General features: G+C 37.1%; 89 protein-coding genes, 2 tRNA genes, 2 other RNA genes and 3 pseudogenes (1 of these 96 running past the window's edge). 39 read left to right on the plus strand and 57 right to left on the minus strand.

Going from position 1 to position 115,343, the window contains the following annotated elements:
- Both ACFIMC_RS09470 and ACFIMC_RS09475 read right to left on the minus strand, forming a co-directional pair.
- A pseudogene (locus ACFIMC_RS09470) lies at positions 1-735 on the minus strand (hypothetical protein); the annotation flags it as partial.
- A 372-nt stretch (positions 736-1,107) separates the two neighbouring features.
- A pseudogene (locus ACFIMC_RS09475) lies at positions 1,108-1,282 on the minus strand (transcriptional regulator); the annotation flags it as partial.
- 357 nt (positions 1,283-1,639) lie between these two features.
- Between ACFIMC_RS09475 and ACFIMC_RS09480 the strand changes: the two are divergent.
- From ACFIMC_RS09480 to ACFIMC_RS09495, 4 genes and pseudogenes are all read left to right on the plus strand, one after another.
- On the plus strand, positions 1,640-2,248 hold the full coding sequence (locus ACFIMC_RS09480; RefSeq protein WP_375613397.1) for a fumarylacetoacetate hydrolase family protein: 609 nt from the start codon (positions 1,640-1,642) through the stop codon (positions 2,246-2,248).
- A gap of 224 nt (positions 2,249-2,472) precedes the next feature.
- Positions 2,473-2,889: pseudogene (locus tag ACFIMC_RS09485) on the plus strand (LysE family translocator).
- A gap of 731 nt (positions 2,890-3,620) precedes the next feature.
- Entirely contained in the window at positions 3,621-5,021 is a 1,401-nt protein-coding gene (locus ACFIMC_RS09490; RefSeq protein ID WP_375613396.1) for an amino acid permease, read from the plus strand.
- Positions 5,022-6,033: 1,012 nt separating this feature from the next.
- Positions 6,034-7,425: an amino acid permease gene (locus ACFIMC_RS09495; RefSeq protein WP_375668350.1), complete on the plus strand. Its 1,392-nt coding sequence runs from the start codon at positions 6,034-6,036 to the stop codon at positions 7,423-7,425.
- 115 nt (positions 7,426-7,540) lie between these two features.
- Here ACFIMC_RS09495 and ilvC read toward each other — a convergent pair whose 3' ends face one another.
- The 3 genes from ilvC to ACFIMC_RS09510 all read right to left on the minus strand — a co-directional run bounded on the left by ilvC (position 7,541) and on the right by ACFIMC_RS09510 (position 11,569).
- Positions 7,541-8,560 carry a ketol-acid reductoisomerase gene (ilvC, locus tag ACFIMC_RS09500; protein ID WP_375612028.1) on the minus strand — a complete coding sequence of 340 codons (1,020 nt, stop codon included), beginning with the start codon at positions 8,558-8,560 and terminating at the stop codon, positions 7,541-7,543.
- A gap of 1,066 nt (positions 8,561-9,626) precedes the next feature.
- A complete protein-coding gene (locus ACFIMC_RS09505) occupies positions 9,627-10,361 on the minus strand; it encodes a pyridoxine 5'-phosphate synthase (RefSeq protein ID WP_375613393.1) in 735 nt (244 codons plus the stop codon).
- A gap of 86 nt (positions 10,362-10,447) precedes the next feature.
- Positions 10,448-11,569, minus strand: coding sequence for an ATP-dependent RecD-like DNA helicase (locus tag ACFIMC_RS09510; RefSeq protein ID WP_375613392.1), 1,122 nt, complete (start codon positions 11,567-11,569; stop codon positions 10,448-10,450).
- 1,038 nt (positions 11,570-12,607) lie between these two features.
- Here ACFIMC_RS09510 and ACFIMC_RS09515 point away from each other — a divergent pair.
- From ACFIMC_RS09515 to ACFIMC_RS09535, 5 genes are all read left to right on the plus strand, one after another.
- Positions 12,608-13,534, plus strand: coding sequence for a D-2-hydroxyacid dehydrogenase family protein (locus ACFIMC_RS09515; RefSeq protein ID WP_375671900.1), 927 nt, complete (start codon positions 12,608-12,610; stop codon positions 13,532-13,534).
- Between the two features lie 231 nt (positions 13,535-13,765).
- Positions 13,766-14,212, plus strand: a complete 447-nt coding sequence (locus tag ACFIMC_RS09520) for an MFS transporter (RefSeq protein ID WP_375671899.1) — start codon at positions 13,766-13,768, stop codon at positions 14,210-14,212.
- 89 nt (positions 14,213-14,301) lie between these two features.
- Entirely contained in the window at positions 14,302-14,631 is a 330-nt protein-coding gene (locus ACFIMC_RS09525) for a hypothetical protein (protein ID WP_375628869.1), read from the plus strand.
- 544 nt (positions 14,632-15,175) lie between these two features.
- Positions 15,176-15,472, plus strand: a complete 297-nt coding sequence (locus tag ACFIMC_RS09530) for a hypothetical protein (protein WP_375613387.1) — start codon at positions 15,176-15,178, stop codon at positions 15,470-15,472.
- A 122-nt stretch (positions 15,473-15,594) separates the two neighbouring features.
- Positions 15,595-16,008: a TauD/TfdA family dioxygenase gene (locus ACFIMC_RS09535; RefSeq protein WP_375671898.1), complete on the plus strand. Its 414-nt coding sequence runs from the start codon at positions 15,595-15,597 to the stop codon at positions 16,006-16,008.
- A 659-nt stretch (positions 16,009-16,667) separates the two neighbouring features.
- On the opposite strand, the gene ACFIMC_RS09540 is transcribed toward ACFIMC_RS09535, so the two are convergent.
- From ACFIMC_RS09540 to ACFIMC_RS09570, 7 genes are all read right to left on the minus strand, one after another.
- Positions 16,668-18,467, minus strand: coding sequence for an acetolactate synthase 3 large subunit (locus ACFIMC_RS09540; protein ID WP_375671897.1), 1,800 nt, complete (start codon positions 18,465-18,467; stop codon positions 16,668-16,670).
- Between the two features lie 270 nt (positions 18,468-18,737).
- Positions 18,738-19,610: a tRNA (adenosine(37)-N6)-dimethylallyltransferase MiaA gene (gene miaA / locus ACFIMC_RS09545; RefSeq protein WP_375671896.1), complete on the minus strand. Its 873-nt coding sequence runs from the start codon at positions 19,608-19,610 to the stop codon at positions 18,738-18,740.
- Positions 19,611-20,315: 705 nt separating this feature from the next.
- Positions 20,316-21,839, minus strand: a complete 1,524-nt coding sequence (locus ACFIMC_RS09550) for a Do family serine endopeptidase (RefSeq protein WP_375628863.1) — start codon at positions 21,837-21,839, stop codon at positions 20,316-20,318.
- 151 nt (positions 21,840-21,990) lie between these two features.
- Positions 21,991-22,929 carry a protease modulator HflC gene (gene hflC / locus ACFIMC_RS09555; protein ID WP_375606990.1) on the minus strand — a complete coding sequence of 313 codons (939 nt, stop codon included), beginning with the start codon at positions 22,927-22,929 and terminating at the stop codon, positions 21,991-21,993.
- Between the two features lie 2 nt (positions 22,930-22,931).
- Positions 22,932-24,059 carry an FtsH protease activity modulator HflK gene (gene hflK, locus ACFIMC_RS09560; protein WP_375613382.1) on the minus strand — a complete coding sequence of 376 codons (1,128 nt, stop codon included), beginning with the start codon at positions 24,057-24,059 and terminating at the stop codon, positions 22,932-22,934.
- Between the two features lie 119 nt (positions 24,060-24,178).
- Positions 24,179-24,688: a dihydrofolate reductase gene (locus tag ACFIMC_RS09565; protein ID WP_375613381.1), complete on the minus strand. Its 510-nt coding sequence runs from the start codon at positions 24,686-24,688 to the stop codon at positions 24,179-24,181.
- Positions 24,685-25,479 carry a thymidylate synthase gene (locus ACFIMC_RS09570; RefSeq protein WP_273722957.1) on the minus strand — a complete coding sequence of 265 codons (795 nt, stop codon included), beginning with the start codon at positions 25,477-25,479 and terminating at the stop codon, positions 24,685-24,687. The genes ACFIMC_RS09565 and ACFIMC_RS09570 overlap by 4 nt, the downstream gene beginning before the upstream one ends.
- 213 nt (positions 25,480-25,692) lie before the next feature.
- On the opposite strand from ACFIMC_RS09570, the gene ACFIMC_RS09575 reads away from it, so the two are divergent.
- The 3 genes from ACFIMC_RS09575 to ACFIMC_RS09585 all read left to right on the plus strand — a co-directional run bounded on the left by ACFIMC_RS09575 (position 25,693) and on the right by ACFIMC_RS09585 (position 31,228).
- Complete coding sequence (locus tag ACFIMC_RS09575; protein ID WP_375671895.1) at positions 25,693-27,000, plus strand: MFS family transporter; 1,308 nt, start codon at positions 25,693-25,695, stop codon at positions 26,998-27,000.
- 955 nt (positions 27,001-27,955) lie between these two features.
- Entirely contained in the window at positions 27,956-29,266 is a 1,311-nt protein-coding gene (locus ACFIMC_RS09580) for an MFS family transporter (RefSeq protein WP_375613380.1), read from the plus strand.
- Positions 29,267-29,920: 654 nt separating this feature from the next.
- Positions 29,921-31,228, plus strand: coding sequence for an MFS transporter (locus ACFIMC_RS09585; RefSeq protein WP_375612014.1), 1,308 nt, complete (start codon positions 29,921-29,923; stop codon positions 31,226-31,228).
- Positions 31,229-31,296: 68 nt separating this feature from the next.
- Here ACFIMC_RS09585 and ACFIMC_RS09590 read toward each other — a convergent pair whose 3' ends face one another.
- Complete coding sequence (locus ACFIMC_RS09590; protein WP_375612013.1) at positions 31,297-31,602, minus strand: DUF2853 family protein; 306 nt, start codon at positions 31,600-31,602, stop codon at positions 31,297-31,299.
- A gap of 98 nt (positions 31,603-31,700) precedes the next feature.
- Between ACFIMC_RS09590 and ssrA the strand changes: the two genes are divergently transcribed.
- From ssrA to ACFIMC_RS09615, 5 genes are all read left to right on the plus strand, one after another.
- Positions 31,701-32,057: a transfer-messenger RNA gene (gene ssrA / locus ACFIMC_RS09595) on the plus strand.
- A gap of 179 nt (positions 32,058-32,236) precedes the next feature.
- Positions 32,237-32,788 (plus strand): SspB family protein, encoded by a 552-nt coding sequence (locus ACFIMC_RS09600; protein WP_375612012.1) that lies wholly within the window; start codon positions 32,237-32,239, stop codon positions 32,786-32,788.
- 8 nt (positions 32,789-32,796) lie between these two features.
- Positions 32,797-32,979: a DUF4169 family protein gene (locus ACFIMC_RS09605; protein ID WP_375612011.1), complete on the plus strand. Its 183-nt coding sequence runs from the start codon at positions 32,797-32,799 to the stop codon at positions 32,977-32,979.
- Between the two features lie 10 nt (positions 32,980-32,989).
- Entirely contained in the window at positions 32,990-33,241 is a 252-nt protein-coding gene (locus tag ACFIMC_RS09610; protein ID WP_273788067.1) for a ribbon-helix-helix domain-containing protein, read from the plus strand.
- Positions 33,242-33,361: 120 nt separating this feature from the next.
- Positions 33,362-35,701: an ATP-dependent helicase gene (locus tag ACFIMC_RS09615; protein ID WP_375680995.1), complete on the plus strand. Its 2,340-nt coding sequence runs from the start codon at positions 33,362-33,364 to the stop codon at positions 35,699-35,701.
- Between the two features lie 56 nt (positions 35,702-35,757).
- Here ACFIMC_RS09615 and ACFIMC_RS09620 read toward each other — a convergent pair whose 3' ends face one another.
- Entirely contained in the window at positions 35,758-36,387 is a 630-nt protein-coding gene (locus ACFIMC_RS09620) for a DapH/DapD/GlmU-related protein (protein ID WP_375632975.1), read from the minus strand.
- A gap of 136 nt (positions 36,388-36,523) precedes the next feature.
- On the opposite strand from ACFIMC_RS09620, the gene ACFIMC_RS09625 reads away from it, so the two are divergent.
- Genes ACFIMC_RS09625 through ACFIMC_RS09635 form a run of 3 tightly spaced genes read left to right on the plus strand, consistent with a single transcriptional unit; the run spans position 36,524 to position 39,851 of the window.
- Positions 36,524-37,105 carry an SCO family protein gene (locus tag ACFIMC_RS09625; RefSeq protein WP_375632977.1) on the plus strand — a complete coding sequence of 194 codons (582 nt, stop codon included), beginning with the start codon at positions 36,524-36,526 and terminating at the stop codon, positions 37,103-37,105.
- A gap of 27 nt (positions 37,106-37,132) precedes the next feature.
- Positions 37,133-38,002 carry a 50S ribosomal protein L11 methyltransferase gene (locus ACFIMC_RS09630; protein WP_375634617.1) on the plus strand — a complete coding sequence of 290 codons (870 nt, stop codon included), beginning with the start codon at positions 37,133-37,135 and terminating at the stop codon, positions 38,000-38,002.
- Between the two features lie 22 nt (positions 38,003-38,024).
- Entirely contained in the window at positions 38,025-39,851 is a 1,827-nt protein-coding gene (locus ACFIMC_RS09635; protein ID WP_375680996.1) for an aminopeptidase P family protein, read from the plus strand.
- A 2,015-nt stretch (positions 39,852-41,866) separates the two neighbouring features.
- Here ACFIMC_RS09635 and ligA read toward each other — a convergent pair.
- The 24 genes from ligA to ettA all read right to left on the minus strand — a co-directional run bounded on the left by ligA (position 41,867) and on the right by ettA (position 74,877).
- The gene (gene ligA, locus ACFIMC_RS09640; RefSeq protein WP_375671892.1) at positions 41,867-44,026 is read right to left on the minus strand and encodes an NAD-dependent DNA ligase LigA; all 2,160 of its coding nucleotides are present in this window, start codon (positions 44,024-44,026) and stop codon (positions 41,867-41,869) included.
- A gap of 111 nt (positions 44,027-44,137) precedes the next feature.
- Positions 44,138-45,799: a DNA repair protein RecN gene (recN, locus tag ACFIMC_RS09645; protein WP_375671891.1), complete on the minus strand. Its 1,662-nt coding sequence runs from the start codon at positions 45,797-45,799 to the stop codon at positions 44,138-44,140.
- A gap of 6 nt (positions 45,800-45,805) precedes the next feature.
- Complete coding sequence (locus ACFIMC_RS09650; RefSeq protein WP_375613374.1) at positions 45,806-46,699, minus strand: outer membrane protein assembly factor BamD; 894 nt, start codon at positions 46,697-46,699, stop codon at positions 45,806-45,808.
- A gap of 158 nt (positions 46,700-46,857) precedes the next feature.
- Positions 46,858-47,742: a UDP-3-O-acyl-N-acetylglucosamine deacetylase gene (gene lpxC, locus ACFIMC_RS09655; protein WP_375638332.1), complete on the minus strand. Its 885-nt coding sequence runs from the start codon at positions 47,740-47,742 to the stop codon at positions 46,858-46,860.
- A gap of 214 nt (positions 47,743-47,956) precedes the next feature.
- Complete coding sequence (ftsZ, locus tag ACFIMC_RS09660) at positions 47,957-49,729, minus strand: cell division protein FtsZ (RefSeq protein ID WP_375612001.1); 1,773 nt, start codon at positions 49,727-49,729, stop codon at positions 47,957-47,959.
- A gap of 63 nt (positions 49,730-49,792) precedes the next feature.
- The gene (ftsA, locus tag ACFIMC_RS09665; protein WP_375613372.1) at positions 49,793-51,094 is read right to left on the minus strand and encodes a cell division protein FtsA; all 1,302 of its coding nucleotides are present in this window, start codon (positions 51,092-51,094) and stop codon (positions 49,793-49,795) included.
- Positions 51,091-52,002, minus strand: coding sequence for a cell division protein FtsQ/DivIB (locus ACFIMC_RS09670; RefSeq protein WP_375671905.1), 912 nt, complete (start codon positions 52,000-52,002; stop codon positions 51,091-51,093). Before ACFIMC_RS09670 ends, ftsA begins: the two co-directional genes overlap by 4 nt.
- Positions 51,990-52,910 carry a D-alanine--D-alanine ligase gene (locus ACFIMC_RS09675; RefSeq protein ID WP_375611998.1) on the minus strand — a complete coding sequence of 307 codons (921 nt, stop codon included), beginning with the start codon at positions 52,908-52,910 and terminating at the stop codon, positions 51,990-51,992. Before ACFIMC_RS09675 ends, ACFIMC_RS09670 begins: the two co-directional genes overlap by 13 nt.
- A 237-nt stretch (positions 52,911-53,147) precedes the next feature.
- Positions 53,148-54,125, minus strand: a complete 978-nt coding sequence (murB, locus tag ACFIMC_RS09680; protein WP_375613370.1) for a UDP-N-acetylmuramate dehydrogenase — start codon at positions 54,123-54,125, stop codon at positions 53,148-53,150.
- Positions 54,103-55,530 carry a UDP-N-acetylmuramate--L-alanine ligase gene (gene murC / locus ACFIMC_RS09685; protein ID WP_273790779.1) on the minus strand — a complete coding sequence of 476 codons (1,428 nt, stop codon included), beginning with the start codon at positions 55,528-55,530 and terminating at the stop codon, positions 54,103-54,105. Before murC ends, murB begins: the two co-directional genes overlap by 23 nt.
- Complete coding sequence (gene murG, locus ACFIMC_RS09690; protein WP_375671890.1) at positions 55,514-56,650, minus strand: undecaprenyldiphospho-muramoylpentapeptide beta-N-acetylglucosaminyltransferase; 1,137 nt, start codon at positions 56,648-56,650, stop codon at positions 55,514-55,516. The genes murC and murG overlap by 17 nt, the downstream gene beginning before the upstream one ends.
- Entirely contained in the window at positions 56,643-57,797 is a 1,155-nt protein-coding gene (locus ACFIMC_RS09695) for an FtsW/RodA/SpoVE family cell cycle protein (RefSeq protein WP_375621370.1), read from the minus strand. Before ACFIMC_RS09695 ends, murG begins: the two co-directional genes overlap by 8 nt.
- A 143-nt stretch (positions 57,798-57,940) precedes the next feature.
- Positions 57,941-59,335: a UDP-N-acetylmuramoyl-L-alanine--D-glutamate ligase gene (murD, locus tag ACFIMC_RS09700; protein WP_375680997.1), complete on the minus strand. Its 1,395-nt coding sequence runs from the start codon at positions 59,333-59,335 to the stop codon at positions 57,941-57,943.
- 4 nt (positions 59,336-59,339) lie between these two features.
- Positions 59,340-60,410, minus strand: a complete 1,071-nt coding sequence (mraY, locus tag ACFIMC_RS09705) for a phospho-N-acetylmuramoyl-pentapeptide-transferase (protein WP_375611992.1) — start codon at positions 60,408-60,410, stop codon at positions 59,340-59,342.
- Positions 60,411-60,432: 22 nt separating this feature from the next.
- A complete protein-coding gene (gene murF / locus ACFIMC_RS09710; RefSeq protein ID WP_375668336.1) occupies positions 60,433-61,854 on the minus strand; it encodes a UDP-N-acetylmuramoyl-tripeptide--D-alanyl-D-alanine ligase in 1,422 nt (473 codons plus the stop codon).
- Positions 61,851-63,302 carry a UDP-N-acetylmuramoyl-L-alanyl-D-glutamate--2,6-diaminopimelate ligase gene (locus ACFIMC_RS09715; protein ID WP_375611990.1) on the minus strand — a complete coding sequence of 484 codons (1,452 nt, stop codon included), beginning with the start codon at positions 63,300-63,302 and terminating at the stop codon, positions 61,851-61,853. The genes murF and ACFIMC_RS09715 overlap by 4 nt, the downstream gene beginning before the upstream one ends.
- Positions 63,303-63,325: 23 nt before the next feature.
- Positions 63,326-65,068, minus strand: coding sequence for a peptidoglycan D,D-transpeptidase FtsI family protein (locus ACFIMC_RS09720; RefSeq protein ID WP_375680998.1), 1,743 nt, complete (start codon positions 65,066-65,068; stop codon positions 63,326-63,328).
- Entirely contained in the window at positions 65,068-65,472 is a 405-nt protein-coding gene (locus ACFIMC_RS09725; RefSeq protein WP_375611988.1) for a hypothetical protein, read from the minus strand. The genes ACFIMC_RS09720 and ACFIMC_RS09725 overlap by 1 nt, the downstream gene beginning before the upstream one ends.
- Complete coding sequence (gene rsmH / locus ACFIMC_RS09730) at positions 65,469-66,467, minus strand: 16S rRNA (cytosine(1402)-N(4))-methyltransferase RsmH (RefSeq protein ID WP_375671887.1); 999 nt, start codon at positions 66,465-66,467, stop codon at positions 65,469-65,471. Before rsmH ends, ACFIMC_RS09725 begins: the two co-directional genes overlap by 4 nt.
- Positions 66,468-66,731: 264 nt before the next feature.
- Positions 66,732-67,122: RNase P RNA component class A (gene rnpB, locus ACFIMC_RS09735), an RNA gene on the minus strand.
- Between the two features lie 83 nt (positions 67,123-67,205).
- Positions 67,206-67,715 (minus strand): lytic transglycosylase domain-containing protein, encoded by a 510-nt coding sequence (locus ACFIMC_RS09740; protein ID WP_375671886.1) that lies wholly within the window; start codon positions 67,713-67,715, stop codon positions 67,206-67,208.
- A gap of 1,358 nt (positions 67,716-69,073) precedes the next feature.
- A complete protein-coding gene (locus tag ACFIMC_RS09745) occupies positions 69,074-69,451 on the minus strand; it encodes a hypothetical protein (protein ID WP_375671885.1) in 378 nt (125 codons plus the stop codon).
- A 2,171-nt stretch (positions 69,452-71,622) separates the two neighbouring features.
- Positions 71,623-72,561, minus strand: a complete 939-nt coding sequence (locus tag ACFIMC_RS09750) for an ArsR/SmtB family transcription factor (protein WP_375636810.1) — start codon at positions 72,559-72,561, stop codon at positions 71,623-71,625.
- A gap of 666 nt (positions 72,562-73,227) precedes the next feature.
- Positions 73,228-74,877, minus strand: coding sequence for an energy-dependent translational throttle protein EttA (ettA, locus tag ACFIMC_RS09755; RefSeq protein WP_375613359.1), 1,650 nt, complete (start codon positions 74,875-74,877; stop codon positions 73,228-73,230).
- A 160-nt stretch (positions 74,878-75,037) separates the two neighbouring features.
- On the opposite strand from ettA, the gene ACFIMC_RS09760 reads away from it, so the two are divergent.
- Both ACFIMC_RS09760 and pncA read left to right on the plus strand, forming a co-directional pair.
- Positions 75,038-75,574 carry a hypothetical protein gene (locus tag ACFIMC_RS09760; RefSeq protein WP_375636811.1) on the plus strand — a complete coding sequence of 179 codons (537 nt, stop codon included), beginning with the start codon at positions 75,038-75,040 and terminating at the stop codon, positions 75,572-75,574.
- A gap of 46 nt (positions 75,575-75,620) precedes the next feature.
- Positions 75,621-76,229: a bifunctional nicotinamidase/pyrazinamidase gene (gene pncA, locus ACFIMC_RS09765; RefSeq protein WP_273790795.1), complete on the plus strand. Its 609-nt coding sequence runs from the start codon at positions 75,621-75,623 to the stop codon at positions 76,227-76,229.
- Between the two features lie 453 nt (positions 76,230-76,682).
- Here pncA and ACFIMC_RS09770 read toward each other — a convergent pair whose 3' ends face one another.
- A complete protein-coding gene (locus ACFIMC_RS09770; RefSeq protein WP_375671884.1) occupies positions 76,683-77,735 on the minus strand; it encodes a DUF475 domain-containing protein in 1,053 nt (350 codons plus the stop codon).
- A gap of 358 nt (positions 77,736-78,093) precedes the next feature.
- Here ACFIMC_RS09770 and ACFIMC_RS09775 point away from each other — a divergent pair, with 358 nt between their 5' ends.
- A complete protein-coding gene (locus ACFIMC_RS09775) occupies positions 78,094-78,633 on the plus strand; it encodes a helix-turn-helix domain-containing protein (protein ID WP_375628802.1) in 540 nt (179 codons plus the stop codon).
- 389 nt (positions 78,634-79,022) lie between these two features.
- A complete protein-coding gene (locus ACFIMC_RS09780) occupies positions 79,023-79,202 on the plus strand; it encodes a DUF1508 domain-containing protein (RefSeq protein WP_142416545.1) in 180 nt (59 codons plus the stop codon).
- A 530-nt stretch (positions 79,203-79,732) separates the two neighbouring features.
- Here the strand turns inward: ACFIMC_RS09780 and ACFIMC_RS09785 are convergent.
- The 4 genes from ACFIMC_RS09785 to ACFIMC_RS09800 all read right to left on the minus strand — a co-directional run bounded on the left by ACFIMC_RS09785 (position 79,733) and on the right by ACFIMC_RS09800 (position 80,975).
- On the minus strand, positions 79,733-79,903 hold the full coding sequence (locus ACFIMC_RS09785; RefSeq protein WP_375613355.1) for a hypothetical protein: 171 nt from the start codon (positions 79,901-79,903) through the stop codon (positions 79,733-79,735).
- 52 nt (positions 79,904-79,955) lie between these two features.
- Positions 79,956-80,267, minus strand: a complete 312-nt coding sequence (locus ACFIMC_RS09790; RefSeq protein ID WP_375613354.1) for a hypothetical protein — start codon at positions 80,265-80,267, stop codon at positions 79,956-79,958.
- Positions 80,268-80,573: 306 nt separating this feature from the next.
- Positions 80,574-80,834 (minus strand): hypothetical protein, encoded by a 261-nt coding sequence (locus ACFIMC_RS09795; RefSeq protein WP_375675635.1) that lies wholly within the window; start codon positions 80,832-80,834, stop codon positions 80,574-80,576.
- Positions 80,835-80,849: 15 nt separating this feature from the next.
- Entirely contained in the window at positions 80,850-80,975 is a 126-nt protein-coding gene (locus tag ACFIMC_RS09800) for a hypothetical protein (protein WP_375613352.1), read from the minus strand.
- 610 nt (positions 80,976-81,585) lie between these two features.
- On the opposite strand from ACFIMC_RS09800, the gene ACFIMC_RS09805 reads away from it, so the two are divergent.
- Positions 81,586-81,900, plus strand: coding sequence for a helix-turn-helix domain-containing protein (locus tag ACFIMC_RS09805; RefSeq protein WP_007347852.1), 315 nt, complete (start codon positions 81,586-81,588; stop codon positions 81,898-81,900).
- On the opposite strand, the gene ACFIMC_RS09810 is transcribed toward ACFIMC_RS09805, so the two are convergent.
- Both ACFIMC_RS09810 and ACFIMC_RS09815 read right to left on the minus strand, forming a co-directional pair.
- Entirely contained in the window at positions 81,824-82,006 is a 183-nt protein-coding gene (locus ACFIMC_RS09810; RefSeq protein ID WP_375611974.1) for a hypothetical protein, read from the minus strand. The genes ACFIMC_RS09805 and ACFIMC_RS09810 overlap by 77 nt on opposite strands.
- Positions 82,007-83,704: 1,698 nt before the next feature.
- A tRNA-Ile gene (locus ACFIMC_RS09815) sits at positions 83,705-83,781 on the minus strand.
- 170 nt (positions 83,782-83,951) lie between these two features.
- Here ACFIMC_RS09815 and ACFIMC_RS09820 point away from each other — a divergent pair.
- Positions 83,952-84,695, plus strand: a complete 744-nt coding sequence (locus tag ACFIMC_RS09820) for an SIMPL domain-containing protein (protein ID WP_375634633.1) — start codon at positions 83,952-83,954, stop codon at positions 84,693-84,695.
- A 29-nt stretch (positions 84,696-84,724) separates the two neighbouring features.
- Here the strand turns inward: ACFIMC_RS09820 and ACFIMC_RS09825 are convergent, their stop codons facing one another.
- From ACFIMC_RS09825 to dnaG, 3 genes are all read right to left on the minus strand, one after another.
- Positions 84,725-85,186 (minus strand): YcgN family cysteine cluster protein, encoded by a 462-nt coding sequence (locus ACFIMC_RS09825; RefSeq protein ID WP_375634634.1) that lies wholly within the window; start codon positions 85,184-85,186, stop codon positions 84,725-84,727.
- A 610-nt stretch (positions 85,187-85,796) separates the two neighbouring features.
- Positions 85,797-87,812, minus strand: a complete 2,016-nt coding sequence (rpoD, locus tag ACFIMC_RS09830; protein ID WP_375611971.1) for an RNA polymerase sigma factor RpoD — start codon at positions 87,810-87,812, stop codon at positions 85,797-85,799.
- A gap of 373 nt (positions 87,813-88,185) precedes the next feature.
- Positions 88,186-90,123, minus strand: coding sequence for a DNA primase (dnaG, locus tag ACFIMC_RS09835; protein ID WP_375680999.1), 1,938 nt, complete (start codon positions 90,121-90,123; stop codon positions 88,186-88,188).
- Positions 90,124-90,257: 134 nt separating this feature from the next.
- On the opposite strand from dnaG, the gene ACFIMC_RS09840 reads away from it, so the two are divergent.
- The 4 genes from ACFIMC_RS09840 to ubiC all read left to right on the plus strand — a co-directional run bounded on the left by ACFIMC_RS09840 (position 90,258) and on the right by ubiC (position 95,999).
- Positions 90,258-91,475: a mechanosensitive ion channel family protein gene (locus tag ACFIMC_RS09840; protein ID WP_375681000.1), complete on the plus strand. Its 1,218-nt coding sequence runs from the start codon at positions 90,258-90,260 to the stop codon at positions 91,473-91,475.
- Positions 91,476-91,544: 69 nt separating this feature from the next.
- Positions 91,545-93,236 carry a Na/Pi cotransporter family protein gene (locus tag ACFIMC_RS09845; RefSeq protein ID WP_375611968.1) on the plus strand — a complete coding sequence of 564 codons (1,692 nt, stop codon included), beginning with the start codon at positions 91,545-91,547 and terminating at the stop codon, positions 93,234-93,236.
- Positions 93,237-94,092: 856 nt separating this feature from the next.
- A complete protein-coding gene (locus ACFIMC_RS09850; RefSeq protein WP_273790808.1) occupies positions 94,093-94,344 on the plus strand; it encodes a GlsB/YeaQ/YmgE family stress response membrane protein in 252 nt (83 codons plus the stop codon).
- A gap of 1,148 nt (positions 94,345-95,492) precedes the next feature.
- A complete protein-coding gene (gene ubiC / locus ACFIMC_RS09855; protein ID WP_375671881.1) occupies positions 95,493-95,999 on the plus strand; it encodes a chorismate lyase in 507 nt (168 codons plus the stop codon).
- A gap of 677 nt (positions 96,000-96,676) precedes the next feature.
- Here the strand turns inward: ubiC and ACFIMC_RS09860 are convergent.
- Positions 96,677-97,174 carry a GatB/YqeY domain-containing protein gene (locus ACFIMC_RS09860; RefSeq protein ID WP_375611965.1) on the minus strand — a complete coding sequence of 166 codons (498 nt, stop codon included), beginning with the start codon at positions 97,172-97,174 and terminating at the stop codon, positions 96,677-96,679.
- 213 nt (positions 97,175-97,387) lie between these two features.
- Between ACFIMC_RS09860 and carA the strand changes: the two genes are divergently transcribed.
- Positions 97,388-98,584, plus strand: a complete 1,197-nt coding sequence (gene carA / locus ACFIMC_RS09865; RefSeq protein WP_375628787.1) for a glutamine-hydrolyzing carbamoyl-phosphate synthase small subunit — start codon at positions 97,388-97,390, stop codon at positions 98,582-98,584.
- Positions 98,585-99,454: 870 nt separating this feature from the next.
- Here the strand turns inward: carA and ACFIMC_RS09870 are convergent.
- Entirely contained in the window at positions 99,455-100,675 is a 1,221-nt protein-coding gene (locus ACFIMC_RS09870; protein ID WP_375628786.1) for an MFS transporter, read from the minus strand.
- A 757-nt stretch (positions 100,676-101,432) separates the two neighbouring features.
- Here ACFIMC_RS09870 and ACFIMC_RS09875 point away from each other — a divergent pair.
- Positions 101,433-102,272 (plus strand): DUF1460 domain-containing protein, encoded by an 840-nt coding sequence (locus ACFIMC_RS09875; RefSeq protein ID WP_375671880.1) that lies wholly within the window; start codon positions 101,433-101,435, stop codon positions 102,270-102,272.
- A gap of 1,295 nt (positions 102,273-103,567) precedes the next feature.
- Here ACFIMC_RS09875 and ACFIMC_RS09880 read toward each other — a convergent pair.
- The gene (locus tag ACFIMC_RS09880) at positions 103,568-104,476 is read right to left on the minus strand and encodes a cation diffusion facilitator family transporter (RefSeq protein WP_375613344.1); all 909 of its coding nucleotides are present in this window, start codon (positions 104,474-104,476) and stop codon (positions 103,568-103,570) included.
- Between the two features lie 765 nt (positions 104,477-105,241).
- On the opposite strand from ACFIMC_RS09880, the gene ACFIMC_RS09885 reads away from it, so the two are divergent.
- Positions 105,242-106,051 carry a TrmH family RNA methyltransferase gene (locus ACFIMC_RS09885; RefSeq protein ID WP_375613343.1) on the plus strand — a complete coding sequence of 270 codons (810 nt, stop codon included), beginning with the start codon at positions 105,242-105,244 and terminating at the stop codon, positions 106,049-106,051.
- A gap of 280 nt (positions 106,052-106,331) precedes the next feature.
- Here the strand turns inward: ACFIMC_RS09885 and mnmA are convergent, their stop codons facing one another.
- Positions 106,332-107,555: a tRNA 2-thiouridine(34) synthase MnmA gene (mnmA, locus tag ACFIMC_RS09890; RefSeq protein ID WP_375671879.1), complete on the minus strand. Its 1,224-nt coding sequence runs from the start codon at positions 107,553-107,555 to the stop codon at positions 106,332-106,334.
- Between the two features lie 390 nt (positions 107,556-107,945).
- Here mnmA and ACFIMC_RS09895 point away from each other — a divergent pair, with 390 nt between their 5' ends.
- Positions 107,946-108,221 carry a DUF1153 domain-containing protein gene (locus ACFIMC_RS09895; RefSeq protein ID WP_273790817.1) on the plus strand — a complete coding sequence of 92 codons (276 nt, stop codon included), beginning with the start codon at positions 107,946-107,948 and terminating at the stop codon, positions 108,219-108,221.
- A gap of 139 nt (positions 108,222-108,360) precedes the next feature.
- Here ACFIMC_RS09895 and ACFIMC_RS09900 read toward each other — a convergent pair whose 3' ends face one another.
- Positions 108,361-108,747: a flagellar export protein FliJ gene (locus ACFIMC_RS09900; protein ID WP_375606932.1), complete on the minus strand. Its 387-nt coding sequence runs from the start codon at positions 108,745-108,747 to the stop codon at positions 108,361-108,363.
- Positions 108,748-109,310: 563 nt separating this feature from the next.
- Between ACFIMC_RS09900 and ctrA the strand changes: the two genes are divergently transcribed.
- Positions 109,311-110,012 (plus strand): response regulator transcription factor CtrA, encoded by a 702-nt coding sequence (ctrA, locus tag ACFIMC_RS09905; RefSeq protein ID WP_273790819.1) that lies wholly within the window; start codon positions 109,311-109,313, stop codon positions 110,010-110,012.
- Positions 110,013-110,235: 223 nt separating this feature from the next.
- Here ctrA and chpT read toward each other — a convergent pair whose 3' ends face one another.
- Entirely contained in the window at positions 110,236-110,874 is a 639-nt protein-coding gene (chpT, locus tag ACFIMC_RS09910; RefSeq protein ID WP_375632317.1) for a histidine phosphotransferase ChpT, read from the minus strand.
- A gap of 214 nt (positions 110,875-111,088) precedes the next feature.
- Between chpT and ACFIMC_RS09915 the strand changes: the two genes are divergently transcribed.
- Genes ACFIMC_RS09915 through ACFIMC_RS09925 form a run of 3 tightly spaced genes read left to right on the plus strand, consistent with a single transcriptional unit; the run spans position 111,089 to position 112,355 of the window.
- Positions 111,089-111,685: a DUF1134 domain-containing protein gene (locus tag ACFIMC_RS09915; protein ID WP_375671878.1), complete on the plus strand. Its 597-nt coding sequence runs from the start codon at positions 111,089-111,091 to the stop codon at positions 111,683-111,685.
- 27 nt (positions 111,686-111,712) lie between these two features.
- Positions 111,713-112,099 (plus strand): hypothetical protein, encoded by a 387-nt coding sequence (locus tag ACFIMC_RS09920; protein WP_375628774.1) that lies wholly within the window; start codon positions 111,713-111,715, stop codon positions 112,097-112,099.
- The gene (locus ACFIMC_RS09925; protein WP_375611955.1) at positions 112,089-112,355 is read left to right on the plus strand and encodes a hypothetical protein; all 267 of its coding nucleotides are present in this window, start codon (positions 112,089-112,091) and stop codon (positions 112,353-112,355) included. The genes ACFIMC_RS09920 and ACFIMC_RS09925 overlap by 11 nt, the downstream gene beginning before the upstream one ends.
- Before the next feature lie 324 nt (positions 112,356-112,679).
- Here the strand turns inward: ACFIMC_RS09925 and ACFIMC_RS09930 are convergent, their stop codons facing one another.
- Together ACFIMC_RS09930 and ACFIMC_RS09935 are read right to left on the minus strand one after the other, a co-directional pair.
- A complete protein-coding gene (locus ACFIMC_RS09930) occupies positions 112,680-113,798 on the minus strand; it encodes a DegT/DnrJ/EryC1/StrS family aminotransferase (protein WP_375628772.1) in 1,119 nt (372 codons plus the stop codon).
- A 49-nt stretch (positions 113,799-113,847) separates the two neighbouring features.
- Positions 113,848-114,804 (minus strand): Gfo/Idh/MocA family protein, encoded by a 957-nt coding sequence (locus ACFIMC_RS09935; RefSeq protein ID WP_375612035.1) that lies wholly within the window; start codon positions 114,802-114,804, stop codon positions 113,848-113,850.
- A 164-nt stretch (positions 114,805-114,968) separates the two neighbouring features.
- Here ACFIMC_RS09935 and ACFIMC_RS09940 point away from each other — a divergent pair.
- A tRNA-Met gene (locus ACFIMC_RS09940) sits at positions 114,969-115,045 on the plus strand.
- 186 nt (positions 115,046-115,231) lie between these two features.
- On the opposite strand, the gene ACFIMC_RS09945 is transcribed toward ACFIMC_RS09940, so the two are convergent.
- Positions 115,232-115,343: the end of a replicative DNA helicase gene (locus ACFIMC_RS09945; RefSeq protein WP_375681001.1), read on the minus strand. Its footprint extends 1,352 nt past the window's final position; 112 of the gene's 1,464 nt are visible here — the last part of the coding sequence; the start codon falls outside the window, past its right edge — the gene reads right to left on this strand; its stop codon occupies positions 115,232-115,234.

The following is a 115,343-nucleotide window of genomic DNA, read 5'->3' on the forward strand; positions in this document are numbered from 1 at the left end:
ATCAACCCAAATATTATGCCACGGATTGTAAACCATCCCTTCTGGACTACTACGTGGGCGGTGATTTAAACACCAAACAGAATTGGGCAAAATATCCCCCGCTTGATAACCCGATAAGAGATGACCTTCAATCTCACCAACATCCGCACATAGCGTATGAAATCCACCGATCTTTTCAGAATTATCCTCTGTATAGCCATCAGGAGCCGTTGGATTTTGCGAAATTTCAAAGGATAGCTCATTCGTCTGATCTTTTAAGATGAGATATATATAATAATCCTTTCCTGCTTCAAGATCTTCGTCAAAAGTCATCCTTCCACGCCCTGGAATGCGGTAAAAGAGGTACCTACCCCCATTCTCTTCACCATGATAAAAGCGAAAACATGCCCCGTCATTGATCACAAGACCTTTTCTATTTTTCGGATCGGCTTCCAGAATTCTGTCAGGTTGATGAAAACGCNCAAGCCCTTGCTTCGTCGTATCAGCTTCTTCTTTTGCTTGCTCCGCAACACTCTTCGCTTCTTCTGCTGTTATCTTCGCAGTCTCGGCTACTTCCTTGGCTTCTACAACCAAAGGTTCTACCTTATCTGCCTTAACCTGCACCGCTTCACAAATGATCAGATCAAATTCTGATAAACCGTATTTCTCTTGCGCATCCGCAATCACTTGGATTAATTGGTAAGTAGCAAACACCACGGTCATTGCATTCGCTAAGACTTTATTTGTTTTTTTCAAAGCTTTTGAACATCAGTTGGTAGCTGATAGAGCCAAGATCTGAGACATCGAGTTCGACAACAGCATCTTTGTTTTACGACGCTTGCCAACTTATGTATCAGAATACACCACAAAGGAATGAAACAGTACTTCTGTATAGCGTGTCCATTCTCTTATCGTTTATGACATCAAAGCCAGAAAAGGCACGAGAAACAAAACACGCTCTCCAGTTCCGGCTATTTGTTGTGCTATCTTAAAGCTGGTAAAAATCTTCTCCGTTCCAAATGCCATAATAAGTTTGCCACGGTCTGCTTCTTTTTAATCATCACAGACTTTCTCATACTTTTGGATTTGTTGAAAAGTTATCCCTAATTGGTGCCCTAATTGCTTTTACGACATTCCCAGCATTTTTCTTTGAAAGCGATTTTTTGCCTATAGAAATGTCGTTAAAATGTGGCTTTTTGCTTTTCACTTTCAAGTCCCCCGCCGGTTGCGAGCACCCTCGCATTAGTATTCCGAGAGCCTGAAAGTATTGAATACGAACCAGATTTTTACTTTTAGTGCTCATAGCACCTAGACATAGAAAAATATCCCATAATTCCGAGACACCCACAGAGTGGGCTCATTTATGATCGAACTTTAGGGCTTTCAGACCCTACTAATCGCTGCGTAGACGAGCAAAATCACTCTTTAAGTAATAAAGTAATTTCAGGAGATTAGCAATCAAAATGAAAATAATCTCAAAGACTATAAGATTGAGCACTCTTCAAAAGAGGATAATGCGAAGGGCTGTCATCGTGGTTAGTCATTAACCCACATAATGCTTCTTTTCCAGAAAACGCAAAACGCGATATAAGAAAAAATGTTGTTTGCAAAGTTTTCTCTTGCCTATACAAAGAGAAAATGAAAAATTTGGAGGGCTCCCATGATAAATGACATCTACTGTGTTGGATACAATTATGTTGAACATGTTCATGAACTAGGTAATGTTGTTGAAGATGAACCTGTTATCTTTAGCAAGCCAAAAAGTTCACTCGTTTTAGGCAATGAAATTTATCTCCCTGATTTTTCCAAAGAAATACATTTTGAAACCGAAATTGTGCTCAAAATCTCAAAGGACGCTTTCATGATTATGGAGGCAGAAGCAGAAGAATGCTATGATGCCGTAGCAATAGGTCTTGATCTCACCGCGCGGGATTTGCAAACAAAACTGAAAGAAAAAAAGCTTCCTTGGCTTTTATCGAAAGGATTTAAAGGCGCTGCATACGTCTCTGACTTCATAAACAAGGAAAAAATAAACAACCCAATAACCTTTGCAATGAAGTTGAATGGCGAAACAAGACAAGTTGGCAATACGAAAAATATGATCTTTAGCTTTGAGAAGATAATCTCATTTTTAAGTCACTACATTCAGCTAAGACGTGGTGATCTCATATACACAGGCACTCCACAGGGTGTCGGAAAACTTTCTCAGTTTGACAGAATAGAATTGTATCTCGAAAATCAATTAATTTCAGAGCTAAAAGTAAAATGAATCATCAAATACTGACCTTTTTCCTTGTTTCATTTTTTTAGTCATCTCACTGGGGCCGAATATGGCCCTTATCATCGATAATGCAACGAGATTGGGAAGAAAGAACGCATTTGTAAACGTTTTAGGATTGTGTACAGCAACATATGTGCATGGGGCATTTTCCACACCTAGGTGTATCAGCGCTCATTCTCAACAACAAAACGCTGTTTTTTTTAGTAAAACTCATGGGTGGCAGCTATTTATTATACATGGGCTTTAAATCAATTAAATCTGGAATACACAGCTTAAATTCAAAAGAAAGAAGTTCAACGAATGAAAAGCATGCTACGAGTTAAACAAAGCTTTTAACCAGCTATATGGACGGTTTTCTGACACAAATACTAAACCCCAAAGTATCTATATTTTACATAGCAGCTTTTCCAAAATTCTTAGCTTCTGGAGGTAGCATTAAAAAAGGTTTTGAACTTGTCACAATACATTCTTTCAACATCTTTGCATGGTTTACTTTAATGACCATTTTTATATCATTTGCCAGTACCGCCTTAAAAAAGCAGCGGGTAAAAGGCTCGATTAACATTGCGACAGGAACAGTTTTATCTTTGATAACAAATTGTAAAGTTAATAGAGCAATCTTTTCCTGATTCTGTCTCTCACTATGAATAGCTCAATCTCTAACAGAGCTTATACAATCCCCAGTTCTTTTTTTCTTCATATAACTGAATTACGTTGCATTTCTTTATCATACTCTCAAGGACGTTTGTGTAAACAATGTGAGTTTCTCGCAATATTTTATAAAATGTTACCAATATCTAAACAAAATCCTTATTCATCACTTTAAAAAAATAAGCTATGACATTCCTCTTTTCGTTTATGAAACAAAAGTAACTTTTTGATTTATGATAGCACCATACAAACAAAAAAATGATTTAAAAATCATTTTAATTTTCCATTAAAAATTGTTTCTTAAACTAAGATGAGAACTCTCGAGTGCTATTTGAGCAAAAAGTAAACTCTCACCATTATGAATAATAATAAATAATGCACTGATTACAAATAATAAGTTTCAAAAAATTATAAAAACTCCTGACAACTTTCTGAAATAATTTTAAAAGCCCCACGTCTTTTAATGAACAATTAATTTGTTATTCATAACAATAAAAAGCTCCCCATTCAAATATCTGTTACGTTATTTAAGAGGAAAACATTCTCTTTTTTCAAAACCATATTCCTAAAACATATTCTTTTCTTTATCCACACAAAATCATAAAAAACGTTTTTTTCCTTTACACCTCATTTATATCATGCTTCGATACAAAATAATGCTTTTTTAGTGTAATTTAATCTCAAAATAATTAAAGGGAACCCCCAAAAAATGAGCTACAAACAAAATTTAAAAGATAATTCTCAGAATAAGTTACAGCGTGGACTACACAACCGACATGTACAACTTATAGCCATTGGTGGTGCTATTGGAACAGGTCTCTTCATGGGGGCAGGAAAAACAATTAGTGTAGCAGGTCCTTCCATCATACTCGTTTATGCTATTATCGGTTTTGCTCTATACTTTGTCATGCGTGCTATGGGAGAATTGTTGCTTTCTAATTCACAATACCGATCTCTTATTGATTTTTCAACCGATATGCTAGGACCGGGAATCGCTTTCTTTGTTGGCTGGAGCTATTGGTTGAGCTGGGTTGTAACTGGAGCTGCTGACATTATTGCCATCATCACTTATATGAACTTTTGGTGGCCAACACTCAATCCATGGTTTACCGTTTTTACCTGCATTAGTGTCTTTTTAATCTTTAACCTCTTTGCCGTGAAACTATTCGGTGAACTTGAATTCTGGTTTGGTCTTATCAAAGTCGTCGCAATTTTAGCATTAATTGTTGTGGGATTTTATATGATCGTTACGGGCTTTACCTCTCCCAATGGTACGGTTGCTTCTCTCAATCACGTATGGAACGATGGCAATATCTTTCCGCGAGGAATGACAGGTTTTTTTGCTGGATTTCAAATTGCCATTTTTTCTTTTGTTGGTATAGAAATTGCTGGAACAACCGCTGCTGAAGTAAAAGAACCTAAAAAAGTTCTCCCCAAAGCAATTAATGCAATACCGATCCGTATTGTACTCTTTTACATTTTTTCTCTCGCTGTAATTATGTCTGTCACACCTTGGGATCAAATTGTTCCAGATAAAAGCCCCTTTGTCTCGATGTTTTGGCTTGCAGGCATTCCGATAGCTGCTGGCTTGGTAAACTTTGTCGTTATTACCTCAGCTGCCTCTTCAGCAAATAGTGGTATTTTTTCTACCAGCCGTATGATATATGGACTTGCAACACAAAAAGGTGCCCCTCCAATTTTAGGTAAACTTTCCAGATACCATGTTCCAGCCAATGCTCTATTCTTTTCCTGTTTATGTATTTTAATAGGGTATACAATTGCCTCACTCTCTCCAAGCCTCATAAGTGCTTTTACAATTGTGACAAGCATTTCAGCTATTGCATTTTTATTCGTATGGTCTGTAATTTTGATTAGCTATATTGTGTATCGTCGCAATCGCCCTCATCTACACGCTGAATCCATTTATAAAATGCCAGGAGGTGTTATCATGTGTGGGATAATTTTAGTTTTCTTTGTTTTCATGCTCTATTTGTTGACATTAGAAGCTGATACTCTACTAGCCTTAAAATATAGTATATTCTGGTTTGTTTTCTTAGGTATAATGTATTTTATGTTTGTAAAGAAAAAAATAACTCAAGGTAACAAATAAAGTCTATACATAAAAACATCTCAAAAAAGGGTAATTTTAGTTACCCTTTTTCTACTTAACCTCCTCCCCAAACATCAAAAAACGACGATTCCTACCGGCACCGGTTTGTAAACAATCCGGCTTATTAAGGGGGAATGCTGCTGATCATTTATATGGTTCACCTACATAAGGCTCTATGGGCTAGCCCTGCCCTGAACACTCACCACCCATTCTAAAAATACTTAATGCGTAAAATGTTATATGCTTTATATCACTACTCTACACAACAGTATTTTACTGCACAATAGGATAAGAAACGAGCTATTCTGTAAAAAATTCTCTATAAACTTCACTGACATTGTTTACTAATAAAACATGAGATTTATCTAAAACTTTCCCCCCAAAAAAATTTATATTCAATTTTTTATCAAAATTAAAAATATAGCTCTAAACAGAATATATCTTAATAGCTATCTGCAATAAAAAAAGATTCTATGAAAATATTTTTCTATTTGTAATAAATTTTAAATATTAATACTTAAGTGTAAATTTTAAATATATTTTTTAATGTTTTAAATAATAGTTTAACCATTTAAACTTATTTTATTTATATACAAAGTTTTATATTTAATAAATTTACAATTTTATTTATATTTTTATATAGATAACAATATCTATAAATAAATAATTTTAAATATAAAGATATTTATATAAAAATTACTATAAACAAATATACATAAATATAAATTATTATTTATATACATATAATAATAATATATAATATAAATTATATTATATATTATATATATTACTTATGTATAAAACATAAAAAATCAAAAAAATATAATACAATTTATCTTTTTTTCTTATATATAAAATAATTATTCCATTAATTAATAATGTTTTTGCTTTATTCACATATAGTCATAGAAAAAAATTCCTTTACTCCTTAACCATAGCGTGTTCCGATAGAAGGAATTACCTTTTTTAGGGTAATTTTTATTTAAAAATAACTAAGGAGAACTCCCCAAAAATGAACAAACAAAATTTAGAAAAAAAACCTAAGAAGAAATTGCAACGTGGACTACATAACCGACACATACAACTTATAGCCCTTGGTGGAGCGATTGGAACAGGTCTCTTCATGGGATCAGGAAAAACAATCAGTGTAGCAGGCCCCTCAATTCTACTCGTTTATGCAATTATTGGTTGTGCTCTATACTTTGTCATGCGTGCTATGGGAGAGTTATTGCTTTCTAATACACAATACCGATCTTTTATTGACTTCTCAACCGATCTTCTAGGGCCATGTGCCGGATTCTTTATCGGCTGGACATATTGGTTGTGTTGGATTGTCACTGGAACTGCTGAAATTATTGCTATTGTCACTTATACACACTTTTGGTGGCCTGAGCTCAATCCGTGGATTCCTGTTATAATTGGTCTTATGTCCTTTTTAATTCTTAACCTCGTCGCCGTAAAACTATTTGGCGAACTTGAGTTTTGGTTTGGTTTTATCAAAATCGTAGCAATTCTAGTCCTAATCGTTGTAGGATTTTATATGATCTTTACCGGTTTTGTCTCTCCAAACGGTACGGTTGCTTCTCTTAACCATATATGGAACGGTGGGAATATTTTTCCGCGAGGAATTACAGGCTTTTTTGCTGGATTTCAAATTGTTATTTTTGCTTTTGTTGGCATTGAACTCGCTGGAACAGCTGCTGCTGAAGTAAAAGAGCCTCAAAAAGCTTTACCACAGGCTGTTAATTCAATACCAATCCGCATTGTATTCTTTTATATATTCTCTCTTCTTGTGATTATGTCTGTGACGCCGTGGGATCAAATCAGTCCAGAAAAAAGCCCATTTGTAACAATGTATGCACTTATTGGTATCCCAACTGCTGCAGGTTTGATGAACTTTGTTGTCCTCACAGCTGCCGCATCTTCAGCAAATAGTGGAATTTTTTCTACCAGCCGTATGATATATGGGCTAGCAACACAAAAAGGTGCTCCTAAATTTTTAGGAAAACTTTCTCGTAACCACGTTCCAGCCAACGCATTATTCTTTTCATGTATATGCATCTTATTTGGTTATGCCGTTGTATCGTTATCTCAAACACTCATAGCTGCTTTTACAATTGTTACGACAATTGCCGCAACTTTGTTTATATTTGTATGGTCTATCATTTTGATCAGCTATATCGTCTATCGCCGCAATCGTCCTCTCCAGCATACTGTCTCTCCTTATAAAATGCCAGGAGGTGTTGTTATGTGTTGGGCGCTTCTTGTTTTCTTTGCATTCATTATCTATTTATTGTCATTAGAAGCTGACACTGCCATAGCTTTAAAATACACTCCAGCATGGTTCATATTTTTAGGAATTGTATACTTTCTTTTTGGGAAAAAGAATTATGCAAAAAATTAAAAAATAAAGCTTATGTTTCCAAAAACATATAAAAAAGGGTAACTAAAGTTACCCTTTTTTTGATATTTATCTATAAAATTATAAAAGCTATTGACAAAATATCTCTGTAGAATCTTCAATTACGCTCTTTATCAACCAAAGCATTCGATTTTATCCAAGGCATCATAGAACGAAGTTTTTTACCAACTTCTTCAATAGGATGATTATCATTTAAACGCCGCATACTTTTAAAATGAGCAGCACCAGCTTTATATTCTTGAATCCAATTCGATGTAAATTTACCCGTTTGAATATCTTTCAATATACGTTTCATTTCTGCTCTGGTTTCATCCGTAATCACACGTGGACCAGACATATATTCACCCCATTCAGCTGTATTAGAAATCGAATAATTCATATTTGCAATGCCCCCTTCATACATGAGATCAACAATCAGTTTAACCTCATGCAAACACTCAAAATAAGCCATTTCCGGCGCATAACCTGCTTGTGTTAATGTTTCATAACCTGCTCGAATCAATTCAACAAGACCACCACAAAGAACCGCTTGTTCACCAAAAAGATCAGTTTCGCACTCTTCTTTAAATGTTGTTTCAATCACCCCAGCACGTCCACCACCAAGTCCACATGCATAAGATAATGCTACATTATGTGCATGCCCTGAAGCATCTTGCGCCACCGCTATTAAGCAAGGAACACCACAACCCCGTTGGTATTCATGACGAACTGTATGCCCTGGACCTTTAGGAGCAATCATCACAATATCAACGTTTTTTTTAGGTTCAATCAAGCCAAAATGAATGCTCAAACCATGCGCAAAAGCAATCGCTGCCCCATCGTGTAAATGATCATGAATATGTTCCTTATAAATATCAGCTTGCAATTCATCTGGTGTTGCCATCATGATGAGATCTGCCCATTTTGCTGCTTCAGCAACACTCACCACTTCAAAACCATCAGCCATGGCTTTTTTAACTGTTTCCGACCCTGAACGCAAAGCTATTTGCACATTTTTAACACCAGAATCTTTCAAGTTTAAAGCGTGCGCACGCCCTTGAGAACCATAACCAACAATGGCTACTTTTTTCCCTTTAATGAGATTAACATCCGCATCACGATCATAATAAACACGCATAAAAAATTCCTTCTTTCTCTATTTAAACTGGATTTCAGATTATTTTTATTCAATAAGAAACATTATCTACAGTGCATCACACACTTATAAAGACAAAAAACACAGCTTATAAGAACACAGCAATTGAATAATTTTAAAGTTTACATATTGCATAGAAAAAACTGTAGTCCCCAAACATTCCTAAAACATATACGGATCCCCAAATAAACTTCAACTGCTATTCTACAAAAACAATAATTACACAAAATAAGATTTCTAAAGAAAATTTAGCTAATATTCTACTCTTTTATCGTGCAACAACGCTATATTCTAAAAATTAAGATACAACATACAATCTTTAACATGAACCAAATCAATACGGATAGCAAGAAAAATTACAAAATAACAAGTATTGTTTTAATACAACCTTCAAAAGCATATACAACAATATCTTTAGAATAATAGAGAGGATGTTTTTACTTTTTACGTTCTTTTAATATCCACGCCTCTCACACGAAGAAGCCCCCATACGGCTATTATGTTATCCATTTATGGCGCCTTATAAAAAAATTTTAATATGCTCAAGCCCTTTTCAAGAATTCCCTATAATAGTGTAAGATTTATTGCACATCACTCTCTTTACTTCATAAAGCTACAAGTCGATATCATCATTCTATTTAACAGCTCCTATTGCATTAAGCTTATTCATAAGGAGATCTTACGTTATACTATTTACAGATAACCCAAAAATGAGCTCAAATATCAAGAAAATTTGTGTATTGATCCATTAAAATCCTACGCACTCCTTTATAAGGGAAATACTTTCAAAACCCTACTTCTTCTCCATTCAAAGAAATTATAATAAGAAGATTTTAAAACTTCCTCATAATGGATAGTACAAATAAAAAACATCGCATGCACTCAAAAACAAAAGATAGAAAGCAACCAATAAATAGAGGAACAATAGAATATTTATAATGCACGATAATAGTGCTATTTATCTCAAACATATATAAAATTGTTTTTTAAGATAAATTGGCAAACCTCTATAAAAATTTCTTTTCCAATTTTTATAGAGAGAAAAAGATTACGATAATAACCGGATAAAACGCTGAACAGTCTCATGTATTCCATACTCTAATGCATCAGCAATGAGCCCATGGCCAATAGAAACTTCATCAAGCCAAGGAATATTTTTGACAAGAGCAGGAAGATTCATAAGTGTCAGATCATGCCCTGCGTTTATACCTAACTGCAATTCTTTTGCTCTTCTTGCTGCTAAAACAAGTTTATTGAGCTCTTGATCTTGTTTTGTTTTATCCTGAAATGCACCACCGTAAGGTCCCGTGTAAAATTCCACACGATCAGCGCCCATTGCTTTAGCAATATCAAGACCATCGACAGTAGGATTAGCAAAAAGGGATACACGAATCTTTCTGTTTTTTAAATTCTGAATAATAGGTGCTAAAAATTCTGCATCATGAGCAAAATTCCAACCATGATCAGACGTTGACTGATCTGGATCATCAGGAACAAGGGTAATCTGATCCGCATAGTTTTTAGCGATATCCAAAAATTGATCACTGGGATAACCTTCAATATTAAACTCAGCAGTAGGAAAAGTGTTCTTTATTAAACAGTATATATCTGGTAAATCCGCAAAACGAATATGCCTTTCATCAGGGCGCGGATGAACCGTCAAACCTGCTGCTCCAGCAGCAAGCGCTATATGCCCAATATTCGTTATACTTGGCCACGGAAGATTACGTCGATTACGCAAAACAGCAACAGCATTAAGATTAACCGAAAGTTTTACCGCCATGCCCATTTCCATTTTTTTATAGTGTGTAACAAGATAGAAAAAAGGCATTTTCCATCTGAAACTTAGATGATATACACATCTTTTTTCTATCGAACAATCGTTAAACGTTCTGCTGCGCGGGTAATTCCCGTATAAAGCCAGCGCGCATACATATCACGAAATGCAAAACTTTCATCAAACAAAACGACATTATTCCATTGAGAACCTTGCGCCTTATGAACCGTTAATGCATACCCATAATCAAAATCATCATATCGCTTTTTTAATTGCCATGAAATTTCTTGATCAGGGTTTTCAAACGCTGCTTTTAAAAGTTTAATCTTTGCTACCCCACGCTCACTTTCTTCTGGTTTCACAAGAAGATTAATACTTGGTTTAACGGTCTCCTTCTGTGAAGTCATCACCTTCCATAAAGAGCCATTCAACAAACCTTTAATCGGATCATTTCGCAAACACACCAGCTTATCTCCCGCTTGTGGATAATCTGCTGTAAATCCCTTTAACACACGCAAACGCTGATTATAAAGGTGGCGTGTACGATTAACCCCTACCAAAACCTGATCAGCATCCAAAACCAATTGTTGATTGACCTCTTTACGTGTCACAACGCGCGCTTCTCCATAGTCACCATAAGCAATATCGCGTCCTTCACGTACATCCATAGCAAGACGTATAATCGGATTATCTCGCGCTTGCCGATGAATTTCTGAAAGAAGAAAATCTGGTTCTCCATTAGAAAAAAAGCCTCCACCTGATATAGGAGGCAATTGACCTGGATCACCAAGAACAAGAATTGGCGTTCGAAAACTCATTAAATCACGGGCCAATTTTTCATCTACCATCGAGCACTCATCAACAATAATGAGTTTAGCTTGTGCAGCAGCACTTCTTCGATTTAACATAAATGTTGGAGCAATAGACTTTTTTCCTGTTATTTCATCGGAAACTTCCTCTTCTCCACGCGGACAATAAATCAGCGAATGAATCGTACAAGCATTGCTTGCACCTTTAGAACGCAAAACCTGCGCCGCCTTCCCTGTAAAAGCAGCAAATTGAACAGAACCATCAACTGTCTCTGCAAAATAGCGTGCAAGCGTCGTCTTACCCGTCCCCGCATAGCCAAAAAGGCGAAAAAGAGGAAAACGCCCTTCCTTCAACCACGCGGCAACAGCCTTCAATGCATTATCCTGTTCCGGCGAAAACTGCATAGCTTACCAACATAAGATTTGCATAAAAAGAGCAGTATTTTGAAAAAAACCGACTATCAAGAAAAACCTTTTTATTAAGAATTGCTGACACACGCCCATCTAACAACTTTCGTAGCACAATTATCAATTATTTACCCATTGTTTTTTCAAGATATTGTAACAATCTAAATTTTATCTATACATCGATCTTCTTGGTAACACCTTATGCGTATCAAATAAAATATCATTTTTTACAACAGTAACACCAACAATGGAAGATGCATATCTTAAATTTAAAATAACACCTATATACGCTTTTTCTAACCAAAATTTAGAATGAGAAAAAGAGCATTGCAATTGCAAAACCCTCACTAGAAAAAATGTCCTTAACAGGATAAAAATAATGTAATTTTTGAACGCTATTTTACACAATCAATCAGCTTTCTTGCTCATAAAATAAAGTACATCCACTATTACGAAATAATAATTAAATATATCAAAAACCTTTTAGCAGAAATAAAAATAGCTCTCAACAAAACGACTTAATCCTATGATGATACACCTATAAAGTTCCTATCTCCCTCTCATCATGATTTTAATAAATTTACTCTTCATGCTACAAATAAGTGATATCTCAACGAATAAAGAGAGACATCACACTTATATGAAGCACGCTTTATCTCGCACAAATATGTAGCTTTTTCTGTTTCAACAATAAAATATGGTTCGTAAGTATGGCCTTCTTGGTAGTCTATTATAGAAAACTGGGACATGGCTTCAGTCCAGCGTAGCACTTCAGGTTCATCCTCTAGAATATGAGAAAAGCGCAATTCTCCATCTATTGAGTTAAACTTTTTCTTTTTGTCGCAATGTTTTAAAGTTTATAAAAACTAACTGATTAATGCTATTCTTATTGTTAGAAATAACAATAAATCAAGGGGTATAATTTGTTAATAGGCTTGGTGTTATGTCAAAATATCAGCGATGAGATTGCTTTTTGGTTGTTTTAGAAATGAAATAATGAGCTCAAATATTGATGAATGAAACGGAAGGTTTAAATTGAAAATATTAATTCCAGATGACTATCAAAAAGCCACCCTAACATTACAGTCTATTACAAAATTAATGAAATCGCATGAAGTGCTGGTTATAAATAATTTAGCTAAAGAATGTGATTTAGAAGATAAGCTCAAAGAGATAGATATTCTTATCTTAATCAGAGAGCGGACTATAGTTGATAGAAATCTTCTCCTGAAACTGCCAAATTTAAAATTAATCTGCCAAACAGGCCCTATAGGTTCACATATTGATATAGAAGCTTGTAGAGACTTAGGAATTGAAATATTAGACGGTGGTGGAGATCCAACTTCTGCTGCTGAATTTGCGTGGCTCTTAATTATGTCTGCGCGTAGAAAACTCTGTAAATCTGTATCTGATATGAAAAAAGGACGATGGCAAACAACATTTGGCAACCAAATGAAAGGGGCTACTCTTGGAATATTCGGGTTTGGCCGTATTGGTAAAATGGTTGCTCAATATGCTCAAGCTTTTGGCATGTCCATTTTGGTTTATGGGAGCGAGCGTTCAACGCAAGAAGCAAAAAATTTAGGTTATCATTTTACGCATTCAAAAGATGAATTTTTTACACGTCCTGACATTATATCTGTCCATTTACGTTTAAGCGATAAAACCAGAGAAATCATAAAATTAGATAATCTATTGAGCATGAAACCACATGCTATTTTTGTTAACACAGCGCGTTCAGCTTTGGTTGAAAAAGGGGCGATAGAAAAAATACTAAGTTTGGAAAATTCAACTTACTTTGCACTGGATGTTTATGACAGCGAGCCAGTATATGAGAGCAAATTATTGCAATCAGATAGAGTTCTTTGCACACCGCATCTGGGCTATGTGACTGAAGAAAGCTTTGAGAATTATTTTGAAAAAGCTTGCCAAAATATAGCTTCTTTTATAAAGAGCGCTTAATGCCGGCTGAGCCAATGTTTGTAAAATTTATCTTATATCGCTAGCGTATCAAATTTGCACGACACATAATAGCTTATTTCCTTAAATTAAGCATATTCCTTAGTTTTCATATTAATACCAATAGTATGGACAGATTTTTATGTAATCAGCATAAAATACCTAATTTATTGTTGCAAGCATTATTAAAAAAGGCTACTTTATTGGAATACAATTTAATTGGAGGGGGGCTGAGTGAGCAATAATAAATTTATAGAAAAGAATTATTATAGATGGATTATATTGCTTGTTGCCACTATCGCTCAAGCATCAGCTTGCTTCTTTGTTCAAGGGATTGGTCCTTTAGCTAAATTTTTTAAGAAAGATTTCTCGCTTAGTAACTCTCAGATAGGTTTGCTGTCTTCAGCAGCGCAGTTCCTACCTATTATTGGCTTACTTGTAGCTGGTGAATTACTAGACAAGTTTAACGAGCGCTATATTATTGGAGTTGGCGCGATCGGCGTTTCTGTCGCTCTTTTGTTGGGAGCAATCGCAGATAACTATATTTCCCTTTTGGTTTGTTTGCTAATTATAGGGGAATTTTATAGTTCTGCTCAATCCGGTGGCGCTAAATCTGTTTCGGCGCTAAATCTGTTTCTTCATGGTTTCCACAATCGCAGCGCGGATTTGCAATGGGAATAAGGCAGGCGGGGTTAACATTAGGTTGTGGGGGCATTAGCTGGAATAGTTCTTCCTGCTAGTGTGCTTGTCTATGGCATACAAGGTGCGTTTTGGTCGGTGCCATAGTTTCTTTTTTAGGGGGATGTATATTTATTATTTTTTATCACTCACCAGCAAAAGTTATCGCTATCGTTCCAAAAAGCAAGGCAAGAATTTCGTTCTATGCAAATGTAAGATCTCGTCTTGCAATGTTGGCTGCGCCTCATATGAAGAATATTATTTTTCCAAGCGTTTCACTTGTGATCGTTCAATATGTTTTAACCATTTTTATAACGATCTATTTTTATAGAATCTATCACCTGTCTCTAGATAAAAGTGCTTATTTATTTTTTGTTTCACAGGCTTCTGGTGCCTTAGGAAGAATTATTTTAGCAGCGTAGTGTGATCATTGTAAAAAAGGACAATTTTTTCCTGTCTTGTTTTGCATGATTGCAGTCGTTTTTGGATTTTTAATATTAATTTTGGGCATAAGTGGATCCATAATTTATTTAACTATTTTATCTGCTTGGTTAGTTTTTGGAGGAATGGGATAGTATGGCCCTTGGGCTGCTTATATTGTAGACTCTTAAGCCGAAAGAAAGCGTTGTGTTTTCTCTGGGTTTAGCAATATCTGTAAATCAAATCGCAATTATTACTACTCCACCATTATTTGGATTAATCCAAGATTTTACAGACACTTATTTACTAACATGGCTGATTTTAATTATTGTTTTTTCACTTTTTTAATAAAAAAGTAGGGAAATATAATTGGGGGAAATTATAATGATAAATGGAAAATACTTTTTAGTTGAGCAATGTCGAAAGAGACAAACTTTGAGAGGCTTTAGACCATGTTATTTATGATCCATACGGTGGTATTGAATATTCGGTTGAGTTAAAAAAATAGCATTTTCGCTGCTACCACATAGAATATTGACAATTCTTATGAACCAAAAGGTGTCTATTACCCCTAGACCATATTTAATCTTTGAAAACCTTCCTGTTGATAGACAAATTAATATGTCACCTAATCCTTACAATTTAGATGCGTCTTGTAAAAGTGGCTATATTAGCGAAAATTTAATTATGATGTTTTCTTTATTGATCGGAGAGCCTTATTCAATTAAGTTTGAAGGCGAACATATAGTAAATAACCTAGTTCCTTTAGAGGATAATAAAAAAGATTATACAGGATTAGGATCTGAAGTTGAGTTAGATTTTCATATGAAAATGCTGCACTAAAATTTATAACGGATTTAAATTTATCTCCTAAAGGGGATACTTTTATCTGGTGTTCGCAATGGTGTTGATGGTCCGTTAACGATGATGCACGTCTAGCTTTAAAACTTTTAAGTGAGGAGGATTTGAGGAGCTTCAGGGATAATTTATATATAATTAATGTTCCCTATAGATGGAGAAAAAATGGGGTAACTTCTACAAGTAAAGTGCCCCTCGTTCAAGGGGACGGTGAATTCCCAGATATCAGCGCTGTTTTTTATCTAGGCATGTTAGAGCCACAGTCAAAAAAAGCCAAGGAAGCTTTAGATCATTTTTATGAAGCTATTAAGGCTATATCTTTTGGAATTGATGTACAACCAGGAAGATTATTATACATTGATAATAGAATGGCCCTACACTCTAGAGATAAATTTTTTGGATCATTTGATAGTTATGAAAATCCAATGCGATGGATTCAAAGAGTGTTTGTGTCTGCAGATTTATGGAATCATAGATATATAGAACAAATAAAAGAAAGAATATTTAATTTTCAATGTTAATATCCTGATAATGATATGATGTTGAGTATTATTCTGGTTTATATATTGACGATACATCTCATATGTATAGGTTTCTCCCGCATAATCATACCTGATTATAAGCTATGGTGACCTATTGGTTTTCTATGGCTGCATTTGATTTTTGTTATTTTTTCCCTTCCTTTCAAACCGCTAGGGGGATTTTCCTATCAAGCCCCTGAAAGAGCTATTTTGAGTAATTTCATAATGCAAAACCAAAACATAGTAACAAACTTTTCTATTGTTTTCATAGGCATAATGGCTTGCATGGTTGCACCCTTCAAGCAGTGTGGCTTTTTTTCTTGCACGATGAAATCATTCATATATGAGACAACATAATTAATTTATAACAGATAATTCAATGTATTATCTAAAAAATGCAACGAAATAGCTATTAATGTGAACATATGAATTAAAAAAACAAACATCGCGTACAAATAAATTCAAACATAATTGTGCACACGACTTATAACATTTTTTAGATGAACAAATAATAATACACCCCATGTCTTTAAACAAAGAATGAAAATCATAAAATGAGCTCTAAGGATAATAGAAACTCTCCACAAAGAAGAGACAGAGATGAAGACTCCAAAGACTTCATCATCACCATCCTTCATCATTTTGTTAACATATTCATTTTATACAAGAATCTTTCCCTCGGAAGAAATAGCATTTGCAATAGCTTCTTCGCTTGCCTCATCGGGTAATAACATCTCATTATGAGCACATCCCGATGGGATCATAGGAAAACAGTTTTCTAAATGATAAACACGACAATCAAAAAGAACAGGCTTATCACAGTCAATCATCTGCTGAATTTTATCATCAAGTTCATCGGGTTTTGAACAATGAATTCCCACGGCTCCATAAGCTTGTGCCAATTTCACAAAGTCAGGCATAGATTCCGTATAAGAATGAGAAAGACGATTACCATGCAGCAATTGCTGCCACTGGCGGACCATTCCCATATACTGATTATTTAAAATGAAAATTTTCACCGGTGTGTCATGCTGAATAGCTGTTGCAAGCTCTTGAATATTCATCTGAATGGAGGCATCACCAGAAATACACACAACAAGCGCATCAGGATGCGCTATTTGAACACCTATAGCAGCAGGTAAACCATACCCCATCGTTCCAAGACCACCAGAAGTCATCCAATGTTTTGGTTCATCAAAATGATAATACTGCGCTGCCCACATCTGATGCTGCCCGACATCCGTTGTAATATAAGCATTCGCATCTTTGGTAAAAGCATACAGCCGTTCAAGAGCATATTGCGGCATAATGACATCTTTTTTCTCCGCATATGCCAATGAATTACGAGCCTTCCAACGGTTAATTTGCGTCCACCACGCCTCACGGACTTCACTGTTAAACGCTGGTTGCTGTATCTTTAAGAGTTGCGTCATATCTCCTAAAACACAAGCCACATCACCAATAATTGGAACTTCTGCTTTTACAATTTTATTGATAGAAGAAGGGTCAATATCAATATGAATAATACGCGCATGAGGTGCAAATGCATCAAGGCGCCCAGTGATACGATCATCAAATCGTGCTCCAACAGCTAACATGACATCACAATCATGCATGGCCATATTAGCCTCATAGGTTCCATGCATTCCAAGCATTCCAAGCCAATTTTTACCGGAAGCAGGATAAGCACCAAGTCCCATTAATGTTGAAGTAATCGGAAAATCCCCCAATTGAACCAAATTACGTAAAAGCTGTATAGCTTTCATCCCCGATGAAATAACACCACCACCAGAATAAATAATAGGGCGTTTTGCCTCAACTAAAAGAGAAACGGCAGATTCATTAGCCTTAGTATTCCCTTTCAACGATGGAAAAGAATGTAAAGACTCCTGAACTTGAGGTGCTCTATAAAATCCTGAAGCAAATTGAACATCCTTAGGAATATCAATCAAAACCGGCCCAGGACGACCTGATTGAGCAAGAAAAAAAGCTTCATGAATAATAGCCGCAAGATCATTGACATTTTTAACCAGCCAATTACGCTTCGTACAAGGCTTTGTAATTCCAACTGTATCAGCCTCTTGAAAAGCATTTGTTCCAATCACCGTTGTTGACACCTGCCCAGAAAAACAAATAAGAGGTATCGAATCCATAAGAGCATCTTGCAAAGGTGTAACAGCATTCGTTGCCCCTGGACCAGAAGTCACAAGCATAACCCCTACCTTCCCTGTGCTGCGTGCATAGCCTTCAGCTGCATGCCCTGCGGCTTGTTCATGGCGCACCAAAATATGCTGGAGTGTATCTTGGTGATAAAGAACATCAAAAATAGGCAAAACAGCCCCACCAGGATAACCAAAAATATGTTCAACGCCTTGATCTATAAGAGCTTGAACCACTATTTCAGCGCCCGACATTATTTTTCCATCTGCACTCTCTTGCTTTCTTGGATCATTTCTCATTTTTCCCACTCACCTACTTTATAGGACAATAAAAAAGCCCCTAACGGAGCCCATAAAAAAAGCCCCCAAAGGAGCCCATTACACAACACATACTGTATGATTACCCCCATTATTCCAACGTATAAAATATATAAAAAATTCCTTGTAGAGAGATTTCTAATTCCATTGATACCATTCGTCAATAAAAAATTATATTTTCTAAAAAATTTCTTTTTCACGAATTATCTTTTATCTTTCGATAAGTTTCTTTGCAAAGCTCTAACTCTTTTATCAAAAAGTAAGCATCCATTCTTCATCAAATTGATTACGAAACCATGTCATTTGTCTTTTTGCATATCTCCTCGTTTGTATTTTCACCGCTTCAAGAGCACTCTCAAAGCTTCTATATCCATCCAAATAAGCCATAAACTCAGGTATACCAATAGCCTTCATTGCTGGTAATGAAGGGGAAAGTTTAAGTTTTTTCATAGCCACCACTTCTTCTAAAGCTCCTCTTTCAATCATAGAATCCAAGCGTTTATGAATACGTTCATAAAGCAGAGGACGTGGTGGCATGAGAAGAATTTTTTCGGTCAAATTTGGCGCAATGAGAGGTGTTGTTTTTTGTTTCTGCCACCAACTGAGCGACTTACCGGTTGCATCATAAACTTCCAAAGCACGTACAATACGCTGTCTATCGTGCGAAGAAATTTTTTCAGCAACAACAGCATCAATCTGCAACAACTGGCGATAAAGACTTTCAGGTCCCTCTTTATCAAGCAGCAAACGCCACTTCTGCCGCACAACATCTGGAACATGAGGGATTTCCGAAATCCCCTCTAAAAGAGCACGAAAATAAAGTCCTGTTCCACCAACAAAAATAACTGATCTTAAAGAAAAAGTAGCCAATAGCTTCTCGACATCACACAACCATTGCCCTACTGAATAGTTCAAAGTAGGACTCACATGACCATAAAGATAATGGGGAACAATCGCGGTGTCAGCCTCCCTCGGCCGTGCCGTTAAAATATTTAAAACATCATAAACCTGCATTGAATCAGTATTAATAATGAGAGCATTTTTTTCTTGAGCCATTTGCAAGGCAAGTTCTGACTTCCCACTTGCCGTTGGCCCTGCTATTAATGTAACTGTTCTCTGTGTCATGAATAGCAATTTCTCCCAATCAATAACTTATTGCAACATGCAGACACCCCCAAAGCCTTCCTGTATTTTCTCTCCATTATCATAGAGTAAATACTTCAAACAAAAATACGAACACAAATTCCCCTTAAGACAAAGCCCCTTATGAAACTTATAAAAAAGAAAAAATGGACTTAATAACAACACCAAAGGAATTTCCAAGCATTTTTTGCTATCATAATTCAATAACAAACCACAGCTATAATAATTCTGTCCGTTAAGGCCATTAAAAATATACTCTTTGTCATCATTTATGAAAATAATACTAAGTTTAATCTATACAATCAAATAGCTTTATTTTTTCCTATAAAAATAGCATGCTACGCCGGTTTATAATAAGAGCCTCATAAAGTATCATATCAATACCATTTACTTGCGCATCACAAGCAGAGATAAAAATGGACTTAAGAAAGGTGTACCAATATCTCTTATGCAGCATTTCAAAGTCTAGGCTGTTACAATATTGAGAACTGAAAAATACTATGATGACACCAATTTATACTTTGATATTCAGCATAAAGATATAATAATTTCCAATGGATTTTATATTGCACACCCCATACTCTCTATCGTGAAATGAGCTTGAGAAATATTGGACATCACATGGCTGACTTGCAAAATATCCCACACACTAAGGCTGATAAAAAACAAAAAATAATTTTTTAAGGATCAATCCATTAGGAGCGTTACGAACCGTAACTCTCCATCTGGACGCGCTACAATAAATAGAGCATTTTTGCGTCCAGCTTCACGTAATTTATGAATACGTTTTTTAGCCTCATCAATTGTTGTGATAGAACTCTGATTGATATCAACAATCACTTCACCAACGCGAATACGCTTTTTATCCGCTGCACTATTTTGTGCAACAGATGTCACCACTAGTCCTCGAAGTTTATCTGAAATTGAATAACGATGACGCAAATCCTCTGTCAGTTCAGATAACGTCATTCCCATAAATTGCATTGTCACGTTTTTCGACAAATCTTGATTTTTTTTATCATCAACTTCTTCTGTATCTTCATTTGGATCTGTTTCAATCAAACGTCCAAGCTTAACTTTTACTGTTGCTTCTTGCCCATTGCGTAAAATAGTAACGTCCACCACTTTTCCTTCTGAACTTTCTGCAACTAAACGCGGCAAATCACGTGCATGCTTAATTTTGGAATTACCAAAGGAAAGAATAACATCTCCAGTTTGTAACTGGCTATTATCTACATTATTTTCTTCCGTCTGTTCTATTTTACCAGCCACCAATGCTCCCACAGCATTGTCCAATTTTAAACTTTTTGCAATATCCTCTGTTACCGGCTGAATACGAATAGCCAACCAACCACGCCTTATTTCTCCAAAATCACGCAATTGATTAATAACAGAAAGAGCCATATCCGATGGAATAGCAAATCCAATACCGATAGATCCTCCCGAAGGTGAAACAATTGCTGTATTAATGCCAATGACTTCACCATTTCTATCAAATAACGGCCCACCAGAATTTCCCCGATTAATTGCTGCATCTGTTTGAATAAAATTATCATAGGGACCAGCATTAAGATCACGGTTACGTGCAGAAATAATACCAACCGTCACACTTCCACCAAAACCATAAGGATTACCAATAGCCATAACCCAGTCACCAATACGTGCTTTTTCTGAGTCACCAAAACGCACAGCTTTTAATTTTTTACTTCCTGCATCGACTTGAAGCAACGCCAAATCAGTTTTGCTATCCTTTCCAAGAAGCTTTGCCTTTAGTTTTGTACCATCCGTAAAATTAACTTCAATATCATCAGCATCTACAATAACATGATAGTTTGTAACAATAATCCCTTTCTGCGCATCAATCACAAAACCAGAGCCTAAAGAACGCACCTTTTGAAATTGACTATCTTTTTGACCATCCTTGGGTGTAAAAAAATCACTGAAATATTCCTCCAGCAATGAATCTTTTGGGATAACGGGTACCGAGGTGTTTGCATCCTGTTCTGTTCCTTCAACAGTCTGCGCCGTGGAAATATTCACAACTGTTTCCAAAAGCTCAGAAGCTAAATCAGGAATAGAAAGCAATGCCTTGCTTGTCTCGGCTCCCCAAGACAAACTCACTGATCCTGATAGAAACAAAGTCACACAAAAAACAACTCTTGTGATAAAAAACTTTAAAAACGTATTTTTACTCACGACACTTCTATCCATGACATGCCTTTAATCAAAGATGCAAAGAGCCCCACTAAATTTATCTACGTAAAACCAGCACGGCTCGATACTCTCTACCACTTTTACCATAAAAGAAAATGGTCACAGATCATTCTTTTCATGCAAAATCTCGTATCTGCAATCCATTATTTTATCTATTCTCTCCCGATTTTGGATCAGTTTTACTGAGGCCAGTATTCATTGTCGGTAAGAATGCTTTATTTGCCTGCGGCGGATTACGAAAATAGAAAAAGAAATCCTCATTTGGAGAAATCACCATCGGTGTTTTCTCTAAATTCTTGTATTGTTCCATCGCCAACCAAAAATCGTAAAAAGACGGATTAGCCTCCCTCGCATTCAATAAAAGACGAATACTTTCAGCTTGACCTTCACCACGGGTAATTTCAGCATCACGCTTTGCAGCTGCTACAATTTCTTCATATTCACGATTAGCTTCTGCCACAATACGATCTCGCTCCTGCTGACCACGAGCCCGGATATTTTCCGCAGCAGCTTCACGTTCAGCTGCCATTTGCCGATAAACATCTTCTGAAACAGCATCAGTCAAATCGGTTTTACGAATACGCACATCAACAATGGTAATACCCAACGAGCCTGCATCTACAGAAAATTGCTTCTGTACTTCAGCCATCATCGCGCCTCGTTCATCCGATAAGGCTGCTTTAAATTCTCGCTTACCATAAACAGCACGCAAAGCGTCAATAAACCGTGGTGCAAGGTTTTCACGTGCCGCAATTTGTGGACGCCCAGAAGCAATGCGCTGTAAAAACAACTTAGGATCTGTAATACGGTAAATAAAGAACGCATCCACCTCATAATACGCACCACCACGAACCTGTACAGATTGTGTAGGAACATCGTAACGCAATAACCGATTATCAACAATGATCATCTTATCGATAAAGGGCGCCTTGAAATAGATTCCAGGATTAGATTCTACCTGAACAATTTGTCCAAAACGCTTAATTGCTACTTGTTGACGAGGATAGACGATAAATACGGACATCCACAAAATCATCAAAACAAACACTATAGCACTAAAAACAAACAAAAAGCGAGATTGCTGCATAATTAATCTCCTCCAGAAATACGAGAATCTAAGAGTAACGCAGGACGCGCTGCTGTTGCCTTTACTTTTTCCGATGACTTGCTACGCAACAATTCATTCAAAGGTAAATAAGGCACCGCTGGAGAATTTGCCTGATCAAGAACCAGCTTATTTGGTGAAGAAAGAATCCGCCCCATCGTCTCCATATAGAGACGGTAGCGAGCAGCTTCTGGTGAAATCGCAGCCTCTCGAGCTATCGCCTGAAAACGTTCAGCACGCCCTGTTGCCTCTTCAACCATTTGTGCCTTTTCACCTTTTGCGATTTCCCGTGTGCGTGAAGCTTCACCATTTGCTAAACCAATTTTCGTAAAACGCACACGATTTCCCTCTTCAATCATTCTTCCACGTTCCTGCTCCGCCTGCTGAACAGAATTAAACGCAGCAGCAACCTTTGTCGGAGGAGCAGCTTCACTGATAGAAACACGGCTTATTTCGACACCAAGTTGATATTTATCCACAGTCAACTGGATAATCTTTCTAACGTCATTAGCAACTTCTTCTTTCTTGTCACGTAAAACATCATCAACCGGCCGCGAACCAATGACCTCACGCATTGCACTCTCAGCAACTTGGCGGACAGTTCCCTCTTGATCATTCACATTGAATAAAAACTGACTAGGGTATGAAATCCGATAATAAACGGAAAAATTAACATTAACGATATTTTGATCACTCGAAAGCATTAAACCATCACTTTGTTGCGCCTGACCGGGCTTCCCACCAATCGCGATTGTTTTTTCCGTTAAAGGTACTTTCATATAGGTCTCAATTGGCCAAAAATGAAAATGCAACCCATCACCAATAATGCCTTCTTTAGGGATGCCAAAGCGCAACTCTACCGCTTGTTCATTTTGCTGAACAATATAAATTGACTGGTATAGCCAAAAAAACACAATAAGCAGAAGGAATAAAACAGAAAAACTGCTTCTCCCGAATTGTTTAAACTGATCCTGCCCTTTGCGCAAAATTTCATTAAGATTAGGACCATTTTCGCCACCAGAACCAAAGAGATTCTTAGCTGGTGTCTTTTTGTCACCACTGTTTTTATCGCCACTCCACGGGCCACCACCATTTTGATTTGTCCAGGGCATTATCACCTCTTTAACTGCTTACCACTACTCGAACACCAACCATTTGCTTGATCTTATAGGGTGTCTCTTACCTCATTACAATATAACTGATAAACCCTTTCACTTCATATTACAAAAAATTATTTCCGCTCATAAACAACAAAACGTGTCGGATGACTATCTTTATCCCCTTTTGGAATATCTTGTGTTTGCACAATAGTCCACTTTTCTTTATCAAAAACAGGAAAAAAACTATCACCTTCTATAGAAGCTAAAACTTCTGTAAGGAATATTTTATCAGCCATATGCAACCCTTGTTGAAAAATTTCACCCCCACCAATAATAAAAATTTCCTCTACATCATTTTGAGAAGCAACATTTGTTGCAAGAGAACAAGCTTGCGATAAAGAGTGAGCAACATCAGCCCCTTCAGCACAAAAGGTACAATCACGCGTAATGACGATATTTGTACGCCCTGGTAAAGGTCTCCCAATAGAATCCCAAGTTTTTCTTCCCATAATAATGGGCTTACGCAACGTCAAAGCTTTAAAGCGTTGCAAATCCGTCGATAAATGCCACGGCATTACACCTTCACGACCGATAACACCATTTTCTGCAACAGCAGCAATTAAACAAATGGAAATCGTCATATTGCTACCGGCGCTTTAATATGGGGTTGTGCTTCATAATTAAGCAACTCAAAATCCTCAAATTGAAAAGAAAAAAGATCTGTTACCGCTGGGTTTATGCGCATACATGGCAAAGCATTTGGTATACGAGACAATTGATATTTTGCCTGTTCAAAATGATTAGAATAAAGATGAGCATCTCCCAGAGTATGAATAAAATCGCCTACTTTAAGACCGCTTACTTGCGCAATCATCATCGTTAGCAATGCGTAGGATGCAATATTGAATGGAACACCTAAGAAAATATCCGCCGAACGCTGATAAAGTTGACAAGATAATTTCCCCTCCGCAATGTAAAATTGAAAAAGACAATGACACGGAGGCAACGCCATTTCCTCTATTAATGCAGGATTCCAAGCTGATACAATCAAGCGACGAGAATCTGGCGTTTCCTTAATCATCGTTAAAAGATTGTTAATTTGATCAATATGGCGTCCATCAGGAGCGGGCCAAGAACGCCACTGATAACCATAAACAGGACCAAGATTTCCCTTTTCATCAGCCCACTCGTCCCAAATTGACACACCATGCTCTTTCAACCAAGCGATATTTGTATCGCCTTTAAGAAACCACAAAAGTTCATAAATAATTGAACGTAAGTGTAGTTTCTTTGTTGTCAACAACGGAAATCCTGCTTGTAAATCAAAACGCATCTGATACCCAAAGATAGATCGCGTTCCAACACCCGTTCGATCTGTCCGATCAATACCCTGATTTAAAACATGAGATAAAAGAGCAAGATATGATTTCATGAGGGTATTATGTCCGATTCTTCTTATTATAGAAAATAAAAACTGTAAAATCCGTACAAACATAATTCAAATCTTTTTCCAAAAACATCTTACACAAGAAATTATCATGATCTAACTAAATTTTTGATGCAAAAGATAAAATACTATAGACAGCTTCTAAAAAAATGACATAAATGAACAAAGATGGATGAACATCAAATAAAGGGATCGACTATGGAAAAACAAGAAGCTTTAAAACCACATGATACAAGAAAACGTATCTGGGCTATCGTGTCCAGTGCATCAGGTAATCTAGTAGAATGGTATGACTTTTATGTTTATTCCTTTACATCTATTTATTTTGCATCACAATTCTTTCCCTCAGATGGCAATGACGTTACGCAACTTTTAAAAGCGGCGGGTGTTTTTGCTATTGGTTTTCTTATGCGCCCAATAGGCGGATGGCTTTTTGGCTTCATTGCCGATCGTTACGGACGCAAACGCTCAATGCTTATCTCTGTTTTTATGATGTGTGGTGGTTCGTTCTTAATCGCCCTACTTCCTACCTATGAAACCATTGGAATGGCAGCAGGAATTCTTTTACTTTTACTCAGAATGCTTCAGGGGCTTTCTGTCGGTGGTGAATATGGTACAACAGCAACTTATATGAGCGAAATCGCCCTCAAAAATCGCCGCGGATTTTTTAGCTCTTTCCAATATACCACACTGATTGGTGGTCAACTTCTAGCCAGTCTCGTTATATTCATTTTAGCGCTTTATCTCACCGAAGATCAGCTAAAAGCGTGGGGCTGGCGTATTCCATTTGCCATTGGTGGATGCGGCGCAATTGTTGCGATTTATCTACGCCGCACACTCCATGAGACAACGACCAAAGAAAGTCGTTCTAGTGCACAAGCTGGTAGTATTAGGGGACTTCTGAGCAACCACCGAAAAGCTTTCTTTCTGGTTATTGGCTTTACAGCTGGAGGATCGCTCACATTCTACACCTATACGACTTACATGCAGAAATATCTGATCACAACCACTGGCTTTGATAAACATACAGCCACAACAATCATGTCAGCTGCACTCTTTGTTTTCATGTTACTCCAACCCCTCTTTGGTGCTCTTGCAGATAAAATTGGAACAAGAACTTCACTCCTTATTTGGAGTGTCTTATCTATTATCTTTACCATTCCTGGACTTAATATGATTGGTAGTACTGATAGTACATGGATTGCTTTATCAGTCATTACTGGAATGCTCTGCATTATGAGCTTTTATACATCTATCTCTGGCATTGTAAAATCAGAAATGTTTCCTGCTTCAGTACGAGCAATAGGAGTTGGGCTCTCTTATGCTATTGCCAACGCACTGTTTGGCGGTTCTGCTGAATATGTCGCACTTGGATTAAAAGATCTTGGATATGAATCTGTCTTCTATTTTTATATAACCGGCATGATGATTATTGCATTCATTGCTGTTCTCTTAATGCCAGATGCTCGCAAAAAAGGGTATTTACAAGGAGACGATATTCATTAACCTTTAATGTTAACAAACAAGGATTTTAACAAAAAAAGCCCAGAGTACTGGGCTTTTTTTATATCCTTTCCGATAGAAGTTTAAAGCTCACAATTTTTTATCCCTTCAAACACTCTAAAGAAGCAATGTTCCCTCCTGCACACGCCGCTTATAAAAATAAATGGCTTCATATTATTATGTAATAAATACTTCTTTAGCTGAATTTAATTCACTGAAGATAAAAAACGTTTGATTTATTTTAATATTCCCATGCCCACTCAAAATCGAAGAAAAGTGATTATCTTTCAAGATAATTTTATCAATAATAAAGATTACACTCATGATTTTGTTTAATACGTTCTTAATAGTACCCCCTCATGCAAAACAAATTCTTTCATGAAAATAGAAAATACCATTATATTATGAATTCGCACACTTTTTTGAGAAACATTTCTCAATGCACCCAACTCCATTTCACAACGACACCCGTGAATGACATAACGTAAAAGCCCCGTAAAATATAAACATGAACATTACTCTCTTTACACTTAATAAAAGTGCAAGCCGCTATCATTATACTTTTGACGAACTCTTAATATTGTACTCCCCCTTAACACTTAAGCTCATTCATAAAAAGTATTTTAACAGATACACCAACCTCGCATGAAATAGTCAATAACATCATTTTACGGAACAACATCAAGCATATAAACTAAAGAGTATCATATCTTCATAAACACTCTGCATATGCAAATAATTCACAATCAAACAAAAAATAATATTTCCTTAAGGATAGTAAAAAGCGTATGATTTACGCAATGTAACAACACCATGAGCCCAAAACACCACTGATAGCTCTAGAAAAAATCTTTATGTTTCCCTAAAAAATTATCATGATACAATGGCGTTTTTATAATGCACATCGTAAATAGCTTTAAAAAGAAGAAAAGTTATAAATCTAAAAGGGGAATACTTCATGAATAATCAAACAACTTTAGATCCACATGATACAAGGAAACGTATTTTTGCTATCATATCCAGCGCATCAGGAAATCTGGTAGAATGGTACGACTTTTATGCTTACTCCTTTGCATCGGTTTATTTTGCATCACAATTTTTTCCTGAAGATGAAGATATTGTTACACAACTGTTAAAAACGGCAGGAATCTTTTTTATTGGCTTTCTTATGCGTCCAATTGGAGCATGGCTCTTTGGATACATTGCGGATCGTTATGGACGTAAACGCTCAATGCTTATTTCTGTTTTTATGATGTGTGGTGGCTCTTTTCTCATTGCCATACTTCCCACTTATAAAACCTTGGGAATAACAGCAGCATTTCTTCTCCTTTTAGTCCGTATGTTTCAAGGACTTTCCGTTGGCGGTGAATATGGTACAGCAGCAACTTATATGAGCGAAGTTGCGCCCAAAAATCGTCGTGGTCTCTTTGCTTCTTTTCAATATGCAACAACGATCTCAGGTCAACTTCTCGCAAGTTTTATAATATTTATTTTAGCCATTTACCTTAACGAGGATCAGTTAAAAGCATGGGGATGGCGTATTCCCTTTGTCATTGGTGGCTTTGGAGCAATCGTTGCAATTTATCTGCGTAGTTTGCTTCATGAAACAACAACCCACAAAAGCCGCTCTGAACAACACGCTGGTAGTCTTCGAGAACTTTTTCGCAATCATAAAAAAGCTTTCTTTTTGGTTGTTGGCTTTACAGCTGGTGGATCTCTCACATTTTATACATACACCACTTATATGCAAAAATATCTGATCACAACCACGGGCTTTGATAAACAAACCGCAACAACGATAATGACTGCCGCCCTCTTTGTTTTTGTGCTACTCCAACCCCTTTTTGGTTCCCTAGCCGATAAAATTGGAGCAAGAGCTTCACTCATTAGTTGGGGGGCATTATCCATTATCTGCACCATTCCTGTACTTAAAATGATCGGTAATGCCCATAATCCATGGACAGCACTCTTAATCATTATTGGAATACTCTGTGTTATGAGTTTTTATACGTCCATTGCTGGTATCATAAAAGCAGAATTGTTCCCTGCTTCAATCCGAGCAATTGGTGTTGGATTTGCTTTTGCCATTGGCAACGCACTCTTTGGCGGTTCTGCTGAATATGTAGCGCTTGGATTAAAAAATATGGGATACGAATCTGTTTTCTTTTTTTACATCGTTGGTATGATGGTCATTGCACTCATCTCTATTCTTCTTATGCCCGATATAGATAAAGGAGGATATCTCGATAAAGACGATAAACTTCATTAAACTTATTTTCTGGATAAAAAAAGCCCAAGAAATTGGGCTTTTTTTGATCTCCTCTCCACCCTAGTAAAGAACGAAAAGCCCGCCCCGCATTCATCTTACAAACAACTCAGTTTCTTTTAAATTGTCTATAGTTACTGCCCTCTTTATGTAATTTACTTGATAAGATTCTATGGGCAGCCCTACCCTAAATATTTATCACGATATCTAAAAAACACCTCATACGGAAAACCTTATCTGAGACTTACCTCACCCTCCTAAATGATGATGTGTTATGATACAATAAGATAATTAAGGACACAAAATCCCCTTTTACATTAACTTAAGCTTTATGAAATGTCTTCAGTTTTTGGGCTTTCTGCTCATAAAGACCATCTCTTCTATAATCCTCCGGTATGATGCCAATATTGCATTCTTCTCATCAAGTTTAAAGGTATCTTGATCTACTTTTCAATGTTCTCTCCCTTTAAATGCAATGTGATAACTTTTTATTCTACAACACAAGTAAAAATCTTAAAACGAATGACAACATAACTCTAATAAATCATCTTAAAGAGTTTCCCTAAGAAATTATTATAATACCATTGAATTTTTCTGGAAATCATAAACAATTATGTTTAGAAAATATGAACTATAAATCCAAAAGGGGAACAATTCATGAAAAATGAAACAACTTCAGCATCACAGGATGCAAGAAAACGTGTTTTTGCTATTATAGCAAGCGCATCAGGAAATCTCGTAGAATGGTATGATTTTTACGTTTACTCATTTGCATCAATTTATTTTGCATCACAATTCTTTCCCTCCGATGGTGATACGATTACGCCACTGTTAAAAACCGCAGGTGTGTTTTTTATTGGCTTTCTTATGCGCCCTATTGGAGCTTGGTTTTTAGGGTTTGTCGCCGATCGTTATGGACGTAAACGCTCGATGCTTATATCCATTTTTATGATGTGTGGTGGCTCTTTTTTCATCGCCATACTTCCCACCTATGAAACCTTAGGAGTAACATCAGCAATCCTTTTACTTTTAGCTCGGATGATGCAAGGACTTTCAGCAGGTGGTGAATATGGTACAGCAGCCACTTATATGAGCGAAGTTGCTCTCAAAAAACATCGTGGGCTTTTTGCTTCTTTCCAATCTGCCACCCTTATTACAGGTCAACTTCTTGCCAGCTTCATTATATTTATTCTAGCATCTTATCTCTCTGAAGATCAGTTAAAAGCATGGGGATGGCGCATTCCTTTTGTGATTGGTGGTTTCGGGGCAGTGATTGCGATTTATCTGCGTCGTTCTCTCCACGAAACAACCACGAAAGAAAGCCGCTCTCACAAACACTCTGGCAGTCTTAAGGAACTTCTCACCAAGCATACAAAAGCCGTTGTCGTAATTGCATGCTTTGCATCAGGAGGATCACTCACATTTTACACCTTTACGACTTATATGCAAAAATATCTGATCACAACCACCGGCTTTGATAAACATACCGCAACAACGATTATGACAGCTGTACTATTTATTTTCATCCTATTCCAACCCATAGCTGGTATCATAGCCGATAAAATTGGAACAAAAACTTTACTTATCATTTGGAGTATACTCTCTGTCATCTTTACATTTCCTGGACTCTGGATAATCGGTAATACGCATAGTATATGGGTTGCCTTTTCCGTCATTATTGGCTTGCTCTTCATTATGAGCATGTATACATCCATCTCTGGTGTCGTCAAATCAGCAATGTTTCCCTCTTCAATACGCGCATTAGGCGTTAGCATCTCTCATGCCATTGGCAACGCCTTATTTGGTGGTTCTGCTGAATACGTTGCGCTTGGATTAAAAAAGTACGGTCATGAATCACTCTTTTATTTTTATATAACCGTCGTGATGATCATGGCATTCATTGCTCTTCTCTTTGTCCCGAGTATGCGTAAAGGAGGCTACCTCCAAGAGGATGAAAAACATTAACCCTTTTTATCAACGAAAAAGCCCAAGAAATTGGGCTTTTTTTATCATTATCACAAATTTAATATTGTTTAAATTTTATGAAGTGCATTAAGGTGCTTAGCAACTAGATAATAAAAAGTCACACGACTTTTTCTACGCTCTCCAGACATCATCTCAGCCACTTTTGAAACAGCCATTTTAGCACTCTTCTCATCGGCTTCTAAAACATCTTGAACCCATTTTTCAACACGTTCTAACTCTTTTGGATCCGATGTAGCAACAAGCGCTGCATCCTGCTTTTTCATCACTAAAGCTAAACGACGGCTAAGTCGTTCTACTGCTGCTTCATCGGGATTTGAATCATATAGTTTAATATCTGCTAAATTATTTGTCATTTTGCATCATCTCCTCTCCAAAAATGAGCGGACTATACTTTACAGCCGCATCATATAGCTCCATAAATAATTAGAGGATTAAAAATATTAACAACCCCCCCCTTTTCCTAAGACTGTTCTTCATCTATATTTAGAGGGCTGGTTTACCAGCTATGGTAATAAATGGACGGTGTAATAAACCTATTGGACCCGGGGGCGGTACCCGGCGCCTCCACCAAAATATAAGAAACCAAAATTATATTTTGGTGGGGGCGAAATAGGATCGACAAGGGTGTAAAGATCGCTCTTTTACTCGGCATTGTACCACCGTTATCGGACTAAATGAGTAGTTGCAAATGACAACTATGCGGAAGCACGTCTCGCCGCTTAAGGTGGTGTGAATGTTTCAATTTAAGTCTTAAACCGTCGCAGGTTTAAGCGGGGTTCGGAGGCACCTGGCAACAGAAGCCTTCACTTTTTTAAATGTTGTTGATTGATCTTTCAGACATTATCAGACATTATTTACCATAGAGTTTCGTATTTATTCGATTTATTGAGGTGCATCGTAGAAAAAATCTGCTAATTTAAAATATATTCTGTCACACAATATCAATACGCCCCATTCTGCTACGTGAAATAAAAGGAATAAACTTCGATGGTTAAAGATCAAATCCGTTACGATATTCTCGTTCAGGATGCGCTTCGTGGAGTTATCCGTAAAGTTTTATCGGAAGTTGCCAAAGCAGGTCTTCCGGGAAATCATCATTTTTTTATAACTTTTTTGACAAATGCCCCAGGCGTTAAAATTTCTCCTCGGCTAAAAAATCGCTATCCCGAGCAAATGACAATCGTCTTACAACATCAATTTAGAGATCTCAGTGTTTCAGAAACAGCTTTCGAAGTAACCCTCTCTTTCAGGGAAATAACCGAAAAGCTCGTGATTCCTTTTACTTCCATTCAGGTCTTTTATGATCCTGTAGCAGCATTTGAAGCAGCATTTGATCTGCCCTCAAATCTGACCTCTGGAGAAAGTGAAAATTCAGAAAATACCTCAACTACGCCTATTACCTTATCAAACAAACAAAAAAAAGAAAATACGCTTACAAAAGAACAAAATCTCAGTACAAATAAAGAACCTTCAAATAACGATGCAAAACAAAATCAAAGTGCTGATGTTGTCTCTTTAGATTCCTTTCGGAAAAAATAATTTTTCTCATGACTGAATTGATTAATCTTCGCCAATTTCGAAAACAAAAAAAACGTACAGAAAAATCTCTTTGTGCTGAGCAAAATCGTTATCGTTTTGGACGAACAAAAACTGAAAAAAATTTTGAGCAGCAAAAATCTTTAAAAATGCAAAAATTTCTTGATCAAAATCGTTTGCGAAACGACGAATAAAGGTGGAAAAATGCACGAAAATAATTCTATCGATTGGTCAAAAGTCATTCCACGAAAGATATCTGTTCGCGTTGATGGACACGCAACAAGCGTCTCTTTAGAACCACCATTTTTAGATATTCTAAAAGATATAGCCCGCAAAAAAGGACAATCTTTAGCCTTTATTATTACCGATATTGATAGCAAAAGACCACAACAAGTAAATCTTTCGGCTTCGTTACGCGTTTATGCCCTTCAAAGCGTTCTCACCCAACGCCTTTAATGTTTGTGCTTATTTTTTACGTTCTCTTTCTGTCTGTTCAACTGAAACTGTTGTGACTTTTTAAGAGAAGTTTTTTTTAATCTAGAACTTCAATAAAAAAAAGACTACAAAAGAGAGATAATGAGTAATTTTTCTGATCATACCATACCTTTCTTTGAAGAAGATTCCCCTCCAGACCATGATAAGAAGAGCTCTGGTTTTTTCTCCCATACTCTAAAAGAACAAAAATCATATAACACAGACTATTTAGAACAACTCAATCCAGAACAGCAACAAGCTGTTATGAATACTGAGGGACCTCTTTTAGTTCTTGCAGGTGCTGGTACAGGAAAAACGCGCGTTTTAACAACCCGTATTTCTCACATTTTACGCTCTGGACTTGCTTCTCCTCAGCAAATACTTGCTGTCACTTTCACCAACAAAGCAGCACGTGAAATGAAAATACGTATTGGTGAACTTATTGGAGAAGTTGTTGAAGGTATGCCTTGGCTTGGAACCTTTCATTCCACTGGAGCTAAAATTTTACGCCGTCACGCAGAGCTTGTTGATTTAAAAAGAAACTTTACAATTCTTGATAGCGATGATGTTCTTCGACTTTTAAAACAACTTATTCAAGCTGAAGGATTAGACGATAAGCGTTGGCCCGCACGAAACCTTGCCATGATGATTGATTCTTGGAAAAATCAAGGACTTTCACCAAAACATATCTCAAAAAGTGATGCTCATTCCTTTGGTAACGGCATGGGACGTGAACTTTATCACAGTTATCAAAATCGATTAAAAGATCTTAATGCTTGTGATTTTGGTGACCTTCTACTTCATTCTATCTCTATCTTCCAACATAATCCAGATATTCTTCGCGAATATCATTCTCAATTTCGTTATATTCTTGTCGATGAATATCAAGATACAAATACAGCACAATATCTTTGGCTTCGGCTTTTGGCCCAACATCCTCAAGGTCAACATGTTAATCTTTGTTGTGTTGGCGATGATGATCAATCCATTTATGGATGGCGTGGTGCAAAAGTCGAAAACATATTACGTTTTGAAAAAGATTTTCCTTCTGCTAAAATTATTCGTCTAGAACGCAATTATCGCTCAACATCTCATATTCTTAAAACCGCCTCCCATCTCATTGCTCATAATGAAGAAAGACTGGGAAAAGTCCTTTTTTCTGCTCAAATAAAGAGTGAGGAAGAAAAGGTAAAAATTCATTCAGCATGGGATTCGGCAGAAGAAGCACGAGCAATCGGAGAAGAAATCGAACGCGCACAACAAACCGGTCATGCATTAAATCATATGGCTATATTGGTACGCGCATCATTTCAAATGCGTGAATTTGAAGATCGCTTTGTAACACTTGGCCTTAATTATCGCGTTATTGGTGGTCCTCGTTTTTATGAGCGAATGGAAATACGTGATGCCATGGCTTATTTACGCGTTGTTGTCCAACCTACTGATGATTTAGCTTTTGAGCGTGTTATTAATACACCCAAACGCGGCATAGGAGATGCAACCCTGCGCATTCTTTATGAGAGTGCACGTGCACGTGCTGTTCCTCTCTTTTCTGCTGCCGCAGACATCATTGAAACAGATGAATTAAAGCCTAAGGCACGCAGTGCGTTACGAAGCCTCATTGAAAACTTCCGCCGCTGGCAAAATATGCTTCAAGACACTCCTCATAGAGAACTTGCCGAGATCGTCCTTGATGATTCTGGTTATACAACCATGTGGTTAGAAGATCGCTCACCAGAGGCTCCTACAAGACTAGAAAATCTTAAAGAAATGATTCGTTCCATGGAACAATTTGAAAATCTTCAAAGTTTTTTGGAACATGTTGCACTCGTTATGGAAACGGAAAATAATGAAAATATGGATGCAGTCAACATCATGACACTTCATTCAGCCAAAGGACTTGAATTTGAAACAGTTTTTCTTCCAGGTTGGGAAGAAGGACTCTTTCCCCACCAGCGCTCATTAGATGAAGGTGGACGTTCAGGATTAGAAGAAGAACGGCGTCTTGCTTACGTAGGTCTAACAAGAGCAAAAAAACATTTGCATATATGGTTTGTATCGAATCGAAGAATTCATGGACTTTGGCAACCTGCTCTTCCCTCCCGTTTTCTAGATGAATTACCAGCAGAACATATAGAAGTTGTAGAAATGGAAACATCCTATGGTGGTTATGGAAAATCTTCCTTTCAACATCACGATTCCTTTTATACTGACTATGCAACAGCAAGACAAAAGCGTGCACAAAAAAACAAGAATATTGAAGGGAAAGTTATCTCTCAATCAATCTCTCATGCACCATCAGATTTTTCTGTCAATGATCGGATTTTTCACATAAAATTTGGTTATGGTCATATTACAGCAATAGACGATCATAAATTGACAATAATGTTCGAAAAAGCCGGAGAAAAGCGTGTACTAGACAATTTTGTAAACAAAGCTTAATTACAAGTAAACCACGATCAATTTTTTCAAGAAACCACTTTATTTTATTCTGAATGTCATTTCCATTTACGAACAAAAGCTTCAATGGGCAAATTTTGCATATCAGGCAATGCGTTGTGAATTTTATCAAGCGGCCAATCCCACCAAGCCATATCTAAAAGGCATTCTATGACATGATTGGGAAAACGCATCCGCAACCGTTTAGCAGGCACCCCAACAACAATCGTATATGGCAAAACATCTTTCGTTATAACAGCGTTCGCGCCAATGATAGCGCCATGACCAATTGTCACCCCAGGCATAATAACCGCACCATATCCAATCCACACATCATGCCCAATAATAACACGTTTTGCACAACGCCTTTCACGAAAACCACTATCTAATGCCATATAACGAAAATATTCGTTTGGACGATAGGTTATTTTATGCGTTGAAACGCGCTCCATAGGATGCTCCAACGCATTCATCCGTACATGAGATGCAATAGAACAAAAGCGCCCAATATCGCTATAAATAGCCTCACTATTACGCTCTAAATAAGAAAAATCTCCAACGGTTACATCCCGTAAAATCACCCGCTCATTAATTTCCACATAGCGCCCTAATTTACAACCATGCAGCCGCGCTGTCGTATGGATACGAGGCTCACTTTCATGAAATCGAAGATCTTTCTCAATATTCATACATCTTTCACCAATGTTTCATCAATAGATATGGAAAGACATACCAATAAAGCCAATAAAATCAACCATGAAACAAACATTGCAAAACAAACCTGCCGATGTTACAATTTCTCGATCTATCTAAGAGAGTCAAACTATGAAAAATGTAATACGCATCTTGGGGCTGACAATCATATTTCTTGCAGGTGTTTTTATTTATGATACGCTGACAAATAAGCCTTTAGGTGATAACTTTACTCTCACTGATTCTAATGGAAAAAATATTACTGAGGCTGATGTTCGAAGCAAGCCTTCAATAATTTTTTTCGGCTTCACTATGTGTCCTGAAAGCTGCCCTACCACACTGATGAATCTTGATCGATGGCTTACAGCCCTTGGTCCTGAAGCTGATAAATTAGGTATATGGTTTGTGACTGTTGATCCTGAACGTGACACACCAAAAGTACTCCATGATTATCTCAGTAATTTTAACAATAAAATTGTTGGCATTAGTGGAGATCCTGATAAAGTTCATAAAATGGTCAATTCTTTCAACATCGTTGCTGAAAAAGTTCCTGAAACAGATGGAAACTATACATATAACCATACAGCAGCAGTTTTTTTACTCAAAAAAGGTGGAAAATTAGCTGGCGTTATCCGTTATGACACGAAAGAAAGCGATAGCGAATTAAAAGATGAAATCGCCATTGAACGGTTAAAAAAACTCATCTTAAACTAAAAAAAGCCGATCAAAAGAAAGAACAGCATGTCGCAACAAATTCGCCTCTATTATACTGCTTCTAAAAATGAAGCAGAACGGTTCTATACCCTTATAGAAACAGCCTTTGACGAAGAAGGTTATCCTCTTGCTCTTACAGAGATAGATGAACAAAATGCTGTATATGAGCTTTCTCTATATGTCGATCAAGACAATCAAGAGAACGCATTGAAACGTTTTGCCAAAATTCTTTCTATAGATTTTGATAAAATTAATATGGAAGTTTTACCCAACATTGATTGGGTACAAAAAAGCCTAGAAGGACTAAAACCTGTGCAAGCTGGTCCTTTTTTCCTTCATGGAAGTCACAACCGAAACGCCATTCCAGCAAATGTTCTCCCTATTGAAATTGAAGCTAATCAAGCTTTTGGCACCGGACATCATGGAACAACAGCCGGTTGTTTAGAAATGATCGCCAAAGTCATGAAACACGAAAATCCCCAAAATGCCCTTGATCTTGGTACTGGGAGCGGTGTACTAGCCATTGGCATAGCAATGCTCAAACCAATTACTGTGCTTGCATCCGATATTGACCCAATTGCTGTTCAAGTTGCACAACACAATATCGAATTCAATGATGTCAATGAATATGTTACAGCTATTACAGCAACAGGTTTTGCCCATGATGCAATTGCATCACGAGCCCCTTTTGATCTCATTGTTGCCAATATCCTTGCTAATCCGCTTATTGAACTTGCGCAAGAAGTGGTAACGGCACTTCAAAAAGAGGGGTCACTTATACTCTCTGGAATTCTTGAAGAACAACATGCCCATGTTTTGGAGACTTATATAAAACAAGGACTGAAGCATATCGAAACATACCACCGGCAAGGATGGGTTACGATACACCTGAAATAAAATAAAAGAAAAGGACGTCGTTATGTATCAATCTTTTGAGGCGACAACAAATCCTGCTTATGCAGCAGAACGCATTTCTTGCCTTCGTAAAGAACTCGATCACCTTGGACTCGATGGTTTTCTTGTTCCGCGGTGCGATGAACACCAAGGAGAGTATGTCCCTCCTCATGCTCAACGCCTTAGCTGGTTAACCGGCTTTACTGGATCAGCTGGGATTGCACTGATTTTAAAAAACAAAGCCATCATATTTACAGATGGGCGATATAAGCTCCAAGTTCGCCAACAAACTGATCCTGATATTTTTAATTATGAAGATCTCATAACTTGTCCTCCCTCACAATGGCTTGAAAAAAATGGTCAAAAACTTTCTATTGGCTTTGATCCATGGCTCCACACGATTGCTGCCACCGATGCATTAAAAAACGCATTAGAAATGAAAGCAGGTGGAAAACTTGTAGAAGTTCAACATAATCCCATTGATCTGCTCTGGCATGATCAACCAAAATTACCACAATCTGCCTTATCAATTCACCCTCTCAAATATGCTGGGTGCAATACAGATGAAAAACTCGCTTTGATTTACAAAGATATACAGCAAACTCATGCAAATGCTTTTATTTTTACAGACCCCTCTTCCATTGCATGGACATTCAATATACGGGGCAATGATGTTTCCAACACGCCTTTTTCCCTTTGTTTTGCTCTCATTCCACTTAACAAAACACCAGCTTTATTCATTGACAGCAAAAAACTTGGTGTAGAACAGAAACAATATCTAGAACGTTATGCAAAATTATATGAACCAGAACAGCTTATTCCCAAGATCAAAGAGTATGTTCAAAAAGGGACAGTGTTTGCCTTAGATCCACAGCTAACATGCGAAAAATTACGAACTGTTATTGAAGAAAAAAATAGCTTTTTTATCACACTTACCGATCCTGCTGCTCTACCACGTGCCATTAAAAATGACACAGAACTCAATGGCGCACGCAAAGCGCATCTACGCGATGGTGTTGCCCTAACCCGTTTTTTTTCTTGGTTAGATAAACAAATACCAGGGTCAATAAGTGAAATTTCTGCTGCTCAAAAATTAGAAGAATTTCGCATAAATACAGCAAAAGAAATGGGAGAAAAACTTGAAGATCTTTCTTTTGATACAATCTCCGCAACAGGAGAAAATGGTGCCATTATTCATTATCGTGTAACAACGCAAACAAATAAACAACTCAAAGCCGGTGAACTTTACCTCGTTGATTCAGGTGGACAATATCGTGATGGCACGACTGATGTCACACGCACCGTAGCAATTGGGAATATTGGAGAAGAAGAAAAACGCTGTTTTACGCTTGTCCTCAAAGGCATGATTGCTCTTTCAACTATCAGATTTCCAAAAGGCACACGAGGACAAGACCTTGATGCTCTTGCACGCATTGCATTGTGGAAAGCTGGTTTTGATTATGCCCATGGCACCGGTCATGGTGTTGGATCTTATCTTTCTGTCCATGAAGGACCGCAAAATATTTCTCGCAAAGGGTGCCAAGAACTCATCTCCGGTATGATTCTTTCAAACGAGCCAGGCTATTACCGCGAAGGCGCTTTTGGTATCCGTCTTGAAAATTTGATGATTGTGCAGCCAGCACAAAAAATTGATGGTGGAGATATAGAAATGCTCTCGTTCGAAACACTCACACATTGCCCCATTGATCGACGGTTAATCCTTCCAGAGCTTTTGACACAAGAAGAACGACAATGGCTCAATGATTACCATGCGCGCGTTTATCAGATGAATGCACCTTACTTAAATGAAGAAGATAAAAAATGGGCAAAAGAAGCAACAATGCCCCTTTAAATGAAGCAACCTATAACTTTTACCCTTTCTACAAAACACTACACCCTTCTCTTTTAAAGAGAGAAGTGCGAATTTACCATCAGCAAACACAAAAAATATTTCTACAAGATACTTCAAGTTTTTTGCTGGTACGGTAAACGCTAACCTCGGTGAAGCAAGATGAGATACACCTATACGCGGTAATACTTATCTTGGCGATCTCCATCTAGACACTCTCATATCCCTAGTTTCTTTATATGGAAACTTTCGTTATATTTTGTAACCCTCCGCATCGTATTTCTAAAACACCTATTATAACCAGCTTATTACGCTGTTTGGATTCAAAAATTCTGCATATTTATTCGAATAAATTTTACCTTTTTGTTTGCTTCACAATGATAATTTATATTATTTTAATTCTTGAATCATTTACAATAGCTGTAATTCATTATAATACATATTGCTACAATGAAATAGAATCTGCCATGAAATAAAATTAAGTATTTAGAATTAAAAGAAGGAGCATGATGATAACATCAGCGTTAAGGTTTTTTATTTATTTGCATAGTTAACAATACAATATTATTTTCTAGACTATTACTTATTGTTGAAAAACGTTATCCACAATATAAATAGTTTCCAACTGCACAGTATGAAAACAACATATATGGAGGTATATGTTTTTACCTGAACATGTCATTCAGCTAAAAAATTAACAACAATAACAGAGTATATGAAAAACTACATAACACAAAAACAGTCACATAAGTAAAGGAGATTCAAACTCTCTACAAAATTTCACAAATACTTTGAAAAAGACACAATAAAGCGTGTATCTTATGGCTTGTTAGTTAACAAAATCTTAATCACAGATCTTAATAAGCTATATCCTTATCCAGTATTTTAGAAATAAAGTGATTATCCTAATGCGTATAGTTTTATTTTGTTCCATAATATTATTTTTGGATACTATATTGGGCCTTCTGTATTGAAGGAAATTACTAAATTTAAGCGAGTTCCTATTGCTGTATTTTCTGAAAATCAAGTCATTACTCCAAATAAGTACGATAAATTATACGAAGAGTACGTAAAGACACAATATCCTGATAATATATACGAAGAGCGTCTAGAAATTGCGAAAAAATATCTGGATAATAAGAGTTATGGTGTATATCATGTTCTAAACCCTGGTATGATAGTGCTAATTCCTGAAAATAAATCTTATCCATGCGAAAGTTGTTTGGTGTGCATGCCTTGTGGACTTATTACAGAGAGAGTATAATAAAAAATTTCCAGCATTATCCCTACCTACCTACATACATAAGTTACGTTCTCAATATAATTGGAAAGAAAGCGATTTCATTTGGGCAAAAAATCTGGTCATGAACTCGACAGATCCAATGTTTAGATATGCACGAATGGTATTTAATTCTGAAATATTCTCAGTCCAAATACTAGCTCTAATAAACGAAATTTCCTATGCTGAGAAATTTGAGAGAGATGAAGGAAGTCAGAAAAAAAATTATGCTGCTAGACGCATTAGCGAATATCCGAAATTTTGTAATGAAATTGGACAAGTGTACCATCTAATAATGCCTGATAAGCATAGATACCAGTAATCTTTTATAATTCAACATAATAAACAACTCGCAGTTATATCCCTTATTCATTTATAGCGGAATGTTTTATTATATTTTGTAATCTTCCGCGTTATATTTCTATTACGTCATTATAATTGGTTTATTACGGCATTTTGGATTAAATTATACATATTTATTCAAAAATTTTACCTTTCTTCACAGTAATAATTTATATCTTTTACTAATAATAACCTTGTATATTCTTCATCATAATAGTTTAAGTTTAATATTTAAGTTCAACGTTAATCATTTTTAATAACTTAATAAATATCAAAATATATGGCGCTCTGTTTTTGCAAAAAACAGCCCCTATTATCCCCCTTTTTGATTTCATCCCCCCAAAAATGTAAGAGAGATAATCATACAAACAGCATACGATCTTCTGGAAAAATCCCTCTAAACATTATGTTTCTCAATCAGCTGTAGCCAAGCCTCTTCATCGATAACCTCAACACCTAATTCCTCAGCTTTAGCCAATTTGGAGCCCGCTCCAGGTCCTGCAACAAGAAGATCTGTTTTTTTAGAAAGTGAACCAGATGTTTTAGCCCCTAATCGCTCTGCCAATGCTTTTGCTTCATCGCGTGACATATGCGCCAAAGTTCCTGTAAAAACAATGATCTTCTCTGCTATTGGTGAAGAATCTGCTATGATAGGCTCCTCATCAAGAGGTATTACTTCTTCAAGCAAAACAGATAAAATCTCACGGTTATGCGCTTCTTGATAAAAATCAACAATTGCGCTCCCTACCTGTGGTCCAATTCCTTCGATATTGGTAAGCTCTATCCAAGCCTCATTTCCTTCTTCATTTTCCTTATCACATGGCATAAGTGCTTCCATAGCCGCAGTCTCAAAAGCTGTATAATTTTTATAAGCGCGTGCAAGGCGGCGTGCATTCACTTCGCCAACATGACGAATCCCCAATGCAAACAAAAAACGGCTCAACGGAATTTCTCGGCGCGCATTAATGGCATCATACAATTTCCGCACTGAAACAGTACCAAAACCTTCCATATTTTCCAAACGTATCAAAGACTTTTCTTGGCGCCGTTGTAAAGTAAAAATATCGGCTGGTGTATGAATACAAAGCGCCTCATCTTGAGCATAGAAAAAAAACTCTACCTGTTTTTTACCCAAGCCTTCAATATCAAAAGCATTGCGTGAAACAAAATGACGAATACGTTCAATTGCTTGTGCAGGACAAATAAGCCCCCCTGTACAGCGACGCACGGCTTCTCCCACTTCACGAACAGCATGACTCCCACAAGCTGGACACAAATGAGGAAAAATAAAAACAGCAGCATCTTTCGGGCGTTTTTCAATGATAACATCAATAACTTGAGGGATCACATCACCAGCACGTTGTACAATCACGCTATCACCTACACGGATATCACGTCCTTCACGAATGGGCTCTCCTTTATGACCAATTCCCTTAATATAATCCTCATTATGCAAACTAGCATTGGTCACCACCACTCCACCAACAGTAATAGGCGTAAGACGTGCAACAGGTGTCAAAGCTCCCGTGCGACCAACTTGAATGTCAATATCTTCCAAAAGCGCTATCGCTTTTTCTGCTGGAAATTTATGGGCGATAGCCCAACGCGGCGAACGAGAAACAAACCCCAAGCGCTTTTGGAGCATCAAATCATTAACCTTATAAACAATGCCATCAATATCATAGCTTAAAGAATGACGGCATTCTTCGATATCGTGATAATAGCAAATAATATCTTCTACTGTCTTAAAGACTTTTGTTAATGGATTGATAACAAAGCCATACTCTTTTAGCTTTTTCATCATCTCCATTTGACTTTCTGCCAATATTTCACTCACCTCACCACAAGCATAAGCAAAAAATTGAAGTTTTCTGCTAGCGGTTATCCGTGAATCAAGCTGACGGAGAGAACCAGCCGCCGCATTTCGAGGATTGGCAAAGGTTAACTTGCCCTTCTCTTGTTGGCTGATATTTAGTGCTTGGAAATCTTCCCGCCCCATATAAACTTCACCACGCACCTCAATGATATCAGGAAAATCACCTTGCAAAACTTGTGGAATATCAGCAATTGTTCGGGCATTTGCCGTCACATTTTCACCGACAGTTCCATCCCCACGCGTTGCCGCACGCACAAGCTGCCCCTTTTCGTAGTGCAAAGACAAAGATAAACCATCAATTTTTGGCTCCGCTGTTATTTCCAACACTTGTGTTTCTGGAAGCCGTAAAAAACGACGAATACGCTCAACAAATTCAGTAACATCTTCAGAGCTAAACGCATTATCAAGTGAAAGCATAGGCTGTGCATGAACAGATTTTTCAAATTTTTCAGAAATTGGTGCTCCAATTTTATGTGAAGGAGAATCAATACGTATAAGCTCTGGAAAAAGAGCTTCAATTTCTGCATTACGACGACGTAAAGCATCATATTCTGCATCAGAAATTTCAGGCTGATCATCACGATTATAAAGCACATCATGACGTGCAATCTCTTTTGCCAACCACTCTAATTCACGTTCTGCTTCAACAGCTGTGAGATTTTTATATGCATCTTTGTTCATAAAATCTATTCCAAATTACAAGCGCTGCCACAAGGGCCTCCCACGCCTCCTCATCAAGTGAATCTCAATAAATATAAGCTTTCTAGTATTTTTATCGCTGACTAATTACCTTTATGCGAGAAGCTTTTGAGCCGCTGCACGCGCTTCTTCAGTAATCTGTTCTCCAGCCAACATACGGGCAATTTCTTCTGCACGCTCATGTTCTTTCATTTTATGAATCGCAGTAACAAAGCGTCCTTTATCATGACTCTCAATTTTTGAAATAAGAAAATGACCATGCGCTTTCGATGCAACCTGTGGAGCATGCGTAATAGCGAAAACTTGGACATGTTCTGATAAGCGTTGCAACCGTTGCCCAATAGCCGCTGCAACAGCCCCCCCAACGCCTGTATCAATTTCATCAAAAATCAGCGTCGGTGCTGATCCTCGATCAGATAAAACAACTTTTAATGCCAGCAAAAAACGGGATAATTCACCGCCAGAAGCCACACTAAGCATCGGCCCAGCACGTGTTCCAGGATTTGTCCGCACCCAATATTCAATACGATCACATCCCTCTGCACTCCGCTTTTCCATATCACTTTGCATTTCAACAATAAATTCAGCCCTCTCTAACTTCAATGCCGGCAACTCAGCCATAACACTTTCAGATAAATGCTTTGCTGTCTCCCGACGCTTTATTGTTAAGGCTTGCGCCAATGTATCATAATTTTTCTTTGCCTGCTCTGCCTCATCTTCAAAACGTGTCAATATGGTCTGAGCCTCTTCAAAGTCAGCCAGTTCAGCATCCATTTTATCGCGTAACTGAACCAATTCATCCGCAGAAACTTGATATTTACGAGCAAAACCCCGAAGAGCAAAAAGACGCTCTTCTATCCGTTCCAATTCATCAGGTTCAAAATCTAATGCTCGTATTGCCGTCTCAATACCTTCTTGTGCTGTTGCAAGTGCATGCAATGCCTCATCAATAGATTTCACCACTGGTGCAATAAGTTCTTGCGCCTCAGGAATTTTCCGCTCCAAACGCCTCACCAAATTAGAAAGTACTGGGATTGGTGATTTTTGACCCGTTAAAAGATCATCCGCTTCTTTAATATCTGTCGCTATTTTTTCTAATTTAAGCATATCAGCACGACGAAGAGAAAGAGCTTCCTCTTCACCAACTTTAAAATCAAGCTTTTCAAGCTCTTCTACACACGCACGAAGATAATCAACCTCCCGTACAGCACTCTCTACTTTAAGACGCTGCCGTTGCAAACGCTCCTCAAATTCACGCCATGTGTGATAACACTGACGCAAATTTTCCACTTCATCTTCAAGACCACCAAAGGCATCTAATAATTGGCGATGTGTAGCAACATCAACAAGCGCACGATCATCATGTTGTCCATGGATTTCAACCAGCAAACGGCCAACACTCCGCATCAATGCAACACTAGACACCTGATCATTGATAAAAACACGGCTACGTCCATCACTTGATTGCACACGTCGTAAAATAATATCACCCTCGTCATCAAGACCATTCTCACGAATAAGTTGACGTGCAGGATGTGAAACAGACACATCAAAAACAGCCGTAACCTGCCCGCGGTCAGCACCATGACGCACAAGCGAAGCATCACCCCGCCCCCCTAAAGCAAGTGATAAAGCATCAAGGAGAATAGACTTCCCCGCACCCGTTTCTCCAGTTAAAACCGTCAACCCCGCTGTAAAATGAATATCGAGCGTTTCGATCAAAACAATATTATGAATCGAAAGCTGTACCAACATAGAGAATCAACGTACCCTCTTCTTGTCACCACCTAAAGCATTTGAGATCCAAGAAGATTTATGCTCATGTGGTGATATTTTATTCTTCTGCAAGAGATTATAAGAAAATTTATACCACTCACTTTTGGGATAATTACGTCCTAAAATAGCTGCTGCTGTTTGCGCTTCCGCCGTTAAGCCAAGAGCTAAATTAACTTCCGTTAAGCGGAAAAGTGCTTCTTCAATTTGATTTGTATCGGAATACTCTTCAACCACGGTACGAAACCGTCTACTTGCCGCAAGGTAGCGCCGCCCCTCTTCATAATAACGGCCGATCTGCATTTCTTTACCAGCCAGCTGTTCGCGCCCAAAACGGATTTTATCCTTAGCATCCTTGACATACTCAGAATTAGGATAACGCTCTATAAGAAGCTGCATAGCAGCAATAGCACGTTTCGTGTCACGTTGATCACGCGTAACATCAGGAATCCGACGGAAAGAAGAAAGACCAATAATATAGTATGCATAAGCCGAGTCAGTCGACCCTGGATAAAGAGTAATATAGCGTTGAGCCATACTAATTGAATCATCATACTTTCCGAGTCGATAATTAGTAAAAGCACCCATGACCAAAGATTTACGTCCCCAGTCTGTATAAGCGTACTGTTTTTCAATCTTCAAAAACTTCTTCGATGCATCCCCAAGCCGCCCACTTTCAAGGCTAGCAAGCGCCTGATTATAGAGAACATCTGGTGGCTCTATTTTCAAAACATAAGCAGATGGATCAAGGGTATTTTTCTCTTTAAAGAGGCATCCCGCTAACATACAGGTGCTTCCCAAAAGCACCCCCCCCAATATCTTGCGTACAATGTTAGATTTTCTATATGTCATATTTCCAATGCACACATGAGATTTTTTCATAGTTTTTCCGGCCTCCACAGAATATCACCTTGTAGCAAAAACAATTTATCAAAGGTTTTATACCATATCACTTTAAAATCCACATAACCAATTTAGCAGTTTAGGTCAATCATCCCCTTAAAAATCAAATAAACGATAAAAAAATCTTGCCATTTTTTTTACTTTTTCTCCAAAAAGCTTTTTTCATAATATGATTCGTCTGCCAAAACAGCCTTCACCAATTGCGCATTAATTCTATGCCCACTACAATAAGAACGAAATAATCCAATAAAAGGTGCCCCAAGCAAAGCAGTATCACCAATCGCATCAAGCATCTTGTGCCGAACACATTCATTCTCCCAATAAGGACCATCGGGATTTAAAATTTTATCATTAAGGTCGATAACAAGAGAATTTTCCAAAGAAGCGCCTCTCGCCTTTCCAGAAAGCCTTAATTCTTCCACGTCTTTGATAAAACCAAAAGTGCGCGCACGTGACAAATCATCCCTAAACCCTCGTGTGGTAAGATCAAAACTGAAATGTTGCTTACCAATAGCAGAAGAAGGAAAAGAGATCGTTATATCAAAACGACGTCCATCGAATGGCAAAAGCTCTGCAACACCATGAGCTCCTTCAACCCGCACCGGCTTTTTTATAATGAAATAAGAACGCAACGCATTTTGCTGTACAATACCAACATCTTCAAAAGCTTGGCAATATAGCCACGCTGAACCATCCAAAATAGGAATCTCATTATGTGACACTTCAATAACAAGATTATCCAAATTATAAGCAGCAATTGCCGCCATCAAATGTTCAATTGTTTCAACCCTTACATCTCCATCTCCAAGTACTGTTGATAATTCAGTTTCTCCTGTTTGCGATGCATGGGCTTGAAATATTTTCTCTGTTCCGTCTAATCCACAACGCTTAAAAACAATACCACACCCAACATCCGCTGGACAAACCTTTACCACTGACAAACAGCCACTATGAACGCCAATCCCCTTAAATGTTACTGCTTTTTTAAGAGTAGACTGATATTTTGGTACTAAATTCATCATATCATTTTATTAAATTGCTTGTACATCTTTTAACAAAATTTATAAAACTATAAAAAATATTCATAGTAAATAATACAAAAAAACCGCTTATTGTAAGCGGTTTTTTTAAAACAAAGTATTTTATCCAAAATACAGTAATATATTTTACTGTATAATTTTTGCCTGATCATTAAAGAAATAATAAAATTTCTTACTTTACCTCATTTTTCATCAATTAATTTGCCTGACGACGTAAAAATGCTGGTATTTCCAACTGATCTTCTTCACTTATAAAAGTACGCTGATCTTGTGGTACCTGAGGATGCAGCTCACCAGAACGACGTGGAACATAAACAGAAGCATCTTGAGAAAGCGCCTGAGAGTTTTTATTGTAAACATGAGAATCTTTCTGCTGAGACGATCTAACAGCAGGCTCCAGCCTCGCTTCTGGCTCAGCTTCTTCACGATGTGTCAAGCTCTGTTTCAAACGCTGCCAAAGATTACGAGGACCCTGATCCGTCACAAATGTTCTTTGGCTTTGTCCATGAGCAACAGGAGGAAAATCCTTTAACTCAGGCATACGCATTGGAGCGCGCGCTTGCATTTGTTGCATTTGTTTTGGTTGCACTGGCTTTTCTTTTTGCTTCACAAGCCCTGTCATCTCATCAAGAACATGCGCTGTTGCCTCCATACTCACAGGAGCCGTCATCGCCTGTTGAGAACCACGGCTTACTTGCATACGAGGCACATTTGATCTCTGTTCCTGAACAGCATTTGAACCATACGCAACAGCATTCGTGGCACTTCGTGTCGTCATTGCTTCTGCAGGTTGTGCAAAAATTTGACTTTTGGGACGGAACTGTTCTCCGGTTGATTTACCCTTCTCTATTTCAAGTGATTCGATCACTTCTACCATTGACTCAGAACGCAGAGGCGATGATTGAACATGAAAAGAACTATGTGACGTTCCAGGATCGCTCTTGCGTATTGAAGAAGCAGGCCTTTGAATCTGAGGATGAGAGGACTGAACCACATCACTAACTTCACGATCAATACCGGTGGCAACCACAGAAACACGAATAACACCTTCCAATGACTCATCATCAATAGCGCCAAAGATCACATTCGCATCAGCATCTACTTCTTCACGAATACGATTAGCAGCTTCATCAACCTCAAAGAGAGTCATATCACGACCACCCGTAATAGAAATCAATAAACCACGCGCCCCACGCATAGAGGTATCATCCAACAATGGATTTGCAATAGCAGCTTCAGCCGCAGCCAAAGCACGCCCATCACCAGATGCCTCACCCGTTCCCATCATGGCTCGACCCATTTCGTGCATAACAGAACGAACATCAGCAAAATCAAGGTTAATCAAACCCTCTTTAATCATCAAATCCGTAATGGAAGCAACACCAGAATAAAGCACTTGGTCAGCCATAGCAAAAGCATCAGCAAACGTTGTCTTATCATTTGCAATACGGAAAAGATTTTGATTGGGAATAACAATCAATGTATCGACAGACTTTTGTAATTCTTCAATACCAGCCTCTGCCGTTTTCATACGACGTGCGCCTTCAAACTGAAACGGCTTTGTCACAACACCAACAGTCAAAATACCTTTTTCACGCGCTGCGCGAGCAACAACGGGAGCAGCCCCTGTTCCAGTTCCTCCCCCCATACCAGCAGTAATGAAAACCATATGAGAGTCTGCAAGATGATCAATAATTTCATCAATACATTCCTCCGCCGCCGCTTGTCCAACTTCAGGCAAAGCCCCAGCACCCAAACCTTCTGTCACAGCTGCCCCAAGTTGGATAACACGTTCAGCCTTTGACATAGCCAAAGCCTGTGCATCCGTATTTGCAACAACAAAGTCAACTCCCTGAAGACCAGCATTTATCATATTATTCACGGCATTCCCGCCACCACCTCCAACACCAAAAACGGTAATGCGTGGCTTCAATTCCGCGATATCTGGCCGATGCAGATTAATCGTCATTTTCTTTTCCTTCTCATAAGACACCGCAAGCCAAAGCGATGAAATTTATCCAACTAGACTTAACTAAAAACTCTCACGCAACCACTGACCAACACGCTGAAAATATCCACGCGTGCCCATCGATAAATGATTTCCTGCCGCCTGCATTGTTTTTTCTTCAAAACCCACCAATTGCGGATAAATTAACAACCCAACAGCAGATGTAAACGCCGCCCCTTTTGCAAGAGAAGGAAGCCTCGAAATACCTAAAGGCCGCCCGATACGAACATTTCTTCCTAATATAGTACGTGCCATTTCTGGCAATCCTGTTAACTGGCTTGCTCCCCCAGTCAAAATAACACGTTTACCAATGATGTGACCAAAACCAGAACGATTTAAACAATCACGGACCATTTCTAAAATTTCTTCAACACGCGCACGAATGATACGCCCAAGAACCGCGCGAGGATATTGAGTTTCACGCTGTTCACTCCCAATTTCTGCTACATTAATCATTTGCCGCTCATCAGCACTTGTTAAAAGTGCTGAACCATAAACAACTTTTAAACGTTCCGCCTCTGTTAAAGACATAGAAAATCCGCGCGCAACATCAAGAGTGACATGATGCCCCCCAACAGCAAGAGCATCTGCATGAATAAATTTCCCCTCAAAAAACACTGAAAATGTTGTTGTTCCACCACCAAAATCAATACATGCAGCCCCTAAACGCGCCTCATCATTCATCAAGACAGCAAGACCACTTGCAAAGGGAGTAGCAACCATTGCTTCAACACTCAAATGTGCACGATTAATACAAGTTTCCAAATTACGCAAAGAGGCTGTTTCTGCTGTTACCACATGCACGTCGACACCAAATGTTTCCCCTGCCATGCCAATAGGATCAAAAATTCCTTTATCTCCATCCAATACATAAGAAACTGGAACTGAGTGCATAACATGACGTTCAGCATCAAAGGCTTTACGCGAAACATCTGAAAAGGCCATACGCATATCACGCTTAGTGACTTCACGACCATTCAAATGAACCTTTCCATTAATCAAAGCACTTTGTAATCGACTTGAGGAAAAATTCACAATCACTGAATCCACCACCAAACCCGCCATTTTTTCTGCCGCATCAACAGCCAATCTTATTGATTGTTCTGCTGCAAACATATCCATGACAACACCGGATTTAATACCACGTGAACGCTGCACTCCAAAGCCTAGAATTTCCGTAGAATGTGTACGACCATGTAAATAGTGTGCATGCTTCAAAGGACGCAAACAAGCAATAAGACAAACAATCTTACTTGAACCGACATCAAGTACCGTTAAAAAACGTGTTTTACGCCCCTTCAAATGATGTGATCTGAGTAGCATCATAGGCTTCCTGCCTTTCGCGCTTTTAAAATACGTTCTTCTTCTGCTACAGTAGTATGATAACGCTCCAACGTTTCATCTGATAAAGAAACAGTAATTCGATCAGCAAGACGTAAATCAACACTGAGAATATCGCGAGATAAAAGATCTTGCATTGTACCGGACGAAGAAAGAGAAGAAAGCCTTTCAAGAGCACCATTTTCAGGCAACATAACGCGCATTCCATTATTCAAAACAAGATCCCAACGTCGATCACCTACCCGCACAAAAGCACGAATACGATCATATACTTCCGGATAGACTGACAGCGCTTGAATAAACACTTTAGCAGCATTTTGTGCACCCTGCCCAACCACAAGAGGTAAATCCCGAACAATTTCTCCTTTAAAAGGCACAATGACACGACCTGTATTATCAACAATATCCATTATGCCATCATGTTGCCAAATGGCATAGGGTTCACGCTCCACGATGGAAATGCGCATTCTATTGGGATAAATTTTCTGAACATTAGCCGATTGCACCCAAGCCTGTTTTTCCAACAGAGAACGCGCTCTTTCAACATCAAAAGTGAATATAGAAGGCGCAACATCAAGTTTTAAAATTTTAAAAATATCCTGCTTTGCCAAGCGCTTATTACCGCTTATATCGACATGAGTGACCACAAAACTACTATCCAATATGATCGTATTTACGATCACAGTCATCTGACCACTTGATGAAAGTCCATAAAAAGCCGTAACAAAGAAAAACCACACAACAGCAAAAGAGCCGAAATGGCGTGGAATATGAATATTGACAAAAACAAACTCAAACATAAACCGAAGAAAACGACGATAAAGACGTGGCAAAGCCGGCACTGAAAGCACCTCCATCGGAACATTTGTTTTATTAACATTCAACGCATACATGATGCGTCCTCCACCATCCATTGAACAATATCGCCGTAAGTACGGCCGCTCGCTTTTGCAATATCAGGAAGAAGAGACGTCGAGGTCATACCTGGTTGCGTATTAATTTCAAGCCAAACCAATTCTCCCGTTTTTTCATCAAAACGAAAATCAGAACGGCTAACACCTCGACACCCTATCGCCTGATGGGCTGCTAAAGACATTCTTTGCACACTTTGGTAAATATTTAGTGAAAGTTGTGCAGGACAAATGTGAAGAGAACCACCCGTTTTATATTTTGAGTCATAATCGTAGAATGGAAAGTGTTTATCGGGAAGAATTTCACACACATCCAGCACTTCGTTCCCCAAAACAGCACAAGTCAATTCACGACCAGGAATATATTTTTCAATCATCACCTCATCGGCATACCCCCACTCAGCTCCCCCAATATTATGCGGCGGTGCAGCTTCATTTCCTTGAACAATGACAACACCAAAACTTGATCCTTCACACACAGGTTTAATTACATAAGGAGGCTCCATGGGATGCGTTCGGCCCAAAGCAAAGCGGCTCATGATACGAGAAGGAGCAACACAAACCCCAACATTTGCAACGATAATTTTTGCACGTCCCTTATCCATTGCCAAAGCAGATGCCATCACGCCAGAATGAGTATAAGGAATTTTTAAATATTCAAGAATCCCCTGAATCCGACCATCTTCACCAAATGGACCATGCAATGCATTGAAGGCAATATCGGGCTGCAACTGTTCAAGAACAGAAGCAATATGAGCATCAACATCCACGCGGCTCACGCGATACCCCTGCACCTCTAAAACATCAGCACACGCCGCCCCTGAAGATAAACTTATAGACCGTTCAGAAGAAAAACCTCCCATTAACACAGCTATATGTTTATCTTTCATAATAAATCACCCTCTTTCGCATACTATATGTAGTCTATATAGAACACATCAGCACTACATACAGGAAAAACAAAGTTTATCCTTGCGAATCAATAACCTAGCATTTTGCATAATGAATCAGACTCAAAAGCCTGATGCAAGAGATTCTTTGTTAATTTATTGATTCTTAATAGAAATTTTTTATTATCTCTTTGAAATGACTCAATTTTTTATTTTCACTTTTTAGTGAACAATAAATCAATGAAATGGATCAAAAGGAGAAACACTTCGACCACGCTCAAATTGACCAATACGCTCTATTTCCCATTGTAAAAGGTGGGCTGAATTTGCAAAAACACGCGCACGCACTGTTTCTCCCAATGCTTCAAGATCATATCCTGTTGCTTGCCCTGTATTAATCATAAAATTACAGTGCATTTCACTCATTTGAGCGCCACCAATCCGTAAACCACGACACCCTGCTTCATCAATCACGCGCCACGCGGATGTATTCTCAGGATTTTTGAAAGTTGATCCCCCTGTTTTTTCGCGAATAGGTTGCACTGTTTCTCTGTGGAGGGCAACTTCATCCATAGCAGCACGAATATCATCTTTATTGCCGAGTTTTCCTTCTAATAAAGCAGCCGTAAAAATAAAATCTTTAGGAATATCACAATGGCGATAGGAATAATGCATATCTTTCACACTCAAGATATGACGTTGCCCTTTACGATCCAGCGCATAGACCTCGACAACACGCGCTGCGGTTTCAACACCATTCGCACCCGCGTTCATTTTGAGAGCTCCTCCAAGACCTCCAGGAATACCATGATAAAAATGAAAACCTGCAATCTCAGCTTCTAAAGCGGCAGCAGCTAAATGTTTATCCGCCGTACCAGCACCAACTAAAAAGCCTTTTGGAGAAACTTGCTTCACTTGCCCAAATTTTTTTGGCGAAAGACGAATCACAACACCAGGAACCCCCCCATCACGCACCAGAAGATTAGAACCAATACCGACAATTGTTACAGGAACAAATTCAGGCAAATTTTGAAGAAAGAGAGCCAAATCTTCTTCATCAACAGGCTGATAAAAAAGCTCTGCCAACCCGCCCGTGCGAAACCACGTTACCTTACGCATCTCAACATTAGGTGTAAGCTTTCCTCTCACGCCACCCAACAGTGGTTGCAATTGCGCCAATAGCGCCTCACCATCAATGTGCTGAAAATTTATCATGACCATCCAATACCGCTAACTGATGAGGCAAAGCACAAGCCCATTGTGTGATATTGCCAGCACCAAGAAAAACAACATAATCCTCTGCCTGAGCAAATTTTGAGACAAGAGACACAACATCTTCCAAACCATGTATCAAGCGCACATCACGATGACCCGCCATTTTAATATGCTCTACCAATTCTTGAGAACCAAATCCTACAATAGGCTCTTCACCAGCCGCATAAACGGGCGTAATCAACACTGTATCTGCATCATTAAAACAAGCAGCAAAATCATCAAATAAATGATACAACCGTGAATACCGATGGGGTTGTGCAATCGCAATAACACGCCCTTTTGCACTCTCACGTGCAGCACGCAAAACAGCCTTTATTTCGACAGGATGATGTCCATAATCATCAAATATTTCAATGCCACGCCAACTTCCTGTTCGCGTAAAACGCCGTTTTACTCCGCCAAATTCTGCTAAGCCCCTTTTTATAGCTTCATTTGAAATGCCAAGTTCATGCGCAATAGCAATCGCCGCCGTTGCATTGGCAACATTATGCTGCCCTGCCATAGGCAAAAGCATATTTTTCAACTCAATCTTTCTTCCTGTTTTGCGTGAGCGAACAAGAACATCAAAATGCGTTTTTTGACCATCCATCGAAAGATTAAGAAAACGAACATCTGCTTGTGGATTTGCACCATAAGTGATCACCCAACGATCATCAATACGGCCCGCCAATGACTGAACCTCTGGATGATCAAGGCACAAAACAGCAAAACCATAAAAGGGAACATTTTCTACGAATTGCCGAAAAGCCTCACGCACAGCATCAAAACTTCCATAATGATCCAAATGCTCAGCGTCAATATTAGTAATAACAGCAATATCAGCAGGCAGCTTTAAAAATGTACCATCACTTTCATCAGCTTCAACAATCATCCAATCGCCATCTCCTGTACGAGAATTCGTACCATAAGCATTAATAATACCGCCATTAATCACCACTGGATCAAAATGACCAGCATCAAGAAGGGCTGCAACCATTGATGTGGTTGTTGTTTTACCATGTGTACCACCCACCGCAATTGCACGCCGAAACCGCATCAGCTCCGCCAGCATTTCTGCACGTCTAACAAGCGGTAAATGTCTTTCCTTTGCAGCAATATACTCAGGATTTGTTTTTTTAACGGCAGTAGAAAAAACAACAACCTCTGCATTCCCTAAGTTTTCAGCACAATGACCTATATGAACGTTAATTCCCTTTTTCCGCAAACGTTCAACATTTGCACTTTCAACTTGATCTGACCCTTGAACTTTATAGCCAAGATTATAAAAAACCTCCGCAATTCCACTCATACCGATCCCCCCGATTCCGATAAAATGGATAACGCCTATATCAAGTGGCATTTTCATTAAAAAGCTCCTCTTTTATATCTGACAACAATCGCCCTGCAATTAAGGATTCAGCCATATCAGCAAGGCAACGGGTTGCATGAGGTTGCCCAACTTGTTTTGCAGCAAGCGCTTGTTTTTCCAATAAATGGGGTGCACAACAAGCGTGCATTAAAAGAGAAAAAAGCTTTTGTGCATTCAAATCTTTTTCTGATACAATTTGCGCACCACCTACACGAGCAAGCAGAGCTGCATTGGCAGCCTGATCATGATCTAAAGCATGGGGATAGGGAACAAGCAAAGCAGGTCTACCAATCACCGCTATCTCACAAACGGACGAAGCCCCAGCGCGCGACAAAATAAAATGAGCATGTGCCATACGTTCAGCCATATCATCAAAGAAAGGAGCAACTTCTGCTTGTACCCCCATATCACGATAGATTTTGATCAACCTTCCTGCTTCACCGCGGACTTGCTGTACAATTCGTAAACGTTTACGGTTCTTATCATCAAATAAAGCAATAGCTTCTGGAACAATATGTGAAAAAGCAGAAGCCCCTTGGCTACCTCCAAAAATCAAAAAATTAAATGGCTTTTCTCCCCCTGAAGAATGATAAGGAATTTTGGCCGCCTTCAACACAGCCTCACGGACAGGATTCCCCGTCAAAAGTATTTTATGAGCATAAGCGCCACTTGGTGACAACAAACCACCAGCGATTGCACGCACAAAAATTGCCAACATCCGATTGGCACGCCCCATAACAGCATTTTGTTCATGAATAAATGTCACACGCCTCGTTAAAGCCGCAATAAAAAGAGGAGGAAAGCTCGGATACCCCCCAAATCCTCCAACAAGAACAGGACGTAATTTATAAAACAACGCCAACGATTGCCCCATACCCCTTAGCAAAGACCAAAACGTCTTTATCAGAGCAAAAGGATGGCGTCGTGTAAATGTTGCCGATGAAACGATATGAATATGCTCTTCATCAAAACACCGAACAAAAGGGCGTGCTCTTTCATCTGTTATTAAATGAACATCATATCCACGCTGCCTTAATTCAACAGAAAGGGCTTCAGCAGGAAAAAGATGTCCACCTGTACCACCAGCCACCAAAATAATAACTTTTTTATCATTCATAAGGGGTATCCAAGACAGAAGAGGAAGAAAAAGCTGAAAGGCGCGCTTCTGGCCAACGACGTGTTAAACTAAGCAAAATGCCCATTGAAAACGCAATCGCCACCATCGAAGAACCACCATAAGAAATAAAAGGCAATGTCATACCTTTTGGAGGAATTAAGTGAAGATTAACGGCCATATTAATAGCTGATTGAAAGCCAATCATCATTGCTATGCCAGTAATACCAAGACGTATAAAGGAATCACGTGTATTCATGGCTATATACAATGAACGCATAACGATAAAGCCAAACAGCATCATAATTAATAAACAAAGAATAATACCATATTCTTCAGCAGCAACGGAAAATACAAAATCTGTATGGCTATCAGGAATGATACGTTTTACTGTGCCCTCCCCAGGACCTTGCCCAAACCAACCACCATTCAAAATAGCCTCACGTCCCACATCTACTTGAAAAGTATCTCCTTCACCTGTCAAAAAACCATTGATCCGCTCGCGCACATGATGCAGAAAAAAATAAGCTAAAATAATTCCTACAACGCCTAAAATGAGAAAGAGAAAAATAATAGTAAGAGGGACACCAGCAATAAAAAACAGCCCCCCCCATGTTGCACTTATTAAAACTGTTTGTCCAATATCAGGCTGCAAAACCAGAAGCACACAACAAATGGCATAAAGTAGAATCGCTAACGTATAACCCAGAATGCCCCTCTTGCGTATCTGTTCCGAAAAAAGCCAAGCGGACATAACCACAAAAGCTGGCTTCATAAACTCTGAAGCCTGTACAGAAAAACCAAATAGTAGAATCCACCTCCGTGCTCCCTTTAATTCTGGACCCCAAAATAAGGTTGCAACCATAAGAGCAAGCGTTACAATGAGCAAAAGAGCACATAAACGACGAATATTAGAAAGCGAAAAAAAGGAAATGGTAACCATCGTAAAAAATGCTGAAATGCTAAAAATGATATGCCACCGAACAAAATAAAAACTATCAGCAATTCCGATTTTTTTTGCAATAATAGGGCTGGCAGCAAAAGACAGCATAATGCCAATTCCCATTAAAATTAAACAAGCTGCAAAGATAGAGCGATCAATCGTCCACCACCAATTAGCAATTGGATCTCTATCTGCACGCGTCACCATGGTATCCACCTTATCCATTTTATAAATTATCTCAAAGTAATATGGTTCCCCAGCCTGTTTAACAAACACTTTAAAAACTAAATTACACAAAAAAAGATTCTGGAGTCTTAACGCAAAAATATTTTTTTATAACTGATGCTTTTTTATTGTAACTGCATCACAAAAGAGACAAATGCTTCGCCTCGCATTTCATAATTTTTAAATTGGTCATAACTTGCACAAGCAGGTGACAAAAGAACCGTCACCTCTTTTTCCTTACAACCCATTGCGTCAACAGCTGCTTCACGCACCGCATTTTTCAAAGTTAAGCTCATAGAAAAGGGAAAAGCAGATCCAATAGTGCGAGCAAATTCTTCCGCCGCGCTCCCAATCAAATAAGCTTTACGAATTTTAGGAAAAAATTCTCTAAGAGACACTATCCCTCCCTTTTTTGCCTGTCCTCCAACAATCCAAAAAATATCATTAAAGGTGGAAAGCGCAGGAGCTGTTGCATCTGCATTAGTAGCCTTGCTGTCATTGATAAACAAAACCGCCCCCATTTTACGCACCTGCTGCATACGATGATCCAACCCTTTATAACTTGCCAAATGCTTGTTCACAGAAGGATCGGTTATTTTTAAAGCCTGCAATGTTGCTAATGCCATAAGGGCATTTTGCGCATTATGACTCCCACGTAACCCCGCCATAGGAGCAAGATCTGCAAGCATATGACTCTGTCCTTGACGAACAGAAAAGAGCTTGGTCCCATCTGCATAAAAACCATTTTCAACAAAATGATCCTTGGAAATTGCCTCAATTTGCTTCCCATCATGAAGTAACTGTTGATATAAAACCCGACAAGCTGCATCATCAACTGAAATGAAAGCCTGAGAAGCCTGAGCAATCAGATGCCTTTTGGTTTGCACATAACAGGCAAAACTCCCATGTCGATCAATATGATCAGGTGTTAAATTCAATAAAAGTCCAATGGTCGGCTGAAGAGAGGGAGTAAGATCAATTTGAAATGATGAACATTCAATCACATAGATACGTTTTTTAACAAATGGCTTAAGCGTCAATATTGCTTTTCCGATATTTCCCCCCATCTGCACATCATAGCCCATTTTTTCCAACAAATGCGCAAGTAAAGCCGTTGTGGTTGACTTCCCATTCGTCCCCGTAATCGCAATGAAAGGAACATCTTGGTCACACAAACCATAATGTTGTAAAAAATGCTGGCGCGCACGAACAAATAATTCAATATCACCGATAATTTCTATATTTTTTTTTCGTGCTTTTTCAACAATCCAATGGGGCTGAGGATAACTTAAAGGAACTCCAGGAGCTACAATCAATGCAACAAATTCTGACCAATCTTCATAACGGAGATCTCGTGTTGGAATATTGTGCCGAAAAGCCATTTGCACGCTTAAAGAACTATCATCCCACGCCACCACTTCTGCGCCACCGCACATCAATGCTTGTGCCGTTGCTAGTCCAGACTGTCCCAATCCAAACAGAGCAACTTTTTGACCTTTATAACACGTAACAGAAATCACATTCTCACCGCAATTTAAGTGTTGAAAGACCTATGAGAGCGAGAACAATCGAAATAATCCAAAAGCGTATCACGACTTGGCTTTCAGTCCAGCCTTTTTTCTCAAAATGATGATGTATCGGTGCCATAAGAAACACGCGTTTTCTTGTTAATTTGAAATAACCAACCTGAATAACGACCGAAAAAGCTTCCACAACAAAAAGCCCACCAATAAGAACCAAAACAATTTCGTGTTTCGTAGCAACCGCAACAGTCCCCAATAATCCTCCAAGAGCCAATGAACCAGTATCTCCCATAAAAATAGCTGCAGGTGGTGCATTAAACCATAAAAAACCAAGCCCTGCCCCAACAACAGCTCCCAATAAAACAGCCAATTCACCTGTTCCCGATACATAATGGATTTGGAGATAATCAGCAAAATTCATATTACCAGAAAGATAAGCAATCAGAGCAAAAGATAAAGCTGCAACCATCACAGGAACAATAGCAAGCCCATCGAGTCCATCCGTTAAATTAACCGCATTACCCGTCGCAACAATGACGAAAGCAGAAAAAGGAATAAAAAACCAGCCCAAATTGATAAGATAATCTTTTAAAAAAGGCAAAGCTAATCCAGATGAGCCAATTTTCAAGATGGCAAAAGCCGCAATTGCCGCAACAAAAAACTCCAAGCTTAACCGTGCTTTCCCAGAAAATCCTTTGTCTGTTTGTTTTGTGACCTTAAGATAATCGTCATAAAATCCAATTCCCCCAAAAGAAAGCATAACCAATAGCGATACCCAAAAGTAAATATTCGATAAATTACCCCATAAAAATGCCGATACCACAATGCCGATTAAAATCATCAATCCACCCATTGTAGGTGTTCCAGCCTTTTTAAAATGTGTTTGAGGACCATCAGCACGAATCGGTTGCCCCTTACCCTGCCGCAATTTAAGAGAAGCAATGATGCTAGGTCCAAACAAAAAGACGATAAGCCCCGAAGTAAGCATAGCCGCTATCGTGCGAAAAGTAATATAACGAAATACATTCACACCTGGAAGCCAATCACTAAACGAAGAAAAAAATAGCATCATGGAATAAAAAAACCTCTTAAAACTATGAAGAAACCGCTTTATAGCGATCAAGCAATGCAGTCACAATATTTGATGAACAAAGGCTATTGGATGATTTAACCATAAGCAGATCCCCAGAAGAAATTTCTGCTAAAAGAAGCGATAAAATTTTCTCAATATTTTCAGCATAATGAACCTTAACACCAGCAGACAAATCACTGACTAAAGATTTCATCGCCTCACCAAATAGAAAAACCGGATTAGCACCAGAAAGACGTATTGGTTTTATTAAATCACGATGAAGCTTTTCACTATACTCCCCTAACTCTAGCATATCTCCTAAAATAGCAATTCGCCGCCCCCCTTTCCCTACAGGCCCTGTAGCAAGAAGCTCAAGTGCAGCACGCATAGAAGCAGGATTTGCATTATAGCTTTCATCAATGAGATAAAATTCACCCCCATTTGATAAAGACAGTCGATAACGAACACCTCGCCCCTTTTGAGAAGAAAAATGGCGAAAAGAAAGAAAAACAGGCTCTAGCTCAACCCCCATAGCATCACAAGCAGCAATAACCCCTAAACTATTTTGCACAATATGGCGCCCAGGAGCACCAATTTGGACCTCCCTATCCCGCCCCCCCATACGCACAATCATAGAAGAACTATCGGTTAGAAGACGTATATCATGCGCTTGATAATCAGCATCTTTAGTCTCACCAAAGCTTAAGATCTTTTTTACACCGCATTTCTTTGCTTTTTGAACGAGATAAGAAAAAAAATCACTATCCGCATTTAAAATGGCAATGCCTTCCTCATCCAATCCTTCAAAAATTTCAGCTTTTGCCTTTGCTATTTCTTCAAGATCCTTGAAAAAACCCATATGTCCTGCACAAATATGCGTAATGAGAGCAACATGCGGACAAACCAGTTTGACCAGAGGGCGAATTTCATCTCTGTGATTCATGCCAATTTCAAAGATACCATAATCACTCTCCACAGGCATCCGCGCTAAAGTGAGTGGAACCCCCCAGCAATTGTTTAAAGAAGCGAGATTCGCATGAACATTCCCAGCCGTTGCAAGTGCTTGTTTCAAAGCTTCTTTTGTCGTTGTTTTTCCCACCGATCCTGTTATCGCGATAATCTTAGCTCTTGAACGTTTGCGTGCAGCTTGTGCAAGTTGTTCTAAGGCTTTCAAAACATCAGGAACGACAATGAGTGGAGCCGATATCTTTTTCATATCCCTCAAACGGTGTTCCGCAACGATAAGAACGCCTGCACCTCGTTCATAAGCTTGCGCAGCAAAATCATGACCATCAAGATGATGCCCTTTAATGCAGAAAAAAACATCCCCTTCCGCAAGAGTACGGCTATCAATGGAAACCCCAGAAAAAGTTTCTGGCAGGCTTCCCATTACAACACCATTAACTGCAGCAACAAGTGCTTGCTTATCCCATAAAGCTGTCATTTCTTTCGGTCCTCTAAAGCTTCTATCGCTTTCAGACGATCTGAAAAAGGATAAGTTGTCTGCCCTATAATTTGGCCATCCTCATGACCTTTTCCAGCAATGATTAATGTATCACCAACTTTCAAAAGCTCCACCGCGTAAGAAATAGCCTCTCCACGATCTGCTATCTCTATTGCTGTTGGCACCGCCTGTAAAATATCCTTGCGTATTTTTTCTGGCATTTCTGTGCGAGGATTATCATCCGTTACAATAACAATGTCCGCTTTATCCGCCGCAATTTTTCCCATCAAAGGTCTTTTCCCTTGATCACGATCTCCTCCACAACCAAAAACAACGATCAAGCGCCCTTGCGTAAAGGGACGAACAGAAAGCAAAACCTGCTCCAAAGCTTCTGGTTTATGGGCATAATCAATGTAAACAAGCGCATTATTTTCTGTCTTTCCCACAAACTCTAACCGCCCAGGTGCCCCCTGCAAAGTTTCAAGCGCAGAAAAAACCTTACGAGGTGAAACGCCCGTTGCAATTGCTAACCCCGCTGCCATAAGCGCATTGGCGACCTGAAAATCTCCAGCTAAAGGCAAATCAAATGTATAAATATTGTTTTCCACACGACACTCAATACACTGTTTTGAGCGTTGATGTTCGACACGATTAATCGTGATAAATTGCCCCTTACGACCAATTGTCAAGACACGGCGGCGCGCTTGTGTAACAACATCAATAACCTTTTGTGAATAAACATCATCAGCAAAAATCAAAGCAGGAGCAGATACAGGCAAAAGTGTATCAAACAACCTCATTTTAGCCCGCAAATAATCCTCTACCCCCGTGTGATAATCCATGTGATCTCGCCCTAAATTGGTAAAGGCACCAGCCGTTAAACGAACTCCATCAAGTCGTCCTTGGTCAAGCCCATGCGAAGAAGCTTCAAGAGCTGCATGAGTCACACCTTCATGAGAAATTTCATAAAGAAGACGGTGCAAGACGACCGGATCAGGTGTTGTGAGAGAACCATAAACATTCCGTTTAGGAGAAACAACACCAACCGTTCCTATACTCGCAGCACAAAATCCAGCATAAGTCCAAATTTGCCGAAGAAAAGAGACAACAGATGTTTTACCACTTGTACCAGTCACAGCAACAACCGTTTCAGGCTGAGAACCGTAAAAACGTGCAGCTGCCAACGCTAAACTATGACGAACATTAGAAACACGTAAAATGGGAACAGATAAATCCTCAAGAACAGCATGATAATCTGTAACGATTGCTCGTGCGCCACGCTTTATCGCATCATCTATATAGTGCCTTCCATCACTTTTTTTTCCTTGAACAGCGACAAAAACATAGCCTGGCAAAACTTGCCGAGAATCCACACTTATTCCTGTTATTTCTATTGAAGAAAGACTTTCATCTTCAACACATTCTGTAAAAACTGTTCCCAACAACATGATAACGCACCTTTATATTCATTTTACCGTTGTTTAACGAAACTTGAATTGCTCTTTTTACTTAAAAGAGGCTCATATTCTTTTTTAAAATCGGGTTTTACACCAAGAAAACTAGCTGTGCGACGAACAATATTAGCAAGCATTGGTCCAGCATTCATTCCCGCTGTTGCTGAACGCTGTCCCTCCTCTGGCTTTGGTTCATCGATAATTGTTAAAACAACATAAGCAGGATCTTCAATAGGAAAAGCAGCAAGAAAACTATTGAAATTTTTTGTTTTAGAATATTTTCCATTTTCAACTTTTTCAGCTGTTCCTGTCTTACCACCTACACGATAGCCTTCTACTTTTGCATTACGTCCAGAACCAATATCACTATTTAATTGATAAAGGTAACGCATATTTTGACTTGTTTTAGCCTGCAAAACCCGTTTTGCATGGTGCAGAGTTTGTTCTTTTGTCCGTTTTAAAAATGTCGGAGCAATTAACCAACCACCATTCATTAAAGCAGCAGCCCCGACAGCTGTTTGCAAGGGTGTTGTTGCCATACCATGCCCAAAAGAAATCGTCATAGAATGTATATCCTTCCAATGATGTGGCACAATAGGGTGGGCAACTTCAGGCAACTCTGTTGTGAGACGATCCAGTAATCCAAGTTTTTGTAAAAAACCACGATGTTTATCAATCCCTATCGCCAATGCCTCTTTAGCAGAACCAATATTAGAAGAATAAATAAAAACCTCCCATAACGTTAAGGGTCGATTTTTTCCATGAAAATCATGAATAGTATACCCACTACTTGCTTTTATTGGCTTTGAAGCATCAATAATACTGTTTAAATGAAAAATATTGGAATCAAGTGCCATGGCGGTCGTAAAACTTTTAATAATTGATCCCATTTCAAAAGCTCCTGCCGTCATCCGATTGAGACGATCACTTTTTAAAGCTTCGATAGGATTTCCAGGATCAAAATCTGGTAGTGATGCCAAAGCCAAAACTTCCCCCGTATGTATATTTAAAATAACAGCTCCTGCAGCAATTGCCTTATAACGCTTCATAGCCTGAATAAGTTCATCATGAACAATTGCCTGAACACGCACATCAATCGAAAGCTGAACTTGTTTTAACGATTCTTCCATGGCAAGACCAGCGGCACGCAAAGCACTCAACCCCGCATCATCAATATATTTTTCCATACCTGCAATGCCCTGATTATCAACATTCACCATACCGAGAATATGGGAAGTTACAGGTCCATCAGGATAAAAACGACGAATTTCAGTCCGAAAACCAATTCCTGGTATACCAAGAGCCATAATTTGCGTCTTCTGCATTGGTGTTAACCCCCGCTGTATCCAAGAAAAACTAGATTTTCTTTTTAAGCGCTTATAGGTTTCCTGCCAATTAAGATCAGGCAAAACTGTTGAGAGCAATTCAATTGTTTCATCCACATCAATAATACGTCGTGGCTCAGCAAAAAGTGAATAAGTTTTAATATCTGTTGCCAATAAACGACCATTACGATCAACGATATCAGGCCGTGCCATCAATTGAAGAACTCTAGGCCCTTTTGCTTCTTCAATCTGTCCACCTTCCAACCCATAAGAAATAAGGCAAGCCCCCATGATGCCATATAAAATTAAAAAGCAGAACAACGAAAAAAGCAAACGTGGACGACTAGAATAGGGACGACGAACAGAAACATTATGATTATTCAACGAATTCTTTAAGCGCTTTTTCTTCTGTGAGAATAAAAAAGTCGATTTCATTACTGCGCGCCTTTTTGGACAACACTATTGATCTGAGAAGCCCGATTATTTGTCAAAATATCTTGATTATCTTCCAAGATATTTTGTTTAATCACTTCTTCAATTTGATCATGTACCCGTACCGGAATGTCTTTAAACTCCACGATTTGACGCGGCTGTATAACCTCTAACCCAAGTTCTTTCTGATAACGTTTCGCAAGTTTTTGCATGCGTGAAGGCCTTATCATCACAGCCCACTCAGCATGAAGCAAACTTACCGTATTTTTTGCTGCAGCAATTTCATGCTCAAGATGAAGAACTTCGTTCATTCGCTTTTGAACATCATATTTTACCTTATAAGTAAGTCCTGCCATACAAATCATAATCAACACTAAAATCATATCAAATGTACGAAAAACTGTCATTTTTTGCTGCCTTCAAAACTGGCAATCTCTGCTAAACCAAATAATTTCATATCTGCTGCAAGAGCCTCTGCTTCAGTCCGTACACCAATACGCAACCTCGCAGAACGTGAACGAGGATTTTTCTGTAACTCCTCTTTAGTTGCCGTGATCCCACCTCGAAACAAAGGAAAAAATGTTGCTGGAGCAGCCTTTATTTCTGGCAGATAGCGTGATCTCATACATTCTCCAGAACGAGCCGAAAAAAATCTTTTGACCATACGATCTTCAAGAGAATGAAAACTGACAACCCCCAAACGGCCTCCAGCTTTTAAAACGCGTTCAGCAGCAAATAAACCACATGCCAATTCACCAATTTCATCATTAACATAGATACGAAGAGCCTGAAATACACGTGTTGCCGGATGAATACGATCTCCCGGCTTACGTCCTATCAACGTTTCGATAGCATACGCCAAATCACCTGTACGCAAAAAAGGCTGCACAACACGACGCTTTTCAATCATCCGTGCAATTCGCCCCGCATAACGCTCTTCCCCTAATATCTTAAAAATACGTGCCAAATCCCTTGCTTTTAAATGATTGACAACATCGCTGGCTGTAAAACCAGTCTGAGCCATTCGCATATCCAATGGACCATCTTTTTGAAAAGAAAAACCTCTTTCTGCTTCATCAAGCTGCATTGAAGAGACACCAATATCCAAAATAACTGCATCCACCTTCTCTTCAACGACACGATCGAGCTGTGAAAACGCCATATGGACCAAACGAAGGCGTGGAAAAAATTCATCAACAAGCGATTGTCCCGTGCTGATAGCATGAGGATCACGATCAAGAGCAATCACCTGTGCTCCTGCCTTTAATAAAGCGCGCGTATACCCACCAGCACCAAAGGTGCCATCAATCACTTTTGCTCCAACCAATGGCATAAGCCCAGCCAAAACTGGCTGTAACAACACTGGAATATGGCGTTCAGCTCTTTGATCCTGCTTTATCAAAATAATCCGTCTTGAAGTTATGCTGTCTTAAATCAACAGCTCTCTCATGGCAACTGATCTTAGAATAACCTGACCTTCAACTTTCACATTAATCACAATGAACGAAAAAACTAAAGTTATCCCAAAACAGATCCTAACGCATTATACTTAAAGAAATGTTATAATTTTTTTAAACACCCTTTGCTCAAGTGTCCATTTCAAACACATAGACTCCATAAAAGACCATATATAATTGATCTTATAAAATATCGCCTATCATCATGAAATATCAGTCGGCCTATAAGCCGGGTTCTGTAGAGTAAAGCTTACACTTTACATGGCAACCATTCATCTGGGACGGATGTTACCATCCGCCTCGTGCAACCTACCCGAATGACTCGCCCGGAAATCGGCTGCAAATTAAATTTTGCACGTCATTTCTATTTGGTCTTGCTCCCGGTGGGGTTTACCTTGCCACATTCATTACTGAATGCGCGGTGGGCTCTTACTCCACCCTTTCACCCTTACCTATAAAAATAGGCGGTTTACTTTCTGTGGCACTTTCCCTAGGGTCACCCCTGCCGGGTGTTACCCGGCACCGTCTTTCCATGGAGCCCGGACTTTCCTCACCTGCCGTATTTCAGTATCAGACAAGCGCGGCTGCCCAGCCGACTGACATACTGATTTATAAAACATTTTCTGCTCTGTGAAAATAGCATCTTAAAATATTTTATGACAAACCTCTCTCAACAGATGTTTTTATTTTAATGAAGCCAGATAAGTCTTTACTTTTGCGCAATATTTCACTGAAATGGAATTCATTTTTTTTGCAGCATGACCTGCGTTATATTTAAGGATTGTACCACACGTACTTCCACCACTGAGTTTATAGGCCCTTGCCAAATAACGCATACCATATTCAAGATTGGTCGCAGGATCGTACAAATCCTGTACAGAACCACTAAAGCCCAACCCTCGTGCCGTAGAGGGTTTAATTTGCATCAAACCTATTTCGCCAGCAGCCCCCTTTATACCTGCCTTATAATTACTTTCAACTTTTACAACAGCATGTGCTAAATTAACGGGAACATTATATTTATTCGCAAGTTTCTGAATAAGAAACTCATAAGGACGAGCAGAAATCTTAGAAGCAACAATCACTGAGGTTTCTCCTGATTCCGCAACATTTAAGACACTATGAGTCCAACTTATATCAAATACAAAAAATACAGCACATGCTGTATTTAACAAGATTTTCAAAAATTGCATTTTCTTTCTCTTCACTCAAACATTCTCAAATTCTAGCCGCAAGTAATTTGCAAATGTATTATACAAAAAAGAAAGCAAAAGAACGTCTTTAAAAAGGAAATAGTAAGACAATTTCAAGCTAAAATTATGAAATAAAAGAATATATCTTTATGCACAAGTCTCAGATTTCTCTATATCATAAAATAAAAAGACTATAATTAATCTTATAGCGTATCAAATAAAATGATATAATCTATAACTTGCGGCTATCGCTGTTGTATCAATCAATTTTTATATTAAAAAAATAGCATCTTAACTAGATGTAATATTTTTTACATAAGATTATTAATTTTTTTATTGAGATCAATCCCTCAAAGAAAGAGAGACAAGAGCATCTTTTTACCGAAGATGCTCAATATCAAAAAAGGTTCACAAAAAATATAAACCGTTATCAACGCTTCTCTCTGATTAATAAACACCCACTGCACTCTTTATGTCCGATAAAACCTCAAAAAATCACAAAACAAATCCCCCCATCATTGCGCATAAAAAAATTCATAAATATACTAAAACCATCATACTCTTTACCAATTCAAAATATTGGAACAGACTTTTAGCTCTCAAGATGTCTCAAAGAAGCTTTTTAATTCCTTTTTATAAAGAGTTTTTATCCACACAAGCCTCTACTTGTGGTATACAAGAAACTGATTTTAATTTTTTCACCATGGATAAATTTAAAATGAGAGGATTTTACAATTCTTAAGATTCTCACTTCAATATAAAATGATAAATTATCATTATAAAACAATATACTAAAAAAGTTATATCCGTTTTTATCCCTACAACAAAGCTTAACAATTACTTGTGTCTATTTTTTTTGAAAAATGTTAGAAAACTCAATACCCCCAAAGCCTTTTTAAATAAAAATAGACCTCTCATCTTCATTCAAATATTTTTTCTTTGTCACAGACTATCATCTTATCAGTCTTGCACCTCATTTTCAGAAATCATACAAGTGGATAAATATCCTAAAATCCGTAGAACAAAAAAAGCTTAAATCCTTTAAAAAATTTTATTTTCTCATATCAAATAAAAAAATAACCGGCATATAAAATGCAGTTAACGTGTTTTATTATAGTCAATACTGCTTTTGTCATTGTAGCGATTGATAATGCAATTAACTTGGACCAATACCCTTGATAGACTTTCTATCACTCCTGTAATGATTGCAACATTACCCTTATACTCCAATTGCTTACCTTTTGAGAGATAAATTTTGTTAATACCTTACAAATTGATCATCTCCTCGCACTTTTCAAAATTTCAAGAGAAGCTCTTTCTCCTTAAAATAAAACCCAAAAGCGCGATTAAAAAAATAGCTAAAAATAAGCATTAGCAACGGAAGGACGAGAAATCGCTTTCGAGAGAGCCATAGCAACAGTTTCACCAGATTTTTGAGCCTGCTCACGACTCTGACCACTTTTAGAAGCAAGCGCAATTACATCACGACGCAGCTGCGCAATAAACAACTCTTGCTGTTGAGGGGTCATTTTAGAAAGATGCTTGATAATATCTGGAAAAGATACGGATAATCTCTCTAATAACTCCTCCTCTGTTACATCAAGCTGCTGAGAAGAAAAAGAAGAGCGACCGAGAAAAAACTGATAAACAACACCACTTCGAGAAGCAAAAAAGACAGCGCCAAAAATAAAAAATACGAATAAAATAAAAATAATACGATGCGAAAAAGATCCCATTATCTCTTACCTAAAGACCACAGAATACAAACATAGATTCCTCTTATGATTCTCCTTATAACATGCAACAATGCCTCAATAAAGAAAAATCAAATTATTAAAAATGAATACGCTAACACTATCCGCCCAATAAGACTCGCCCTTCTATGTATTTAGGTACTATAGGCGAAACAATAACAGATCTTACACTCCCCCCTAATAACACCTTACATTTCCTAAAATAATTACAAAAAGCCTGACTGAGGAAATCCTCAGTCAGGCCAGACAATCTAGGGGATCCACGCGGGGGGGGGGGGAGGAGGTTCCCCGATTGTCCTCTTACATCAACCACTAAGATAGCCGATGCAATATTCTTGCTATGGAATAAAATTCTTTAAACAACAAGAAATTCTTATCATCTTCTACGCAAAAAAACATAAAAGAATTATAAATTATTTAAAAATGTTTAAATTTAGGCAAAAAAAGTTCAAAATGACCCAATTTGAAGCAATTTTATTTCAAGAAGCATCAATTAGAATCTACGATCATTATAACTTTTAAATAGTTTCTTTCATAACTCTGATGATCATATTAAAAAACAGTAATTTCTACGTATCCACCCTATAAAAATCAAACTACGTAAAAGTAGAATCACTTTTCCAACAGCAATCACCACAAAAAGAAAAACGTAGATTTTTAAAATCTTACACAAATAACCGTAAAAAATGGAAAATATCTTCTTGCAAGAAAGCTATGAATTATTTAAATTAAAACAATAAATTAGAGAAAATAAAATCTTATCTACCTTTATAAAAAATTTCTGTAAATGATCATTAAAATATTGTTACATCCCTCATGTAACAATCAATGAGGAACTTAAACAGCTTAATCTTATGAAAAAATGAGAGCTCTGAAGGTATTTGTTTCGAATCACGCCCCATCGTCATTCCAAATAACGATAAACCATTTTACAATAACCAACAGTCTCTAACGCATTTTAACATAACAAACCGAAATCAATACAGACATTTTCTCTTAATCTCTATCATTTAAATGATCCCGTAAAATAATACACACAGTAGTTTCTATGCTCAAAAATTTTTATATTCTGTTCTTCTAACGTAAACAATTCATTGATTTACAATCATAACTCATCATTTTACAATTTACATGAGAGATCTCAAGAACGTAAGGTTCCCTTATTTTAAATCTTCGTCTATTGAATTAATGAATAGCCATACTACCGCACATCACAAACAAGAAGAAGCATATGGATAAAAAACATAAAACGATGATGCCGGCTTACAACTTTTACTTAAACTAAAGACGATGGTGCCCTATCAATTTTACGCTATACCAACGGACTGCGTCATAAGATGAGCGGCAAACATAAAAAGAAAGAAAATACTTTTGGCAAAAACAATGGACTTATTTAATAACCTTCATAACTTCTCATGATAAAGAGATACGAAACTTTAGTGTAATATCACACTTTTCTTTCCTACTTTCAGCCACAGACTATCCCTAGATCATCGCCGATCTTATTTTTATGAATATAATGCATTGTCTTACCCTTTTACTTTTTCGTCTTTTTAGAGCATCTTTTTGCACCCCTCACTAAAAGTTCCAACGTACTCCTTATCTAAAAACCTGTTTTAAAGAGATATTTTAAGATCTATTGGGCACCACCATCTTTGACATTTATGAAGGTATGAGCCTTCACTATGATTATATTGTGCGGCATTATATCATATTGCAGCCGCTCCCACATTTAGAAAATGTATGAAAGATGTATTTTCTTTTACAAACGGTATCATTAAGATAAATACCTTCTTTTGTAGCAGACAAACAGACTCTTTCGGATTCTGAAACAGGAAATTTGAAATGAAACAACATTCCTGTATTTAAACCTCTTATTGAGTCTAAAAAAATCAATGATCTTTTAAAATCAATATATTGGCTAATAACATAAATATGATATCAAGAACACCTTAAATAATGATCCTCATAGGCTTAACTCTATAGAAGGTGCTTCATTATACAGCCTACACGCCGCTATAAAACACCAATACTCCCATATAAAAACATAATACAAATGTAAAAAACAATAGCTTATCAATGATTGAATAAAGTTTTATCTCTACGCTATTCTTGAGAAAAATCAGAGTATAAAGTACGTTAACAAACGCGATTTATGCAAAATCTACTTGTTTATCTTTGATATCGTCAACCAATAAACGCGGATCACGAGCAAGCCAAAGCGTAGCACTCCCCTCCTCACTGTTTTCATTTTGTATAGGAGTAAGACAAACCGTTTGTTCTAGAACAAGTCCCGCATTTTTAAGCCATTGTTCTATTTGTAAAGCCGAAAATCCAAAACGCATATGCACTTGATCAGAATATGAAGACTCAATTTCATGATAACCAAAATCCACAATCAATAAACGGCCATGAGGACGCAAAACACTTGATATCTCATGAAGGAATATTTCAGGATTTTCAAGAAAATGTAAAACCCAATGAAGAATAACTAAATCAAAAGTTGTATCTCCAACAGACAAGTGAAAAACATTGCTATCAAGCACAACTTGAACCGCATGCGTATAAAGATTAGAAAACAATTTTAAGATAGAGTCTCCACCTCTTCCAATATTCAACATCGTCTGAAATGGTTTATCGCCAATGATTTCAAGTAACGAGTTTTCTACACCATGATCTGCCATATAGGATGACCGTAATACATCCCGTTGCAACGCATTTTGTAAGAAATGCTTCTTCCTCGTTTTTTGACGCTGCTTTTTAACATCCTTCAAACGTTCTAAATCATGCGCTAACAACACATCATCCTTTGGCAAAGCCGAAAGAATACCTATCACAATGTCTTTACCCCAAAAATCATGACAAAGCTTAAAATAAAGGCTATCCCCCTTCTGATAACGCTCAATCAATCGTGCTTCGTACAATAAACGTAAATATCGTGATATACACGCTTGCGACTGATCAAGAATAAAAATAAAATCAGGAATTGTTAAATCTTCATGATGTAAGAGCCTAAGAACACGTAAATGGCTTACTTCTGCGACCGCTTTCAGCAGCACAATCATTGCATCTAAACTTGCACTTTTTTTCATAATTATCCCCTAAACATTCCTATAAACATTTGTTTATAGGAAAAAAAGTCAAGCATACAACGCATATTCTCATCTATTTTGTTCTCTCTATTTTATCATACTATGAAAAAAATAGGCTAATGTAAAAAACGAACAGATCTTATCTCCCTGCTTCTCGTTATAATGAGAATACATTGATTTATAATAATAATTCATTTTTAACTTGAATAAAAAACCGGAATACCGTAGATTTTTCTCATTTCAAATCTATTCATGATAAATCAATCCAAATCATTCTCTTACAGCTCATAAACGGAGGGGACAGATGGATAAAAATACCTTTTATGCCCACCTAAAAACAAGAACTGCATACTATTGAGAAAAAATAACATGATAATGCCAGCTTGCATTTTTATTAAGTAAAGATGATAATGCTCAATGACCAAGGCATTTGTAGAAGTAATACTATACGCTCCATCCCCTCCTTTTCATTGCAGTTTTACAAAAAATAACCGGTTATATATCATGAGTAAAATAACCCTATTTAGGTCATAATTTCATAAAGTGTCTCTTACTCTTTTCAATGAATAAAAACTCCCACAGAGTACACACACACTTTATTTATGAAATAACAAACGCAATAAAATACACTATTATTCTAACAAAGTTGCGATAAGATAAAAAATTCTAGCGTGTAAGAGGTTTATAATTTGCATGCTTAGGATTAAGAGATTCCGCCCCAAGACGACGAACTTTATCAGCCTCATATTCAGCAAAATTACCTTCAAACCATTCTACATGACCATCACCTTCAAAGGCTAAAATATGTGTTGCCAATCGATCAAGAAACATACGATCATGCGATATGATAACTGCACAACCAGCGAAATTTTCCAATGCATCTTCCAATGCACCCAATGTTTCAGTATCAAGATCATTTGTCGGTTCATCAAGAAGAAGCACATTCCCCCCCTCTTTTAGAAGTTTCGCCAAATGTACGCGATTGCGCTGCCCTCCTGATAAATTTGCCACCTTCTGCTGCTGATCTGCCCCCTTGAAATTAAAAGCCCCGCAATAAGCGCGGCTATTCATCTCATATTTGCCTAATTTAATAATGTCATTTCCACCAGAAATTTCCTCCCAAACAGTTTTATCCCCCACCAAGGAATCGCGACTCTGATCCACATAACTCATGTGAACTGTTTCACCGATACGTATCTGACCTGAATCGGGCTTTTCCTGTCCCGTCAACATTTTAAACAAGGTCGACTTTCCCATACCATTGGCCCCAATAACGCCGACAATGCCACCAGCAGGAAGTTTAAAAGAAAGAGAATCAATCAATACACGTTCACCATAAGCTTTAGAGAGATTATCAACCTCAATAACAACTTGTCCTAACCTTTCTCCAATAGGAATAATGATTTGCGCCTCTCCAGGACGGCGCTCACGTGCTGCTTGAACCAACTCATCATAAGCCTTAATCCGAGCTTTTGACTTTGCTTGTCGCCCTTTTGGACTAGAAGCGATCCATTCTTGCTCACGTGATAAAGCACGTTGACGCGCTGCCTCTTCACGGCCTTCCTGAGCCAAACGCTTGGCTTTAGCCCCCAAATAAGCAGAATAGTTCCCCTCATAAGGAATACCTCTACCGCGATCTAATTCTAAAATCCAACCCGTTACATTGTCGAGAAAATAACGATCATGGGTTATCAAAAGCACAGCCCCAGGATATTCACGTAGATGCCTCTCAAGCCAAGCCGTCGTTTCAGCATCTAAATGGTTTGTCGGTTCATCCAAAAGTAATAAATCAGGTTTTGACAAAAGCAATTTACAAAGTGCAACACGCCGCTTCTCACCACCCGAAAGTTTTGTTACATCCCCATCGGCTGGCGGACAGCCAAGAGCAGCCATAGCCATTTCCACTTGACTTTCTAAATCCCAAAGATTCTGACTGTCAATAATGTCCTGAAGCTGTGCGCTTTCATCAGCCGTTTCCTCGCTATAATTCATCATCAATTCGTTATAACGCTCAAGAATTTCCTGTTTATCTGCAACACCTTCCATCACATTACCACGCACATCTTTGCTCGCATCAAGCAAAGGTTCTTGTGGTAGATAACCACAGCGTGCTCCTTCAGAAATCCATGCTTCTCCCGTATATTCCTTATCTAGCCCAGCCATAATACGTAAAATAGTTGACTTCCCTGCACCATTCGGCCCTAAAATACCGATCTTCGCATCTGGATAAAAAGACAAATGAATATTTTCTAGAACTTTTTTATTGCCGTAAGACTTGTTAAGCCCAGCCATATGATAGATAAATTGACGTGCCATAAATTTCTCTTTATATTATGCGATATTAAAGATTAGGATTTTGAAAAAACTGCTTTTGCTTTTTGAAACTGTACAGTAAATAGCACTTACGTCGTATCAAAAGCTTTCGCTTTATATTGGTACATTTTTTCTAATCTCACAAGCCCCAGTATGGTCCTGAATGCAAAAAAACATCCCCCTAAAGAGCAAAAAGCAAATCTTTTTAGCTGTACCTGAAACCTGTTATCAAACATTGCCTCTCTTTTCCATACCAGATATAACATTGTATTTTTATCGTATTAAACCGACTTATCAATGTAATATGGTACCACAAAGAAAAGCAATTCTCTATGCGCCTTCTTTTCTCGCTTTATGGGCTTTATATTACGCAGTAAAAAATCCTTCTCTTTTTTCATCGATTTTTTGCTACGGAAAGCAATGGTCTTCACCCCTTGCCTTGATATGGCTTAAATTACGTTTACAAAACGACCGCCGCCTTATGGGATCTGACGTCCCAAGCCCAATGATCATGAAAGCTTTGCATCAACACGTAGCAACAAATGAATACAGTGCCCTTCCCATTGGTACGTGGTTACAATTCGTAAAAAACTATAAAGCCAATTGTAAAAACTTATCCATCCCCCTCTTTTGGCTTGATAATTATAAAAATAATATCAATATCCAGCACATCATTTCAAAACTTCAAGACGACATATAGCTTTTTAAAAATACGATAAAAGCTCATCTCGTATAGGAATATATTTATGGAAAAAAAAGCCTTAATCGTCATTGATGTTCAAAATGACTTCTTACTAGGTGGAGCACTTGCCGTACCTCAAGGTGATGCTATTTTACCCGCCGTCAATAATCTCATAAATCATTTTGACCACGTTATCTTAACCCAAGACTGGCATCCCAAAAACCATTGCAGCTTTGCTTCCTGCTATCCTGAAAAAAAGCCCTATGATACAGTCATTCTTGACTATGGTCCTCAAATACTTTGGCCTGATCATTGCATACGAGGAACACAAGGAGCAGAATTCCATCCATCTCTTAGAGTAGAAAAGGCACAACTTATCCTTAGAAAAGGCTATAATCAAAAAATGGATAGCTATTCTGCTTTTCTTGAAAATGATCAAAAAACACCAACAGGTTTACAAGTTTATCTCAAAGAACATGGTTTTACTAAGCTCATTATGTGTGGCTTAGCAACTGATTTTTGTGTCGGATTTTCTGCTCTTCACGCTATGCAATGCGGTTTTAAAGTCAGTGTTTCATTAAATGCCTGTGCTGGTATTGATGTAAACGGATCACTAAACACTATGCTTAAAACAATGAACGAAGCCGGTATAGAACTTTTAATGGTCTCTTAAAAGATCCTTCTCTAATCTACCATTATAATACACTGATTTATAAAGGATAAATCATTTTTCACATATTTAAGTAAGAGTCCAGAATATCGTAAATTCTCTCATTTCAAACCTGTTTCAAAACCATTCTCTTACACGTTACAAAGAGAATCCAATGTATGAATAGAAATCATTCAAAAAAACATGCAAAAAGGCCTCTTATGAACCATTAATGCAAAAGTTTGTCATAGTATTGAACGCTGGTAAAAAGTATAACATCAGCTTTCTGTCTTATATTTAGGTCAAAAAGTATCCTAGAGATTGTACATTATTGGCTTCATGGGTAGTATCATGCAATGAACTCAACTTTAAAAAAACGCAAATAAGCAATAAAATAGTATTTTATTTTGCATAAAAGACCTCTTTCTATTCAAAGATATGCGATAAACAAAAGTGTGAAAAAGGAAGAAATCTCCATTACTTAGATGCAACATGTTTATCTAATTGACGATGCTTAAAACGAATTGAAGAATATAATGCCATTCCAATAATACAGACTCCCACAAGTCCTGTTAAAACTTCAGGAACCGATATAATCGTTTGCAGATACATAATCACTGCAAGAACTAGAATTGCATAAAAAGCACCATGCTCTAAATAACGATAATGCAATAATGTTCCTGATTCAACCAACATAATTGTCATAGAACGAACGTAAAATGCTCCGATACCAAGACCTATCGCAATAATAAAAAGGTTGTGTGAAAAGGCAAAAGCACCAACCACGCCATCGAAAGAAAAACTAGCATCAAGAACTTCTAAATAAAGAAACGCCCCTACTCCCCCGTGAGCTACTGTTGTTAAAGTCTTTTGAGGAGTATCCAAGAGATGACCGACAACTTCAACACCGATAAAGGTCAAAAGTCCATAAAGTGCTGCCAATAAAAAAGTTATTTTATTTTCTGCGTCAATCTGAGCTGAAACAAATAAGATCAAAATCAAAACAATTGCAATATCAATTCCAACAAGCGCCCCAAACTTTTGAGCAGATCTCTCTATAACATTAAGCCAATGCACCTCTTTTTCAGAATCAAAAAAATATTTTAAGCCAACCATCATAAGGAAAGTTCCTCCAAAAGCAGCAATCCCCATATGCGCATCGGTTAAAACTTCAGCATATCGATGTGGTTCCCATATCGCTAATTTGACTGCCGCAATTGGATTAATCCCAACAGCAACGACAACCACCAATAATGGAAAAACAATTCTCATCCCAAATACAGCTATCAAAATACCCCATATAAGAAAACGACGACGCCACAATGGACTCATTCTACTAAGAACACGCGCATTGATAATAGAATTATCAAAAGATAAAGAAATTTCCAAAATTCCTAAAACAAAGCAAATAAAAAAATATTTAAGAAAACCAGTAATACTTTCCGTTTCAAACCAACCAATAACCCCTCCTAAAAAGACACCAATAATCGTGAAAAAAAAAGCAAACCCAAAATAGCGTAATAGGGACATGATCATTCCTCAAAGTTTATTTTCTACTTCATCTAAGCACACCCAGTACCAATCCAAAGTTTGCATCTCTTTAAAGTTGCATCTATTAATGCAGAGGTGTATAGAATATATATGGTAAAGTTACATGAAAATTCTCTCAAAAAAAGCAAGAGACAAATGTAGCAACAAGGAATTTTGTTTTGAAGTGAATATCAATTGTCAATACAATAAGTGCAAGATTGCTTTCTATCTACACAAATAAAAAAATAACAAGAAATTAAAGCTATAATATTGACATTATATCATAGAATATTAATACATAGTGTGCTTTTATTATTTAATGATTTATACCATGATGATTTACCGAGGGAGATAATTCGTGGCACGTCCTGAAACTGAATCAAAAACCATATTTGGAAAACGTTTACGTTATGTACGTCTTGCTTTAGGCGATCCATCGCGTGAAACCTTAGCTAAAAGTTTTAGCATGACAAAAAATTCCATTGCTTTTTATGAGCGTGGAGAGAGAGAACCCAATCTTAGTGTCTTACAAACATACCGCACGTTATATGGTGTCAATATTAATTGGCTTTTAACTGGACAAGGAAAAATGTTTGACACCGAATATACAAAAGGTGATTTTGACTGGAATTATTTTATTAAAAAAATCGAGGGACTGGAAGAAACACTTGCCGATAGTGATCGTAACGAAAAACTAAATCAAGAAAAAATCGACAGTTCTTATGAAAAATTGCAGCAATATTTGTCAAGACAAGGTTTATCAAATGGTTTTAACTCTAAAACTACAACCTCTCTTATCGATATGAAAGCTAAAATGGCCAATTCTTATACCCTTAGCTTATTCATTGATTTACTCATTCGAAGCGTATCCCAAAAAGAGGTTATAGCTAATCAATAAACGTCTATTTCAAAAGAAAAAGCAAGAAATGATTAAACACCAGTATGGAAAGAAGTATTTTTTTACTTTATCCGTGCTGGTGAAGTTTTATATAATTTATAAACTTTATTTCTGTAACGACAGAAAAATATTTGCGTTGTAAATGAAAGTATAGTGTCTTTAAATTAAAAAAAATAATTTTATAGTATAAAATTCTCATTCATATCTTATTGACAATAAATTTTTTCTTGTTAAAAGAATAATAGCTCTCATAGAAATTATTTTTTAAGGTCAGAAAATTTAAGGGGAATATATTGACGACTTCCTAGAGAGACATACATTAATGTTTACAAGCGGATTAGTTAAATATTTATCCTGAAAATTATCAGCTATTTTATGAGGTGGGAAGCATGTATTTTGAGGTGTTTCAAGGAGTTCACAATCAATGGTACTGGCGTTTAATCTCAGGAGATGCACAAAAAATTGCTTTTTCTAGTAAAGGTTATCCAACAAAACAAGATATCCTAATCAATATTGAGCAAATAAAAGAAATTACACATAAGGCTCTTATTAGAGAACTACAGTCCTAACGTTCTTTACCATTAAAACAAGCGTTTATTTTGTATAATGGTATGGTAGTTACTTTTGTGATAAATGAAAAGTGATTGATTTGCCCTCAATGAGAGGAAGTTTTTGTATTATTTCTGACACTCACAAAGAACATTCATATTCTTACAGATTATATGTTTATTTTCAATCATACTCAAATCTCTATAGCCTTTATCAAAAAGAAAATCTCTTAAGTTTTGTATTTTTCATAAAAAATAAACGCACATGAAGAGAAGATAAATCATCAATGAGAAATATATTTACTCTAAAAGATATTAATATCTTTTACGTTCATATTCCTCTTCTGTATCTGATAATCATAACTGACTTACCCATTTCATCTTCATAAAAAGCAAATATCTCTTTCTTTCTATTATCATGCAATTTTTTATACCTATTAGCTGAAACTATCGTAGCATTTATACCTTACATCTAAAAAGAACGTGCAAAACTGTTTCCAGCAATAATATAAAATTGCTGGATTGTATAGACGCGCTTTTTAATAACTAGCCTACCTATAAACTGGTTTATCATCATAAACTCTTATTTTATGATCAACGACGCTCTGTCTTATAACCTTAAATGTTGTCATAAAATCAGAGTAAACTTGAATATTCTCTTCCAATACAATCTCTCCATCAGCACCATAATTGGCTTCATTAAAGTTTATCTCTCTCGTCATTCCAATCTTCCTAACACATTTCTAAACCCTTTAATGCAAAATATGAATACAATCACTCTTTATCATCTTCAGATTTAAGCATTTTTTTATATTTCTTTTCATTTTTTTCATATTGCTTAATTTGTTTTTTCAGTTTTTCAATTGCTTGGTCGCGTCTTTTAATCACCATACTTTGCTCTCTAATAGCCCTATCTCGTTCTTCAGTCATCTTCATAGAATCTCTTAAAAACTCATGCTTTATTCTTCTAGATTCCTCTTTTAAAATTTTCACTTGACTGCGATAATATAAAGAAAATCGAAATATAACCCCGCTGCACAACAAAACAACAATCATTGCTCCCAATAAAATTTCGTTTACACTCATTTGGATCTCCCTTAATTGTCGCTCAAGTGATGATCTTGACCAATTTGTTTCATCCTCAATCAAAAAAAGAATGCAATAAATTGCATGTTCCAAGTGTGAACAATCACTCTCGGCGTTCTTATTTTCTCCATTAAAGCATTGATAAATGACGCAAACAAATCTCTGAAAGCGGCTAAATCTACACTCACACCAATTATTTGCGACACATTTATTGACACAAAATACAAAAAATAAGGAACGTCAAATAAAACTAACGACGCAATCCAATCATACAAGCCTTGCCCAAATCGTTCCTATCTTCCTTTTTTACGCCATGTGGAATGCGGCTATATATGAAAGTTTTTCATTATTACAAAAATCTTCAGTGTCACAAAGCACAGCATTTCTGTAAAATTTTGCCTTCCCACAAATCTTTACATCACCACAAACTAAAGCATCATTATAAACTCGAGCCTTTCTAAAATCACGAGTATCACCACAAAATTCAATACATTGAGCATTCAAAACTTGATCAAAAAAGACCGCATTAGCATTAGCATAAACATATGCATCTCCACTCATATTCAAATAACGGTAAAGTTCTTATTTTTCATAAACATGCGAACTCTTACGAACAACTAAACAACCATATGTTAATGCATTGTTATCAATAACAATATCATTATAAACACAGACTTCATTATAAACCGCAGCATCATAAAAACACATTCATCCCCATAAGGGCATTGATCGAATGTACAATTCTACCAAACAACCACCTTTGTGGATCAGATTACCTTCCTGTTTAATAAAATATCCAAGATCACTTTTTTGATATTTCCCATTTTTTTACGCATATATACGATATACCATCTGATAGTGATCTAATTTATTACAATAAAGAAGAAATCAGTATTCTTTATCTATGCAATTTACATTTTTTCTACAGCCATTATCCTATCTCTTAAGGCTCTAAAGCTTCGTTATATTCACACACTACCTCAACGCAGAATTTTTTTTTACAAATTCTGATGTTGGGGTATATCTTGATTTATAATGCTGCTACGTATACTATCATAGTGAAATCTCATAAACATACGAGTGTGTATCGCCCTTTCTGGTATACACATTTACTTTTTCACAACCGTGGAACTAAGCAACCATTTTTATTGATTCGAATCTGAAAGTGTATGGGGACATTTTGTTATTAGTTAAAAACAACTCTATATGCTTCCTTAGCGAAGAGCTACACATGGATATTTTCACGCTCCTTGTATCATATATTCTGGATTCGCAACGCAATATTAACGCTATAGCGTAAATATGTAAAGGTCTAAAAATGACAAAGACTGAAAAAGATTGGTTCCAACGCTTAGTTGAATTGATAAAAAGTGACGGACGAACAATGATTGAAATAAGCAGAGCTGCAGGCTGTGGACAAAATTACGTCCAACAAATGATAAATGGAGGCAAGAGACCTTCTGTAGATAAACTCATGGCTATTTTGAATACACTGGGAAATGCTAGTGCCATATATGTAATAACTGGTTTCAACATCTCCGATGAAGACTTAAAACTCATAACTTTGATTTCGTCTGGAGATAAAAAGAAGATTGAAGCCTTAAATGTTCTGTTGAATGAGCAGAATCTGTAGCATTTTCTACTTTATCCAATATCGCTTGCTTTTGAGACGTCGATAAAGACTCCCATTTCACAATAATATCAGATAAAGTTGTTTCAAATTTTTTATCATTCTTCATAGTCATACTCCATGTAGTCACACTATATAACGCTAAAGCGTTTAAAATATATCTCATACCTTAGAAAAAAATATTTGCAATAGGCAGTATGGAAGCAATTGTGTACAAACTTATTTTACAAAATCAGATGAAGTTCTATTAGTCATGTACCATGGTGAAACAGAAAGCATCACACGATCCAGACCTTCTTATGAAAATTGGTATAATCTATCAAAAACGCGAATAATGTTACGCAGATCTTGCGATTCGGACCAATAAAAACTAATGTGAAAATATCCCTGAAGACACTCCTGAACTCTATATAAGAGAACACGAAAAAGCTTTTTTGAAAAAAATACATCACAATTTATTCTACATAGCACCATCTATGTTTTTTTAACAATATTGCAAAGCGAGAATATAACAATGTTATAGGAATAAATTCTTATAAACAGAGCCACACTACCTAAAACTCTGTAACACATTTACAGGTAACCTCCCCTCTAAACGCACCTTGTAAATACTAATATAAGTCTCTATCATAAGCAAAAATGATACTATCAAAAAAATAAAACGAATCACCACGCACAATCTTTGTACGTAAATTTTATACAGATTCACAACAAGAGAGAAATTCCCTTATGCAAATGAAGAATTATATTTTAAAAGTATGGCTTTGAAGAAGAAGTATACTTTTCCAAAAAAACACCCTCCCTGCCAATAATTTTTCATAAGAGAAAAAACTCATAATAAAGATAAAACTCTCTATACGATCAATACGAGAAAAATGTTAGCAATACAAAAAAGTGCTAGGGTTACCGCAATATTGCCAATTCCTTATGAGAGTAAAATCAAAAAAGACGTCTGTTCTTCAATAATAATTCGGATCACATGAAAACTCTATAATTTAAACTTTAAGCAAAAAATACACAAAAACAGAAAATGGCATTTTAATGAATTTTCTAATATCATAGAAAATATTTCTTACAGAATAATAAAATGCTTATTACAATAGAATCTGGATGATGCAAAGCGATAGAAATAATCACTCAATTGACTTTTCAAAGAACAATTAATAAAATTCTTTTCAAAGAACACGCCACCGTCACTATGAACAATATTTCTCAAAATATCAAATAGAATTCCTTTCTTGGAAAAAAAATATCAACAAATGTTATTATCATCGTTGCCCCATGATACATATGAATGCCCATAGATCACATTCTCTTATACACTAACCTTTCATCACGATGATGCTATTCGAACGTCTAAAAGACCTTAGCATCACTTAAGAAAAAAGCAAATTTACACTAAATGTTTTTTGAGCCATTTGTTCTGAACAGGTCCAATCTTTAAAATTGGTTTTATTGAGGTCTATTTATTTGCAGAACAAGTATAAATAAACTTATCCAATGAAGCTTTTAGCCTTCTATTTTATGAAGAACACCACACAGAAAAAGTACAAAACAGTATATGAATTAAGAAAGTAAATAGCGCCCCATATCAGTTAATCCAAATGCTAAAAGGTTGCAAATGAGAGAACTCCTTTGATGAGACTAAGAAAACATACCATCATATTAAAGCGACTGAGAGAAAAAACTGCAACAAACAACGACCAAAAGCTTCTAAAACAAACAGGAAAATAAATAAAAAACAAAAAAGGTAGAATCTCAAAACTTTTATATAAGCGATCCATTTTTCTATTGGACATTTCCCTATTGGTGGGCCCGGAGGGACTCGAACCCCCAACCAAGCGGTTATGAGCCGCTGGCTCTAACCAATTGAGCTACAGGCCCCACATAGGTTGTTTCTCTCTAAACTAAAATGCCCTATGATACAAGAGCTGACAAAGATTATAACCCATCTTTTTCTCTTTTCTATTGGTTTTTTTTTCAGTGCTCTAATTTCTTTACAAAAACTCTTAAAAATGAGAGAATAATTAACTGACAAATATAAAGGTATAGATATGATAGAAAAGAAAATTCAACCACTGAAGGGTTCTCTGGTTAAAACAGTTATATTAGCATTTACACTCTTAGCCACATCGTTGACTGTACGTGCTTATGCTGAAGAAAATAAAATGAAAAATGCAACGATTACAGTGACAGCAATCGGAGAAAGTCAAGCAGCACCGGATATGGCCATTATTAATCTAGCCGTTGTTACCTATGACAAAACTGCCCAAAAGGCATTAGCTTCCAATAATCAATCCATCAATGATATTATAAACGCTTTTAAAAACAATGGCATCCAAGAAAATGATTTGCAAACATCAGGCTTATCCATTTATCAGTCGACCTCTGATAAACACCACGAAAAAAAGAATAATGAAAAACTCTATCATGTTTCAAATTCTTTAACCGTGCGCATTCGTGATCTTACCAATGCTGGTAAAATCTTTGATCAAGCGATGACACTAGGTGTTAATTCAGTTAACGGCATTACTTTTACCAACGCAGATACAAAGCCATTTTATCAAGAAGCACGTAAAAAAGCCATTACTGAAGCCATTGAAAAAGCGCAAACGATAGCGCAAGCAGCCGGTTTAAAATTAGGAAAAATTATTGAAATCAATGAAAAGGATGATTACTATCACCCAACACCACGGCTCATGAGTAGAGCAGCAGATGTAAGCTACGCAAATACAAATTTTGCAGGTGGTGAATTAAATTATAACGTGAGCGTCACTATAGTCTTTGCGATCGATTAAGTCACAAACAAGTTGTATAAAAAATCATATTACTGGCCTTCACGTAGAAGACCAGTAATATGATAAAGATAATCTTCCTCAGATAATAATTCGTCTTCGTAAATCTCTATTTGTCCGCGTGCAGAAATATGCGCTGTATGTATCGTCTGACAATCCCCTGATACCAATGGATGCCACCAATGAAGATCTTTTCCCTCATAAATTAATCTATAAGCACAACTTTCTGGAAGCCAACGCGCTGTTTTAACTATCGTAATATCTAGCGATATACAATCTGGTACAATTGATTTACGATGAGCATAATCTCGACACCTGCAAGTTTGCCCATCTAAAAGACGACAAGCAATACTGGTTGCATAAAGGTCACCCGTATCATCGTCCTCAACTTTATGGAGACAACAACGGCCACAGCCATCACAAAGGCTCTCCCACTCAGAAATGGAAATCTCTTCTAATTTTTTTACTTTCCAAAAGGGAAGTTCTCCACTCATAAACTCAGACACACCTTTTTTAATTAAGACGATCTATAAAAAATGAAACGTTTAATTTCTATAATTTCATCTATTTCTGTCTCTTAAAAAGATTCAACTCAATGTATACTTTAAACCATGTTCTTAAAAGCTATCTGAATAAAAAGAGAATATTCAAAAATAGCGCATATAAATGAACATAACCTATTGAAACATCTCTTTGTAAACTTAACGAAGAATAAAATGCGTCACCTAAAATGATAGAAAAATTCCGCAAAGAATATACATTTTTCATCAAAAAGTCCGTATGTTGCAATATAAGTTTATTCCTAATAGATCTCATTTCTTAAAAACGAGCCGCGCTATACGCAAGGTAATGTTTTTATCGTTCATTTCTTGAAAGCCCCCTACTCTCTACTCCATAACCACCCTTTGCCCTATATCTATTCTTTTGAGACAGAGAAGTATAAAGCCCCAAAGCTAAGAAAAACATTAAACATCGTAAACTTTCTAGATTGTTCAAATTCTTCCTATGTTTTTCTCAAGAAAGTATCCAAGTACAACATGAAGCACCTCCCCCCTTCATTAAGAAGAAGGAGGAAGTTATTAAAATGCACACGAATTCCTTTATTTAAGAATCGAGAAAACTGCGCAATTTTCGTGAACGGCTAGGATGTTTCAATTTACGAAGTGCCTTTGCTTCAATCTGACGAATACGCTCTCTTGTAACTGAAAATTGTTGTCCTACTTCTTCCAACGTGTGATCTGTATTCATCCCTATTCCAAAACGCATCCGCAAAACACGTTCTTCTCGCGGTGTTAATGAAGCAAGAACGCGTGTTGTCGTATCTCGCAGATTAGCTTGGATAGCAGCATCAATTGGTAATAACGCATTCCTATCCTCAATAAAATCACCCAAATGGGAATCATCTTCATCACCAACAGGCGTTTCGAGAGAAATAGGTTCTTTTGCAATTTTAAGAACTTTTCGTACTTTTTCTAACGGCATAGAAAGCTTGCTAGATAATTCTTCTGGTGTTGGTTCTCGTCCAATTTCATGGAGAATCTGACGCGAGGTACGAACAATTTTATTAATTGTTTCAATCATATGAACAGGAATACGAATTGTACGTGCCTGATCAGCAATTGAACGTGTAATAGCTTGACGAATCCACCATGTTGCATAAGTTGAAAATTTGTAGCCGCGCCGATATTCAAACTTATCCACAGCCTTCATCAAACCGATATTGCCCTCTTGAATAAGATCAAGAAACTGCAAACCACGATTGGTGTATTTTTTTGCAATTGAAATGACAAGACGCAAATTAGATTCTACCATCTCTTTTTTTGCAATTGTTGATTCGCGTTCACCTTTCTGCACCTGCATAACAATCCGACGAAATTCACCAATCGAAATAGCCGTTTCTTGCGCAAGATTTTGTATCTCACTTCGCAGTTTTTGGATTTCTTTTGCTTCACGCACCGAAAACTCTTTCCAACCAGGTGTAGGCAAAGCAGCAATATAATTCATCCAATCTGCGTCCAATTCACGCCCTTGGTATTCTTTTAAAAAGTCCTCATGGCCAATGCCATAGCTATTGGCAATCCGTTTCAGCTTACCTTCATTATGAATCAATCTCTTATTGATGTCATAAAGCTGTTCAACCAAAGCTTCGATACGATTTTGGTTTAAAGAAAGAGATTTTACTGCTTGAATCAACTCACCCTTTAATTGAATATATTTCTTCTTCTGAGAAGATGTAAGGGCCCCCTCTTTACGCTCTGCCAAACTGCTTTCAACATGCTGATCTTGTAATTTTCGTAATTTTACATAGGTTTGAGCAATAAAATCCAATGTTTCCATAACTTGAGGACAAAGTTCATTTTCCATTGCAGCAAGCGATAAGTTAACATCGTCCTCGTCCTCTTCATCATCGTCTTCAATGTTTCTCTCTCCTGCGCTCTCCCCCATATTACGTATACCAGAAGACATTTTTTCTTCTACGGTCTTATCAACTTCACTTCGCTCAATAACAGGAGCCTGCTTTGCTTCTGGACCAGCATAAGTCGTTTCAAGATCAATAATTTCACGAAGAAGAATACGCTGCTCTTTTAACTCGTCACGCCAGATAATAAGAGCCTGAAAAGTCAAAGGACTCTCACAAAGTCCCGCAATCATTGTCTCACGCCCTGCTTCAATACGCTTAGCAATGGCAATTTCGCCTTCCCGCGAAAGAAGCTCAACAGCTCCCATCTCACGCAAATACATACGCACCGGATCATCCGTACGATCTGTTACTTCGCGTTTATTCGTTGTCGTTGCAATTGCGTGGCTAGAGGCTTCTACTAAATCACCCCCCTCTACCGTAACTTCTTCTTCATAATTTTCAGACTCAACTTCATCCTCATCATCCACAACATTAACCCCCATCTCAGAGAACATCGCCAAGATATCTTCAATTTGTTCGGATGTAACCTCGTCAGAAGGAAGAACTGCATTGAGTTCATCCATTGTTACGTAACCATTTTTTTTGGCAAGTTTAATCATTTTCTTGATGGCATCATCAGAAAAATCAAGAAGAGGACTATCCAAACTCGCTTGGTTTGTTACTTCTGCATTATCTTTCTGTTTAACCTTTGTTGCCATACCATAACTCCACTCGATCACTTCACAGTTTCCATGTGACCAGTTTTTTTGTTCTCACTAAAATCTACCAATAGTTACTCATATATACTTCCTGTTAAGAGATTACCATTGGAAAGAATACATTTTGTATACGCCCTGACATCCAGACAAACTTGACATCCAGACAAAAACGCGGGAAAACTCCAGAAGTTTCCCCGACACCTCTCAGCCCTTCTGAGATAATCTCTGCACCCTATCGTAAGAACCAATTTCCCGCTTTTCCTAAAATTTACCCGCTTTTCCTAAAATTTAATTGTCATCTTTATAAAAATGTCACTCCACATAAACTTCCTCATCTAAAATTTAAGTGACTGATTCGCATTAAAAAAGCGAATCATTTTATCGTATCTTGTGTATTCCCGTCTATTTTTTCATCCAACCAACTTCCAAATCCTTCAATTAACGCTTCTGTTGCCTGCATCTGCTCCAGCTCATTTTTTACCTCACGAAGCAGATCAAAAACCTCACTCTTAGGATTTTCTACAAGTTGCTCTTCAATATCCTGTAACCTCTTATGTAGGTGGTGTTCTTGAAGATGCAAGTAGACAGCTTGTTTTAATATAGCACGCGCATCTTCTATAGGGGCTCCACTAGGAATAATACGCATACCAATATTTTGCACAAGATGTTTCATACGCTCTAACAGAGCCTTTTGCCCTCTTTTTTCTAAGAACGCAACCATCGTCTCTTTATCATGAAGCTGTTGGTCCCCAAGAATTTCCAACATAGCTTGATGAAAAATTATCAATTGAGTATTTTTTAATTCTAATTCAGAAAGAATTTCAAAATTTTCATACCACAACTCAGGATAGTAAGCTAAAGTGAGTAAAATCACTGCTTCACGCAAAGGGATAGATTGCGAAGAATTTCGTACTATTTCAGAATTTGCTAACAGAGAAAAGGTTTGATCTTTAAAGGTCCTATTTGGTGAAGATTGACCATATCGCCCTTCCCCCTTTTGTTTTGAAAAAGAGGAACGAAAAAAATCAAAAAGGCGTTTTTTTACATCTTGCAAATAATAACGACGGACATCTTCATCCTTAATCGTAAAAATTTGTTGTTTTAGTTGTTTTTCTAGCGCTGCTCGTGCCTCTGGAATTTCAAAATGCTTTCCATAGGTAGCACGCCACCATAAAAGCTCACTCAAAGGAATAGCTTTTTGCAAAAAAGAAGAAAAAAGCTGTGCTCCACCAGCACAAACAATTTCATCAGGATCTTTCCCTTGTGGCAATAAAACAAAGCGTACACAAACCCCAGCCTTTAAAAGAGGCAACACACGATCAGCAACACGAAAGGCAGCTTTTAAACCAGCATCATCACCATCAAAACACAAAATAGGTTCCTTCCCCATCTGCCATAAAAGCTCAATTTGCGCTTCCGTTAATGCTGTCCCTAAGGGTGCTACAACTCCTTCAAAACCAGCTTTAGTCAATGCAATGACATCCATATACCCCTCAACAACAAGGAGTGAATGAATTTTTTCATCGCCAACAAAGCGACTATTTTTGCGAGCTGCTGCCGCGTTATAAAGTATATTTCCTTTATGAAACAGCACTGTTTCAGGGCTATTGAGATATTTTGCTCGTGTCTCTTTCTCTAATGCACGCCCTCCGAAAGCCACCACACGTCCGCGCAAATCTTCGATAGGAAACATAATGCGATTTCTAAATCGGTCATAAGAATCCGCGCTCTCCTCATGCACTGAGAGAAGCCCACATTCTTCCATTTGCTTTATTGAAATGCCCCGTGCACTCAAAGCTTCTTTCAAAGCTGTACGCCTTACCGGTGCAAAACCAATGCGGAAACGCTCTACAAGCTCTGGTGTAACACCACGTGCATCCAGATAACGACGTGCTTGCATACCTCCTTTATCGCGTAAATTATATTGAAAAAAATCTGTGGCAATTTTCATCACATCATAAAGGTCAGCTTTTTCCAGTTGACGTTTATGACTTTGTGAATCCAAAATAGGGAGTTTCATTCCCGCAAAATCAGCCAAACGCTCTACACTTTCTGAAAAGTGCAGTCCATCAAGCTCACACAAAAAGGTAAAAATATCTCCACTTACACCACAACCAAAACAATAATAGCGCCCTTTATGATCATCACAATGAAAACTTGGCGTTTTTTCACCATGAAATGGACAACAACACCAAAAGTCTCCCCGTGAAGGCTTACTTTTTCGAGGATCAAAATCCACCCGTTGACCAATCACTGTTGAAATTGGGAGTCTCGTACGCAGTTCATTAAGGAAATCGGGCGGAAAACGCATTATCTCTCACAGAGTTTGAAAATTCTTTTTTGCATATTTAACGACTTTAGAGCATAATTCCAATACTTCCTCTTAAGCAGTTGTAAAATTTTAACCCCTCAACTGCATATATTTTTAGAAATGGAGAATAAAAAGTGATCGAATTTATTGCTCAATATCCGTGGTTAGAGGCTATTTCTTGGCTTGTTATTCTTACTATAGCTGCCCTTTTAGTGAACTTTCTAGGACGAAAATTACTTATTCACGGAGCAAAAAAACTCTCTTCTTTTCTCCCAAAAAATACAACGATCGATATTAATAATGCTATTCAATACATAGCGGATATCATTTCAGCTTTTATTCTTTCAATTGGTGTTAATTTTATCTCAACATTGCCCGATGCATTTAGCACTGTCATTGGTAATGTTGCCAACGCCTTCATTATCTTCTTTGTCGTCCTGACAATTTCTTCCTGTCTCAATGTCATTAACATCCTTTACGAACAACGACCAACAGCACGACTAAAACCAATAAAAGGTTATATTCAAATTGCTAAAATTGCACTTTTTGCTGTGGCAACAATTTTAATGGTCGCTACATTGATTGACCGCTCCCCTCTTATTCTCTTCTCCGGTCTTGGTGCAATGGCCGCGGTTCTCATGTTAATTTTTCAAGATACGCTTCTTTCTCTCGTTGCCGGTATTCAAATTTCATCCACTGATATGGTTCGTGTTGGGGATTGGATTGAAATCCCCAATCTCGGTGCCGATGGTGATGTTATTGAAATTGCCTTGCATACTGTTAAAGTTCAAAATTTCGACAACACCATCACCTCAGTTCCTATCCGCAAACTTGTGACCGACCCTTTTAAAAATTGGCGTGGAATGCAAGAATCGGGTGGCAGACGCATCAAACGCTCTCTTTTTATTGATCAATCAAGTATCCATTTTCTCACAAAAGAAGAACAAAAATATCTTTCCCGATTTAATTTATTAGAAAATTATTTCACACAAAAAGTAGCAGAAATTGATCAATGGAATGCTCAATTAGATAAAAATCATGATGTCTTAGCCAATACGCGCCGTTTAACCAACATTGGAACTTTTCGTGCTTATGTTTTTGCTTATCTACAACAGCATCTAAACATCAACCCTAATATGACCTATATGGCACGACAATTACCTCCTACAGAAAATGGTTTACCCTTAGAAATCTATTGCTTTACGAACACCACCGTTTGGATCGACTATGAACAAATTCAAGGCGATATCTTTGATCACCTTTATTCCATTCTGCCCTGTTTCGGTCTAAAGGTTTTTCAAAATCCAAGCGGTTATGATTTTAATCAAGTATTAAAAGCAAAAGTGAAATAAAAACAATAAACTTCAATTTATTAATTTGAGGCAACCACATTCACAACAACAAAGAAAGAATAAAGTATCATGAATGGTTCATTGGTACTCCTTCATCTTGCCGGCGCTATTTCTTTACTTCTTTGGGCCACACGCATGGTGCGCACAGGAGTTGAACGCGCTTATGGTGACAGACTTAAATATAAAATGTGCCACGTCGTTTCAAAACCATTGTTTGCCGTAAGTTTTGGACTTTTTACAGCAATGATTTTACAAAGCTCTACAGCAATAACACTCCTCGTTGGCTCTTTCGTTGAATCTGGTTTTGTCTCTGGAGTAGCAGGACTTATGGCTGTACGTGGAGGAGAATTAGGATCAGCAATCGTTGTAAAAATTCTCACCTATGACCTCACTCTTGTTGTACCCTTATGTCTTTTAATTGGCACTTGTATCTTCATGACAACAGAAAAACGTGAATGGCGTCAAATAGGACGTATTGTCATCGGTATTGGTCTTTTGATTTTATCTTTAGAGATGATAAGTACCGCGACAGAACCTTTACGTGAAAGCGAAATTTTACCTAGCATCATTCGTTATCTTTCAACCGATCCTATTTCCACTTTTTTGTTGGCTGCTGGCTTAACCTACCTCTTACATTCATCCATTGCAGGAATCATTTTGCTGGTCAATTTTGCCAACTACGATCTTATCCATACGCAACTCTGTGTTGTCATGGTTCTTGGTGTCAACTTTGGCTCTTCTCTTATAGCACCACTTTTAACGCGCAACGCCTCTCCTAATACCCGCCTCGTTCCCTTAGGAAATTTACTCATGCGTGGGGCAGGGTCAATCCTTATACTTATCTTATTTCTCTCCTTTCACCCTCCCATCACATGGCTTGGCAATAACGCCCCTACTCAAGTGATCAACGCCCATATCATTTTTAATGTTTTCATTCTCCTTGCTGGAATACCGCTTTCAAAATGGGTTTTAAAATTAACCACTCAGATCGTGAATATAAGTGCAAAAAAAATGCAAGCCGACAAAACGCTCAATTTATCTGATCAAACAGCTCTTGATGACAGTGTTCTTGATCGCCCAACTCTCGCCCTCTCGAATGTCATGCGTGAAGTCATTCATATTTGTGATCTTGTAGACATCATGCTAGAAAAAATTATGGGACTTTATGAAAAGCCTGATCCCAATATTATTCGTGAACTCAACCAACTCAACACCATATTGGACAAAAAACATATCGCCATCAAACTTTATCTGGCCCGATTAGCGGGACAAAAATTATCTGACGAAGAAGCTCTTCAAACGCAAGAACTTCTAGGCGCCTGTATAAAATTAGACCAAGCAGGCGATATCATTATTCATAATATGTTGATGCTGGTTAAAAAGAAACAACAAAAAGGTTTACAGTTCAGCAGCGAGGGCTGGAGTGACCTCCTTCGTTTCCACGCCATTGTACTAGCCAACGCGCATATAGCATTTAACGTTCTCGTCTCACGTGATACACACACTGCACACCTATTGGTACAAAAAAAAGATCAACTACGAAACTTAGAAAAAGAGATGAGTTTAAAACATTTTAAACGTCTGCGTGAAGGGGATCTCAAAAATGTAGAATCATCCAGTCTTCATCTCGACACTGTGCGCGACCTCAAACAAATCAACTCTCTTTTGACCTCAATGATCTACCCCATTTTAGAAGAACAGGGACTTCTTCAAAGTTCTCGTCTACGCAACCCTGCTGAAGAACAAGCAGAAAAAACTTAAACTTTTCAAATAACTTGAATAAAACACACATCACATCGATTATTCAATTTTGAATATGGTCAAAATATTGATTTAATCAAAATATCTTATTATTCGACAATTTAAATGAGCTTTCTTCATCGTAAGTTTCTTTCATTTAAAATCTATTCATGATGATTTGCTCAAAGTCATTTGCTTGCACATTACAAACAAAGCAGCATGTAGAATAGAACTCTTGAAGAAAGATGTAAAAATGCCTAACCATCTCAAAGCCAAGACTGTTAAACACATAAAGAGTAGGTCAAGAGTATGATAGTTCCAACCTAAACCCGCCTTGTAAAAAGGGAACCGCTTCACAGTAGCAGCGAAACAGAAATACTCTATAAGAAATACAAAACCCCACAAAAATGCAACATTTATATCAAGATTGGTAGAGGTTCAACCTATACAGCCATGCTATAACGTATCAACGAAACAGTTTTCATTTCAAACATCATTGATATCAATTGGCAAGCTCCAAACTTTTAAATATCCATTTTACTTATTGCTTTAATCACAATTGTTTTTTTAATTTAAGAGAGAGATTTAAAAAGCTTATAAATACACTTTATGAGTTCTTAGAACATTTCTACTAATATTTTCTTCTTTTATTCATATTTATCAATTAATTAATTTATTTATAAATTAAAATATGTTGTATATTTATACTTATTAAGTATTATTATTATATAAATGTGAATATTATTTTTATATAAAGGAAAGTAATAAGTAAAATATCTAAAAGAAATATCCTTTCCACTGGTTAAAAAAGGAATAAACCTTGATTTTTACAAAGTTTACTCTAGTTACAATTTAAATTCAGACAAAGGAGGGTATCATGGAAAATGCAAACATCGGCTGGATTGCAGCTATTGTCATTGGCGGAATTGCAGGTTGGGCTGCACAGTATATTATGAAAAGCCAAACAGGAATATTGTTAAATATTATCTTAGGGATTATTGGCGCTGCGCTAGCAAGCTTTCTTTTTAGTCTTTTAGGTGTAAGTTTTGCTGGTTGGCTTGGCTATCTTATTTCAGGTTTTATAGGAGCCTGTATTCTTATATGGATAGGACAAAAAATTCGATCATAGAGTATTTATTTTTTACACCTTTTGGGATTCAATACAAAACTAGGAAACAACTAGCAGAGTTTGAAATATTCCCCTGTAACTTGTTGTTACCAATTTTGATATGATGGTGAGATGCTTAAGCTGCGATTTTAGGCATACACCATCACCGTATTATAAAACGAAATGCAGTAAAGAACTTTATAACGCACCATTTCATACCTATATAAACTTACGCATATCAGGAGAGATATGTTGCGTTATTTTAACGAAATACGAACTGATTTATGTACCACGTGCGCAAATCCAGCATATCTCACTGTAATAACAATTCATAAGGTTACAAAAATCACTAACGATGATTAAAAATTCTACCGTATAATGCTTAACACCTATACACTCTATCAACAATACCCTTTTTACCGAAAAACTCGAAGCGCTTTTTTACATTCTTAAGAAATAAAGAGAGACGGCAAGAATAAAATGATAAATATTTTTTCTAATCTATGAAATAAAATAGTATCTAAAATAAATATGAAAATTAAATTATAATGTGTTTTTTTAAATTTATTTTTAATAATAAAAATATATAAGTAAAAATTAATAATATTAATGCAAATTTATTATAAAATTAATACACATTATGTGATGTAATATTTCAAAATTTTAATAATATAATATATTTTGCAAAAATATATGCATTACTATAAACTTCTTGATTATAAAGAATACGATCTCCTTTACATCTCAATTCAAAAGATTTGAATATCTCTTCTCTTTCTAAAGTATAAAATAAAGTTTTGTTCCTCTTAAAATTTCCTCTTTATATCATCTTGCATAGATGAATTTTTAGCTCTTCTTTATATGCGTTACAAACGAATTTTAAAGCACGAAACATTTTTCCCATTGCTCTCATGCGATAAAGAAATTTCCGTAACGCATTGTGAAAGTGCCTTGGATAAAACATAATACCTTATTTTGCTTTTTTAATGAAAATAATCCTATAATATATACTTCCCGCATATCTTCTTTTAAAGACCTTTGCAATCGACTTTCCCTTTGATATCTTCCTGTTAAAATCTTGCTGCTTTTATACTCCTTGTATTACAATAGAGCTATCTATTTAACCCAACATAACATATGGAATAAGACTTTAGCTGTGGAGTAAAACGATGTCTGATCTTGAAGATTCCATCTTACCGCCTCTAACGTGGTTCTCTGATCAAAATCCTCCAATACCAGAAAACGTTCGCGATTGGCTCATGGAATCGGGCTCGATGACGCTTCGATTAAAGAAATATTGTACCTGCCTCCAAGTTCAACCACAACGCGAATGTTTTATTACGCGAGATAAATTAACAGAAGAAGCAGAGCATCTCCCCGAAAATGCGCGTTATTGGCTACGCGAAGTCATATTAATGGGAGATAATAAACCTTGGCTCCTTGGACGCACTGTAATTCCACAAGAAACCCTCCTACACAATCAAGCCTTGATGCATTTGGGAACTGTACCTCTAGGACATTATTTATTTAACAATGACAAATTAACCCGCGATTACATTCATATTGGTCAACAAGGTGCGCTATGGGCACGCCGTTCCCGTTTGCGGTTAACGGGTAAGCCATTGTTGCTAACTGAACTATTTTTAACAGATTCACCACTGTATCCCCACAAATAGAGGTTACTCATTTTATTCTGCATAACTTATAGATTTCATATAGCTTATAAGGGATTTAATCAGAGAAAAGAATTTCAAAATTATCTCAAGAACACATTAAAAACAAAGATTTCTTTTCAAAATATCCTTTTATTTCATCAACTCAGCTTAAAAAATCTCTTCCCTAGAAAAAACGTTCTAAAATTCTGATTTTCTTATCATTAAAACCAGCACTTGAATTAAAAAGATACACGCCATATTGATAAAACCATCTATATTTAAATTTCTTACCGAATAATCACTACTCTAAATATGGTAACTCTTTATCAAACAAATGCTTTGAAACAGCAAAAAAGACAATAATACACTCCCCAAAATTGGAAATCTGTATCAATTAACTTAATCATCCTGTTTTAAAATTTTTAACAGTGCAAATAATAGATCTTTTTTTAAAAGTAAAAACTCTATAACCTTTTTGTTTTTTAATGGTCTAACAGCTTTGAAGAACAGAAAAATATAATACTTAAAAGAATGTTTATTGCTCTATAAGAGCCAAAAAAATTTCGTTGATATCAAAAAAATATTTTTTTGATAATAGTATGTATATAAAAAATAAATGATATTTATCAACATCCTACTGACTTACAAAGGCGACGCACAATAAAAAATATTTTCCAATCCCCTTGAATTAACAAGATCTATTGCAATTTTTGACGAAGACTATTGCACACTTTAGAAAAATTCATTTGCCCCGCATACCGTTCCTTAAGCCATGCCATCACCTTACCGATATCGCGTAATTTTTCTGCCTTTGTTTGTGCCAAAGCTTCACAAAGAACCTGTTCTACTTCCATCTCCTTAAGTTGATAGGGAAGAAATTCACGAATAACTTCTATTTCTGCTTGTCCTCTCTCTGCCAATTCCAAGCAACCAGACTCTTTATAGGCTCGCATCAATTCTTCACGCTGTTGAAGCATTTTAGTGAAAACAGACTGTATCTGCTGATCATCCACTTCTAGCTTCCCTTCATCATAATAAAGAATATCACGATCCCTAACTGCAGCATTCATTAAACGAAGTGTAGCAAGACGCGCACTATCTTGCGCTTTCAAAGCAGCCCTAAGAGCCCCATCAATCTGGTTACGCAACATAAATTTATCCAATTTTTGTTCAAGAAGAAGATGCCTTTTAACCAATCTTTATCCATCTTGCAATGGAGAATAAAAAATAATTAAGGACTCGATCTTCGAAAAGCTAAAACAAGACTTTACCTCTTCATGGAATGTACTTATACTGCCTACTTCAAGCGAAACGTTACCAGAATAATATACACAGCATCTGCTAAAGGTATGATTTTTGTGTAAAGTTGATCATTATACCTTTCAGAGAATAAATTGTGGATACATACTATGATACAAGCGACTTCACCCAGCCACCCTTGGAGTATCAAAAAACCGACAGCCCTCTTAGTCTTAGCAGATGGAACCGTTATTGAAGGCAAAGGAGCAGGTGCTACAGGTATAGCTGAAGCTGAAGTGTGTTTTAACACCGCCATCACAGGCTATGAAGAAATCCTCACAGACCCGTCATACACACAACAAATCGTTAATTTTACTTTTCCTCATATAGGAAATGTAGGGGCAAATAGCGAAGATATTGAAGATCTCTCTCCTCTCAATTGTCATGGTGCTGTTGGCGCTATTTTCAAAGCAGACATTACACATCCCTCAAATTATCGATCCAATGAAAATCTTCATCAATGGCTTAAAACGCGTAAAATTATTGCACTTTGTGGTATTGATACACGTGCACTCACAATTCTTATTCGTGAAAAAGGTGCACAAAATGCTGTCATTGCACACGATGCTAATGGAAACTTTGATATTCCTTCTTTAAAGAAACGTGCGCAAAAATGGCAAGGTCTCGTCAATCTTGACCTTACGAAAGACGTGACATCTCAATCATCAATGCAATGGAATGAAAAACCATGGAGTTGGAATAAAGGATACGGTACAAACAATGTGCACAATCTTCATATCATTGCAATTGACTACGGTATTAAACGTAATATTCTTCGCCTTATGGCAACACAAAAAGCACGCATTACTGTTGTGCCTGCTCACACAACTGCAAAAGAAATTCTGGCAATAAACCCTGATGGCGTTTTTCTTTCTAATGGACCAGGAGACCCCGCAGCTACGGCTCAATATGCCATTCCAACAATCAAAACATTAATTGATCATAATTTACCAATTTTTGGAATATGTCTTGGTCATCAACTTCTCGCTCTTACGGTTGGTGCAAAGACCGTGAAAATGCACCAAGGACATCATGGTGCCAACCACCCAGTTAAAGACCTTAACACTGGAAAAGTTGAGATTGTATCGATGAATCACGGTTTTGCCGTAGATTCTTCCTCTTTACCACAACATGTTCAAGAAACACATATTTCTCTCTTTGATGGTTCAAACTGTGGTATTCGAATCATTGGAAAACCTGTTTTTTCTGTTCAATATCACCCCGAAGCTTCTCCTGGACCACAAGATAGCCACTACCTCTTTCAGCATTTTAGTGATCTCATTATGAATTATAAAAAAATATCTTAAAATAAAAAGCCTCACCTTTTAACTTCTCTCCTTTAAATTATATCATCTTCCTACGCACAATTATATTATTTTTATACCTACAACTTATTGAATAAATATTCTTATTGATCATTCTAAAACTAAAAAGAGCGCTCTGAATAGCTTAAATTTTTCTCATTCCTCTCCTCTTAAGGTCGTATCCATCAAAATCATTGGTTTCTCCCCCCAAGCAAGATAAGTGGGTCGATAAAAACCATTTTTAAAAAGAGTAAAGTGCCTAATATTCAAATAAGCATTTGATTCACAATACAATTTTAAGCATTCTATTGTGCATGAGAAACATAATCCCTCCTAAAGAATAAAAAAATTAAAGTGTGAGACAGTGCAACAAATCTCTACTTTTTAAAAGATATTGCCGTAGATGGTTTTGAAAACTGTAAAGTCGAATAAAAAAGTAATCGCAAAACAGAAAACATCTTTTCAATTTTACAACGTTATATTCTTCCAAAATGAGGTTGTCTTTCGATTCCAGAAATGATGCCAACAAATATAAGCAATATTTTACTTCCAATTTGCCATATAAAATTTGGAATTGTTCATACAATACTGATACATCTAACTCAGATACGTTTTAATCTTTTTTTTTCAATATGCTGCTACATTAGCACTGGATATTAATTTGCAAGCAATAGAAAAAATACGGTCTCCCCTATACAAACAATATCACAAAATAAAAAAATTATTTTCACTAAATGAGAAGGATATATCGATATTCTATACAACACTTTGTGAAACAAATATCACAAAAAACTTTCTGCCTATAAAATGATACATTTTGTTTATCTTGTGCATTCTCTAGCAAAATAGTACGTACCAGCCCCTCTCAACAAATTAACGTACCCGCAAGACAAAAATAACTGTCGCAACAACAAGAAGAAAAAAGCCTCCAACAAAAGGAGCACCAGAAAAATAAAACAGTGCATTTTTATCTGTAAAACATTCAAAAAGAAACACATAAAAAACAGAACCAAATGTTAAACTCAACGAAATAACAGATGTCATCGCTCCTTGCAGTTCTCCTTGTACATTTGTCGGTACCTGCGCTGAAGCAATAGCACGTATAGGTGCATGAACAAGATACTCAAGCATAGTACACACACAAACCATATAAACCATCCACCCCTGCGTCGCAAATGTATAACCCAGCATAGCAACAGAGGCAAACAAAAGCCCTACTATAACAATATGCCAATCACTCCATCGTTTAGAAAAATAAGGCAAAATGAGAGCGACTACAATAAATTGGCCTATCCCAAAAACACTATAGGAGAGTCCAATAGAAAAAGAACTCCAATCATAGCGTTCTTTTGCAATGAAAGCCCAAATGCTTAACCATACAGATTCCGCAAACCAATAAAGAAAAAAGACCAATAACACCCAAAGAACCATCGGGTATTGTTTCAGATGCCAAAAAGCACCTAAGGGATTTGCCCGCTTAATATCAAAAAAGCGCCTATTCCATAAAGAAAGGGTTTCTGGAAGCATAACCCAAGAAAAAATAAAATTAATGAGTGAAAAACCAACAGCAAAATAAAACGGAATACGCGGACCAAACTGACCTAAAAAACCACCAATAAACGATCCTAAAATAAACCCCAATGCGGATGCAATGCCTAACAGACCAAAATTGCGTGTACGGGTTTTATCATCAGATATATCCGCAAGATAAGCTGTACAAGTTGCAAAACTAGCGCCACTTATCCCTGACAAAAGACGCCCGATAAATAACATAGAATAGCTCCATGCTATAGCACATATGAGATTATCAAGAGCAAAGCAAATAATAGAGAGAAGCAAAATAGGACGACGACCATAACGATCAGAGAGATTGCCAATAACAGGAGCAAACAAAAACTGCATCACTGAATAAGCTGCAAGTAATTTTCCTCTTTCTACAAAAGATGTACTGACCTCTTTTCCAGTTAATTGAGAAAAATATTCAGGCAAAACAGGACAAATGATCGCAATACAAAGAATATCTAACAATAAAGTGATGAACACTAAAACGAGCCCACGCTGAACAAATTTCGGATTGAGCATTTGGTCTGGCATAACATACACACTATTTTACGCATACAATGACTCCCCCGCTCTCTTTTAACTCCCGTTTCCTTTTAAAAGTATTCTATACCGTATACTTTTCACATACAAAATAATAACAAAGTAAAAATTTAAGTAAGAGTCAAGATAAAACTATAAAATTACGTTTTAATTGGTATATATTTAATTGCTATCTCATTGTCAAAGAATAAAAATTTTTTGCATTATACGAACAAAATATTTGTGCGACAAACTCATGAACAAAATTTCATGAAACACAAAGTATTTCCAATAGTTTTAGAGACATTATGATGAATTTTATCAGACATCGTTTCCCCCTCTCATCCCACCGTTTTCAGGAATCTCAATTCCATCAGATACGTTAGATATACTATAGTAATTGAAACCTTTTAAAAGATAAGCTCTTAAAAAATTTTCTTACCCTCAGAATATGCTATAAGGTTAAAGCAGCATCACCAGAATAGCTTAACAACGTAAAAAGCTCATCATATTTTTAAAAGTATTTATTTGACAATAATTTTGATTAAAAAATAAGTATATTATAGAGAAAGTTCTTTAATTCTATAATCTTAGAAAATATTCATATCGCTTGCAATTTGTGGAACCTTATTTTATCTTTATATTCATTGATACTCTTAATGATTGTATGCTACCATTAAATCTAACGATGATCATGATAAGCATTTAAAAAAATAGCACTTTTAGAAATAGTTCGTCATGAATTTTTAATTCAAAAATGGTGTATAAAATGCGAAAAATATCCCTATTAATTCTCATATTAATGTTGGTAACAGGATGTGATGTTCAGGATTCTGATTCACAAGAGAGTATTTTAGAAAATAAAATAAAAACACAACAAACAACCAACGTAAACCTAGATCCCTATACTCTAAATAAATTAAATACTCTTCTCAAAAAACGTTCAGAAACAAATTATCAGGAAAAAGGGGCACTAATTGACTTTCTTTCTGAAGCTTTTTTAGGGACACCTTACCAAGCAAATATGTTACATGGCTCAGAAAATACACCAGAAAAACTGATTATTGACTTTAGAGGCTTAGATTGCTTCACTTATCTGGATTATGTTGAAGCATTGCGCAAATCAACATCCCAAACAGAATTCATAAATAACGTCATAAAAACACGTTATATTAACGGTAATGTTCATTTTTTAAATCGGAAACATTTTTTTACAGATTGGGCTTATAGAGAATATAAACTCGCCACTGATATTACCGCTGAAATAAGTCCCCATGCGGTAAAAATAGAAAAATATCTCAACAAAAAAGCTGATGGTGGAAGCTATCTACCTGGGTTGCCAGTTGTGAAACGCACAATAACGTATATTCCAAGTAACTTTATTAATGAGGAGGTTATAGGTCATTTACAGTCTGGTGATTTCATTGGTATTTATACGAAACTTGCTGGATTGGATGTAACACATGTGGGCTTCTTTATCATGACAGATAAAGGGCCAATGTTAAGAAATGCTTCTTCACGAAAAGAAAACGAAAAAGTCGTTGATTCTCCTTTTATGAATTATGTTGAAAAAACACCAGGAATCATTGTTTTAAGAGCTCTTGAATAACATGCGATATGAAATATCTTCTCTATTCTTAAAATATATACTGTCGTTATTCAGGTAAACATCTAACTTCGTTCAAGCTATACGGATACAATATTTTTGTTTACAGTTTTAAGAGAAAAAAGTCGTTTTGATCTAACTTTGTTTATAGGTATGACAAAATCATTTTTGGAGAAATCACGGATTTATAATCACTTTATACTGGTTGAACGATAAAGACAGAAAAAAGTCTACTATAGTATCACGCTTTCCTTTCATATTCTCAACCAAGAGTTATCTATAGATTACAGCTAATCTGATCTTTACAAATATAACGCAAAAGACACAAACGAATGTTTGTAAAAATAAGTAAAAGTAAAGCCAGATATGTTTGGTTATTGTTTATAAAGTATTTTATAAAAATTCGATCTACCTCTCTAATTTATTGCATATAAATTTTTGACTTTATAGCTTTGTTTTCCTTATAAAGTCTTTGCTTTTTGTTGTTGTCTATAAATTAAAATAGCCCTAATGTAGCAGCATATTTATGATTAGGATGCACCAGTACTGTACGAGTCCTTGTAAAATTTTGATGCCAGATTGGAATGAAAATATGAAGGCATCAATTAAAAACCAGTTTCTATCTTTAGCATCATTCTTTCGCTCAGCTTTACGATTTTCTACAGCAACGACAATAATATCCTTTAAAGAGTAGAGATATGAGCATTATTTTTGGTTTTTTCATTCTTTAATGAGTCCCCATCTTTCATGCAATAAAGAACACTCTAAACAGAATCCATTGTATCGATAAAACAATACATTTATTAGCAACAACAATGATGATTAATCTATGATCACAAACTTTAAAACCCTATTCATAACTTTTATATAAAATTTATAATTAAATCTCATTAAAACTTATTACGAAGGCTTCACTCCTCTTCGCCCTAAGAGACGAAACATCTACTCCTGAAAGTCTGTAAACAATCCGTTCTCTTAAGTGGATTTAAGCTGCTAACCATTTCATGAGATTCACTTACAAAAGAATACAGCGGTAAGTCCTATTTTGAATATTTACTTCATACTCTAAAAACACTTAATAGATCAAATTTTATATGCCTTATCTCACCACACCTTAAATGACAGTGTTTTAACGAAATAGAATAAATCTTGCCTTAAATACTCTGTTTAACCTTGTATACTTGATTGATGCAAAAATAAAATCAACAAAAGAGCATCATCGTATTTTCGAGAGGTATGAATCGCTCCATCATAAAAAACAGCCCTTATAACATAACAGACAATTCGAAAAAATCTTTTTATATAAAAGGGATCACCGTTGTACCAGGAGGCAATTTTGCCTCATCTTCAGGCTCGACATGAATAGAAATACGCACATTATCAAATTCTTTTTGAAGAACAGCTTCGATTTTATCACAAATTTTATGTGCTTCTCCTACCTGCATTATAGCAGGCACAACCAAATGAAACTCTATAAAAGTAACCCTCCCAGCAACACGCGTCCGCAAATCATGGACCTCAAGCGCACCCGATGCATTTGCAGAAATCAGCTCCCGAATCCGCATGCTTTCATTCAATTCAACGCCAACATCCATTAATCCCTGAACAGCACTTCTAATCACCTTCCAGCCCTGTAAGAGAATATTAACGGCAACGATTATCGCTAAAATTGGATCTAAAGCTCCCCATCCTCCGACAAAACCAGCAATCAAACCAATTAAAATTGCAAGCGACGTAAAAACATCAGTTATAAAATGTACTCCATCAGCTTTAAGAGCCGGTGAGCGATGGAGTTTTCCCTGCCCAATAAGAACCATTCCCCACATACAGTTTATGACAGTTGCAATAAGATGAATAACAAGCCATATTCCAGGCTTCTGCAACAATTTAACGGTAGAAAGAGCTATCCATGCTTCTCTTAAAATAACAATTGCCGCAATAATAATGAGTACCCCTTCAAGAATTGCGGAAAAATATTCCGCTTTATGATGCCCAAAGGGATGATCATGATCTGCTGGCTTCATACTCACTTTAACAGCCCACCATGCTGCTAATGACGCAAGAATATTAACGATTGATTCCAATGCATCAGAATAAAGTGCAACCGAACCTGTGATGTGATATGCCCAATATTTCAAAGCAAAAACAATACACGCAATAAAAATAGAGTATAAAGTTAAGCTTTGTATATTGATTTTTACATCCATGAACCTCATCCTTTTCTTCACGAAATAGGGAATTAATATTTTCAACCATATCATTATACTTTTGGCATAACGACGATCTTTCCTCAATATTACAGAAGCTTCATCATACAATAAACGCCTCAGCTCACCATTATTATCGTAAAAACTGCTCAGTTACACGAACAGCACCAATAAATAAAGAAGAGAGAAAATAATAGAAAGAAGAGTTTTCCCAAGAGCAATCAAACACATAACCTTCATTATTAATCGTTTTCTGAATAACTTAAAGCCATCTCACTTCTCATAAACGAAAAACTTGTTTTTGCTCAAATCTATCATGATCATGCATTATTTTTCAGTCTTATGATGTGCATTATAACCCATCTATAAGCCATCTTTGCACCTTAGAAAAAATATCTTAGCACTCTACAGTAATCTTACAGGTCAATAGGATTTTAAAATATGATTTACTAAAAAATTTAGATATAAAAAGAAGAACAATGATTACCCTCAAAAAAAAGAATCTGGGCATTGGGGACCCAGATTCTTTTCCCTTAGAAATTAAGGGCATACAGAACTTGGGAAATAGCGGGGACCCAAGACACTGCACCCGATACAAGAAAAATATATGATTCCGTATCAGTATTTTTACATTATACCTATGGTTGTATATTGTCAACATAAATTCTACCATAAGTTTTAAAAAATATTTTTTTATCTCTTCTTTTTAAATAAAACAAATTCTAACATCTGGAAATCATAAGAAAAAAGCACTAAAAATCTCGCATGCATTTGAATATCATAACAATCAATGAAACAGATGATCCACGCCTAAAAGCCTATCATAATATCCGTGAAAAAGATCTTGTTGGACGGCAACATCAATTTATTGCTGAAGGCAAAGTAACATTGTCCGCATTACTACACTCAAAAGAGTTTTCTGCCATCTCACTGCTCATCGTAGCAAACCGTCTCTCTGGACTTCTACCGCTTTTAGAAAAAACACAGCCCCTATGTCCCATTTATTGCGTTCCACAAAAAGTTATGGATAATATCACCGGCTTCCATGTTCATCGTGGTGTTCTGGGTATTGGTAAACGCAAAATACTGCCATCTTTACAAAGTTTTTTACAACATCTTCCAGAAAAAGCTTTGATTCTTATTTTATGTGGTATCTCGAATCACGATAATATGGGATCAATTTTTCGTAATGCAGCAGCCTTTGCCAGTAATGGCATTATTGTCGACAAAACCTCATGCGACCCACTTTATCGCAAATCAATAAGAGTGTCTGCCGGCGCTGCTTTAAAAGTACCCTATACGCAAAACGCTGATATAGATGACATTATAGCTGCTCTAAACGATGAAAACTTTCATCTTTATGCACTCTCCCCTTCTGCCTCACACACTCTCAAACAAGCCAACAAAAGCAAAAGAATAGCACTTATTTTTGGAACAGAAGGCGATGGCTTACCACTCCACATACTACAACAATCAAACACCTTACGTATTCCCATGACTGACGGTTTTGACAGCCTTAATGTTGCCACAGCCTCAGGTATTGCACTTGCTCATTTTACCAACTTTGACCACTAAAGATGATAACACTTCAAGTTATAGAACATACCCAATGTTGTATGTTATCTACCAGTCTCCAATAATATTGCCGTTCCCTAGCCTTTGAAAGCATTGATAAAAAACATTTTTACATTTTCTTTATCATCACTTTCCACACCCTAACCCCGCTTATGACGTGCAGAAGATATAATTTTGATGGATTCAATCATAAAACAAACTTTCAATGAGAAAATCTTCCGGAAGTCTCTCATTCAAGTTTAAGATTAAAAAATATCATTATAAATCAATTTACTATTCTTTATAAAGCTGTTGTTTTTAGTTCTGAGGGAACAGAATCTTTTGTTTCGAGATTGCATAAAACGCGCTTCAACATCATTTCAGTATCGGCTGCACGTTCTGAATGTGTTACAAATCCTCCCCCAAGAATACGCGCCTCATGACCATTTCCATCATAAAGAACGCAAGCTTGCCCTGGTGCCACACCATTTTCACATTCCAATAAATCAACGGAAAAAATACTTTCTTTATAATGTAAGCGCGCAAGGTGAGGAGGACGCGTTGAACGCACCTTTACAGCCACCTCAATACCTTGAGAAGGGAAATTATCTAACGACTCATCACCAAGCCAATTCACATCACGTAAAAAAAGCTTATGCGTTTCTAACATTTCACGCGGTCCAACAATAACACGTGCATTTTCCACATCGAGATAAACCACATAAAGCGCTTCACCCGTTGACACCCCAATACCACGACGTTGACCAACCGTATAATTAACAATTCCCGAATGTTTACCTAAAATCTTTCCATCAATATGGACAATAACGCCAGGATTAGCTGCTTCTGGACGCAGTTTTGCGATAACATCTGAATATTTTCCTTGTGGAACAAAACAAATATCCTGACTATCATGCTTATTGGCAACCACAAAGCCCATTTCTGCTGCCATTTCACGAACGCGGGCTTTTGGAAGGTCACCAAGTGGAAAACGCAAATAATCAATCTGTTCTTGTGTCGTTGCAAAGAGAAAATAACTCTGATCACGATCATTATCGAGAGGACGAAAGAGTGCTCGATGCGCTCCGTGGGAACGCGAACGAATATAATGTCCCGTAGCCAAAGCATCTGCTCCCAATTCGCGTGCCGTTGTTAATAAATCAGCAAACTTAACCGTTTGATTACATGCAATACATGGTACTGGGGTCTCTCCATGAGCATAACTTTCTGCAAAAGGATCAATAACAGCTTCGCGAAAGCGCTTTTCATAATCAAGAACATAATGCGGTATTCCTAGTGTTTCTGCAACGCGGCGTGCATCCTCAATATCTTGTCCTGCGCAACACGCCCCCACCCGATGCGTTGCTTCCCCATGATCATAAAGCTGCAACGTAATGCCAATAACATTATACCCTTCCTTTTTCAAAAGACCTGCAACAACCGATGAATCAACCCCCCCCGACATTGCAACAACAATGCGAGAATCCTCAGGTTGTCCTGGTAAATCAAGACTGTTTAAAAACATGTATTCATTCTCTATTTAATGCTCTGTTTAATGGCTAGCCATATGTTGACATTCTGATGCACGCTCTTTAGCACTTTTACACGATTGATTGCCTTTATATTATTTTTTTATCCTTTCCACAACCATAGGCATTACTTTCTTAAAAGCTGCTGCAAACAAAAAAAGAATGATAGAAATAAGGCATAATGGTAATCGTTTAGGAGAAAACCTTTTTTCTCTTTTGAAAAATCCGGTAAAATATTGCAAGAATCTCTTCTACACACTTCAACTTGAGCTTCTTTTTACATACCCAATCACTTTATTAATTTTTTCTTTCAGCGCTTTTAGCTCTTTTTTAAATTTCATGCTCTATAAACGAATCAAGTCCTTGACTAAAGGTAGAGGATACGAATGAGCAACTTGATAAAAACACAAATGAAATATGTTATTGGGCCAGATGGAAGTCCGCTTACAATTGCCGACCTACCGCCGCAAACAACACGGCGCTGGGTGATTCGTCGCAAAGCTGAAGTTGTTGCGGCTGTCAGAGGTGGATTGTTAAGTCTTGACGAAGCGTGCCACCGTTATACTTTGACCGTAGAAGAATTTCTTTCATGGCAAAGTTTAATCGATGAACACGGTTTAGCGGGATTACGAACGACCAAGATTCAACACTACAGGCATTAAGTTGCCATTGATTAATAACATAAAGCAATCTATAAAACAGCCAAACTTGATAAAAGTTTGGCTGTTTTATACTATATCCAAAAGATAAACCTGAAAGAATGGATTTTTCAATAATTGCTTTTATCATCCAGCCATTAAATTAGCCAACCATTGAATTAGATTGAATCAAAATATCCTTATCATCCGCAGCAATCTTCTTTTCTCGTGCTTCCAAAAGCTGTGCACGTTGCAGCTCTGTATTAGCTTCATGGAGAGCAATTTCAGCATTTGTTTTTTGAAGTTCTAAATCACGAATTGAATTGATCAGATTATCACGTCTTTGCCGCGCTGCACGCGCAAAAGCAGAATAAGCAAAATGGTGAACATCATTGTTTCCAGATTTACGTTCTTCATGAGTAATCTGTGCTTCCAACTCTAACACCATTCGTTCAAATTCTGCGATCATCATCTCAAGCTGTGCAATTTCACGGCGCTTTCCACGCACTTGAAACATCCTCAATCGCACCATATTTTCTCGTGGCTTCATACTCACTACTCCTTGATTGCGCCAACTCAAAACTCGCATTCACACCCAATAAATATCTTTTAGTTATATATCTATCCGACAAAAACAGTCTATTAACTTGAAATTATAATAATTTTTGCCTTGCATTAAAGCATCTGAAAATACAATCTGCTTTAAAGAGCAATAACTATTTCTTTAACTTTTCCCCCATTATAAACTGAAGAGGTTTAAAGCTCAGTAAATAAACACTGAAATTGTAAAAAAGTAATTTATAAAGCTCTTTTACAAATTTTTTTAAGTTAAAGTTTATAGAAAAAGCCCTCCTTTTTTATTATGTTAAAAAATATAGGATTTTTCTAAAATAATTTTGTAGCCTCTTTCAAAAATAAAAATATTTTGTTAACCACTATCATGGATAGTGGGGAATTTAGTAGTGATTGTTACGCGTACTACTGAAATGTTCATAAACGCTTTGTTATAAGTGTTTGATTTAATGAATTGTTTTTATAACAGTGGTTTTGCTAACTGATATAAAATAGAAATGCTCCTTATGATTCGTGAAGGAGCAAAGTGAGGGATCTAAAATGCGCGTATTATTAATTGAAGATGATAGAGCAGTTACTCAAAGCATTGAGTTGATGTTAAAGTCGGCTAACTTTAATGTTTATATCACTGATCTGGGTGAAGAAGGTATCGATTTAGGAAAACTCTATGATTATGATATCATTTTGCTTGATCTGAATTTGCCTGACATGTCAGGGTATGATGTCTTGCGGACTCTAAGGTTGGCAAAAATAAAAACTCCTGTCCTAATCCTCTCTGGTATGAATGCCATTGAAGACAAGGTTCGTGGTTTTGGCTTTGGAGCAGACGACTATATGACGAAGCCTTTTCATAAGGATGAGCTCATTGCACGTATCCATGCAGTTGTTCGTCGTTCAAAAGGACATGCACAATCGGTTATTGTTACCGGAGATCTCACCGTTAACCTTGACACAAAAACTGTCGAAGTTGCAGGGCGCCCTGTTCACTTAACCGGTAAAGAATACCAAATGTTAGAGCTTCTCTCTTTACGCAAAGGTACCACCCTTACCAAGGAAATGTTTCTCAATCATCTCTATGGTGGAATGGATGAACCAGAACTAAAGATTATCGATGTTTTTATTTGTAAATTGCGGAAAAAATTGGAAGCAGTCTCTTCCAGTGTAAATTACATTGATACAGTTTGGGGACGTGGTTATGTATTACGTGATCCAGTTGAAGAGAACGTACGAAAAACCGCTTAAGCAGTGAACATGCACATTGTAAAATCTCGGAGTGTAGCGGGCCGAGATTTTTTCCCGAGATCTTTTCTCTGTTAAAAGTAGAGAACTCGCACACTAAAAATCTCATATAGAAAGCGCTTAAAGCTTAAGAAGTAACCACACCCAATTTACACATATAACCTTATCGCTCATAAGTTCAATCGAAGCCACTTTTCCCAACACAGCTTAAGCGCTTCTCTCTTATTCAAAGCTTTTTTACACTTTCTAAAACAATACAACCATCACTTTCATCAATATTTATTTTCATCTCTGTCATCTGAGCAAGTAACATTGTGTAATAAAATTGGATGACATGTGCATCAATAAGCTCTTCTTGAACTTCTCCACGAAATAACGCAAGAAAATGAGGGGGTATACGGAGAGTTCTACCGAAAACCTCAAATCGAAAAGAACGTTTATTTTCTTCTTGCAAAATCATAACAACAATTTCACCACCACGAGAAACTGTTGCGTTTGCAATCAATAATAAATTAAGCAAAAGTTTAACTTCATCTTTTTCTAACAATAAAGAAGAAGCTTGCCATTTTAAAGTTGCTTTTTCTTCTTTCATATATTGTTGAGCAACCTGCTCTGCAGTCCGTGTATCTATTTGTCCTCCACTTGCACCAGCAAAACCAAAAGCCAATCGCGCAAATTGTAGACGTGCAGCAGCACTCGCAACGGATAAACGCACCAATTGTAAAGCATCTTCTTCAGCTCCTCCTTCATCATAAAGCTCCATTGCATTTTGAATAGCCCCCACAGGTGAAATCAAATCATGGCAAATACGACTACAAAGCAAAGCAGCAAGATCCATAGGCTTCAAAGAAATATCTAACGTCATAATGATTGAAAACTCCTAGATTCAAAAAAACAAACTTTATTTTAAAGAAAAACTCTTAACATCTGATGCATAATAGGAAACATTAACAATCATGCTAAAAAATTCAGAAATAAATTCAAGAATTTAAATAACCTTATATCTTATTTTTTATTTGAATAGAATGAAAATTCTAATATTATCTTTTTGTTTATCACTAATAAAAGGAGAAAACTCCATGGCTCTCTCTCTGCTCAAATACTGGTACAAAAATATTATATCTTTAATCTTCCTTTTATTCATCACCATAAACACTACACAAGCTCGACTAAAACCAATAGAGCAAAACGAACCTCATTATTCACTCCAAGAAATTATTGATTCTGGTCATATTTTTTTTGGAAAAACAGCCAGTGGTCTGGCTGTTGCAATTCAAAATATTTTTTCAAAATACGGTTATCCCAATGCCTATATTTTAGGAGAAGAAGCTTCTGGTGCCTTTTTTGCTGGATTAACCTATGGCGAAGGAATGGTTTTTACCAAAAGCTATGGTCAACATAAAGTTTTTTGGCAAGGTCCCTCAGTAGGATGGGATTTTGGCGGCCAAGGCTCCCGTTTAATGATCTTAGTTTACAATCTTAATGGCATAAATAATTTATGGAAACGCTATGGTGGTATTTCAGGTTCGGCCTATTTAATTGCAGGTGTTGGTTTTCATGTCCTAAAATACCACAATACCTTGTTAATCCCAATACGTACAGGAGTCGGCGCACGCCTTGGTATCAATATAGGATATTTAAAATTAACACATAGACCGACATGGAATCCGTTTTAAACGGTTTCTTATTTGAAAAGGGGTATTATGCTTATTCAATCATTTCTTTTTTTTATACTTGGAGTTGCTTTCACTTCCTGGTTACTGGTGCTTTTATCTCCTTTTATTTGGCGTAAAGCCGTTCATTTTGCGTATAAAGATGTTTGTGCGAAAATGCCATTATCACTCGCGGAAATAGAAGCAAATCACGATTTTCTTCGTGCACAACATGCTGTAGAATTAGCAAACAACCAACAAAAGTACGAATTTTTGCAAAAAAAATATGTCCAACAAAAAATACAACTGAGCCAAGTAACAGAACAATTTTATCGGCTATGCCTCCCCACAAAAGATACTCTCACCAAAGAAGCGATAGCAATCAAACAAAATATCGCCACACTATACACTTCCAAAGGAAAGACAAATGATGCGTGAAAAAGTCGCACACTATCAGCAACGCTTACAAAAAATCCAAACTCATGAGCTGGACACGACCGCCAACCACCAATTGCTAGAAGAACTCCGAGAAGAAACAAAAGAACTTGCAGCAACATTGGCAGCTCAAATAGCGCTACAAGAGGGGAATACATCACCCATCAACACATTGATTCAAAAATCCAAAAGCAAAAATGACCTAGCATCACGTATTCGCCAAAAAATAACTTTTCTCTCCAAAAGCCCTGTTAAATAAGTTATCTTTTAAAACACCTTAAATGAAGAGTAAAATCAACAAAGGTTCATTGTAACTTTCATAACCCAAATCCTTTTTACTAAACGTGACTTTTTTGCTAAGCTAAAGGACAAAGTTTCTTAGCCCATACCGTTCTGTTAAAAAATATCTTCTTGTCTAGAAGCTTCACTTTCTAATCATATCACCGCTCTAAAGGACAACATTTCATAGGTCCTAGAAAGGAAATAATACCAAAACATTGGCCACACACTCTAACAAAAAATACCTTCTAAGATGGATCACCAATAAAGCTTTGACCATAATTTTAAGGATAAAAACACGCTCTCAAGAGTGATAAAAATCTCTTATTTTTTTGATAATCATATCCTGATCCGTTTGTGTCAAGTAAGGATGCATTGGTAAACTTAAAACACACTCTCCTAAAGACTCTGAAACAGAAAGGGAATCTTTTACATAAGGGAAGTGTTTATAAGCTGGCTGTTGATGTAAAGGAGTTTTATAATAAATCATTGTAGGGATAGAATTTTTTTGTAAAAAATCTTTTAATTTATCCCGTTCTTTTACCTTAATCGTATATTGTGCATAAGCAGAACGAATATTTTCTCCTATTTCTGGAACTGTAACAATATCTCTTAAGCCATTGGAATAGCGTTGAGCAATTTCTACACGCTTTTCCATTTCATCTTCAAAAATCGCAAACTTTTCTAGTAAAATTGCAGCCTGAATGCTATCTAGGCGCGAATTCATACCAATACGTACATTGTCATATTGCGTTTCACCTTTACCATGAAACAAAATAGAGCGTAAAAGTTCTGCAAAATGATCATCATTGGTCATCATAGCGCCTCCATCACCATAACATCCTAATGGTTTTGCAGGATAAAAACTTGTAGCAGCCACATCACCAAAAGCACCACACATAGTATTATCGCTTCTCCCCCCCATAGATTGAGCAGCATCTTCAATTACAAAAAGATTTTCCTTTGCAGCCACTTGAGCAATTTGCACATAGTCAGCAGAAAGCCCAAATAAATCAACGGCAATAATAGCCTTTGGCTTTAGACGTCCCTCTTTTTTTACCATTTCGATAGCGTGAGAAAGTTTTTCAACATCAATATTGAATGTATCAGGTAAAACATCGACAAAAACAGGTTCAGCCCCCACCAAAGCAACCACTTCAGCCGTTGCTGAAAATGTAAAACTAGGACAAAAAACAGCATCCCCTAGACCAATATTTTTAGCCATAAGAGGCATCTTCAAAGCATCTGTTCCATTAGCACATGCAATCACATGTTTAACGCCAAGATATTCTGCCAATTTCTCTTCAAATTCTGTTACTTTTGGCCCCAAAATATACTTACCACTAGCGACTACATGCGCAATTGCAGAATTAATTTTATCTTCAATACGCGCACGCTGCGCCCCAAGGTCGATGAATTGCATATTAACTCCATTGATCATCACAAGAATGCAAAAGCGCTACCTATCTCTTTTATCTATCATAATTGACATCAGCAGCTGTTAAAATCCGTAAAACAGCAACAGCATCATCACCATTTGTACGAGGTGATTGACGCGTTTCAATACAATGAAGGAAATGCCGTAATTCGCAAGTAAGCGGCAAATCTTCACAAACATCAATGTAATTCAGCTCATCCATGCTAAAAGCCCACTCTTGATTTTCTTTCCAAACGGCAAAATGGTGCATTGCCAATTTACGACTCCACGGTTCCATATCATCAAAAACGAGTATAGCCTTTGTTCCAACAACAGTTAAACGCCTCTCACGATAAGAACTCAAGCGTGAAGTAAAAAGATGACTACGCACACCATTTGGAAAAATCATATGAATATGAGAAAAATCAGAAATCTGATCAACGACAGCAGCCCCCTCACCGCGAATTTCGGAAGGTTCACATCCTGTCAACGCCAAAATCATTGAAAGATCATGAGGGGCAAGATCCCATAAAGCATCACTGTGTGTGTGAAATTTTCCAAAGCCTAATCTATGAGAATAAATATATCGCACATCTCCCACATCTCCGTTTTTCACCAATTCACACATTTTTTCAAAAGCTGGATGAAAACGCAAAATATGGCCCACCATAAAAACTCGCTCATAGGCCTCAGCCTCCTGAACTTGGCGTTTAGCATCAGAAACATTCAAGGCTATTGGTTTTTCCACCAAAACATCTTTACCATTTTTAACAGCACGGAGCACATTTTGCGTATGCAATTGTGGCGGCAACGCTAATACCAGCGCATCAATATCTCGATGAGTAAAAAGATCATCTGGTGTAACAACCTCTACACCATACAGTGTTGCAAAACTAGCAGCACGATCATTATCAATATCAGAAACTGCTGCTAAAGCCCCGAGAGAGTGGAGTGTCCGTATATGATTTTCACCCCAATGACCGCATCCTAAAACCGCTACACGTGGCACCATTTTCATGCCTTACCTTACTTTATCATATGAAAATTACACTTTTACATATCGAGGATAAAATAGAATGACAAGAGAAAAGCTTAAAAACGATGCTTGACATCTTACTATTCTACCCCTTATATCCGCAAAAGATGTAATTATTGACAATTATGATTGCTTATTTTGGCGGAGTAGCTCAGTAGGTTAGAGCAGAGGAATCATAATCCTTGTGTCGGGGGTTCAAATCCCTCCTCCGCTACCATTACTTTTTTATTGTGTGTGTAGTTTGCCTGTAGCTTGCCAGCAGGTTTTGTGTAGCTTGCCAGCAGGTTTTGTATATTTTGACACTAGGTTTTGTACCAATTTATTTTTTCTCAAAGAGTTTTAAAGGGTCTTCAAATGCTTTTCAAAGGGTATTTAAAGCTCTCTTTAACGCATTTTTCTGCTCCTATTTTTCCAAATCACTAAAGCGTGTAAAATCGGATTGAAAGGCAAGGGGAACGATTCCTGTCGGACCATGGCGTTGTTTTGCTATAATAACCTCGGCTTTACCCTTGGCT

The sequence above is a fragment of the Bartonella sp. AP21QHHD genome (genome assembly GCF_042196205.1).
GTDB lineage: Bacteria > Pseudomonadota > Alphaproteobacteria > Rhizobiales > Rhizobiaceae > Bartonella.

What these genes read in the sequence shown, in the direction of transcription:
- ACFIMC_RS09480 (WP_375613397.1), top strand. Translation starts at nt 1,640, where the DNA reads ATGATAAATGACATCTACTGTGTTGGATACAATTATGTTGAACATGTT.
- ACFIMC_RS09490 (WP_375613396.1), top strand. Translation starts at nt 3,621, where the DNA reads ATGAGCTACAAACAAAATTTAAAAGATAATTCTCAGAATAAGTTACAG.
- ACFIMC_RS09495 (WP_375668350.1), top strand. Translation starts at nt 6,034, where the DNA reads ATGAACAAACAAAATTTAGAAAAAAAACCTAAGAAGAAATTGCAACGT.
- ilvC (WP_375612028.1), bottom strand. Translation starts at nt 8,560, where the DNA reads ATGCGTGTTTATTATGATCGTGATGCGGATGTTAATCTCATTAAAGGG.
- ACFIMC_RS09505 (WP_375613393.1), bottom strand. Translation starts at nt 10,361, where the DNA reads ATGGCGGTAAAACTTTCGGTTAATCTTAATGCTGTTGCTGTTTTGCGT.
- ACFIMC_RS09510 (WP_375613392.1), bottom strand. Translation starts at nt 11,569, where the DNA reads ATGCAGTTTTCGCCGGAACAGGATAATGCATTGAAGGCTGTTGCCGCG.
- ACFIMC_RS09530 (WP_375613387.1), top strand. Translation starts at nt 15,176, where the DNA reads ATGAACCAAAAGGTGTCTATTACCCCTAGACCATATTTAATCTTTGAA.
- ACFIMC_RS09540 (WP_375671897.1), bottom strand. Translation starts at nt 18,467, where the DNA reads ATGAGAAATGATCCAAGAAAGCAAGAGAGTGCAGATGGAAAAATAATG.
- miaA (WP_375671896.1), bottom strand. Translation starts at nt 19,610, where the DNA reads ATGACACAGAGAACAGTTACATTAATAGCAGGGCCAACGGCAAGTGGG.
- ACFIMC_RS09550 (WP_375628863.1), bottom strand. Translation starts at nt 21,839, where the DNA reads ATGGATAGAAGTGTCGTGAGTAAAAATACGTTTTTAAAGTTTTTTATC.
- hflC (WP_375606990.1), bottom strand. Translation starts at nt 22,929, where the DNA reads ATGCAGCAATCTCGCTTTTTGTTTGTTTTTAGTGCTATAGTGTTTGTT.
- hflK (WP_375613382.1), bottom strand. Translation starts at nt 24,059, where the DNA reads ATGCCCTGGACAAATCAAAATGGTGGTGGCCCGTGGAGTGGCGATAAA.
- ACFIMC_RS09565 (WP_375613381.1), bottom strand. Translation starts at nt 24,688, where the DNA reads ATGACGATTTCCATTTGTTTAATTGCTGCTGTTGCAGAAAATGGTGTT.
- ACFIMC_RS09570 (WP_273722957.1), bottom strand. Translation starts at nt 25,479, where the DNA reads ATGAAATCATATCTTGCTCTTTTATCTCATGTTTTAAATCAGGGTATT.
- ACFIMC_RS09575 (WP_375671895.1), top strand. Translation starts at nt 25,693, where the DNA reads ATGGAAAAACAAGAAGCTTTAAAACCACATGATACAAGAAAACGTATC.
- ACFIMC_RS09580 (WP_375613380.1), top strand. Translation starts at nt 27,956, where the DNA reads ATGAATAATCAAACAACTTTAGATCCACATGATACAAGGAAACGTATT.
- ACFIMC_RS09585 (WP_375612014.1), top strand. Translation starts at nt 29,921, where the DNA reads ATGAAAAATGAAACAACTTCAGCATCACAGGATGCAAGAAAACGTGTT.
- ACFIMC_RS09590 (WP_375612013.1), bottom strand. Translation starts at nt 31,602, where the DNA reads ATGACAAATAATTTAGCAGATATTAAACTATATGATTCAAATCCCGAT.
- ACFIMC_RS09600 (WP_375612012.1), top strand. Translation starts at nt 32,237, where the DNA reads ATGGTTAAAGATCAAATCCGTTACGATATTCTCGTTCAGGATGCGCTT.
- ACFIMC_RS09605 (WP_375612011.1), top strand. Translation starts at nt 32,797, where the DNA reads ATGACTGAATTGATTAATCTTCGCCAATTTCGAAAACAAAAAAAACGT.
- ACFIMC_RS09610 (WP_273788067.1), top strand. Translation starts at nt 32,990, where the DNA reads ATGCACGAAAATAATTCTATCGATTGGTCAAAAGTCATTCCACGAAAG.
- ACFIMC_RS09615 (WP_375680995.1), top strand. Translation starts at nt 33,362, where the DNA reads ATGAGTAATTTTTCTGATCATACCATACCTTTCTTTGAAGAAGATTCC.
- ACFIMC_RS09620 (WP_375632975.1), bottom strand. Translation starts at nt 36,387, where the DNA reads ATGAATATTGAGAAAGATCTTCGATTTCATGAAAGTGAGCCTCGTATC.
- ACFIMC_RS09625 (WP_375632977.1), top strand. Translation starts at nt 36,524, where the DNA reads ATGAAAAATGTAATACGCATCTTGGGGCTGACAATCATATTTCTTGCA.
- ACFIMC_RS09630 (WP_375634617.1), top strand. Translation starts at nt 37,133, where the DNA reads ATGTCGCAACAAATTCGCCTCTATTATACTGCTTCTAAAAATGAAGCA.
- ACFIMC_RS09635 (WP_375680996.1), top strand. Translation starts at nt 38,025, where the DNA reads ATGTATCAATCTTTTGAGGCGACAACAAATCCTGCTTATGCAGCAGAA.
- ligA (WP_375671892.1), bottom strand. Translation starts at nt 44,026, where the DNA reads ATGAACAAAGATGCATATAAAAATCTCACAGCTGTTGAAGCAGAACGT.
- recN (WP_375671891.1), bottom strand. Translation starts at nt 45,799, where the DNA reads ATGTTGGTACAGCTTTCGATTCATAATATTGTTTTGATCGAAACGCTC.
- ACFIMC_RS09650 (WP_375613374.1), bottom strand. Translation starts at nt 46,699, where the DNA reads ATGAAAAAATCTCATGTGTGCATTGGAAATATGACATATAGAAAATCT.
- lpxC (WP_375638332.1), bottom strand. Translation starts at nt 47,742, where the DNA reads ATGATGAATTTAGTACCAAAATATCAGTCTACTCTTAAAAAAGCAGTA.
- ftsZ (WP_375612001.1), bottom strand. Translation starts at nt 49,729, where the DNA reads ATGACGATTAATCTGCATCGGCCAGATATCGCGGAATTGAAGCCACGC.
- ftsA (WP_375613372.1), bottom strand. Translation starts at nt 51,094, where the DNA reads ATGATGCTACTCAGATCACATCATTTGAAGGGGCGTAAAACACGTTTT.
- ACFIMC_RS09670 (WP_375671905.1), bottom strand. Translation starts at nt 52,002, where the DNA reads ATGTATGCGTTGAATGTTAATAAAACAAATGTTCCGATGGAGGTGCTT.
- ACFIMC_RS09675 (WP_375611998.1), bottom strand. Translation starts at nt 52,910, where the DNA reads ATGAAAGATAAACATATAGCTGTGTTAATGGGAGGTTTTTCTTCTGAA.
- murB (WP_375613370.1), bottom strand. Translation starts at nt 54,125, where the DNA reads ATGATAAATTTTCAGCACATTGATGGTGAGGCGCTATTGGCGCAATTG.
- murC (WP_273790779.1), bottom strand. Translation starts at nt 55,530, where the DNA reads ATGAAAATGCCACTTGATATAGGCGTTATCCATTTTATCGGAATCGGG.
- murG (WP_375671890.1), bottom strand. Translation starts at nt 56,650, where the DNA reads ATGAATGATAAAAAAGTTATTATTTTGGTGGCTGGTGGTACAGGTGGA.
- ACFIMC_RS09695 (WP_375621370.1), bottom strand. Translation starts at nt 57,797, where the DNA reads ATGGTGACGCGTGCAGATAGAGATCCAATTGCTAATTGGTGGTGGACG.
- mraY (WP_375611992.1), bottom strand. Translation starts at nt 60,410, where the DNA reads ATGATGCTATTTTTTTCTTCGTTTAGTGATTGGCTTCCAGGTGTGAAT.
- murF (WP_375668336.1), bottom strand. Translation starts at nt 61,854, where the DNA reads ATGACAGCTTTATGGGATAAGCAAGCACTTGTTGCTGCAGTTAATGGT.
- ACFIMC_RS09715 (WP_375611990.1), bottom strand. Translation starts at nt 63,302, where the DNA reads ATGTTGTTGGGAACAGTTTTTACAGAATGTGTTGAAGATGAAAGTCTT.
- ACFIMC_RS09720 (WP_375680998.1), bottom strand. Translation starts at nt 65,068, where the DNA reads ATGAAATCGACTTTTTTATTCTCACAGAAGAAAAAGCGCTTAAAGAAT.
- ACFIMC_RS09725 (WP_375611988.1), bottom strand. Translation starts at nt 65,472, where the DNA reads ATGACAGTTTTTCGTACATTTGATATGATTTTAGTGTTGATTATGATT.
- ACFIMC_RS09740 (WP_375671886.1), bottom strand. Translation starts at nt 67,715, where the DNA reads ATGCAATTTTTGAAAATCTTGTTAAATACAGCATGTGCTGTATTTTTT.
- ACFIMC_RS09745 (WP_375671885.1), bottom strand. Translation starts at nt 69,451, where the DNA reads ATGGGATCTTTTTCGCATCGTATTATTTTTATTTTATTCGTATTTTTT.
- ACFIMC_RS09750 (WP_375636810.1), bottom strand. Translation starts at nt 72,561, where the DNA reads ATGAAAAAAAGTGCAAGTTTAGATGCAATGATTGTGCTGCTGAAAGCG.
- ettA (WP_375613359.1), bottom strand. Translation starts at nt 74,877, where the DNA reads ATGGCACGTCAATTTATCTATCATATGGCTGGGCTTAACAAGTCTTAC.
- ACFIMC_RS09760 (WP_375636811.1), top strand. Translation starts at nt 75,038, where the DNA reads ATGCAAAAAAACATCCCCCTAAAGAGCAAAAAGCAAATCTTTTTAGCT.
- pncA (WP_273790795.1), top strand. Translation starts at nt 75,621, where the DNA reads ATGGAAAAAAAAGCCTTAATCGTCATTGATGTTCAAAATGACTTCTTA.
- ACFIMC_RS09770 (WP_375671884.1), bottom strand. Translation starts at nt 77,735, where the DNA reads ATGTCCCTATTACGCTATTTTGGGTTTGCTTTTTTTTTCACGATTATT.
- ACFIMC_RS09780 (WP_142416545.1), top strand. Translation starts at nt 79,023, where the DNA reads ATGTATTTTGAGGTGTTTCAAGGAGTTCACAATCAATGGTACTGGCGT.
- ACFIMC_RS09785 (WP_375613355.1), bottom strand. Translation starts at nt 79,903, where the DNA reads ATGACGAGAGAGATAAACTTTAATGAAGCCAATTATGGTGCTGATGGA.
- ACFIMC_RS09790 (WP_375613354.1), bottom strand. Translation starts at nt 80,267, where the DNA reads ATGAGTGTAAACGAAATTTTATTGGGAGCAATGATTGTTGTTTTGTTG.
- ACFIMC_RS09800 (WP_375613352.1), bottom strand. Translation starts at nt 80,975, where the DNA reads ATGTGTTTTTATGATGCTGCGGTTTATAATGAAGTCTGTGTTTATAAT.
- ACFIMC_RS09805 (WP_007347852.1), top strand. Translation starts at nt 81,586, where the DNA reads ATGACAAAGACTGAAAAAGATTGGTTCCAACGCTTAGTTGAATTGATA.
- ACFIMC_RS09810 (WP_375611974.1), bottom strand. Translation starts at nt 82,006, where the DNA reads ATGAAGAATGATAAAAAATTTGAAACAACTTTATCTGATATTATTGTG.
- ACFIMC_RS09820 (WP_375634633.1), top strand. Translation starts at nt 83,952, where the DNA reads ATGATAGAAAAGAAAATTCAACCACTGAAGGGTTCTCTGGTTAAAACA.
- ACFIMC_RS09825 (WP_375634634.1), bottom strand. Translation starts at nt 85,186, where the DNA reads ATGAGTGGAGAACTTCCCTTTTGGAAAGTAAAAAAATTAGAAGAGATT.
- rpoD (WP_375611971.1), bottom strand. Translation starts at nt 87,812, where the DNA reads ATGGCAACAAAGGTTAAACAGAAAGATAATGCAGAAGTAACAAACCAA.
- dnaG (WP_375680999.1), bottom strand. Translation starts at nt 90,123, where the DNA reads ATGCGTTTTCCGCCCGATTTCCTTAATGAACTGCGTACGAGACTCCCA.
- ACFIMC_RS09845 (WP_375611968.1), top strand. Translation starts at nt 91,545, where the DNA reads ATGAATGGTTCATTGGTACTCCTTCATCTTGCCGGCGCTATTTCTTTA.
- ACFIMC_RS09850 (WP_273790808.1), top strand. Translation starts at nt 94,093, where the DNA reads ATGGAAAATGCAAACATCGGCTGGATTGCAGCTATTGTCATTGGCGGA.
- ubiC (WP_375671881.1), top strand. Translation starts at nt 95,493, where the DNA reads ATGTCTGATCTTGAAGATTCCATCTTACCGCCTCTAACGTGGTTCTCT.
- carA (WP_375628787.1), top strand. Translation starts at nt 97,388, where the DNA reads ATGATACAAGCGACTTCACCCAGCCACCCTTGGAGTATCAAAAAACCG.
- ACFIMC_RS09870 (WP_375628786.1), bottom strand. Translation starts at nt 100,675, where the DNA reads ATGCCAGACCAAATGCTCAATCCGAAATTTGTTCAGCGTGGGCTCGTT.
- ACFIMC_RS09875 (WP_375671880.1), top strand. Translation starts at nt 101,433, where the DNA reads ATGCGAAAAATATCCCTATTAATTCTCATATTAATGTTGGTAACAGGA.
- ACFIMC_RS09880 (WP_375613344.1), bottom strand. Translation starts at nt 104,476, where the DNA reads ATGGATGTAAAAATCAATATACAAAGCTTAACTTTATACTCTATTTTT.
- ACFIMC_RS09885 (WP_375613343.1), top strand. Translation starts at nt 105,242, where the DNA reads ATGCATTTGAATATCATAACAATCAATGAAACAGATGATCCACGCCTA.
- mnmA (WP_375671879.1), bottom strand. Translation starts at nt 107,555, where the DNA reads ATGTTTTTAAACAGTCTTGATTTACCAGGACAACCTGAGGATTCTCGC.
- ACFIMC_RS09895 (WP_273790817.1), top strand. Translation starts at nt 107,946, where the DNA reads ATGAGCAACTTGATAAAAACACAAATGAAATATGTTATTGGGCCAGAT.
- ACFIMC_RS09900 (WP_375606932.1), bottom strand. Translation starts at nt 108,747, where the DNA reads ATGAAGCCACGAGAAAATATGGTGCGATTGAGGATGTTTCAAGTGCGT.
- ctrA (WP_273790819.1), top strand. Translation starts at nt 109,311, where the DNA reads ATGCGCGTATTATTAATTGAAGATGATAGAGCAGTTACTCAAAGCATT.
- chpT (WP_375632317.1), bottom strand. Translation starts at nt 110,874, where the DNA reads ATGACGTTAGATATTTCTTTGAAGCCTATGGATCTTGCTGCTTTGCTT.
- ACFIMC_RS09915 (WP_375671878.1), top strand. Translation starts at nt 111,089, where the DNA reads ATGGCTCTCTCTCTGCTCAAATACTGGTACAAAAATATTATATCTTTA.
- ACFIMC_RS09920 (WP_375628774.1), top strand. Translation starts at nt 111,713, where the DNA reads ATGCTTATTCAATCATTTCTTTTTTTTATACTTGGAGTTGCTTTCACT.
- ACFIMC_RS09925 (WP_375611955.1), top strand. Translation starts at nt 112,089, where the DNA reads ATGATGCGTGAAAAAGTCGCACACTATCAGCAACGCTTACAAAAAATC.
- ACFIMC_RS09930 (WP_375628772.1), bottom strand. Translation starts at nt 113,798, where the DNA reads ATGCAATTCATCGACCTTGGGGCGCAGCGTGCGCGTATTGAAGATAAA.
- ACFIMC_RS09935 (WP_375612035.1), bottom strand. Translation starts at nt 114,804, where the DNA reads ATGGTGCCACGTGTAGCGGTTTTAGGATGCGGTCATTGGGGTGAAAAT.